The organism is Hydrogenophaga sp. UC242_53 (genome assembly GCF_042696965.1).
Classification (GTDB): Bacteria; Pseudomonadota; Gammaproteobacteria; order Burkholderiales; family Burkholderiaceae_C; genus Hydrogenophaga.
This window is the reverse complement of sequence record NZ_CP170552.1, coordinates 5,200,829-5,310,000: the sequence shown is the minus strand read 5'-3', so window position 1 is coordinate 5,310,000 and position 109,172 is coordinate 5,200,829. Positions and strand designations below refer to the sequence as shown.

The following is a 109,172-nucleotide window of genomic DNA, read 5'->3' as shown; positions in this document are numbered from 1 at the left end:
GCTTCACCTGGACGGCGCGGTGCGCGTGGGCGAACTCTCGGGCGGCAACAAGAAGCGCGTGGCCCTGGCCCAGGCGCTGGTGAGCCGCCCCGACGTCCTGCTGCTGGACGAGCCAACCAACCACCTGGACCTGGACAGCATCACCTGGCTGGAAGACCTGCTGCTGGAGTATAAGGGCAGCGTCGTCACGATCAGCCACGACCGGGCCTTTCTGGACCGCGTTGCGCACACGCATGGTCGAACTCGATCGCGGCCGGCTGCTCAGCTATCCCGGCAACTTCGCGCAGTACCAGCTGCTCAAGGAAGAGCAGATGGCACAGGAAGCGGTGATCAACGCCCGTGCGGACAAGCTGCTGGCACAGGAAGAGGTGTGGATCCGCAAGGGTGTGGAAGCGCGGCGCACGCGGGCTCAAGGGCGCATCACCCGGCTGGAGCGCCTGCGCGAGCAGCGCGCGCAGCGGCGCGACGCGGTGGGCAGCGTGAAGCTGGAGGTGGCAAGTGGCAACGCCAGCGGCAAGATCGTGGCGGAGCTGGAGAAGGTCACGCAGACGTTCGCGACCGCAGACGGCGGCCAGCGCACCGTGATCCGGGACTTTTCGGCCACCATCCTGCGCGGCGACAAGATCGGCCTGATCGGCCCGAATGGCGCGGGCAAGACCACTTTGCTCAAGATCATTCTGGGTGAACTGATCCCCACCAGCGGCACCGTGCGCCAGGGCAGCAAGATCAGCGTGGCCTATTTCGACCAGATGCGCGACCAGCTCGATCTGGACGCGACACTCGAAGACTTCATCAGCCCGGGCAGCGAGTGGATCGAGATCGGCAACAAGCGCACCCATGTGAAGAGCTACCTCAGCGACTTCCTGTTCTCGCCCGCGCGGGCCAACGCCCCGGTTCGCACGCTCTCGGGCGGCGAGCGCAACCGCCTGCTGCTGGCGCGGTTGTTCGCGCGGCCGGCCAACGTGCTGGTGCTCGACGAGCCCACCAACGACCTGGACATCGACACGCTGGAGCTGCTGGAAGACCTGCTGCAGCAGTACGAAGGCACGGTGTTCCTGGTCAGCCACGACCGGCGCTTCCTGGACAACGTGGTCACCAGCACCCTGGTGTTCGAGGGCGAAGGGCGCTGGCGCGAGTACGTGGGGGACGTGCAGGACTGGCTGACCCAGTCGGCGCGGTCGGCCGCCCTGCAGCGCGAGCGCGAGGCGCCCACCCCGCCGCCGGCCGCCCCGGCCGCCAAACCGGCCAGTTCGGCGCCCGCACCAGCACCCGCCAAGAAAAAGCTAAGCTACAAGGAACAGCGGGAGTTCGACGCGCTGCCTCAGCTGATCGCGGCCCTGGAGGCCGAACAAGCCACCATTGGCAAGGACCTGGAGAATGGCCAACTATTTCACAGCGATCCCACCCGCGCGGCTCAACTTGGCGCCCGACATGCCGAAGTCGAGGGGGAATGGCTTCAGGCGCTGGAGCGCTGGGAAGCGCTTGGCGGCAGCTGAGGGCCCGGCACGGGAACCCTAGGCCTTCGCACCACCTCACACACGCCCATGACGCCCGATCGTCTCGCCTTTGACTTGCAACGCACGCTGGACGAGCTTCAGCAGGAGCGCGAGCGCACGCAAAGGTTGCAGGGCGAACTGGAACACCAAAGCCGCGAGCTCGACCGCCTGCGCAGCACCGCGCACCGCGAATCCAACAGCCGCCTGCTGGCCGAGGAGGCGCTGGACGAAGCGCGCGACCGCCTGCAACTCGCGGTAGATGCCGCCGGCCTGGCACTGTGGGACTGGCAACTGCCCGCCACCCAGGTGTTCCTGACGGCGCGCTGGGGCGAACTGCTCGGCGACATCGCCGCCGACGGCTACTGGGAGGCGATCGACCTGCGCGCGCGCCTGCACCCCGACGACATCGAGCCGCTGCGCGTGCAGGTGATGGCCTTGCTCGAAGGCCGCAGCCAGCGCGCCGTGGTGCAGCACCGGGTGCGCGCCTCCGAAGGCTGGCGCTGGGTCGAAACGCACGCCATGGTCGCCGAGCACGACAGCAAGGGCCAGCCCCTGCGGCTCATGGGCACCCTGGCCGACATCGGCGAGCGCAAGCGCATCGAGCAGGATGGCGAGCGCGCCCGCGAATTGACCGAACAGGCCAGCCGGGCCAAGAGCGAATTCCTGGCGAACATCAGCCACGAGGTGCGCACGCCCCTCAACGCGTTCATGGGCCTCACGCGCATGCTGATGGATTCGCCGCTCAATGGGGACCAGTCCAGCTGGCTGGCGCTGATGGACAACTCGGCGCACGAGTTGCTGGACCTGCTCAACAACCTGCTGGATCTCTCCCGCATCGAAGCCGGCCAGTTCGACATCGAGAACGTGCGCTTCGACCTGCACCAGGCCCTGGAACAGGCCATCGTGCCGTACGCCGAGCAGGCGGGCGAACAGGCTTTGGACTTCCGCTTCGAACTGCCACCGACCCTGCCCCAATGGGTGATGGGCGATGCGGTGCGCCTGCGCCAGGTGCTGAACCACCTGCTCTCCAACGCGCTCAAGTTCACGCCCCGCGGCGGCCGGATCGAGGTGCGCATCCAGCCGATCGAGCCCGCGGGCCAGGCCCCGAAGCGGCTGCAGCTGCAGGTCCGCGACAGCGGCGTGGGCATCGCGCGCGAACACCACGCCACCGTCTTCGACGCCTTCACGCAGGCCGACGCCTCCACCGCGCGCCCCTATGGCGGCAGTGGCCTGGGTCTGGCGATCTGCGCGCAGCTGGCCCGGCTCATGGGCGGCGAGATCGACCTGCAGAGCGACCCCGGCGAAGGCAGCACCTTCACCCTGACCCTGCCCTTGCGCGAGCTGGACCAGAGCCCGCTCAGCGCCTCGGCCGAGCTGCAGGAAGTCGCGCAGGCCGGTGCCCGCTATGTCGGCCTGGTGGTGCTGCTGGCCGAAGACCACCCGGTCAACGAACTGATGATGCGGCAGTTGCTGCTGCGCCTGGGCTGCATCGTGCGCGTGGCGCGCGGTGGCGTGCACGCCATCGCCCAATGGGAACAGGGCGGCATCGACCTGGTGCTGATGGACGTGCAGATGCCTGGCATGAGCGGCCTGCAGGCCACGCACGAGATCCGCGACATCGAGACCCGCCGCAAGCTGCCCCGCACGCCCATCGTGGCCGTGACGGCCAATGCCATGCCGGGCGACCGCGAAGCCTGCCTGGCCGCCGGCATGGATGGCTATACCGCCAAGCCGGTCAGCCCGCAGGCGCTCATCAAGGAAATGGACCGGGTGCTGAAGCTCGACGACGGCCTGGCCGAGCCCGAGCAAGCCCCGGCCACACCCGCACCGGCCCCGGTGACCATCCCCGCCCCCGTCGTCCCCAGCGCCGTGTCGGGCTCGCGCGCCGCCGCCACGCACCTGGAGGCGCTGGACGTCGAGAAACTGCTGCGCCGCCTGGATGGCGACGAAGAGACGCTGGGGCAACTGGCCCAGGCCATGCGCGCCGACCTGGCTTCGCGCCAGAGCGAATTGCAGAAGGCGCTTCAGACACGCGATTCGGCCGCGGCCGTGGCCCACGCGCACGGCCTCAAGGGCTCGCTGGGCAGCATGACCGCCGAGCGTGGCGCGCGCCTGGCCAAGGGCCTGGAGCTGGCCGCCCGGTCGGGCGACTGGCACTTGTTCGCGCGCGCCCTGCCCTTGATGCAGGCCGAAGCGCGCCAGATCGACCGCGCGCTGGCGGACATCCTGCAGGCGCGCGGCCGCGACCTGTTCGACACCAAGCTCTAGCCAGCCCCAGGGCTCAGCCCGAGGCCTTCAGGCGCGAGAACACGCGCCAGAACGCCGCGTCCTGCGTGGTCGTGAAGTTGATGCGCATGAGGGTGCTGGGCGCCCGCGCGGCATGGAACAGCGCACCGGGCGCGATCAGGTAGCCCTCGTCCAGCATGCGCTGCGCCAGCGCGTCGGTGTCCACCCCGGTGTCGACCCAGCCGAACAGCCCCACCGGCTCGGCCGCGAAGCTGCAGCCCGCGCCCAGCGCCAGCTTCACGCTGCGCGCCCGCGCGGCATCGAGCCGGGTGCGGATGCGCTCGGCGTGGCGGCGCAACTGGCCTTGCTCGATGCACAGCGCCAGCGCCCTTTCCAGCAAGGAGGGTGTGGTCAGCGTGGACAGCAGCTTGGTGTCGAGCAGCGGCTCCACCAGCGCCGGCGGCGCGGCCAGGTAACCAATGCGCCAGTTGGGCGCGAGGATCTTGGCGAAGCCGCTCACGTAGATGGTGCGCTGCAGGCCGTCGAGCGCGGTCAGGCGCGTGGCGTGTTCGGGCGCGATGTGGCTGTAGGTGTCGTCCTCGACGATGTGGAAGTTGTGCCGGTTCGCCAGCTGCAGCAGGCGGTGCGCGCTGCCGGGCGACAGGCAGTAACCGGTCGGGTTGTGGAACACGCTCACGCTCACGTACAGCTTGGGCTGGTGCACCTCGCAGTACTTCGCCATCACCTCCAGGTCGGGCCCGTCGGCGCGGCGCGGCACCGGCAGGATGCGCATGCCCAGCGCGGCCAGCCGCGCGAACTCCACGGCCCAGCCGGGCTCCTCCACCATCACCGGATCGCCCGCGCGCAGCAGCGTGCGGCTCACGATGTCCAGCGCGTGTGTGGCGCCCACGGTGGTGATGATGTGCTCGGCATCGGCGTGCACGTTGAGCGAGGCCAGCTTCTGCGACAACACCCGGCGCAGGCTGCTGTCGCCCATCGGCTCGCCGTATTGAAGCGAGAAGTCCTGCAAGGCGCGCGTGCCGGTGACCTTGCGCACGGCGGCCGGCATGAAGGTCGACTCCAGCCAGTCGGGCGGAAACACGCCCATGCCCGGGTGCGGCTTGTTGCTGACCTTGTGGAACATGCCGCGGATCAGCGCCGTCGCGTTGATGGGCGACGCCCCGCCGCCGGCCCGCGCGGCAGCGGCCTTGGTTTCGCTCGACAGACCGTCGGCGCGCGGCGTGGGCATTTCGCGCACGAAGAAGCCCCGGTTCTTGCGCGCCTGCACCAGGCCTTGCGCGAGCAGCTGGTCGTAGGCGGCCACCACGGTGGAGGGGCTCACGCCGTGCTGCAGCGCGCACTGGCGCACCGAGGGCAGGCGCGCACCGGGCGCCAGCAGGCGGCTGCGGATGCGGTCGGCGAAGCGCACGGCGAGCTGCTCGGTCAGGGATTGTGCGGGGGTCTTCATCAGCATGTCGGGGGCATCCTTCCAGCGCCTGTACTGTCGCATCGACCAATACAGACTCGCAACTGCGCCGGTCAACTGTATTGGTTGTGTACTGGCGCAAAAGCGTACATTGAACCTCCCGTGTTGACAAGCCCATCCCTCCGATCTTCATGAGCGCCACCGAGCTGACCGCCCTGCTGCTGTTCTGCACCGCGATGAGTTTTTCGCCGGGGCCAAACACCACGCTGTCCACCGCCCTCGCGGCCAACCTGGGCCTGCGGCGCGCCCTGCGCTTCTGCTTCGCGGTGCCCACCGGCTGGACGCTGCTCATGCTGGCCTGCGGCCTCGGCCTGGGCGCGCTGGTGCTGGGTGTGCCGGCGCTGCGCTGGGGCGTGAAGCTGCTGGGCGTGGCCTACATGCTGTGGCTGGCCTGGAAACTGGCGGGCGCCTCCAAGCTCTCCGAGGTCGACGCCTCGCGCCTGAACGTCAGCTTCCTGCAGGGCGTGGGCCTGCAGTTCCTCAACATCAAGGCCTGGATGCTGGCGCTCACGCTCACCGCCGGCTGGGTGGTCAACGCCGCCGGGCAGCCCGCGCCCAACCCGGGCCAGCGGCTGGCCATCATCTGCGTGGTGATGGTGTTCTTCGCCTTCACCAGCAACCTCACCTACGCGGTCGCCGGCTCGCTGCTGCGCCAGTGGCTCACGCAGGGCACGCGCCTGGTCTGGTTCAACCGCGTGCTGGCCGCCGTGCTGGTGCGCCACCGCCCTCTGGATGCTCACTGTATGACCACCCACAGCCTGCCCGCACCGCGCTGGATCGACCGGCCTGCCAACAAGGGGCTGATGCTCGGCCTGCTGGGCGTGGTGATCTTCGCGCTCACCCTGCCCATGACGCGGCTGGCCGTGGGCACGGTCGATGCGCCCCAGATGTCCGGCGTGTTCGTCGCGCTGGGCCGCGCCGTGGTGGCGGCCCTGCTGTCGATCGCCTTCCTGGTCGCCACGCGCGCGCCGCTGCCGCACCGCGAAGACCTGCTGCCGCTGGCCATCACCTCGGCCGGGGTGGTGTTCGGTTTTCCGCTGTTCACCTCGGTGGCGATGCGCTATGTGGAAGCGGTGCACGCCAGCGTGATCGTGGGTGTGCTGCCGCTGGCCACGGCGGCGGTGGGCGCGCTGCTGCACCGCCAGCGGCCCTCCGTCGGCTTCTGGGCCTGCGCCGCCCTGGGCAGCGCGCTGGTGGTGGGCTTTGCGGTGCTGCGCTCGGGCAGTGCCGGCCTCACACTGCATCCGGCCGATGCGCTGCTGCTCGCCGCCATGCTGTGCGCCGCCGTGGGATATGCGTACGGCGCGCGCCTGTCGCAGCGCATGCGCGCCGAACACGTCATCTGCTGGGCCCTGGTGATCGCCCTGCCACTCACCCTGCCCCTGGCAACCCTGACCCGGCCGCAGGCGGTGCTGCAGGCCTCGGCCTGGTGGGGCTTCGCCTACACCGCCGTGTTCTCGATGTGGATCGGTTTCTTCGCCTGGTACCGCGGCCTGGCCCTGGGCGGCACGGTGCGCGTGAGCCAGGTGCAGCTGGTGCAGCCTTTTCTGGGCATGCTGTTCGCCGTGCCCTTGCTCGGCGAACGGCTCGACGCCGTCTCGCTGGGTTTTGCGATCGCGGTGATCGCCACCGTCTTCATTGGAAAGAAAATGCCGGTACACGCCAGCGCGCCCACCGAACACGTTTGAACGGAGACCTTCATGAAACCCAACGACCTGCCCACCACGCCCACCACCGCCATGCCCTGGACGCTGGCCCGCCGCGCCGCGCGCATGAACCCCTCGGTGATCCGCGAGATCCTCAAGGTCACGGAGAAGCCCGGCATCATCAGTTTCGCCGGCGGCCTGCCCTCGCCCAAGACCTTCCCGGTGAGCGCGTTCGCCGACGCCTGCGCCAAGGTGCTGCGCGAAGACGGCCTGGCGGCCTTGCAATACTCGGCCAGCGAAGGCTACGGCCCGCTGTGCGAGGCCGTGGCGGCGCAACTGCCCTGGGAAGTGGATCCGGCCCAGGTGCTCATCACCACCGGCAGCCAGCAGGGCCTGGACCTGGCGGCCAAGGTGCTGATCGACACCGACAGCCGCGTGCTGGTGGAAACGCCCACCTACCTTGGCGCGCTGCAGGCCTTCACCCCCATGGAGCCCATCATCGAAGCCGTGGCCAGTGACGCCGAGGGCGTCGACGTGGGTGACCTCGAACGCCGGGTGGGCAGCGGCGCGAACCGCGCGCGTTTCCTCTACGTGCTGCCCAACTTCCAGAACCCCACCGGCCGCAGCATGAGCGAGGCCCGCCGCGCCGCGCTGGTGGCCAGCGCGGCCGCGCACGGCCTGCCGATCGTGGAAGACAACCCGTATGGCGACCTCTGGTTCGACGCGCCGCCGCCGCTGCCGCTGAGCGCGCGCAACCCCGACGGCTGCATCTACCTGGGTTCTTTCTCCAAGGTGCTCGCGCCCGGCCTGCGGCTGGGTTTCATCGTCGCGCCCAAGGCGGTCTTCCCCAAGCTGCTGCAAGCCAAGCAGGCAGCCGACCTGCACAGCCCCGGCTTCAACCAGCGCATGGTGGCCGAGGTGCTCAAGGACGGTTTCCTGGACCGCCATGTGCCCACCATCCGCGCGCTCTACAAGAGCCAGTGCGCGGCCATGCTGGCCAGTCTGGCGCAGGAGATGCAGGGCCTGGACGTGCAGTGGAACTCGCCCGACGGCGGCATGTTCCTCTGGGTGCGCCTGCCCGAAGGCATGAACGCCATCGACCTGCTGCCGCGCGCGGTGGACAAGGGCGTGGCCTTCGTGCCCGGCGCCGCGTTCTACGCCGACGAACCCGATCCACGCAGCCTGCGCCTGAGTTTCGTCACCGCCAGCGTGGAGCAGATCCGCATCGGCATCACCGCGCTGGCCCAGGCCATTCGCGAACAACCGAAGGCCTGAGCCCATGCTGCAGCTGTGGGGCCGGCTGAGCTCGATCAACGTGCGCAAGGTCGTGCTGTGCGCGCAGGTGCTCGGCCTCGACCTGCCGCGCACCGACGCCGGCCTGGCCCACGGCGTCGTGGACACGCCCGGCTACCGCGCGCGCAACCCCAACGGCCTGGTGCCGCTGCTGCAGGACGGCGACTTCACGCTCTGGGAATCGAACGCCATCGTGCGTTACCTGTGCGCGCGCGAGAACCGGCTCTACCCGAGCGATCTGCGACAACGCTTCGATGCCGAGCGCTGGATGGACTGGCAGCAGACCACGCTCAACCCCGCGGGCAGCCCGGGCTTCAAGCAGTGGATCCGCACACCGGCCGCGCAGCGCAACGCCCAGGTGATCGCGCAATCGGTCGCCGCCACCGAGCCGCTGTTCGCCCTGCTCGACGAGCACCTGTCGCGCCAGGCCTTCATGGCCGGCGATGCGCTCACCATGGCCGACATCCCCATCGCCTGCGAAGTGCACCGCTGGTGGGGCCTGCCGCAGCCGCGCCCCGCGTGGCCGCACCTCGAACGCTGGTACGCCGGCTGGCTGGCCCGGCCCGCGAGCCGCGGCGTGCTCGACCTGCCCCTGTCCTGACGAACCCGGAGAACCTTCCCATGGCCCAACGCCCCTTCAAGCAAGTCGACGTGTTCACCGAAACACCCTACCGCGGCAACCCGCTGGCCGTGGTGCTCGACGGCACCGGCCTGAGCACCGAGGCCATGCAGCAGTTCACCGACTGGACCAACCTCTCGGAGTGCACCTTCGTGCTGCCGCCCACCGACGAAGGCCACGCGGCCGGTGCCGACTACCGCGTGCGCATCTTCTGCCCCGGCCGGGAACTGCCTTTCGCGGGCCACCCCACGCTGGGCACCTGCCACGCCTGGCTGCAGGCCGGCGGCCAGCCCCGGGCCCAAGCCCACGTGGTGCAGGAATGCGGCGTGGGCCTGGTGCGCATCCGGCGCGATCGCCAGCGCCTCGCGTTTGCCGCGCCGCCGCTGCGGCGCAGCGGCCCGCTCGACGAGGCCGACGTGGCCCTGATCGCGCGCGGCCTGGGCCTGGCGCGCGATGAGATCGTGGCGCACGCCTGGTGCGAGAACGGCCCACCCTGGCGCGGCGTGATGCTGCGCTCGGCCGAGCAGGTGCTCGCGGTGCGGCCCGATGCGCAGGTGCTCGCCGGGCTGGAGATCGGCGTCGTCGGCCCGCAACCCGCCGGCTCGGACACCGCCTTCGAGGTGCGCGCCTTCTTCCACGGCCACCAGACGCTGAGCGAAGACCCGGTGACCGGCAGCCTCAACGCCGCCGTGGCGCAATGGCTGATCGGCGCGGGCATGGCGCCACCGGACTACGTCGCCGCGCAAGGCACGGCCATGGCGCGCGCCGGGCGCGTGCACATCCACCGCGACGCCGAAGGCACCATCTGGGTCGGCGGCGCCTCCGTCACCTGCATCGACGGCGAGGTGACGCTGTGACCTCCGGGAGAGGCCATGGCTGAGCCCCGGGCGCAGATCGACCACCTGGTGGTGGCCGCGCGCACGCTCGACGAGGGCGTGGCCTGGTGCGAAGCCACGCTGGGCGTCACGCCCGGCCCGGGCGGGGAACACCCGCTGTTCGGCACCCACAACCGCCTGCTTCGGCTCGACGGGGATGAGGCACCCGAGGCCTACCTGGAGGTCATCGCCATCGACCCGCGCGCCACGCCCGGCCGCGCACCGGGCCAGCGCCGCTGGTTCGACCTCGACGACCCCGCGCTCCAACAGCGCCTGCAGCGCCAGGGGCCGCAACTGGTGCACTGGGTGGCGCGCGTCGCCGACATCGATGCCGCCCTCGCGGCGCTGCGCGCCATCGGCATCCAGCGCGGCCCGGTCGTCAGCGCCTCGCGCCAGACACCGCAGGGCCTGCTGCAATGGCGCATCAGCGTGCGCGACGACGGCCAACGCCTCTTCAACGGCGCGCTGCCCACGCTGATCCAGTGGAGCGGCACCCACCCCACGCGGCACATGCCCGCCAGCGGCGTGGCGCTGCGCCGCCTGCACCTGCGCCACGCGGGCGCCGCCGGGCTGCGCGCAGCCTTGCAGGCCGTGGGCCTGCCGGGCATCACCGTGAGCGACGGTCCGGCCGGCCTCGCGGCCGAGCTCGACACCCCGGCCCACGGCCGGCTCAGCCTGCTGTCCCCGCCATGAACCACCTGCTGCCCACCCTGCACGACATCGAGGCCGCCGCGCAGGTGGTCTACCGCGAGTTCGGCCCCACACCACAGTACCGCTGGGCCACGCTCAGCGCGCGCCTGGGCACCGATTGCTGGGTCAAGCACGAGAACCACACACCGGCGGGCGCGTTCAAGATCCGCGGCGGGCTGACCTACTTCGACCAGCTCAAGGCGCGCGGCGAGCTGCCGCGCGAGGTCATCAGCGCCACGCGCGGCAACCACGGCCAGAGCATCGGCTGGGCCGCGCGCGCGCATGGCGTGGCCTGCACCATCGTCGTGCCGCGCGGCAACTCGGTGGAGAAAAACGCCGCCATGCGCGCGCTCGGCGTCACGCTGATCGAACACGGCGACGACTTCCAGGCCAGCCGCGAGCACGCCATGGAGCTCGCCGCTGCACGCGGCGCGCACATGGTGCCAAGCTTCCACCCCGATCTGCTGCGGGGCGTGAGCACCTATTGGTGGGAATTCTTTCGCGCCGTGCCGGCGCTCGACATCGTCTACGTACCGATCGGCCAGGGATCGGGCGCGTGCTCGGCGATCGCCGCCAAGCTGGCGCTGCGGCACCCCGTGCGCATCGTCGGCGTGGTCAGCGCCCACGCCACCACCTACGCGGTTTCACTGGCCGAAGGCCGGGTGGTCGAAGCGCCCGTGACCACCACACTGGCCGATGGCATGGCCTGCCGCGTGGCCGACGCCGCCGCGCTCGAGGTGCTGCGGCCGCACCTGGAGCGAATCGTGCAGGTCAGCGACGCGGAAGTCGCGCAGGCCATGCGCATGCTGTTCGCCGACACCCACAACGTGGCCGAAGGCGCGGGCGCCGCCAGCTTCGCCGCCGCCTGGCAGGAGCGCGCCGCGCTCCCGGGCCAGGTGGTGGGCACCACCCTGAGCGGTGGCAACGTGGACAGCGCGGTGCTGGCCGGCGTCCTGGCCGAGGGCTGAATCTCGCGCGGCGGCGGATCAAGCAGAATGGGCACCCGGCAAAAAACGCGGAGTGCAACGCATGTTCGATCTGAGTGAAAGGGCGCAGGCCTGATGGAAGCCACCGTGATGTGGCGCTGCCTGGTGGTGGAAGACGACGCGGACAACGCGCGCTACATCGCCAATGGTTTCCGCGCGCTCGGCCACGTGGTCGTGATCTGCCGCGACGGCATGGAAGCGCTCGGCCGGGCCACCAGCGAGCAGTGGGACCTGATCATCCTGGACCGCATGCTGCCCAACGAGGTGGACGGCCTCTCGATCCTCGCGACCCTGCGCGGCCTGGGCAAGAAGACACCCGTGCTGGTGCTCAGCGCGCTCAGCGCCCTGGACGAACGCGTGCGCGGGCTCAAGGCGGGGGGCGACGACTATCTGACCAAACCCTTCGCCTTCTCCGAACTCGCCGCGCGGGCCGAGGCCCTGGTGCGGCGCTCGCGGCCGGGCCCGGCGATCCGCACGCTGCAGGTGGCCGATCTCAAGCTCGATCTCGCGAGCCGCCATGTCGAGCGCGGCGGCCGGCCGGTGGCGCTGCAGCCGCGCGAGTTCCGCCTGCTCGCCTACCTGATGAGCCATCCCGGCCAAGTGCTGACCCGCACCATGCTGCTCGAAGCCGTGTGGGACTACCAGTTCGATCCGCAGACCAACGTGATCGATGTGCAGGTCAGCCGGCTGCGCGGCAAGCTCGATGCGGGCGGTGCGCCGCCGCTGATCCACACCGTGCGCGGCATCGGCTACCGCATCGCCGCCGCCGACGACCCAGACCGCGCCGGATGATCGCCAAGCTGGGGGGGCTCTGGCGCTCGGTCGGTTTTCGCCTGGCGTTCTCCTACGGTTTCCTGGTCGCCGTCACCATGCTGGCCGCCCTGGCCATCGTCTACCTGCAGACCGTCGGCGTGCTGCACCAGCGCATGGCGCGGCAGGTCGGCCTGTCGGCGCAGCAGCTGATGGCGGACATGAACGAGGGCGGCACCGCGGCCGCGGCCGCGGCCATCACCCGGGCGCTGACCGACGGCCGCGACTCCGACAGCGAGATCTACCTGCTGACCGACCGCGAGGGCCACCGGCTCGCGGGCAACCTCGACCGCGCGCCCGACGCCGCCGCGAACACCGGGCCGACCCAGCGGCGCGTGGAGCGCGACGGGCGCAGCGTGAACGCCTACCTGGTCACGCGCACCCTGCCCGACGGCGGCGTGCTGGTGGTCGGGCAGGACCTGCGGGACCAGGAGCTGATCGAGTCCCTGGTGGCGAGCGCGAGCGCGGCCGCCGGCATCGTGGCCGTGCTGCTGCTGATCGGCGGCACCTTCGTGTTCCGCCAGGAACTCGAGCGCAGCGTGAGCGCGGTGCGTCTCACCGCGAAGCGCATCGCCACGGCCGGCGAGTTGCGCGAGCGCGTCGCGGAGTCGGGCGCGGACGATGAGTTCGCGCTGCTCAACCGCGAGATCAACACCATGCTCGACCGCATCGAGTCGCTGATGGACGGCGTGCGCCACGTCTCCAACACCATCGCGCACAACCTGCGCACGCCGCTCACGCGCATCCTGGTGCGCCTGCGCCACGCGGAGCAGGCCGACACCGATCCGGCGCAACGCCGCGAGGCCATCGGCGCGGCCATCCGCGAGATCGAAGAGCTGACGCTGGTGTTCGAGAAACTGCTGCAGATCGCCGAGGCCGAGGCCGGCGCGCGGCGCCGCAGCTTCACGCCGGTGGCGCTCGACGTGGTCGCCGCCGACGTGGTGGAACTCTACGAGGCCGTTGCCGACGCCCAGGACGCCGTGCTGCGGCACGAACCGGCCGACGAGGTGCAACTGCCCGGCGACCGCGACCTGCTGGCCGGCGCGCTGGCCAACCTGCTCGACAACGCGCTCAAGTACGCCGGCCCGGGTGCGGTGATCCAGGTGGGCACGCAGGAGCTGCCCGATGGCGTGCGGCTCAGCGTGCAGGACAACGGCCCCGGTGTGCCCGATGCCGAACTCGCGCGCCTGGGCACGCGCTTTCACCGCCTGCACCCGGACGACGCGCCGGGGCATGGCCTGGGCCTGGCCAGCGTGCAGGCGGTGGTGGCCCTGCACGGCGGGCGCCTGCATTTCGAGAACGCGGCACCGGGCCTGCGCGCCGTCATCGAACTGCCGCGACCCAACCGCTGACGCGGCACCGCGACGGCAGCGGCCCACATTGCCAAATGGCAATGTTTTGGTCACCCACACACCCCCACGGTCTTCTTACCATCGCGCGGCGCACGTCTTGTGCCCTCGCCGAGCCCTGTGCAGGAGCCGGCGATCAACGCCATTTCAGGAGACATCGTGAGAATCAAGAGTCAGAGAGACTTTGCCTCGGGCGTGCTGTTCAGCGCGTTCGGTGTGGCCTTCGCCTGGGGTGCCACCACCTACAACGTGGGCACCGGTGCCCGCATGGGCCCAGGCTATTTCCCGCTGGTGGTGGGCGTGCTCATCGCCATCATGGGCGTGCTGATCACGCTCAAGGCCCTGACGGTGAAGACCGAGGATGGCGAGCCGATCGGCCGCATCGCCTGGCGCCCCCTGATCTTCATCATCGGCGCCAACCTGATCTTCGGCGTGCTGCTGGTGGGTGTGCACAGCTGGGGCCTGCCGGCCATGGGCCTGATCGTCGCGATCTACGCCCTCACTTTCGTCGCCAGCCTGGCGGGCGACCAGTTCAAGGCCAAGGAGGTGTTCGTGCTCGCCACCGTCCTGGCGATCGGCAGCTACATCGCCTTCGAGCTCGCGCTCAAGCTGAACTTCCCGATCTGGCCGGCCTTCATCGGCTGATGCGCGTGACCACGACCCCCACCAGACAAGAACCATGGATCTGATCACCAACCTCTCGATCGGTTTCGGCGTCGCCTTCACGGCGCAGAACCTCATCTACGCCTTCGTCGGCTGCCTGCTGGGCACGCTGATCGGTGTGCTGCCCGGCATCGGCCCGGTCGCCACCATCGCCATGCTGCTGCCCGCCACCTACGGCCTGCCGCCGGAAGCGGCGCTGATCATGCTGGCCGGCATCTACTACGGCGCGCAGTACGGCGGCTCCACCACAGCCATTCTGGTCAACCTGCCCGGCGAAGCGTCCTCGGTGGTGACCGTGATCGACGGCTACCAGATGGCGCGCAAGGGACGGGCCGGGCCCGCGCTGGCGGCTGCCGGTCTGGGTTCGTTCTTCGCGGGCTGCGCCGGCACCCTGATCCTCGCGGCCTTCGCGCCGCCGCTGACCGAAGTGGCGCTGAAGTTCGGCCCGGCCGAGTACTTCTCGCTGATGGTGCTGGGCCTGATCGGTGCCGTGGTGCTGGCCTCGGGCTCGCTGCTCAAGGCGGTGGCCATGATCCTGCTCGGCCTGGCCTTCGGCCTGGTGGGCACTGACGTGAACTCCGGCGTGGCGCGCTACAGCTTCGACATCCCCGAACTCACCGACGGCATCAGCTTCATCGCCATCGCGATGGGCGTGTTCGGCTACGGCGAGATCATCGCCAACCTGGCCACGCCGTCGGACCAGCGCGAGGTCTTCACGGCCAAGGTCAAGGGCCTGATGCCGACCAAGGAAGACTTCCAGCGCATGACGCCCGCGGTGCTGCGCGGCACGGCCCTGGGCTCGGTGCTGGGCATCCTGCCCGGCGGCGGCGCGCTGATGTCGGCCTTCGCCTCGTACACGATCGAGAAGAAGATCAAGCTCAAGAAGGGCGAAGTGCCGTTCGGCCAGGGCAACATCCGCGGCGTGGCCGGCCCCGAGTCGGCCAACAACGCCGGCGCGCAGACCTCCTTCATCCCGCTGCTCACGCTGGGCATTCCGCCCAACGCCGTGATGGCGCTGATGGTGGGTGCGATGACCATCCACAACATCCAGCCGGGCCCGCAGGTCATGACCAGCAACCCGGAACTGTTCTGGGGCCTGATCGCCTCGATGTGGATCGGCAACCTGATGCTGATCGTGCTCAACCTGCCCCTGATCGGCATGTGGATCAAGCTGCTGACCATCCCCTACAAGTGGCTGTTCCCGGCGATCGTGCTGTTCTGTGCCGTGGGTGTGTACTCGGAGAACAACAACACCTTCGAGATCTGGATGGTCGCCATCTTCGGCGTGATCGGCTACCTGTTCCACAAGCTCAAGTGCGAGCCGGCGCCGCTGCTGCTGGGCCTGATCCTGGGGCCGATGATGGAAGAGTACCTGCGGCGCGCGCTGCTGATCTCGCGCGGCGACTGGAGCGTGCTGGTCACGCGCCCGATGTCGGCCAGCCTGCTGGCCATCGCCGTGGTGCTGCTGGTGGTGGTGCTGCTGCCCTCGGTCAAGGCCAAGCGCGAGGAAGCGTTCGTGGAAGATTGAGGGGCTCCCCCTGCGCCGCCCTTGGCGGCTTCCCCCTCTCTGGCGCGCCTTCGGCGCTGGGAGGGGGACGGCATTTCGGGCCGGCGAAGCCGGACCCTTGATGCCTTTGGATGCGGTGGCGTCAGTCCGGCTTGACCAGGCGGGCCACCACCTCGCAGAAGGCCTCGACCGCGTCGGTCTTGAACACCACCTCGCGCACGCCGGCCGTCTTGGCCTCGGCCTGCAGTTCGTCGGTGATGTAGCCGGAGGCGACGGCCACCGGCAGCTTGGGGTTGATCGCCAGCACGGCGCGCGCCACGTCCAGCCCCGACATGCCCGGCATGTTGTAGTCGGTCAGCAGCAGCTGGAAGGCCTCGGGTTGCTCGCGCACCGCGTTCACCGCCAGTTGCTGGTCGGTGAAGGACGTCACGCGGTAGCCCCGGCGCTCCAGCAGGCGGCGCACCAGGAAGACCAGCGTGTCGTCGTCGTCGAGGTACAGGATGTGGGGCTGGTCCGCTGGCGGGGCGTCGGCCATGAGGGGGGTCTCCAAAAGGGCGGTCTCGGCGCCCTCGGGTGGGCGAGGGGCCATTGTGACGGGATCGGCCCCCGCATGTCCAACCACGGGATCAAGGGCCAGCCCGGGCGGACCATCGGGCGCCGCCGGGAAGTAGAGCGTGAAGGTGGTGCCCTTGCCGGGCCGGCTCTCGACATCGATGGCGCCCCCGTGCACCTGCACGATGCCCAGCACCACCGGCAGGCCCAGGCCGGTGCCGCGCCCCACCACCTTGGTGGTGAAGAAGGGCTCGAAGATGCGGCTGCGCACCGCCTCGGTCATGCCGCAGCCGTTGTCGCTCACCCGCAGGCGCACCGCATCCACCCCGGCTTCGGCGCAGGCCTGGGCCACCTCGGCGGGCAGCCGGGGGTCGTGGCCCTTGAGGCCGTCGAGCTGGCACTCGACCCGCCCCGGGCGGCCTTCGAGCGCGTGCACGGCGTTGGTGCCCAGGTTGATCAGCACCTGCCCGAGCTGGGTGGCGTCGGCCAGCAGGGGCGGCGTGTCGGGGTGGCACTCGTGCAGCAGTTGCACGTGCGGCGGCATGGCCGCCCGCATGAGGTTGCAGGTCTCGGCCAGGATGGCGCCCACGTCCACGCGGGTGCGTTCGGCCGGCTGCTGCCGGCTGAAGGCCAGGATCTGCCGCACCAGCTCGCGGCCGCGGCGCGCGGCCGTGCTGATCTCGTGCAGGCTTTCGCGCGCCGGCGCATCGTGCGTGAGATCCTGCCGCGCCAGGTCGGCGTTGCCCAGGATCGCGGCCAGGATGTTGTTGAAGTCGTGCGCCACGCCGCCCGCCAGCGTGCCCAGGGCCTCCATCTTCTGCGACTGCGAGAGCTGCGCCTGCAGGGTCTTCTGCTCGGCCTGCGCGGTCTTGAGCGAGGTGATGTCGATGAAGGTCAGCACCACGTGGCGCAGACCGCCCTGGGCGTTGTTCTCGGGATAGGCATTGAACAGGGCCCAGTGCACCTCGTCGCCGTTGCCCACCGGCACGCCCACCACCACGCTCTTGACCGGCTGGCCGGTGCGCCAGCACGCGCTCGAACGGCATGTCGTGGCGGCGCATGGGCTGGCCGTCCTCGCGCAGCATCTGCCAGCCCGGCCCGGTCGGTTCGGGCAAGGCCGTGTTGGCGCCACCCGGGCTCCAGCCGAAGAAGCGGCGCGCCGCGCTGTTGATGCTCGAGAGCGTGTGGTTGGGCCGGAACACCATCACCCCGGCACTGAGGTTCTCGATCAGCGCGCGCGAGTCCGCCTCGCGGATCAGCAGGCCCTGGCGCGCGCGATCGCCTTCGAGCCGCAGCCGGTAGGTCACCAGGGCCCCATAGAGCACCACGCGCAGCAGGCCCGCGAGCAGGAAGAAGAACACCGTGACCGGCCCCACCTGCGACAGCGGCAGGCCCGCCACCGGCCCGGCCAGGGCGAACAGCAGCATGGCGACGAACTCCACCGCGGTCAGCAGCTTGAGGGCCTGCATCTCGGGCACGCGCCGCTGCGGGTCGGCGCTCACCATGTCCCGGTACGCCATGCCCATGACGATGAGCACCGCCAGCGCGAACACGGCCTGGCGCGCCTGCGGCAGGTCCCACACGAAGATGAACACGGTCTGCAGCGCGGCCGCCACCAGGCCGGCCGCGGCCACCCGCGCCACCGGCTGCAGGAACTGCAGGTGGCTGCGAAGGCCCATCCAGGCCAGCAGGGGCGCGATGCAGAGGGCCGCGTTGCCGACGCCGTAGGCGAGGAAGTCGGGCACGCTGCCACGCAACCACAGGCCCAGCGACCCCAGGATGGACACCGTGGCCGACAGCGACCACCAGCCCGGCCCCCCGATGGTCGGGTAGCGGCGCAGCAAGCCAAAAAATGCCAGGGCCGTGAGCCCATCGATGCCGACCCGCATCGCGAGCAGGGTGGGCATGTCAAACAGCATGGCAACGGGAAAAGACGCACATGCCGACGATTGAAGCACAGGGCCTTTGCCGCCTAGCAATGGAAAAAGACCGCAAAGCCGCGCGAGTTCGGGCGACCGACATCCGTCACGGTTGCGGGGGCAGACACCTGCGCGACTGCCGGGCGGCGGCCCAGTCGCTGCCGGGACAAAGTCGGGCCGCCACGCGGCCACAGAATGCCGCCATGGGAACCCTCTACCTTGTGCGCCACGGCCAGGCCTCGTTTGGCTCGGACGACTACGACCAGCTCAGCGACATGGGCCAGCGCCAGAGCGTGCAGCTGGGCCGCTACTGGGCCGAGCGCGGGCTTGTGTTCGACGCCGTGATCACCGGCACCCTGCGCCGGCACCAGCAGACCTGGGCCGGCATCGCCGAAGGCGCGGGGCTCTCACATGAACCCCTGGCCTGGGCCGGCCTGAATGAGTACGACAGCGAGGCGGTGATCCGCGCCATCCACCCGCACCCCTTGCAGAAGCCGCGCAGCGCCGCCGAGGCCCCCGAGCTCTACCGCCACCACTTCCGCCTGTTGCGCGACGGCCTCGCGCAGTGGATGGCTGGCACCGTGAGCCCGCAAGGCATGCCCAGCTACACCGAGTTCGTGCGCGGCGTGACGGGCGCGCTCGACCATGTGCGCGCGAACCACCACGGCCAGAACGTGCTGCTGGTGTCCAGCGGCGGGCCGATCTCCACCGCCGTAGGGCATGTGCTCGGGCTGAGCCCCGAGGCCACCATCGAACTGAACCTGCGCATCCGCAACAGCGCGGTGACCGAGTTCCAGTTCAACCCCAAGCGCCACACGCTGCTGAGCTACAACACACTGCCACACTTGGACCGGGCAGAGTTCAGGGACTGGATGACCTACGCCTGAGGCGAAGCCCCCACGCTCCGCCGCTGCGCCGGTCGCTGCCCCCCAAGGGGGCTGATCCGGCTTGGGGCGGCCCGGCGCCGGATCGGTCGCTACCGGGCCGGCGGGAAGGCGACGCGATCGGTGAGCGTGTCCGGCGGCAGCCGGTCGATCTCGCTCAAGAGCTGGGCCAGCGCGCGGCCGGCGGCCTCGAGCACGGCCTGCCCCTTGTCGGCGCTGGCGGCGGCGGCGTTGCCCACGGCACCCTGTGGGTTGTAGTCCTGCATCTGCCAGGCCAGCTTCGCGCTCTTGCCGTTGCCCAGGATGGGGAAACGCTGGGCACGGCCCTGCGAGGCCGACCGGAAGTGCTCGGCCTCGCGCAGGTGCACCCGCTCGGGTGACAGCGCAAGCATGAGCGAGGTCTCGATCTCGCCCGCGTGAATGCCGAAGCGGTGCTCCTCGGCGCTGAAAAGCGCGTTCAGGTCGTGCCCCTTGGCGTCGGTCAGCGGCAGGTGGAACCAGTTCACGCTGTAGACCAGCATGCCCAGCCGCGCGCGCAGGTCGCGCGCCACGAGGTCGAGCGCGCCCACCTGGCCGCCGTGCGCGTTGAACAGCACGAGCTTCTTCACGCCGCTGGCCGCCACGCACTCGGCCAGCTCGGTCCACACCCGCATCAGGGTCTCGATCCTGAGCGTGAGCGTGCCCGCGAAACCGGTGTGCTCGGGGCTGTAGCCCACGGCCTGTGTGGGCAGCACCAGCACCGGCAACTCGCTGGCGATGTGCGGCAAGGCCGCGCGCAGCACGCCGTTGACGATGTCGGTGTCGACCGACAGCGGCAGGTGCGGCCCGTGCTGTTCGGTGGCGGCCACCGGCAGCACGGCGATGGCGCGCGCGCTGTCCAGCGCGGCGAAATCGGCGGTGGTGAGGTCGGACCAGAAGCGGGATGGGGCGGACATGCCCGCATCTTAAGTGCGTTAAGCGCGCCCCCGTAAGATGGCGCGATGACCCACGACCTTTTCCGCCAGGACGCCTACCTGCAGCAGTGCGACGCCACCGTGGCGCGCACCGACGACCACGGCATCGTGCTCGACCGCACGGTGTTCTACCCGCTCGGCGGCGGCCAGGCTGGCGACGCCGGCACGCTCACGCTGGCCGACGGCACGGCCATCGCGATCGCCGACACCCGCAAGGGCAAGGACGCCGAAGGCCGGGCCACCGCCGACATCGTGCACGTGCCGGCGCCGGGCCAGGAGGCGCTGCTGACCCGGCTCGCCGCCGGCCTGCCGGTCACCGCGCGCATCGACTGGGACCGCCGCCACCGCCTGATGCGCTTTCACACCGCGACCCACCTGCTCTGCCACCTCGTGCCGGTGCCGGTGAACGGCTGCTCGATCACGCCCGACTACGCGCGCATGGACCTGCACCTGACCGACCCGCTCGACAAGGAGGTGCTCACGCAAGGCCTGGCACGGCTGGTGGCCGAGTCGCACCCGCTGACCGTGGGCGCGATCACCGACGCCGAACTCGACGCCAACCCCGCGCTGGTCAAGAGCATGAGCGTGGCGCCGCCGCGCGGCAGCGGCACGGTGCGCACCATCCGCATCGGCGAGGGCGATCTGCTGATCGACCTGCAGCCCTGCGGCGGCACGCACGTGGCCAACACGGCCGAGATCGGCCGCGTGGTGGTCACCAAGATCGAGAAGAAATCGGCCACCACCAGGAGGGTGGTGCTGGGGTTTCAGGAAACACCCCCCGCGTCGCCTTCGGCGCCTCCCCCCTGAAGGGGGACGACACCTATGGCCCGGCAAAGCCGGTTCCTCGGTGCCTCTGGACGGGCTCGTTGCTAGCGGTAGATGAAGCGCCGCGACCAGGGCAGGCCTTGGGCGGGCTGGCCCGCCGCGCGGCAGATCACCTGGTAGATCGACACCTCGTCGTGTTCGAAGGCCCAGGCGCAGCCCGCGAGGTACACGCGCCAGATGCGCCATTTGCGCTCGTCCACCAGCGGCTTGATCTGCGCCGTGCGCGCCTCGAAGGCCTCGCTCCAGAGCTGCGTGGTGCGCATGTAGTGGCGGCGCAGGCTCTCGATGTCGAAGGCTTCGAGCCCGCCTTCCTGCATGGTGCGCAGCACGGTGCCGATGTGCGGCAGCTCGCCCTGCGGGAACACGTAGCGGTCGATGAAGGTGCCACCACCGTGCCGCGTCTCGCCATCCTGCGGATCGGTGCTGGTGATGCCGTGGTTCATGGCCCAGCCGCCGGGCTTGAGCAGCGAGCGGATGTGCCCGAAATACCCCGCCAGGTGGTTCAGCCCCACGTGCTCGAACATGCCCACGCTGGTGATGCGGTCGAACGGGCCGTCCTTCACGTCGCGGTAGTCCTGCAGGCGAATGTCGATGCGGTCTTCCAGGCCGGCGGCCTTCACGCGCTCGCGCGCCAGCTCGTGCTGGTTCTTCGAGAGCGTCACACCCACGCAGTGCGCGCCGAACTTCTGCGCCGCGCGCAACACCAGCGCGCCCCAGCCACAGCCGATGTCGAGCAGGCGCTGGCCGGGCTGCAGCTGGATCTTGGTGAGGATGTGGTCGATCTTCTTGACCTGCGCCTCGTCCAGCGTTTCGTCGCCGTTCTCGAAGTAGCCGCAGGAATAGACCATGCGCTCGTCCAGCCACTGGGCGTAGAACGCGTTGGACACGTCGTAGTGGTACTGGATGGCCTCGCTGTCGCTCTCGCGCGTGTGGGCGAAGCGCCGGCGCAGGCGCCCGAGCAGGCCGCCATCGGGTTCGGCGGTCTCGGCCAGGCGGTGCGCCACGGCCAGGATGTCCGCCATCGAACCCTCCACGTCGATCAGGCCCTCCACATAGGCCTGGCCCAGGGTGTCCAGGCCGGGGTCGATGAGCAGCGGCAGCGCCGAGGCGTCGCGCACCCGGATCTCCACCTGCGGCGCATCGAACTCGCCCAGGGACAGCGAAGACGAGCCCCGCTCACCCCAACTCAGGCGAACCGGCAGGTTCACCCGCGACTTGACTCTTTGCGCCCATGGCAGCAAGGCGCGTTCAACGATCGATCCCATGCACAAAACCCTCCATGCTGGTCAACCACCCGTCCGCCCCCGGTTGTACCCAAACATGAAAGCCCTGTGAAGCCTGGGTGAAAAGCCCCCAGCGTGTCGCGGCGCACAGACAAACAGTGCTCGCTTATATTTGAGCGGCCTGCCCCAGGAACTTGGGCGCGCCCGGCCTCTCATACCCACGGGCGGCGCCACCGCCCCGCCCCGATCCCCCTGCCTGTTGCCCGATGCCCCTCAACGCCTTTTCCTCGGTCCGCCACGCCACGCGCCACCTGCTCGGCGCCCTGCTGCTGGCGCTCGCCCCCCTCTCGGTGCCCGCCCAGGGCCTGCTGTCGGGCGCGGCGCCCGCGCAGACCGTGGTGCAGAGCGACCAGGCGCGCGCCGAGCTGCTGGCCCACGCCCCCGAAGGCGCCGGGCCGGGCCAGCCGGTCTGGGTCGGGCTGCAGATCACCCACGCGCCCGACTGGCACACCTACTGGAAGAACTCGGGCGACTCCGGCCTGCCCACCGACCTGCAGTGGACGCTGCCGCCGGGCGTGACGGCCGGGGCCATCGCCTGGCCCACGCCGCGCAAGTTCCCGATCGGCAACCTCGCCAACTACGGCTACGACGGCACCGTGGTGCTGCCGGTGCCGCTGACCGTGGACCCCGGTTTCACCGGCAGCCACATCGACGTCAAGCTCCAGGCGACCTGGCTGGTCTGCCGCAAGGAATGCATCCCGGAAGAAGGGAGCTTCGCGCTGCGCCTGCCGGTGCGCGGCTCCACCGGCCTGCACGGCGCCGCCTTCGACGCCAGCTTCCAGGCCGCGCCCAAGGACCAGCCGGCGCAGGACAGCCGCGCCGCCCCCGAGCCGGGCTTCCTGAACGTGGCACTCAACGGCCTGCCCGCCGCCTGGCGCGGCCAGGCGCTCGAATTTTTCCCCGAGGCCGCCGGCCTGATCGAGCCCGGCCAGCCCTGGACACAGGCCTGGGACGGCGAGCGCTGGACCGCGCGCGTGCCGCTCTCGCCGCACCGCAGCGACAGCCCGGACCGGCTCGCGCTGGTGGTGGCCCAGGCCTCGCCCGCGGGCCAGGGGCCGGGCAGCCCCGGCGTGCGCCTGGACGTGCCGGTGCAAGGCACCTGGCCGGCCGCCGCGCCCCTGCCCGCCGCGGTGCCCGAGGCGCTGCAGGCCGCACTGGACGCCAATGCGGCCCGCGCGACCGCCGCCACCCCCGCGGTCGGCGCCACCTCGCTCACCCTGGGCGCGGCCCTGCTGGGCGCGCTGCTCGGCGGGCTGATCCTCAACCTCATGCCCTGCGTGTTCCCGGTGCTGGCCGTCAAGGTCCTGGCCTTCGCCCAGCACGCCGACAACCGCCGCGCCCACCGCGCCAACGGCATCGCCTACACCGCCGGCGTGGTGCTCTCCTTCGTCGCGCTCGGGGCGCTGCTGCTCGGGCTGCGCGCGGCCGGTGAACAACTCGGCTGGGGCTTCCAGCTGCAAAGCCCGGGCGTGGTGGCCGCGCTGGCCGTGCTGTTCACCCTGATCGGCCTGAACCTGGCCGGCCTGTTCGAGTTCGGCAGCGTGCTGCCCAGCCGCATCGCCAGCCTGCAGGCGCGCAACCCGACCACCGACGCCTTCCTCACCGGCGTGCTGGCCACCGCCATCGCCTCGCCCTGCACCGCGCCCTTCATGGGCGCCTCACTCGGCCTGGCCATCGCCCTGCCCGCCGCGCAGGCGCTGGCCGTGTTCGCCGCGCTCGGCCTGGGCATGGCCCTGCCCTACCTGCTCGCCAGCTGGGTGCCGGCGGTGGCGCGCGCGCTGCCGCGCCCGGGTGCCTGGATGCGCCACCTTCCGCCACCTCATGGCCTTCCCCATGTTCGCCACCGTGGTCTGGCTGCTGTGGGTGCTGGGCCAGCAAAGCGGCATCGACGGCGCGGCCGCGCTGCTCATGCTGCTGGTGGTGCTCGCGCTGCTGGTCTGGGCCCTGGGCCTGCGCGGGCGCGGCCGCACCGTGATCGCCGGGCTCTCGCTCGTCGGCCTGGCCTGGCTGGGCTGGACCATCGGCCCGAACGTGACGCGCCTGCAGGACCCCACCCCCGGCCAGGCCGTGGCGCACGGCGGTCGAGGGCGTGAGCTGGCAACCGTGGAGCCCGCAGGCGCAGGCCGAGCTGGTCGCGCAGGGCCGCCCGGTGTTCGTGGACTTCACCGCCGCCTGGTGCGTGACCTGCCAGTACAACAAGCGCACCACCCTGGCCGACGCCAGCGTGCTCGGCGACATGGCCGGCAAGAACGTGGCCCTGCTGCGCGCCGACTGGACGCGCCGCGACCCGGCCGTGACGGCCGCGCTCGCCAGCCTGGGCCGCAATGGCGTGCCGGTGTACGCGATCTACAAGAACGGCCAGACCCCGCAGGTGCTGACCGAAGTGCTCAGTGTCGAGGAGGTCCGCGCGGCGCTGGCCCGGCTGTAGACAGGCCAGCCCCGTTGTTCTTCAACCGTGTTTTCAGGAGTGCCACCATGCAACGCCGTCCCCTGCTCGCCCTGGCCGTCTTTTCGCCCCTGGGCACGATGCTGGTCACGCCCGCGTTCGCGGCCCCCGGTGTGGGCCAGCCCGCGCCCGACTTCAGCCTTCAGGACACCACCGGCAAGCCCGTCAAGCTCTCGGACTTCAAGGGCAGGACCGTGGTGCTGGAATGGAACAACCCGGGCTGCCCCTTCGTGCGCAAGCACTACCAGGGCAACATGCAGGCGCTGCAGAAGGAAGCCACCGCCCAGGGCGTGGTGTGGCTCGCGATCAACTCCACGCGCGACGACAGCGCCGACTACCAGTCGCCCCAGCAGCTCGGCCGCTGGATGACCGAGAAACAGGCCAGCCCCACCGCCACGCTGATGGACGAGGACGGCAAGGTGGGTGAGGCCTATGCCGCGCGCGTCACGCCGCACATGTACATCGTCAATGCGCAGGGCCTGCTGGTGTACGCCGGCGGCATCGACAGCATCCCCTCGGCGCGGGTGGACGACATCCCGAAGGCCACCAACTACGTGCGCCAGGGCCTGGGCGAACTGCGCTCGGGCAAACCGGTGAGCGTCGCCACCAGCCGTGCCTACGGCTGCGGCATCAAGTACAAGAACGGCGCAGCGTAGCCGACCTGCGCCTGCGCCCTGGGTGGGGGCCGATAATCCCCCGATACCCCCCCCACCCCAGTCCCCGATACCGACATGCCCTTTGCTCCCCTGCAGAACGACACCTTTCTGCGTGCCTGCCTTCGCCAATCCACCGACCACACGCCCGTCTGGCTCATGCGCCAGGCCGGCCGCTACCTGCCCGAGTACCGCGCCACGCGCGCCCAGGCCGGCAGCTTCATGGGGCTGGCGACCAACACCGACTACGCGACCGAAGTGACGCTGCAACCGCTGGAGCGTTACGCGCTGGACGCGGCCATCCTGTTCAGCGACATCCTCACCGTGCCCGACGCCATGGGCCTGGGCCTGTCGTTCGCCCTCGGCGAAGGCCCGAAGTTCGAGAAGACCGTGCGCACCGAGGCCGACGTGGCCGCGCTGGCCGTGCCCGACATGGACAAGCTGCGCTACGTGTTCGACGCCGTCACCTCGATCCGCAAGGCGCTCAACGGCCGCGTGCCCCTGATCGGTTTTTCGGGCAGCCCCTGGACGCTGGCCTGCTACATGGTCGAAGGCGGCGGCAGCGACGACTACCGCGCCGTGAAGTCGCTGATGTACGCGCGCCCCGACCTGATGCACCGCATCCTCGCCGTCAACGCCGACGCCGTGCGCAGCCTACCTCAACGCGCAGATCGACGCCGGCGCCCAGGCCGTGATGGTGTTCGACAGCTGGGGCGGTGTGCTGGCCGACGGCAAGTTCCAGGACTTCAGCCTGGCCTACACGCGCCGCGTGCTGGCGCAGCTCAAGCGCGAACACGGCGGCGTGGTGATTCCGCGCATCGTCTTCACCAAGGGCGGCGGCCTGTGGCTGGACGACATGAAGGACCTCGACTGCCACGCCCTGGGCCTGGACTGGACCGTGAACCTGGCCCGCGCGCGCGCCCAGGTGGGCGAAGGCGCCCACGGCAAGGCGCTGCAGGGCAACATCGACCCCAACGTGCTGTTCGCGCCGCCCGAGCGCATCGAGGCCGAGGTGGCCGCGGTGCTCGAGAGCTTCGGCCGGCCGCACCAGGGCGCCGGCACCGGCCCCACGCACATCTTCAACCTGGGCCACGGCATCAGCCAGCACACCCCGCCGGAGCACGTGTCGGTGCTCGTGGATGCGGTGCATTCGCATTCCCGGCGGCTGCGTCAGGCGGCCTGAAGCGCTCCCGTTTTTGCAGCTGGACCGGGGCTTTTGGCCTGCCCCGGCGCCCTTGGGGCGGCGGATGCAACGCCCCCGTTCTGGCGTCATGAAGGCGTCAAAAAGCCGCCGTCTGAACCGGCCATAACACAAATAATGCCGAAAAAGTCACTTGACACGCCTTACTTATGCACAAAACTCGTGCTGCGGTGCGCCATGAGGCCCGCCGCGGCCAGGCGCCAGACAAATCCTACAAGTGCCTCGTAAGTTATTGATTCATATAGATTTTATTTTCTGCTTTTTTTGCGGGCAGTTTAAGCAAACCCTTGATTTGCAAGGCTTCCGACGGCGCGCAGGCAAACTATCAACAAAGTTATCCACAAAAAGTCTGGATATGTTCCGATGCTCTGTCAAATCAACAACTTAGCGCGCGTTCCGACAGTCCAGCTGAGGAATGGGCGCTAAGCATGGCTTTCTGGCCCAGCGTCGTCGTGCGCACCCCGGCCCACAGCGGGGTGGGCGCCAGCCTGACTTACCGGAGTGAGTTGTCGCTCGCACCGGGCACCTTGGTGCGGGTGCCGCTGGGTGCCCGGGAGGTGCTGGGCGTGGTCTGGGAATGCCCCGACCAGCCCCCCGAAGGCCTGAGCGAAGCCCAGACCAAAACCGTGGCCGGCGTGCTCGAAGGCCTGCCGCCGCTCAACGCGCGCTGGCGCCAGCTGCTGCGTTTCGCGGCGCAGTACTACCAGCGCAGCCTGGGCGAGGTGTCGCTGGCGGCCCTGCCGCCGCAGCTGCGCGACCTGAACACCGTGCAGCTCGCCCGACGCCTCAAGAAAAGCCAGAAACAGCAGGCCGCCCGCGCCCCGCAAGCCCCGCCCGACGGCACGGCCACCGACATCGGCCTGGACCTGAGCGACGAACAGCGCGAGGCCCTGCAGGCGCTGGAAGCCGCGCAGGCCCCGGTGCTGCTGTACGGCGCCACCGGCAGCGGCAAGACCGAGGTCTACCTGCAGGCCACGCAGCACGTGCTGCAGGCGCAGGCCGACGCGCAGGTGCTGGTGATGGTGCCGGAGATCAACCTCACGCCGCAGCTGGAAGCGCGCTTTCGCGAGCGCTTCGAGCCCCTGTTCGGCGCGGGTGCCCTGGTCTGCCTGCACAGCGGCATGACGCCCGCGCAGCGCCTGGCCGGCTGGCTCGCGGCGCACACCGGCCAGGCGCGCATCGTGCTGGGCACGCGCATGGCGGTGCTGGCCAGCCTGCCGGGGCTGCGCCTGATCGTGGTCGACGAAGAGCACGACCCCAGCTACAAGAGCCAGGAAGGCGCACGCTATTCGGCGCGCGACCTCGCGGTCTACCGCGCCAAGGTGGAAACGGAGGCGCTGGTGGCCGAGACGGGCGATGCGGCGGCGCGCTGCCGCGTCGTGCTCGGCTCGGCCACGCCCTCGCTGGAGAGCTGGCACGCGGCCGACCAGGGCCGCTACCTGCGCCTGGCCATGCCGGCGCGCATCGGCGGCGGCGCGCTGCCGCGCCTGCGCCTGGTCGACATGAACCACCAGCCCAAAGGCGCGGTGCTCGCCCCGCCCCTGGTGGCCGCGATGGCCGAGCGCATCGCGCGTGGCGAACAATGCATGGTGCTGCTCAACCGGCGCGGCTACTCCCCGGTGCTGGCCTGCCACGACTGCGGCTGGAAGAGCGCCTGCCCGCACTGCAGCGCCTTTCGCGTGTTCCACAAGCTGGACCGCACGCTGCGCTGCCACCACTGCGGCTTCACCGAGCGCGTGCCGCGCGCCTGCCCCGAGTGCGGCAACCTCGACATCGCGCCCATCGGCAAAGGCACGGAACAGGTGGAAGAGCAACTCGCCAGCCTGCTGGCCGACGTGAAGCGCCCCGACGGCGGCCCCGCGCGCGTGGCGCGCATGGACGCCGACTCGACCCGCCTCAAGGGCAGCCTGGAACAGCAGCTCGCCACCATGCACAGCGGCGAGGTGGACGTGCTGGTGGGCACGCAGATGATCGCCAAGGGCCACGACTTTCGCCGCATCACGCTGGTGGCCGGCATCAACGCCGACTCGGGCCTGTTCGCCAGCGACTACCGCGCGCCCGAGCGCCTGTTCGCGCTGCTGATGCAGGCCGGTGGGCGCGCCGGGCGCGACGCGGTTTTCGTGAGCAGCCAGGGCAGCGAGAGCGAGCTGTGGGTGCAGACCTGGACGCCGCAGCACCCGCTGTTCGCCGCGCTGCGCCGGCACGACTTCCCGGCCTTCGCCGCGCAGCAGCTGGGCGAGCGCGAAAGCGCGGGCATGCCGCCCTTTCGCCACCAGGCGCTGCTGCGCGCCGACGCGAAAACCCAGCAGGCGGCCCAGGCCTACCTGAACGCGGCCGCGCAGGCCGCCGACGGCCTGCCGCACCGCGACGAGATCACGCTCTACCCGGCGGTGCCGCTGACCATCCAGCGCGTGGCGAACGTGGAGCGCGCGCAATTGCTGGTGGAGGCCGTCTCGCGCGCCGCCCTGCAGCGCTTCCTGAGCGCCTGGCAGCCGGTCTTGCTGGAGTGCCGGGGCCTGCCGCAGGCGCGTGGATTGGTGCGTTACGCGGTGGACGTGGACCCGCTCGCGATCTAGAGGGATCCCCCCGCGCCGCCTGCGGCGTCACCCCCCAGGGGGCAACACCTGCGGGCCGGCGAAGCCGGACCCGCGGTGTTCTGGAGGGCGCCTCTTCAGGCGACGAGGATTTCCGGCATCGGCCAGAGCTGCTCCAGCGTGTGCACCACGTCGCGCAGGCGGAAGGGTTGCAGCAGCAGGCGGCGCACGTCAAGCTCCTTGAGTCGCACCACCAGCTCCGCGTCGGCGCTGGCCACCATCACCGCCACCGGAATGTCGGCCTCGCAGCGCAGTTCACCCGCGCGCAGCCGCGTGAGCAGCGCCAGCGCCGCGTCGCGCTCGGCCAGCGAGAGCAGCAGGCCGTGGTCCACGTTGCTCTGCATCCATTTTTCGCCCTGGGCGATGCTGGTCGCCTGCTGCAGCCGCACCAGCTGCAGCTCGCGGCACACCGAGGCCACGGTGCCGCGCACCAGGCCATCGGGTTCGATCAGCAGCACCTGCGGCCGGCCGGCGCTCACGACACCGCCTCCTCGCGCCGGAACAGCTCCTCCACCACCAGGTCGCGCAGGCCGTTGAGGATGGCCTCGTCCAGTTTGTCGAAATCGCGCGGGCGCCGGTCCATGATGCACAGCGTGCCCACCACCTGCCCGTACGGCAGGCGCAGCAGCGCCCCGGCGTAGAAGCGCACATAGGGCTGGCCCACCACCATGGGGTTGTCGGCGAAGCGGGGATCGGCCAGCGCATCGGGCACGATCAGCGTCTTCGCCATCGCCACCGCGTGGCCGCAGAAGGAAATGTCGCGCGGCGTTTCCTGCACGTCCTCCAGGCCGAAGGACGACTTGAACCACTGGCGATCGTGATCGACCAGCGACACCAGCGCGATCGGCACGTTGAACTCTTTCGCCGCGAACGCCGAAATGCGGTCGAAACGCTCCTCGGGCGGCGTGTCCAGGATCACCAGGTCGCGCAGCGCCTTCAGGCGCTTCGCTTCGTTGTGCGGCAAAGGGGGCTTGATCATGCGGGCTCCTGGCCGGTCATGTCGCCGGCTCGCCTTGAAGATCGGCAGTCGGCCCGAAAACGTGAGACCCGCAAAGCCGACCGCGCTCAAATATAAGTAAATTGCGATATAAGAGCAGGCAAGACTACTGGAGACGACCCGTGCCCCGACTTTCCCTTCGCTGGTGGCTTGCGCCCCTGATCGCCCTGCGCACCTTCGCCGCCCAGGCCCAGCCCGCCGCCGACACCGGCCCGGCCATGACCGTGGAGGCGGTCGGCCCCCACAGCTACTACGTGCAGGGCCTGACCCAGCTGGGCTCGACCAGGAACCAGAACTTCATCAGCAACGCCGGTTTCGTGGTAACCCCCGAGGGCGTGGTGGTGGTGGACGCGCTGGGCTCGCCCCGGCTGGCCGAGCGGCTCACGCAGGCGATCCGCCAACGGACCGACAAGCCGATCACGCACGTGATCCTGACCCACTACCACGCCGACCACATCTACGGCCTGCAGCACTTCAAGCAGCTGGGGGCGAAGATCATCGCGCACAGCGCGTCGCGCGAGTACATCCAGTCCGACACCGCGCGCCTGCGCCTGGAGGCCTCGCGCACCGACCTCGCGCCCTGGATCAACGAGCAGACCCGCATCGTGCCGGCCGACGTCTGGATCGACGGACCCACCGCCCTGAAGGTCGGTGGCGTGGTGTTCGAGCTCACGCCGGTCGGGCCCTCCCACACGCCCGAAGACCTCACGGTGTTCGTGCCTTCGGAAAAGGTGCTGTTCGCGGGCGACCTGTTCTTCAACGGCCGCCTGCCCTTCGTGGGCCAGGCCAACAGCCGCCAGTGGATCCTGTCGCTGGAGCGCCTGCTGGCCTTCGACGCCAAAGCGGTCGTGCCGGGGCACGGCGCCGCGTCCACCGACCCGAAGAAGGACATCGGCACCACGCGCGACTACCTCAAGCACCTGCGCCAGAGCATGGGCGAGGCGGTGGAGAACTTCGTGCCGTTCGAAGAGGCCTACGACAAGACCGACTGGTCCGCCTTCGAGACCATGCCCATGTTCGGCCCGGCCAACCGCATGAACGCGTACAACACCTACCTGCTGCTGGAGCAGGAGGCCTTGAAGCGGTAGGCAACCGTCAAGGCGCGCTCAAGCGTCGACCCGCCTGGGCCGGCGGGCCTACCGGCATGGCGGTTTCCATCCGCGAGACCGTGTCGCGCAGGGTGTCCCAGACACCTTGGCCTTGTGCCGCCAGGGCATGCAGCAGATCGCAGAACTCCTGCGCGCTCGGTTCGACCGGCAAGGTCTGCTGCAGCGTCATCACCACCGCCTCGCGCTGCGGGAGCACGCTGAACAGCACATCGCCGCCCGCGCCCATCAGAAAGTTGCTCCACAGCAGGCCCTGCCACAGCTTTTCACGCGGGCCGATTGGCGCCATGCCCAGGTCGAGGCTCACCTGGAAACGCCCGGGCACCAACGGGTCGTGCCGCAGCAGCATGTCCACGCCGTCCACCCGCAGGCTGCCCTCGCCACGCCGCAAGGCATGGCGCTCGGCGATGCCCACGTGGTCGCAGAGCGCGTCGATCAGCGGCTCCCAGCCATCGGGCTGCGTGGACACGGGCCGCCGGGTGCGCCGCAGCGGAGCCAGGGCCTGGAAGTCGGCCATGGCCTGCCGCGACGGCAGGGCCTGCCAATGCGCCCGCGCGCAGACCAGCAGCTCACGCAGCCAGGCGGCCAGCTCGGCACCCGTGGTCTGCGTGTCCAAGGGGTGGTGCGCGGTGAGCATCGCCAGATCGCCCTCGGGTGACAGGCTCCAGCCCAGGCTGCCGTTGCAGGCCCATTCGAAGTTGCTGACCAGCAGCCGGTGCCAGATCCATTCGCGCTGGTGCGGGTCGGCCGGTCCCAGGTTCAGGCGCGCCTGGACCAGGTGTGGCGCATTTTCTGCGTCGTGATGCAACAGCAGTTCGTGCCCGCCCACCTCCAGCAGCCCGCCGTCCTGCAGGCGGTGCGCGTCCCGCAGGCCGAGGTGTTCGCCCATCTGCGCCAGCACCCGTTCGAGCTCGGAGCGCGCCATCGACCCGGCCTACCGCGCACGCACCCAGGTGCCGGACCGGAAGCGGTAGCTGGGCGCGAGCACGCCCTGGTCCTTCGTCCAGGTGTCGTAGATCGACCCCGCCTGGCACGCCCATGCGCGTTCGGAAAATCCGTTCGACAGGTTGTCGAACAGGCCCGACGCGCCGTGCACGGAAAACACGGCGGACTTCACCAGCAACACCGGCAGGCAGACGCACAGCATCGCAAGCACGCCCTGCACCTTGCCGTCGCCGGTGGCGCAGCCAGTCGGCGAAACCGTCGCCCCACAGCGCCCGCACCAGCCGGCTTTTGCCCAAGGACTGGGCCAGGCCCCCATCGCCCCACTCCTTCGAGGCGCATGCCACGGCATGCGCCAATGGAATCGCGACCGTGTTCAACGCCAGCAGCAGCGGAAACGCCAGCACGGCCGTGAAAACACGGAACACCCTGGCCAGAAGCGGGTGCCTTTGCGCAAACGTGGGCAGGCTCTTCACGGCCTGGACATCCTGGTGCACCAACACCCGCGCCCTCACCGAGGGAGGGTCCTCTCGCAGCGACGGCGCGGAGATCGAAATGCCCGAAACCTCATCAGAACCCGGCAAGGGGCCAGAGCCGGCCTTCGTCGATGCCCAGGTGTTGCCAGGGCTGAGCGCAATGCCCCTGGGGCTTTCCACCTTTTTGAAGGGGTCGACCCCGACCTGGGCGACCCTCCTCGCGCTGAACCCAACCACGTCCATGAACCACATCCTCACAACACGAACACAACACCCGTCCCCATCGCACCGCGACGGGTCCAGCATGAGTGCGCCCCCATGATCGAAAGTTTGGTTGATGCAGCAACGGCATGGGCCTCGCCGCCGGGGACATCGGCCCATGCCCAAAACAAAAGCCCCGGGATTCGGCATCCCGGGGCTTGGACGGATGCCCGAAACGATCAGGCGATGTCGAACCGGTCCAGGTTCATGACCTTGGTCCAGGCGGCCACGAAGTCCTTGAGGAACTTCGACTGGCGATCCGCGCTGGCGTACACCTCGGCATAGGCGCGCAGCACCGAGTTGGAGCCGAACACCAGATCGTTGCGGGTGGCGGTGTACCGCAGCTGGCCGCTCTGGCGGTCCTTGCCTTCGAACACCTCGGCCTCGGCATCCACCGGCGTCCACACGGTGTTCATGTTCAGCAGGTTGACGAAGAAGGCATTGGTGAGTGCGCCGACCCGGTCGGTGAACACCCCGTGCTGGCTGCCGTCGGCGTTGGCGCCGAGCACGCGCAGGCCCCCCACCAGCGCGGTCATCTCGGGCGCCGTCAGCGTGAGCAGCTGCGCCTTGTCGACCAGCAGCGCTTCCGTCGACGCGGCGCTCTTGCCCGCCTTGTAATTTCGGAAGCCATCGGCCTCGGGCTCCAGCACGGCGAAGGATTCGACGTCGGTCTGGTCCTGCCGCGCATCGACCCGCCCGGGCGTGAACGGCACGTCCACGGCGACCCCCGCGGCCTTGGCCGCCTGCTCGACACCGACCCCACCGGCCAGCACGATCACGTCGGCCAGCGAGGCCTTGCCCGAGGCTTTCTGGATCTCCACCAGCTTGGGCAGCGCCCTCACCGCCACCTGGTTGACCACCCAGTCCTTCTGCGGCGCGAGCGCCAGGCGCGCGCCGTTGGCGCCACCGCGCTTGTCGCCACCACGGAAGGTGGAGGCCGAAGCCCAGGCCACCGAGACCAGCTCGCTCACCGACAGGTCCGAGGCCGCGATCCGGGCCTTGAGGTCGGCGATGTCCGCCGCCGTGGGGTTGTGCGTGGCCGCGGGCAGCGGGTCCTGCCAGATCAGGTCTTCCTTCGGCACTTCAGGGCCAAGGTAACGCGCCTTGGGTCCCATGTCGCGGTGCGTCAGCTTGAACCAGGCGCGGGCGAAGGCCTCGGCGAAGGCTTGCGGGTCGTTGAGGAAGCGCTGGGAGATCTTGCCGAACTCGGGATCGAAGCGCATGGTCAGGTCGGTGGTGAGCATCTTGGGCTTGTGCTTCAGACCGGGCACGTGCGCATCGGGGATGATCTCCGGCGCGTCCTTGGCGACCCACTGCCTGGCGCCCGCGGGGCTGCGCTCCTCTTCCCATTCGAACTTGAACAGGTTCTCGAAGAAGTTGTTGCTCCATTGCGCGGGGGTGGTGGTCCAGGTCACTTCCAGGCCGCTGGAGACGGTGTCCTTGCCATGTCCACTGCCGAAGTCGCTGGTCCAGCCCAGGCCTTGCGCTTCGATCGAACCGCCCTCGGGTTCCTTGCCCTTGTGCGATTCCGGCGCCGCGCCGTGCGCCTTGCCGAAGGTGTGACCACCGGCGATCAGCGCGACGATTTCCTCGTCGTCCATGGCCATGCGGTAGAAGGTGGCGCGGATGTCCTTGGCCGCGGCCATGTAGTCGCCGCTGGCGTTCGGGCCTTCGGGGTTCACATAGATCAGGCCCATGTGCGTCGCGCCCAGGCTCTTGACCAGGACACGGTCGCCCTCGAAGCGCTGGTCATCGCCCAGCCACTTGGTCTCGGCGCCCCAGCTCACGTCGGTATCGGGTTCCCACACGTCCTCACGGCCCGCCGCGAAGCCGAAGGTGCGAAAGCCCATGGACTCCAGCGCCACGTTGCCCGCGAGGATCATGAGGTCGGCCCAGGAGATCTGCTGGCCGTATTTCTGTTTGATCGGCCACAGCAGGCGGCGCGACTTGTCGATGTTGACGTTGTCGGGCCACGAGTTGAGCGGCGCGAAGCGCTGCTGGCCACGGCCACCGCCGCCACGGCCGTCGGTGGTGCGGTAGGTGCCGGCCGAGTGCCAGGCCATGCGGATGAACTGCGGGCCGTAGTGGCCGAAGTCGGCGGGCCACCAGTCCTGGCTGTCGGTCATCAGCTTGTTCAGATCGGCCTTGAGTGCCTTGTAGTCCAGCTTCTTGAATTCGGCCGCGTAGTCGAACGATTCGCCCAGCGGGTTGGACTTGGCGGAGTGCTGGTTCAGCACGTCCATGCGCAACTGGTTCGGCCACCAGTCCTTGTTGCTGGTTCCGACACCGGAACCGTGGTGGAAGGGACACTTGGCTTCTGACATGGGGATCTCCTTTGTGGTTGGCGGGGATGAGCCAACGCACTTTAGAGAGCCACCCCGGGGGTGTCAAAACAAAAGCCTGGATGAAGGACATAGGCAGTGCCTATCGAAGCTTCATTCTCCCGTCACGAAAGCTTCAGGTCAGCAGCGCCACGGCCCCGGAGAACGTGAGGAAGGCGGCCGCCGTGGTCACGAGGATGATGCGGGCGATGCGCCCGTTGTCGGCGCCGAAGCGCTCGGCCAGCAGCGAGACGTTGCTCGCGCTGGGCAGCGCGGCCACCAGCACCATCACCACCAGCGTCGGCCACGACAGTGGAGCACCCGCGCGGATCGCCAGCCAGCCCACGGCGAGCACCAGCAGCGGGTGCACGAAGAGCTTCATCAGCGCCACCGGCAGGTAGTCGGCCAGGGGCATGGGGTGGTTGGCCGTCATCCGCGCGCGCGCCAGCACCGCGCCAATGGTGAACAGCGCCACGGGCGAGGCCGAATCGGCCAGCAGCCACACCGTCTGCTCCACCGGCTTGGGCAGGGTGAAGGCCCAGGCCGAGGCCAGGCCGCCGAGCACGATGGCCCAGGGCATGGGGTTGGTGAGCACGCCCTTGAGCGCCTTGCGCGTGGCCTCGGCCACCGCCGAGCGGCCCTGGCCCTGCGCCTCGTCCAGGCGCGAGAGCGCGATGCACAGCGAGCTGGTGATCACCATGTCCACCACCATGGTGAGGATCACGGTGCCCGCCGCCGACGCGCCGAGCAGGGCCACGATCAGCGGCACGCCCATGAAGCCCGAGTTGGGAAAGGCCGCCACCAGCGCGCCCAGGGAGGCGTCGTTCCAGCGGATGCGCGCGTTGCGCGTGAAGGCGATGGTGGCGCCCACCACGATGAGACCGCACAGCAGGTACAGGCCGGCCACCCAGCCGTCGAGCAGCTGCGCGATCGGTGTGGTGGAGCCGAAGCGGTACAGCATGCAGGGCAGCGCGAAGAACAGCACGAAACCGTTGAGCCCGGGAATGGCCTCCAGCGGCAGCATGCGCCGGCGCGCGGCCACGTAGCCGGCGAGCACGAGCGCAAAGAAGGGGAAGGTGACCAGCAGGATGTGCAGCACGGGGCCGATTGTCTCAGGCGCCCGTGGGCGGCCCGCGACACCCCGCCCGGTATGATCCAACGCTCTTTTCCCGCCTTTCCCGACGCCCGCCCGCCTCCCTCCATGTCCCACGGCCTGAACCTCGCGCAACTGGAAGCCGTGAACCACCTGGCGGGGCCCTGCCTGGTGCTCGCGGGCGCGGGCTCGGGCAAGACGCGCGTGATCACGCACAAGATCGGCCGGCTCATCCAGGCCGGCCTGGCGGCCGACCGCATCGCCGCCATCACCTTCACCAACAAGGCCGCCGCCGAAATGCGCGAGCGCGCGGCGCAACTGGTGGGGCGCGACGCGCGCAAGGTGCTGATCTGCACCTTCCACGCGCTGGGCGTGCGCCTGCTGCGCGACGACGGCGAGGTGCTGGGCCTGAAGAAGCAGTTCTCCATCCTCGACACCGACGACATCACCAGCCTGCTCAAGGACTGCGGCGGCACCACCGACGCGGCCACCGCGCGCGGCTGGCAGTGGGGCATCAGCGCGTGGAAGGGCGCGGGCATGAACGCGGCACAGGCCCTCGCTCAGGCCAAGGACGAAAACGAGCGCGTGATGGCGACCATCATGGCGCGCTACGAAGAGCGCCTGGTGGCCTTCCAGAGCGTGGACTTCGACGACCTCATCACGCTGCCGCTCAAGCTGCTGCGCGAGCACGAAGACGTGCGCGCGCGCTGGCAGAAGAAGATGGGCCACGTGCTGGTGGACGAGTACCAGGACACCAACGCCACGCAGTACGAGCTGCTCAAGCTGCTGGTGGGCGAACGGGCGCGCTTCACCGCCGTGGGCGACGACGACCAGTCCATCTACGGCTGGCGCGGCGCCACGCTGGACAACCTGAAGAAGCTGCCGCACGACTTCCCCGAGCTCAAGGTCATCAAGCTGGAGCAGAACTACCGCTCCACCAGCGCGATCCTTCGCGCGGCGAACAACGTCATCGGCCCCAACCCCAAGCTGTTTCCCAAGACGCTGTGGAGCGACCTGGGCGAGGGCGAGCCGGTGCGCGTGGTCGATGCCGACAACGAGGAACACGAGGCCGAGCGCGCGGTGGCGCGCATCCTGAGCCTGCGCGCGAGCTCGCAGCATAAGGAGTGGCGCGACTTCGCCATCCTCTACCGCGCCAACCACATGGCGCGCCCGTTCGAGCAGTCGCTGCGCCGCGCGCAGGTGCCGTACAAGGTCTCGGGCGGCCAGAGCTTCTTCGACAAGGCCGAGATCCGCGACCTCTGCGCCTGGCTGCGCCTGCTGGTGAACAACAACGACGATCCGGCCTTCCTGCGCTCGGCCACCACGCCCAAGCGCGGCATCGGCCACACCACGCTGCAGCAGCTGGGGGCCTTCGCCACGCAGTACAAGCTGAGTCTGTTCGAGGCGCTGTTCGCCAACTCGCTGGGCACCGCCCTGCCCCCGCGCGCGGTGCGCACGCTGCACGAGTTCGGCCGCGCGGTGAACGACCTGGAGTACCGCGCGCGCCACACCGTGGGCCACGAGGCCGGGCGCGCCTTCCTCACCGAGTGGCTCAAGGACATCGACTACGAGAAGCACCTCTACGACAGCGAGGACAACGAGAAGGTGGCGGCCGCGCGCTGGACCAACGTGATGGACTTCTGCGACTGGGTGGCCGGGCGCTGCGGCGGCAAGCTGGAGGAAGAGGACGGCGTGAAGATCGAGAGCGAGCGCAAGAGCCTGCTCGAGGTGGTGCAGACGATCGCCCTGCTCTCCACGCTGAGCGAGCGCGAGCAGGACCAGAACGTGGTGACGCTCTCGACGCTGCACGCCTCCAAGGGCCTGGAGTGGCCGCACGTGATGCTGGTCGGCGTGAACGAGGGCCTGCTGCCGTTCAAGATGGACGAGGAGCCCGGCCAGAGCGACGCGCAGGCGGCCGACATGGCGCAGCGCCTGCAGGAAGAGCGCCGCCTGATGTACGTGGGCATCACGCGCGCGCAGCGCACGCTGGCGGTGAGCTGGCTCAAACGCCGCAAGAAGGGGCGCGAGAGCGTGCCCGGGCAGGCCAGCCGCTTCATCAAGGAGATGGCGCTGGACCAGGCCACCGTGAAGGAAGACCCGCGCGAGAAACTGCGCGCGCTGCGCGCCGAGTTCGCGCAACGCGCCACCGACCAGGCCGCCCAGAAGGCGGCCGACCCCGCCTCATGAAACACCTCTGCCTCGCCGCCGCGTGGGCGCTGCTGGCCGGCGCCGGCCATGCGCAAGCGCCGGCCACACCCCCGACCGTCTGCAGCCAACCCGGCGACATGGCGCCCAGCCAGCTCTACGGCCTGTGGCAGCTGGTGCTCTGGCCGCAGGAGGGGGGCAGCGAGGCCGCGCCCGCCTCCACCGGCGCGCTGCTGTTCGAGCGCCACCCGGAGTACCCGGACAGCGTGCGCGGCAGCCTGAAACGCAGCACCGCCGGCAACGACCGGCAGGCGGTGGTGTCCGGGGACGTCATGGACGGCGAGTTCAACCTCGACGAGTCGGCCGACGGCGTTGCGCATGGACGCGGTGTGGGAAGGCCACGTCACCGCCTCGGGCTGTTGCGCAGGAACTGCGCGGCATCCGCCGCTCGGCCCAGGGGCGCGGCACACCGGCCGAACCGGCGATGAACTTCGTGCTGAAGAAGGTGCCGGGCTGGCGCTGAGCCACCCCTGCGAAGTCAAGGCCGGGGGTCGACCGGCGGCTGCAGCAGGTGCCGGTTCTCCGGCGCCTGGAAAAAATCCACCAGCACCTGCAGGTCGCGCTTGTTGAACTGCGCATAGCCCTCGCCGGACTCGATGCGCGAGGACAGCACGGCCACGCCCTCGTCGAAGAAGTGCAGCGACAGGCCGCGATCGAGCACCACGTCGGTGATCTCGCCCTGGGGCGAGACAGCCGCGTCAGGGCTGGAGCGGCGGGCGGCGCGGCGCATCAGAAGCCCAGCGCGTGCGGCAGCCAGGTGGAGATCGCGGGCACGAAGGTGAGCAGCAACAGCACCACGAGGTGGGCCCACAGGAAGGGCGGCAGCTCGCGCGTGAGGGCCATGAGCGGCACCTTGGTCGCCACCGAGGTGACGAACAGCAGCCCGCCCACGGGCGGCGTGATCATGCCCAGCGTGAGGTTGACGATGACCACCATCGCGAAGTGGATCGGGTCGATGCCCAGCGCGGCCGCGATCGGCGCCAGGATGGGCACGAGGATGGTGACGCCGGGCAGCGGCTCCATGAAGATGCCGAACAGCAGCAGCAGGATGTTCACCGCGATCAGGAAGGTGACGGGCGAGAGATCCCAGCCGATGATGGCCTGCGCCAGGTCCTGCGGCACGCCTTCGATGGTGAGCACCCAGGCGAAGGCCGACGAAGCGGCCACCACGAACAGCACCGAGGCAGTGAGCATGGCCGAGCGCGCCGCGATGCCGGGCAGCGCCGACCACTTGAGCGTGCCGTAGACCCACTTGCCGCAGACCAGCGCGTAGAACACCGCGACCACCGAGGCCTCGGTGGGCGTGAAGACGCCGAAGCGGATGCCGACCAGGATGATCACCACCAGGAACAGCGCGGGCACCGCCTTGATGGTGTTCATGAGCATCTCGCGGCCGGTGGGGCGCGGGGCGTCGGAGCGGAAGTCGCGCCGGCGGCAGACCCACCAGTTGACCCAGCTCATGGCGGCGGCGATCAGCAGGCCGGGGATGAAACCGGCGATGAACAGCGCGCCGACGGAGACGTGCTCGTCCTGCAGCGCGTAGATGATCATGATGATCGAGGGCGGGATGATGGGCCCCACGATGGCGGTGCTGGCGGTCAGCGCGGCCGCGTAGGCGCGGTCGTAGCCGGCCTTGTCCATCATGCGCACCATCATCGAGCCCGGGCCGGCGGCGTCCGCCAGGGCCGAGCCCGAGATGCCCGAGAAGATGGTGAGCGACAGCACGTTGGCATAGCCCAGGCCACCGCGCAGGTGGCCGACGAACTGCGAGGCGAAGCGCAGCAGCACCAGCGTGAGCGCCCCGCCCGACATGATCTCGGCCGCCAGGATGAAGAAGGGCACCGCCATCAGCGGGAAGCTGTCCACGCCGGTGAACATTTCCTTGAACACGATGATCTGCGGGTACTGCCCGCCCAGGGCCACGGCCAGGGCGGCGGCGATGGCGAGCGAGAACGCCACGGGCACGCCGATCAGCATGAGCACGACGGCGGCGACGAACAGGGTGATGACCATGGTTGGGGGTTCCGCGTCAGGGGCTCAGAGCGAGGCAGCCGCCTCGGCGTCCATCTCGGGCGACTCGTGGAAGCGGCCGTCGATCACGTAGCGGCGCACCAGAAAGGCCAGGTGCACCAGCATCAGGATGAAGCCCGCGGGCAAGGCCGCGTAGATCCAGGCGAACGAGATGCCGGTGGCGGGCGTGGTCTGGAACCGCATCACGCTGGTGTAGACGATGGAGAAATACGTCATCGACACGCAGAAGCCGGCGATCAGCAGCGCCACGACCGCACGCAGCACCCGCGCCAGCGGCGTGGGCACGGCCTGGTGCAGGTTGTCGATCGCCACGTGCCCGCCGAAGCGCAGCACCAGCCCGGCGCCCAGGAAGGTGCCCCAGATCATGAGGTGGCGCGCGACCTCTTCGGCCCAGACGATGGAGTCGTTGGTGGTGTAGCGCAGCACGACGTTGGCGAACACGATGACGGACATCGCCGCCAACAGCAGGATCAGCACCCAGCGGTTGACGGCCACCAGGGCGTTCTCGAATCGGTCGATCATGGGGATTTCCTGCAGCGCACGTGCACAAGCGCACCACCCGGCACGGGGCCGGGCGGTGCGGGGTCAGACGGTCACTTCGCGTTGGCGATGCGGTCGATCAGCTCTTTGCCGTACTTGGAGGCGTACTGCTGGTAGGCGGGCGAGAGGGCCTGCTGGAACGGCGCCTTGTTGGGCACCTCGGTGATCTGCATGCCCTGGGCGCGCAGCTCGTCCACGCCCTTCTTCTCGATGTCGTCGACGAACTGGCGCATGGCCTTCGCGCCGTCCTTGGCGCCCGCGGTCACGGCGGCCTTCTGACTGTCGTTGAGCGAGTCCCAGAACTTGGGCGAGACCAGCAGCATGGCCGGCGAATACACGTGGCCCGTGAGCGCCAGGTGCTTCTGCACCGCCGAGAGCTTGGCCGAGGCGATCACCGAGATCGGGTTCTCCTGGCCGTCGATGGTGCCCTGCTGCAGCGCGCCGGTGACTTCGGGCCAGGCCATGGGCGTGGGCGCGGCGCCCAGCGTGCGGAAGGCGGTGATGTGCACCGGGTTTTCCATCGTGCGGATCTTCAGGCCCTTGAGGTCTTCGGGCTTGGTGATCGGGTGCTTGCCGTTGGTGATGTGGCGGAAACCTTGCTCGCCCCAGGCCAGCGCGACCAGGTTGCGCGACTTGAACTTGCCCAGCAGGTCCTGGCCGATCGGGCCGTCGAGCACGCTGCGTGCGTGGTTGATGTCGCGGAACAGGAAGGGGATGTCGGTCACACCGACTTCGGGCACGAAGTTGCTCAGCGTGCCGGAGGAGACGATGGCCGCTTCCACGGTGCCCAGCTGCAGGCCTTCGAGCAATTCGCGCTCGCCACCCAGGGCGCTGGAGGGGAATTGACGGAACTTGAACTGGCCGTTCGTGGCCTTCTCGAACGACGCGGCCCAGGCGTTGGCGCCGGCACCGTAGTGCGAGTTCGGGGCCAGGGCGTAGCCGATCTTGACTTCGCGGGTCTGGGCATGCGCAGCGGTGCTGATGGCAAGGACTGCGGCGCCCACGGCCAGCAGGCCGGCGCGGCGGGAAATGGACATCATGTTTGTCTCCGATCGTTGTATGCCGGGTATGGCGGTCGCCACTGTATTGAGATGCCGGCATTCGAGCCAATACCGTTTGCAGGCCTCTGTTATATGATTTTCGTATGCCTGACATCCGGCAACTCCGCTATTTCATCGCCGTCGCCGAAGAGCTGAACTTCATGCGCGCGGCCGAGCGCCTGCACATCAGCCAGCCGCCCCTCTCGGTGCAGATCAAGGCGCTGGAGGAAGAACTCGGCGTGCAGCTGTTCGAGCGCACCAACCGGGGCGTGGTCATGACGCCGGCCTCGCAGACCTACTACGTGGAGGTGCGCGCCGTGCTCGCTCGGCTGGAGCACGCGCGCATCCTGGCCCAGCGCAGCGCGCGCGGCGACACCGGCTCGCTGGCGGTGGGCTTCGTGTCCATCGCCAACGTCACCATGCTGCCCCAGGCCCTCAAGCTCTGCCGCGAGCGCTACCCCGGCATCGAGCTGCACCTGTCGGAAGAGACGCTGGACATGCAGGTGCCCAACCTCAAGACCAACAAGATCGACATCGGCATCGCGCCCGGGCCGATCAACGAGCCAGGCCTGTCGTTCCAGCCGCTGTTCGACGAGCGCCTGGTGCTGGCCCTGCCCGACAGCATGAAGGAGGCGCACATGAAAAGCCCCAGCATGAAGCTCTTCAAGCACCAGCCCTTCGTGCTGTTCGGCCGCCCGATGGCGCCCGGCCTGTACGACGCGGTGCAGGACTACTGCGCGCGCGCCGGCTTCACGCCCGAGATCGTGCAGTACGCGCGCCAGATGCAGACCATCATCTCCATCGTGTCCACCGGCCTGTGCATCTCGCTCATTCCGTCCTCGCTCTCGCAGCTGCAGCGCCCGGGCGTGGCCTACGTGGTGCCGAAGGAGCCCAGCCCGATCGTGCGCATGGGCCTGCTCTACCGCACGCAGGACCGCAACCCGGCGGTGAAGAACTTCATCGACATCGCGGCCGAGGCGTCGCGCTCGTGGAAGAAGCGGCGCCCGCCCGCGCTGCGCTGAGACCCGCTCAGACCCCTCGCATGCCGGTGGCGGCGGCGAAGCGCGCCAGCGTCCAGCCGCTGCCAAGCAACAACATGCGCGTGTGCAGCTCGTCCATCACCTCGGGCGCCACCTCCGGCCCGAGGTAGGTCAGGGTCTTGTCCTGCAGGCGCACGCAGCCCAGCTCATGGTCGCGCGCCAGCGAACGCCACAGCGCGTGCGCACCCGGCGATTGGCGCGCGCCGGTCACCAGGCACAGGCCCGCGCCCAGACCCCAGCGGTAGATGGCGCTCGCCAGGCCGCGCCGCTGGTAGGCCTCACCGTAGCTGGAATGGGGCGCGCGCACCACGCGGTCGGCCGCGCGGTTGACTTCGATGAGGCGGTTGAACACCGTGTAGCCCGCCAGCCGTCGGTGCCGGACGTCTTCCACATACACATAGAACTCGCCATCGGCCTCGCGGTAGCGCACCACGAGGTCCGGGTCGTTCAGCGGGATGGCGGGAATGCCATGCAGGCGATCACCGGGCTGGTGGATGCGGTCGTAGATCGAACCGAAGGCGTCCTCCATGGGCTGGCTGGGACGCTCCACGTCGATGCGCAGCTCCGTGCACCGGCGCCACCACGCGGGTGGCGCGAACGACCAGGAAGGCGGAGGCGAAAGGGTGAGAACCATGGACGGAAAACTCCAGACGTGCAGGCACGGCCGCGCGCGAGCGCGGGCATGGAACGGCCTTGGCGAAGAAGGCCGGGCGGCAGGTGCGTGGAGGGGGGTGGACTCGGACCGCGGGCTAGCCGCGGGCCTCGATGCGCCGGAGGCGTTGACCTGTCACGCTCAGGTCAACGCGAAACGAATGTGCGGCCAGGGGCCCACGGGCATGGCGGCGCGGCCGACGAGGGCATCGGCGATGAAGAACGGGCGCGCGCAGACCCACGCCATCATCGAGATGGCGCGGGCTTGTGTGAAGAGGCACACCCGACATGAAGAAACAAACGCTCCGCTGGACGACTGGTGGTTGTCAACGCGGGGATGTTAGTGGCGCACCCATACCGCACGCGGGAGGTGCGGTATTGCGTTCAGGCAGTTTCCGCGGCGGCCGCCGCGACAGGCACATCGGGCACACCGACCAGCAACTGGCTCAGGTGCGCCGGCACATCGTTGTCGAAGCTCATGAGCGCATCGCTGGGCTGCGCGGCGGCGGCGGCCTGCAGCAGGTCGCGCACGGCCGCCTGCTGCCCTGCGTCGGCCGGGTGACCGAGCCGCGCTTCCACTGCGCAGAGCACCGCCTCCCGCAGCCGCTCGGAGCCGAGCACGTGCCAGGCGTAATCGATCTCGTACCGGTCCACCGCGTTCTTCAGGCTTTCGCCATCCAGCCGGGCCTCATCGGCCACATGCGCCAGCGTGCGGGTCACGAGGCCTTGGGTGAAGCGGCTCAACAGGTCGTCATCGCGCGCAAGCGCCGGGGTCACAACAGGCATCGGATCTCCAGAAGGGGAATGGGCGCTGGCTTCGAGCCGATCGCGTGGAAAGGCCGAGCCCGGAAATGAAAAAGCCCATCGCGCGAGGGATGGGCTTTTGCGATATCTGATTGATTCTGTTGAATTTTTTCAGATCAGAGAGGGCTTGAGTGTAGCACCTTAGGCTCAGTCGTCCCGGTCCCAGGCCTGCATCAGGTCGGGCGGGATCATGTGTGCCACCTCCGCGAAACGCCGGCCCCACATGCGATCTGCCTGCTTCAGCAGGATGGTGACAGGGCTGCTCGGTTCATGGCGTTCGACCAAATGCCGGATGTGACGCAGCAAAGCCCGAATCTGCTCGCGCTCCTGCACGATGTGCGCATGGGTCGCCCCCGCGGCGGGCAAGGCAAGCGGCGCCGACCACCGGGCCTCAACAGGGTCACCCGGCGGCGTCGGCGCGCCGACGAGCTGGGCCTGGAAGCCCGGCCGCAAGCCATCCGATTCGACATCCTCGACCTGCAGCTTTTCGGCGCGCACGGGCGCCACGGCGAAGGCGGCCAGACAGCCCAGCAGGTGCATGAGTGGACCCAGGTTGGGCGCATCGTCGCCCAGAGCGCCCTGGCTCCAATGGTCGATGCCCAGCACCGCATTGCCGCAAGCCAGCAAGGCACGCAAGGCGCCGTCGCCCTTGACGTGCAGGTCCGCCAGCTGCCGCTTGACCCCTTCGGGCTCCGGAGCGTAAGGCGGGCGAGGCACGGCGAAGGCACGTTCCACATCGCGCACCGTCAAACGGAACGCAGTACCCCCGCTCACCACGACGTCGCGCACATCCCCCAGCAGACCATCCGGGTCGCAGAGTGCCGCCAGGGCGTTGGCCCGCACGGCGGGATCGGGCACACCATCCAGCACCACCTGCGGATGGACCTGTTCAGGGTAGGCCTGCAACACCGACTGCAGGGTGAGCAGGCCCTCCAGCAAACCGGCAGCGCCCGCCAGGCGGCAGCGCGCGCGCGTGAACCACCCCAGAACAGCGATGTCCTTGCTGCGCACCAGCAGGCGGCGCGCATCGCGCTCGACCTCGGCCCAGTCGGGCGCCTCGGGCCGGGATGAAAAGCTCCCGTACTGCACCTCGCTCTGAGGCGCCAGGCGCGCCTGCAGCACGGCGTGATCCGCGTCGTACTCCAGGCTTTCGCCGCAGGGCGCGATCTCGCTCACGGGTGCAAGCAGTTCCGTGGACACGCCGGGTGCCCCTGCCAGCGGGTCCGGGGAGATGCCCACCAGGGCGGCCAACAATTGTCTGAGAGGGTTCATGTGCAGTAGCTTTCGGGTTCGAACACCATGCCGGTCACGGGCCCGCGCCAGGTTCCCTCTCCCGCCATCCAGGTCGACCAGCCCAGTTGCGTGCCGTCACCCAGTCGCGACCGGGGCGCGGCGGTCCTGTCGATCAACAGCTCCACCTCCCACACATACTCGAAACCGATGAAGGAGCGCACGATCTCGACCAGGGCCGGCAGGTCCCGCCCCGTGGCAGCGCCCTGCGGCGTGAGCCGCAGGTACCCGTCAAGATCCAGCGGGCCCATCACGAGGCGAAACCGGCTTTGCCGATCGGGAACCACCTCTCCGAGCATCGCCCCTTCACCCAGCACGCTCGAGAGCCTCGGCTGGCCCAGCACGCACCGGTCCTGCGGCTCGATCGGCATCCACTGCAGCATGTATTCGCGCAGTTGCACCACCACGCCGAAGAAGCGGGACAACGTGCTGACCAGGCCGTCGGGGTTGCGCGCAGACCGCACCCGGTGCGCGCTGCTGGTCGTTCGCCCACTGATCAAGGAGCACGCGGCCGCTCACTACAACGTGCTCACCTTCGAGATCTCGGGCCACATCCACATGCAACCCTATCCCCTGGAGTTCATGGTGCAAAGCAACGTGGATCTGGAAACGAACCGCATCGAACTGCACCCCACACGGAGCCCGACGCCATGAGCCAGGATGCAAGCCACCCCCCCGAGCAGGAAAAGAAGCTTCGCCAGTTGTTTGAACTCGCCGAGGACAACCAGCTGGCCGTCCAGGACGCGATCGCCTGCCTGACCGCAGAGCGCGAGGCCTTTGCCAAGGAGCGCGCCGCGCTCGTGAAAACCACGGCGAACTCGGCCGAGGTGTCCGACACGCTGCGCCGTGCCACGGCCCAAGCCATACCCGCCATCGAGGCGGCGGCGGACAAGGCCATCCAGTCGGCCGTGGGCAAGTTGATGGGGTTGACGGCCGATGCCGCTGCGCCTCAGTGGAGCCATGCAGCCAACGCCGTGCTCGAGCGCTTCGGCAGCGTGGTCCAGATGGCCGGGGTGGTCGAGGAACGCGTGAAAGCGGCCAGCCATCGCCTGACTTGGCAGTGGGCGGCCCTGTGTGCAATGGGCTTGGTTGCCACGGTCGTGGTGGCGGGGGTCGGTGTGCAGCAGATCCGGAGCCAGCAGGCCGAACTGCAGCGTCAACAGGCCGATTTGCAAATGCAGAAGACCGCGTTCTCCGACGACATGGCGCGCATGCAGGCCAGCGTCACCTTCCTGGAGAAGAAGGGCGGGCGCATCCGGCTGAGCAAGTGCGGTCCGGAACAGCGTCTGTGCATTGAGGTCGCGCCCGACCAGGGCCATGGCCGAAGCAATTTCCGGGGCGTTTGGTCCGACGACACCAACGAACGCAGCTACGTGATTCCCAAAGGGTATTGAGCGCGGGTGGCGCCGCGAACCCTTGAACGCCCCTCATCGGAGACACCTGAAACATGGACCCTCAACTGCTCGACTACTACAACCGCGAACTCACCTACATGCGAGAAGCGGCGTCGGAGTTCGCCCAGCTTCATCCCAAGATCGCGCGCCGCCTGGGCATGCAGGGCATGGAGGTGGCCGACCCGTATGTGGAGCGTCTGATCGAGTCGTTCTGCTTCATGTCCGCGCGCATGAGCATCAAGCTCGATGCGGAGTTTCCGCGCTTCAGCCAGCGGTTGCTGGAGGTGGTGTACCCCAACTACGTCGCGCCCACACCCAGCATGGCGGTCGCGCAATTGCATCCGAAGGTGCAGGAGGGGGACTTGAGCAAGGGGTTCTCGGTACCGCGTGGCACGGCCTTTTTCGCCAAGGTGCCCGATGGCGAGACCACCTCGTGCGAATTCCGCAGCGGCCAGGATGTGGTGCTCTGGCCGATCGAGATCGTCAGCGCCCAGCTGGCGGGCGCGCCACCGGACATTCCGGCGCTGGAGCGCTACCTGCCTCCCACGGTGCAGGTGGCCGGCAGCCTGCGCATCCGCCTGCGCGTCACCGGTGAGCTGAATTTCTGCGACCTCAAGGGACTGGACCGCCTGCCCCTGTATCTCCGGGGCGACGAGCAGGTGGCATCCCACCTGTTCGAGTTGCTGCACGTTGGCGCTGTCGCGTCTCTCACCGGTGTGCCCGGCCGCCTGGCCGACCACCCGCATGTGGTGACGCAGGACGCACTGGTGCACGAAGGCCTGGGTCCCGACCAGGGCCTGCTGCCGCTGGCCTGGAACACCTGGCATCGCCACAACCTGCTGCACGAGTACTTTGCCTGTCCCAGCCGTTTCTACTTTCTGGCGCTGCAGGGGCTGCAGCCAGACCTCGGCCAGCTGAGTCAACACGTTGTGCTCGATGAATTGGCCGATGCGGCGCGCGCCGGTTTCGTGGGTACCGCACTGCGCCACGATGTGGGTCAATGCGCCGGAGGTGAACTCCAGAAGCACGCCGTGTTGCTCCTGCATGCGTGCCACCACTTTCTGCAGCTGCAGACGAACAATCGACTCCAGCAACCCGGCTGAGAGCGGCAGGTAGGGCACCACCAGAAGGCGCCCGAGAAAGGCCGCGGGAAAAACCTTGCGCAACTCGGGCTGCAAGGCGTCCATAAGCGCTTGGGTGTCCGGCAGAAGAACCGGGTCTTCACAGAGTTGATGGAGGAGATCGGAACCGGTGTTGCTCGTGAGGAGAATCAAGGTGTTCCTGAAATCGATGGCACGCCCCTCCCCGTCTTCCATCGAGCCCTTGTCGAACACCTGATAGAAGAGTTCGTGCACATCGGGGTGGGCCTTCTCAACTTCATCGAGCAGAACGACGCTGTAGGGCCGACGTCGCACCGCTTCCGTCAGCACCCCGCCTTCGCCGTAACCGACATAACCGGGCGGAGAACCCTTGAGACCAGAAACGGTGTGAGCCTCCTGGTACTCACTCATGTTGATGGTGATCAGGTTGTGCTCACCGCCATAGACAGCCTGAGCCAAAGCCAAGGCCGTTTCGGTCTTGCCCACCCCGGAAGGCCCCACCAGCAGAAAGACGCCCAGCGGCTTGTGAGGGTCCCCGAGGCGCGCCCTGGCTGTTTTGACACGAGCAGCCACCGTCGACAGCGCAGCATCCTGGCCGATCACGCGCTTGCGCAACTGGTCTTCGAGGGACAGGACAGTTGTCAGGTCGTCGCGCACCATGCGGCCCACGGGGATGCCTGTCCAATCCGCCACGATGGATGCCACGACTCCTTCATCCACCTGAGTGTGGACACCAGGCCTATCACCCTGCAGTTGGTGCAAGTCCCGCTCCAGGGCCTGGAGTTCGCATGCCAGAACACGCCTTGAGTTTTCGTCTTCGACCCTGCGGCAGGCTTCGCGTTTTTCAAGAATGGCACTGGTGAGCAGACGCTCGGCCGCGCCTGCATCGGCCAGCACCTTGTGCTCGTGCTCCACGTCCGCCATGCGCTGCTGAACCTCCCCCAGTGCCTCGCAGCGGTCTTTCCCTATGCTGGCCTCCTGCAAGAGAAGGGTGTGCTCGCCTTGCAAGGCATCCCGACGCGCCTGGATCGTCTCCAGTTCACGCGAGGGGGCATGGAGTGACATGGCGACCCGTGCGCACGCGGTGTCCAGCAAGCTGATGGCCTTGTCCGGCAATTGGCGCGCCGGGATGTACCGATGGGACAAGCAGACCGCGGCACGCACCGCTTCATCGAGCACCGTTACGCCATGGTGCCTGGCGAATGCGGGCACCAGGCCCCGCACCATCGCCACGGCGGCCGACTCTTGCGGCTCCAGCACTTGCAGCATCTGGAATCGCCTCGTCAGCGCGGGATCCTTTTCGATGTGTTTTTTGTATTCGGACCACGTGGTGGCACCAATCACACGAAAGGCGCCCCGCGCCAGCGCGGGCTTGAGAAGATTGGCCGCGTCGCCCGTTCCGGCCTGACCACCGGCCCCGATGAGGGTATGGACCTCGTCCACGAACAGGATCACCGGCACTTGGGAATCAGCCGCCTCCCTGAGCACAGCTTTCAGGCGCGATTCGAACTCCCCCCGCATGCTCGCGCCGGCCAGCAAGGCCCCGACATCCAGGCTCAGGATGCGCACACGATGCAGACTGGGAGGTACCAGACGGCCTACGACGGCCAGGGCCAAGCCTTCGACCACCGCCGTCTTGCCGACTCCCGCCTCGCCCGTCAGCAAAGGGTTGTTCTGACGGCGGCGCAACAGGATGTCCACCATGTTGCGGATCTCTTGCTCGCGCCCGACCACTGGGTCGATTCCCCCTTCTCGCGCCAGCGCGGTGAGGTCGGCACAGTACTTGACCAGTGCGGACTGGCCGTGGGGCTCTGGATCGAGCGCACCACTGGCCTCCCCTGGCAATGCCGGTTGCCAATCGGTGGACTCATGTGCCATCGCAGCGTCTTCACCCGAGCCGCGAACCGCCAGCGGAAAGTCCTCCGCCATTTGCGCCACAGGAATTCTCTGGAAGCTCGCCGAGACACCCAACAACACGCGTCGCAAGTCAGGTGTTTGAAGCATGCCCCCCAACAGCCAGGCGCCACGGATGCGCTGGTCACGCATTGTCAGACTGGCAAACACCCATGCGCGCTCAATGGCCAGTTCGACCATATCGCCAAAATCATTGACACCTGCGGCGCCGGTGGGCAAATGGGCCAAGGCCACCGTCAGATCTCTCTCGACCTGCGCGATATCCAGACTGTAGTGCGTTGGCCAGGCGATGAAAATCGCCATTGGGCGCCTGCCAGAGTTGGTGCAACCAATGCACCACTTCTACATAAGGATTGCCTCTCAGTTTGGCCAAGACGGTGGCGGACTCGATGGCTCGAAACAGGTCGACATTGAGTTTGCCAAACAGTGTGCGGCGAGGAATGCTCAAGACACTCTCCCGCAATCGCCACTACCCTCGTCCATGAATTGCACATGGCCCGTACTAGTCAGCAAATTCATGCCGATCGCCCTCCTGACTGTTGTTTTCGTAGAGCTGCGAATGCTCGATTGCGAGCCACAACTCAACAACTGTCATATCTGACAGGATTGACGATGCAGTCATTTTTTGCATCAATCAATGCCTGCAACTCGATCCCGCAAAATGTCAATTCATGACCAAAAACCGCATTTCGTTTCAAATCAAAATTGAGAGCTGTCGAACGGAGGTTGAGAGTTTTTTTCAGGATGTCTGGATGGCGCAACAATGCTGCACTCAATGCGCGTGTGTTGCGCACAGAACCAGCAGGCGATCGCTCGGCAACGTTGGTGCGAGCGAGGCGTGCGCTGAAATTGGATTGGATTTGAAGAAAGTTGAACAGCGCGCTTTCCATCGGCCGTTCGATCAAATCGTGCGCGCCATCGGGGCAATTGCGCTCCGCCCTGGCACGGCCTTGCCACAGCAATGCCAAGGCACGCTCTGCGAGGTTGACACGGCAACAATGCAGAAGCCGCAGCTCTGAACCCAAAAGCAAAACGCCCCAGAACCCTTATCGGGCGCTGGGGCGCATAAATACTGGTGGCCTGGGGCGGAATCGAACCACCGACACGCGGATTTTCAATCCGCTGCTCTACCAACTGAGCTACCGGGCCTTTGGAAGAAGCGAGATTGTAGCAGCTTCCGGCGCCTGGTTTTTCCGCCGTCGGGCGCTCAGAGCGCGTTGCGTTTGCTGCGCGCCAAGTCCACGCCGAGTTGCTTGAGCTTGCGGTACAGGTGGGTGCGCTCCAGGCCCGTCTTTTCGGCCACGCGGGTCATGGAGCCGGACTCTTTGGCGAGGTGGTATTCGAAGTAGGCTTTTTCGAAATCGTCCCGCGCCTCGCGCAGCGGGCCATCGAGGTTGAACGACTGCAGCGACTGCGGGCCCAGGTCCATCATTGCCGGCTCGGGCAAAGCGCTGCCACTGACGGCGGCCTCCACCGCGATGTCGGTCGATGACAGCATGCCACCGCCCATGCGCAGGGCGGACACGACGGGGCCGCTGGGCTTGGCGGGGGCCTTGTTGAGCCCCTGGTCCACCGCCTTGAGCAGCTTGGCCATGGTGATGGGCTTTTCGAGGAAAGCGGTGGCACCGATGCGCGTGGCCTCGACGGCAGTGTCGATGGTGGCGTGGCCGCTCATCATGATCACGGGCATGGAGAGCAGGCCACCGCTGGCCCACTCCTTGAGCAGGGTCACACCGTCCGTGTCGGGCATCCAGATGTCGAGCAACACCAGGTCGGGGCGCAACTGGGCGCGCACAGCGCGGGCCTGTGCGGCGTTTTCAGCGAGTTCGACCGTATGGCCTTCGTCGTTGAGGATCTCCGAGAGCAGGTCTCGAATCCCCAGTTCATCGTCTACGACCAGAATAGTTGCCATGGCGCGGTGTGTGTCCCTCGGAACGTGTTGTCAATTTGCAACTGCGAATGATAACGACACTTGCGCGCCGATCACCTTGCCTTCGGTCATGCGGTTGCTCAGATCCACGCGGCCGCCGTGTTCGTCCATGATTTTCTTGACCACCGCAAGGCCCAGGCCGGTGCCCTTGACTTTGGTGGTGACGTAAGGCTCGAACGCCCGTTTGAGAATGTGTTCGGCAAAACCCGGGCCTTCGTCGAGCACCGACAGGCGCACCCACTGGCCGGAGTCGGAGCGCCGGGTGCGCAGCAGCACCTGGGCGTCGGGCACGCCGGCCATGGCGTCCTGCGCGTTCTGCACCAGGTTGTGCAAGGTCTGCCGCACCTGCTGCGGGTCGGCCATGGCCTTGGGCAGGTCGTCGGCGAGTTCCAGGCGCACCGGCACGGCGGCGTTGTCGTACAGCACGACGATGTCGCGCACCAGGGCGTTGAGGTCGACCGGCATGAGTTGCGCGGCGGGCAGGCGCGCGTAGTCGCGGAATTCGTTGACCAGGCGCTTCATCGCATCGACCTGGTCGACGATGGTTTTCACCGACTTGTTGAGAATGGCTTGTTCGGGCGGCTGTACCTTGCCGTCGAGTTTCATGGCCAGGCGCTCGGCCGAGAGCTGGATGGGCGTGAGCGGGTTCTTGATTTCGTGCGCGAGGCGGCGCGCGACCTCGCCCCAGGCCTTGGCGCGCTGGGCGGACACCATTTCCGAGACGTCGTCGAACACCAGCAGGCGTTCGTTGTTGGGCAGCAGGGCGCCGCGCGCGATGAGGGTGATGCCTTCGTCGAAGGGCGTGGTGCCGTCCGCGCTGAGCTCGAAGGACTGCTGCCAGTAGCCGCCTTCGTGTTGCGCCTGGTCGGACAGGAAGCGCTCGAACTGCTGCAGCACGCCGCCGCCAAAGGTCTCCAGTCCCGGCACCTCGGCCAATGGCTGGCCCATGTGCACGGCCAGCGGCGTGTGCAGGATGCGCGCCGCGCCGGGGTTGACGCTGCGCACACGGCCCTGCTCGTCGAGCACGACGACACCGGCGGTGAGGTTGTCCAGGATGGTCTGCAGGTTGTCGCGCGCGGCGTCCACCTGCTCCATGCTTTGCTGCACCGCGGCGCGCGCGTCCGAGAGGTCTTGTGTCATGTGCGCGAAGGTGCGCGTGAGGCTCGCGAGCTCGTCGCGCGAGGTCAGTGCGGTCTTGGGCGCGAGGTTGCCGGCCGCCACTTCGCGCATGCCCTCGGCGAGCACGAGCAGCGGGCGCACCAGCTGGTTGCCCAGCAGCACGGCCAGCAGCACGGCGCCGAACACGGCGAGGAACAGCGCCAGCGTGAGCGTGCCGATGTACATGCGGCGCAGACCTTCGCGGGTGAGCGCGCGCTCCTGGTACTCGCGGTTGGCGACCTGCACGGCCAGCGCGTCCGTCACCAGCGCACCGGGCAGCGGTGCCACCACCTGCAGGTAACGCGGCTCGGCGTTGAAACCGAAGTTGGGCGGGCTCACCAGGGCCAGCACCTTGATGCGCGGTTGGCTGGCCGCGATCAGGGCCTCGATCTCGCCACTGCCGTCCTCCTCCAGGCCCTCGATCTGGGCCACGACGCGGGCGTTGCGGGCGCTGCGCAGCTGGGCTGGCGTGGGGCGCTCGGGGTTGATGTCGAAGCGCGAGCTGCCCGAGCTGCCCAGGGCCTGGCCGTTGGCGCTCCAGAGCACCAGGTCGGTCACGCCGAGCTGTTCGCGCACGCGCTCCAGCGCGAGCACGGCCGACGGGTTGGGCACGCGCGAGAGGCCCTCGGCGGCCACGCGGGTCTTGCTGCTGAGGTCGGCGGTCAAGGTGTCGAGCGTGGTGCGCCCGAGGTTGAGTCCGGCGACCAGCGCGGATTCCACGCGCACGTCGAACCAGCTCTCGATGGAGCGCGAAACGAACTGGTAGGACACGGTGTAGATCAGCAAACCCGGCAGGATGCCGACCAGGCCGATGATGGCGGCGAGCTTGATCAGCAGCCGACTGCCGAACTTGCCGCGTTTCAGGCGCAGGGCCAGGCGCAGGGCCAGCCACAGGATGACGAGCAACAGGAAGGCCGCCACCGCCACGTTGATGCCGACCAGCCAGTTGAAGTTCTGCTCGTAGAACGCGCGGTTGTTGGTGGCCAGGGTGAGCAGGAACAGCAGCACCATGCCCACGCCGGTCATGAACACCAGTCCGGCGCCGATGGCCCAGCGCACAGCGGCGGGCTTGGTCTTGGGGGCGGTGGTGTGGACCGGGGTCACGATGGGGTCCTGGCCGCGCGGGCCGCGCACGCTGGACATGGCCGCTAGCGCGTGGGCTCGCGCACGCTGGGTTCGCCGGTGAGCTCGACGGCGTGAACGCCGCCGGCCGTGTGGTCCGGGGCCTTGTCGGCCTCCGCCCGCCCGGGCACCGGCAGGGTCTGGCGGACTTCCACGGTCCATTCGGGCTGGTTGGCCATGCCGATCTGGAACGGCCGGGGCAGCAGGGTCAGATCCAGCCGGAACGAGAACTCGACTTCATGCTCGGCATCGGGTTCGAGCCGCGCCGCGTCGGCCAGCTTCCAGCGGGCCACGCGGCCCACGCCGGCCAGCGCCTCGTTGAGGGAGTCGAAGTTCTGGTGCAGGGCGTACTGCAGGCCGGCCCCGCCGGAGGCGGCGGCGGTCTCGTTGGACAGGCTCACGCGCCAGCGCCGGGTGAGCGGCTGGTAGGCCAGGCGCAGCGTGCGCGTGGCACTCGCCACGCGCTTGTCGGTCCAGTACCAGCGGGCACGGTAAACGTCGGCATGCCACACGAAATAGAGGGGAACGGCCTTGTACAGGGCGTCTTCGACCACCGGCGCGGGCTGGAGCTCCATGCGGGCCGAGAGGAACAGCGCTTCGGGGGTGCGCTGCAGACCGAGCTGCTCCACCAGCGGGGCCTGGGCGTGCGCGGGCCAGAACGCCAGCAGCGACAGCGCCAGCCCCAGGACAAACCCACGCCATCGGTTCACGGCGCGGGTCCGGCGGGTGGCGATGGGCGGTCGGTCAAGGCAGGGCCTTGTCGATGCGGGCATAGAAGAAACCGTCGTATCCACCTGGAGGATTGTCGTTGAACTCCCCCGACGGGGCGGCCGAACCGGGCAGCAAATGCCCCGGCGAAGGCCGATGAAGCGCGTCGGTGTGGCGCACAAGGAACGACTGGACCTGCCCGTCGCCTTCGGCGCGGAACACCGAGCAGGTGGCGTAGACCAGCCGGCCACCGGGTTTGAGCAGCGGCCAGAGGGCTTCGAGCAGGCCGCGCTGCGTGGCGCACCAGCGCATCCACGTCGCTGGCGCGGCGCAGCCAGCGCACGTCCGGATGGCGGCGCACGATGCCCGAGGCGGTGCAAGGCGCGTCGAGCAGGATGGCGTCGAACGGCTGGCCGTCCCACCAGGCGGCGGGTTTTGCGGCATCGGCGCTGCGCACCGTGGCTTGCAGTCCCAGGCGCTGCAAGGTGTCTTCGATGCGCTCGCAGCGGCGCGGGTCCACGTCGAGCGCCAGCAGGTTCAGGTCGGCGCGTTCGAGCAAATGGGCGGTCTTGCCGCCAGGGGCGGCGCAGGCGTCGAGCACGCGGTCGGCCGCGGTCCAGGTCCGGCCTTCGAGCAACTGGTCGGCCGCCATCTGGGCGGCGGCGTCCTGCACCGAACAATGGCCCTGGGCAAAACCGGGCAGGCGCTCGACCGGCTGCGGGGCGTCCAGCACCAGGCCATCGCTGCCCGTGGGGGTGGCGGTGAGGCCGATGGCTTCCAGGGCCTGCTGGTAGGCGGCGCGCTCCACGCGGCGGCAGTTCACGCGCAAGGCCATGGGGCCGGGCTGGTTGTTGGCCTCCAGGATGGCGCGCCAGTGCTCGGGGTGGTCGCGCTGCAGGCGCTCGATCCACCACAACGGGTGGTTCCAGCGCGCAACCGGGTCGGCCGCCACATGCGCCAGCAGCGCCTCGCGCTCGCGCAGGAAGCGGCGCAGGCAGGCGTTGACGAACGCCGCCTGGCGCTCGGTGCGGCGGTCCTGGCGGGCGGCTTCCACCGCCTGGTTCACCACCGTGTGCGCCGGGTAACGCGGGGCATGTTCGTCGGTCGCGTCCAGCAGCAAGGCCACCGCGCTGGACATCAGGGCCTGCACCGGTGGCGCCGGCTTGCGCTCCACCAACTGGTTCACCAGGGCGCGCGCCGTCCCGAGGTGGCGCAAGGCGTGGAAAGTGAGCGCCTGCACGCCCGGCCGCAGCGCGGGCACCAGCTCGGGCAGCACCTCGCTCAGCGAACGCCCCTGCTCGACCGCGAGCACGCAGCCCGCGGTGTGGCGCAACTGGGTCGCCAGGGTGGGACCCTGGAGGCCGGGAGCGGTGGAGGTCGGGGGGGCCGGAGCGGTCAAGGCAGGTTCCGTGGCAAGCGCAGACAAAGCGAAGACCGCGAGTGTCACACAGCGCGGGACGGGGTGGCGGGTTCGTCCTCTCTCAGCAGGGGCAGCGGCCCCATGTCACGGCCATAGATGCGGCGGATGCGTTGGGCCAGCGGCGGGTGCGAGTCGAGCCAGTGCTCGGTCTTGCCGCCCGCGTTCGCCACCAGCAGCATGTGCTGCACCATCGAGCCCACCTGGCGCGGCACCACCCCTTCGCGCTGCTGGCTCAGCACCTTGCGCAGCACGCCACCCAGGCCGTCGCGGCTGCGCGTCCATTGCACGGCGCGCGCGTCGGCCAGGTACTCGCGCTGGCGCGAGACGGCGGCCTGCAACGCGTGGCCGGCGAGCCAGCCCAGCCAGCCTGCGGCCATGATGGCGAGGCCGATCAGGGCCGTGATCCAGCGCCGGTCCCGGCTGTCGAGCTCGGCCAGGTCCTGGCCCATGCGAAACAGCATCTCCAGCCCGAACACCATGCCGACCAGCCGCATGTTCAGGCGCGTATCGCCTTCACCGATGTGGCTGAACTCGTGCGCCACCAGGCCCTGCAGTTCGTCTCGGGTCAGGTGGTCGAGCGCGCCCTGGGTCACGGCCACCACCGCGTCGTTCTCGTCCCAGCCGGCCGCGAAGGCGTTGATGCCTTGGTCGCGCGCCAGCACCATGGCCTGCGGCCGTTTCAGGCCCGATGAAATCGCCATTTCGTCGACGATGTTGCAGAAGCGCTGTTCGTCGAGGTCGCCCGAAGGCTGCGCGGGCCGCGCCCCCATCTGCTCGGCCAGGCGCGCCCCGCCGCCGTCGGCCAGGCGGGAGGTCTCCACCCACCAGCCCCCCAGCACGAAGAGCAGCGTGACCCCGGTGTTGACGGAGAAGAAATAGCGGGGGAAGCGCAGTTCGCCGGGCATCCAGAATCCCCAGCTCAGGCCCCAGGCCAGGGCCAGCGCGGCGTTCACCGCCACCAGCAGCAACAGCACGGTGAGGCCGAACGCGAACAGCAGGCGCCGGGTCTCACCCCGGGCGTCGCGCTGGAATTCGAAGAAGCGCATTACAGCTGGATGCGCAGGGCCTCGCGTTCGGCTTCGCTCGTGGTGGACGCCAGCATGGTCAAAGGCTGGAAGCCGAACAGCCGCGCAATGAGCAGCGTGGGGAACTGGGCGGCGGCGTCGTTGAACTCGAGCACGTGGTCGTTGTAGGCCTGGCGCGCGAAACCGACGCGGTTCTCGGTGCTGGTGAGCTCCTCGCTGAGCTCGCGCATGTTCTGGTCGGCCTTGAGATCGGGGTAGTCCTCGACCACCGCGAACAGCTTGCCCAGCGCGCCGCCCAGAGCCTGTTCGGCCCCGGCCAGGGCGCCGAGCGCCCCGGCGTTGAGCGGGCTGCCGGCCGCCGTCTGCTCGGCCGTGCGCGCCTGGTTGCGCGCCGCGATCACCGCCTCCAGCGTCTGGGCTTCGTGGGCCAGGTAGCGGCGCGCCACCTCCACCAGGTTGGGAATCAGGTCGTAACGCCGCTTGAGCTGCACGTCGATCTGGCCAAACGCGTTGGCGATCGCGTTTTTCAGGCGCACCAGCCGGTTGTAGGCACCCACGGCCCAGAAGAACAGCACCAGGCCCACGGCCAGGAAGACCCACAGCGAGACGGACATGTTTGGAACTCCTTGTTGTTGGTGTTGAACCGCCTGCCGTGCGGCAAGCGCGGCCAATATACCCCGCAGGGCATCACCCGTGCCTGCGCGCGCGCCATGAAAAAAGCCCCCGGTCGGATGACCGGGGGCTTCTGTTGGCTCGAAGGCGAAAGTGCCCCTGTCCAGAAACACCGCGGAACCGGCTTTGCCGGGCCGCAGGTGTTGCCCCCTTGAGGGGGCGGCGCATAGCGCCGCAGGGGTGGGCTTGCTTACTCGGCGTCGTGGGTGCTCGATGCGTCGGCCTGATCGGCCTGGTCGGCAGCCAGCGAGATCGCGTCGGCTTCGGCGATGGCACGGCGTTCTTCGTCGTCCATCTTCTCCTTGACCTTGCGCGCCTCGTGGTAGGCCATGCCGGTACCGGCCGGGATCAGACGACCCACGATCACGTTTTCCTTCAGACCACGCAGTTCGTCGCGCTTGCCCATGATGGCCGCTTCGGTCAGCACCCGGGTGGTTTCCTGGAAGGAAGCGGCCGAGATGAACGAGTCGGTGGACAGCGAGGCCTTGGTGATGCCCAGCAGGATGTTGCTGTACACCGCCGGCAGCTTGCCATCGGCACGCAGCGCGTCGTTGGTGTTGAGGATTTCCGAGCGCTCGACCTGTTCACCGGCGATGTAGCTGGAATCACCCACGCTGTCGACGACCACACGGCGCAGCATCTGGCGAACGATCACCTCGATGTGCTTGTCGTTGATCTTCACGCCCTGCAGGCGGTAGACGTCCTGCACTTCGTCGACGATGTAGCGGGCCAGCTCTTCCATGCCCAGCAGGCGCAGGATGTCTTGCGGATCGGCCGGGCCGTCCACCACGCTCTCGCCCTTGTTGACCACCTGGCCTTCGTGCACCAGGATGTTCTTTTCCTTGGGGATGAGGTCGTCCCACACCTTGCCTTCGGGATCGGTGATCTGCAGGCGAACCTTGCCTTTGGTCTCCTTGCCGAACGACACGGTGCCGGTCATCTCGGCCAGCATGCCCTTGTCCTTCGGGCTGCGGGCTTCGAACAGCTCGGCCACCCGCGGCAGACCGCCGGTGATGTCTCGCGTCTTCTGGCCTTCGACCGGGATGCGCGCCAGCACTTCGCCGGGGCCCACGTCCTGGCCGTCGCGCACCTGGATCAGCGAACCGATCTGGAAGCCGATGGTCACCGAGTGGTCGGTGCCGGGGATCTTCACCTCGTTGCCCGAGCCGTCGATCAGCTTGACCTGCGGACGGACCACCTTGGCCACGCCGCGGCGCTTCGGATCGATCACCACCAGGGTGGACAGGCCGGTGACATCGTCCACCTGCTTGCGCACGGTGAGGCCTTCCTCGACGTTCTCGAACTTCACCTGACCGGCGAATTCCGTGATGATCGGGCGCGTCAGCGGATCCCAGTCCGCCAGGATCGCACCGGCCTTGATGGTCTGGTCGGCCTTGACCGACAGGATCGCACCGTAAGGCACCTTGTGGCGCTCGCGCTCACGGCCGTGTTCGTCGTGAATGACGATCTCGCCCGAACGCGCGATCACGACCAGCTCACCCTTGGTGTTGGTCACGTAGCGCATGGTGGCGTTGAAGCCGATCACGCCGCTGGACTTGGCTTCCACGCTGGAGGCCACCGCCGCGCGCGACGCTGCACCACCGATGTGGAAGGTGCGCATGGTCAGCTGCGTGCCGGGTTCGCCGATCGACTGCGCGGCGATCACGCCGACCGCTTCGCCGATGTTGACCAGGCCACCGCGGCCCAGGTCGCGGCCGTAGCACTTGGCGCAGATGCCGAAGCGGGTTTCGCAGGTCAGCGCGGTGCGCACCTTCACTTCGTCCACCGCGGCGGCTTCGAGCACGTCGAGCAGGTCTTCGTCGAGCATCTCGCCGGCGGGCACCAGCATCTGGCGCGTTTCCGGGTGGATCACCTCCTCGGCCGTGGTGCGGCCCAGGATGCGGTCGCGCAGCGACTCGATCACTTCACCGCCCTCGACGATGGCGCGCATCAGCGTGCCATTGGACGTGCCGCAATCCTGCTGGTTGACCACCAGATCCTGCGTCACATCCACCAGACGGCGAGTGAGGTAGCCGGAGTTGGCCGTCTTCAGCGCCGTGTCGGCCAGACCCTTTCGGGCGCCGTGGGTGGAGATGAAGTACTGCAACACGTTGAGGCCTTCACGGAAGTTCGCCGTGATGGGGGTCTCAATGATCGAGCCGTCAGGCTTGGCCATCAGGCCGCGCATGCCGGCCAGCTGGCGGATCTGCGCCGCGGAACCGCGGGCGCCCGAGTCGGCCATCATGTAGATGGAGTTGAACGACTCCTGGTCCACTTCCTTGCCGCTGCGGTCGGTGGTCTTCTGCTTGGCCAGCTGGGCCATCATGACCTTGGAGATCTCGTCACCGGCCTTGCCCCAGATGTCCACCACCTTGTTGTAGCGCTCGCCCGCGGTCACCAGACCGGAGGCGTACTGCTGGGCGATTTCCTTCACCTCGTTTTCGGCGCGGTCGATGATGGCCGGCTTTTCCTTGGGCACCAGCATGTCGTCCACGGCGATCGAGATGCCGGCGCGCGTGGCCAGACGGAAACCGTTCTGGAGCAGCTTGTCGGCGAACACGACGGTTTCCTTCAGACCGCACTTGCGGAACGAGGTGTTGATCAGGCGCGAGATTTCCTTCTTCTTCAGCGCCTTGTTCAGCACCTCGAAGGGCAGGCCACGCGGCAGGATCTCGGACAGCAGCGCACGACCGACCGTGGTGTCCACCAGCGAGGTGGAGGCCACGAATTCGCCGCTGGCCTTGTCCAGCGTGTGCTGGGTCAGGCGCACGGCAATCTTCGAGGTGATCTCGACCACACCGTTGTCCAGCGCGCGCTGCAGCTCGGCCAGGTCGGCGAAGTACATGCCTTCGCCCTTGGCGTTGATGCGCTCGCGGGTGGCGTAGTACAGACCCAGCACCACGTCTTGCGACGGCACGATGGAGGGTTCGCCGTTGGCCGGGAACAGGATGTTGTTCGAGGCCAGCATCAGCGTGCGGGCTTCGAGCTGGGCTTCCACGGACAGCGGCACGTGAACGGCCATCTGGTCACCGTCGAAGTCGGCGTTGAAGGCCGCGCAGACCAGCGGGTGCAGCTGGATCGCCTTGCCTTCGATCAGGATCGGCTCGAACGCCTGGATGCCCAGGCGGTGCAGCGTCGGTGCGCGGTTGAGCATCACCGGGTGTTCCTTGATCACCTCTTCCAGGATGTCCCACACCACCGGCGTGCCGGCTTCCACTTCCTTCTTCGCGGCCTTGATGGTGGTCGCGATGCCCATGGCTTCCAGGCGCGAGAAGATGAAAGGCTTGAACAGTTCGAGCGCCATCAGCTTGGGCAGGCCGCACTGGTGCAGCTTGAGCGTGGGGCCGACCACGATGACCGAACGGCCCGAGTAGTCGACGCGCTTGCCCAGCAAGTTCTGGCGGAAGCGGCCGCTCTTGCCCTTGATCATGTCTGCCAGCGACTTCAGCGCGCGCTTGTTGGCGCCCGTCATGGCCTTGCCACGGCGGCCGTTGTCCAGCAGCGAGTCCACGGCTTCCTGCAGCATGCGCTTCTCGTTGCGCGCGATGATCTCGGGCGCCTTGAGTTCGAGCAGGCGGCGCAGGCGGCTGTTGCGGTTGATGACGCGGCGGTACAGGTCGTTCAGGTCGGAGGTCGCGAAGCGGCCGCCGTCCAGCGGCACCAGCGGACGCAGGTCCGGCGGCAGCACGGGCAGCACGTCGAGCACCATCCACTCGGGCTTGATGCCGGACTTCTTGAAGGCTTCCAGCACCTTCAGGCGCTTGGCGTTCTTCTTGATCTTGAGTTCGGAGCCGGTCAGGTCGTTGCGCAGCTTCTCGATCTCGATGTCGAGGTCGATCGCCTGCAGCAGTTCCTTGATGCCCTCGGCGCCCATCTTGGCGATGAATTCGTCGCCGAATTCCTTGCGCTTGGCGTCGTAGTCGTCCTCGCTCATGATCGCGAACTTCTTCAGCGGGGTCATGCCCGGATCGACGATCACATACGCTTCGAAGTACAGCACGCGTTCGATGTCGCGCAGCGTCATGTCCAGGATCAGGCCCAGGCGCGACGGCAGCGACTTCAGGAACCAGATGTGGGCGCAGGGCGCGGCCAGGTCGATGTGACCCATGCGCTCGCGACGCACCTTGGTCTGCGTGACTTCAACGCCGCACTTCTCGCAGATGACACCGCGGTGCTTGAGGCGCTTGTACTTGCCGCACAGGCATTCGTAGTCCTTGATGGGACCGAAGATCTTGGCGCAGAACAGGCCGTCGCGCTCGGGCTTGAACGTGCGGTAGTTGATGGTCTCGGGCTTCTTGACTTCACCGAAGGACCACGAGCGGATTTTTTCCGGCGAGGCCAGGCCGATGCGGATCGCATCGAAGTGCTCGTCGGGCGTGAACTGCTTGAACAGGTCGAGCAAAGATTTCATGGGTTGCTTTCCTTAAGTTCGGTGAATCAGGAACGTTCCAGCTCGATGTCGATACCGAGCGAGCGGATTTCCTTGACCAGCACGTTGAACGACTCGGGCATGCCCGCGTCGATCGTGTGCTCGCCCTTGACGATGGATTCGTACACCTTGGTGCGGCCTTGCACGTCGTCGGACTTGACGGTGAGCATTTCCTGCAGGATGTACGAAGCGCCGTAGGCTTCCAGCGCCCACACTTCCATTTCGCCGAAGCGCTGGCCCCCGAACTCCGCCTTGCCGCCCAGCGGCTGCTGGGTCACGAGCGAGTACGGGCCGGTGGAACGGGCGTGCATCTTGTCGTCGACCAAGTGGTGCAGCTTCAGGAAGTGCATGTAGCCCACGGTGGTCTTGCGCTCGAAGGCGTCACCCGTGCGGCCGTCGTACAGCTGCGCCTGGGTGCGGGTCTCGGTCAGGCCCTTGAGTTGAGCGATGTCGTCCGGGTAGGCCAGCTTGAGCATCGCGCGGATCTCGTCTTCCGAGGCACCGTCGAACACCGGGGTGGCGAACGGCACGCCGGTCTGCAGGTTCTCGGCCATCTCGATCACCTCGGCATCGCTCAGCGCGGCCAGGGTTTCCTTCTTGCCAGCCGAGTTGTAGACGGTCTCGAGGAACTTGCGCAGCTCGGCCACCTTGGCCTCGGCTTGCAGCATGTCGCCGATGCGCTGGCCCAGGCCCTTGGCGGCCCAGCCCAGGTGGACTTCGAGCACCTGGCCCACGTTCATGCGCGAAGGCACGCCCAGCGGGTTGAGCACGATGTCGGCGGGGGTGCCGTCGGCCATGTGAGGCATGTCCTCCACGGGCACGATCTTGGAGACCACGCCCTTGTTGCCGTGGCGGCCGGCCATCTTGTCACCCGGCTGCAGGCGGCGCTTGACGGCCAGGTAGACCTTGACCATCTTGAGCACGCCAGCGGGCAGCTCGTCGCCCTGCGTGAGCTTCTTGCGCTTCTCTTCGAACGCGAGGTCGAAGCTGTGGCGCGTCTGCTCCATCGAGTTCTTGATGGACTCGAGCTGGGCGGCCACGGTCTCGTCGGCCGGGCGGATGTCGAACCAGTGGTACTTCTCGACGTCGTCCAGGTAGGCCTTGTCGATGGTCGTGCCCTTGGACAGCTTCTTCGGGCCACCGTTGGCGATCTTGCCGGTCAGCAGCTTCTCGATCCGGTCGAAGGCGTCGGCTTCCACGATGCGCAGCTGGTCGTTGAGGTCCAGGCGGAAGCGCTTGAGTTCGTCGTCGATGATCTGCTGGGCGCGCTTGTCGCGCGTGATGCCCTCGCGGGTGAACACCTGCACGTCGATCACGGTGCCTTGCGAGCCCTGATCCACGCGCAGCGAGGTGTCCTTCACGTCGGAGGCCTTCTCGCCGAAGATCGCGCGCAGCAGCTTCTCTTCGGGCGTCAGCGTGGTCTCGCCCTTGGGCGTGACCTTGCCCACCAGCACGTCGCCGGGCAGCACTTCGGCGCCCACGTAGATGATGCCGGAGTCGTCCAGGCGGTTGAGCTGCTGCTCGGCCAGGTTGGGGATGTCGCGGGTGATTTCTTCCGCGCCCAGCTTGGTGTCGCGCGCCATGACCACCAGTTCCTCGATGTGGATCGAGGTGTAGCGGTCGTCGGCGACCACGCGTTCGGAGATCAGGATCGAATCTTCGAAGTTGTAGCCGTTCCAGGGCATGAAGGCGATCAGCATGTTCTGCCCGATCGAGATCTCACCCAGGTCGGTCGACGCGCCGTCGGCGATCACGTCACCCGAGGCCAGCTTGTCGCCCTTCTTGACGATGGGACGCTGGTGGATGTTGGTGTTCTGGTTGGAGCGCTGGTACTTGATGAGGTTGTAGATGTCCACACCCACTTCACCGGCCACGGCTTCAGCGTCGTTCACGCGGATCACGATGCGGGTCGCGTCCACGTAGTCGACCACGCCGCCGCGCTTGGCGGTGACGACGGTGCCGGAGTCGATCGCGGCCACGCGCTCGATGCCGGTGCCCACCAGGGGCTTCTCGGGACGCAGCACGGGCACGGCCTGGCGCGACATGTTGGCGCCCATCAGCGCGCGGTTCGCATCGTCGTGCTCGAGGAACGGCACCAGCGAGGCGGCCACGGAGACGATCTGCGCGGGCGACACGTCCATGTACTGGATGGTGTCGGCCGGCGTCAGGATCGATTCACCCTTTTCACGCGCGGAGATCAGGTCACCGGTCAGGCGGCCTTCGGCGTCGAGCGCGGCGTTGGCCTGGGCGATGACGTACTTGCCTTCTTCGATGGCCGACAGGTAGTCGATCTGGTTCGTCACCTTGCCATCGATCACGCGGCGGTACGGCGTTTCGATGAAGCCGTATTCGTTCAGGCGCGCGTACAGGGCCAGCGAGTTGATCAGACCGATGTTCGGGCCTTCCGGCGTTTCGATCGGGCAGACGCGGCCGTAGTGGGTCACGTGCACGTCGCGCACTTCGAAGCCGGCGCGTTCGCGGGTCAGACCGCCCGGGCCCAGGGCCGAGACGCGGCGCTTGTGCGTGATCTCGGCGAGCGGGTTGGTCTGGTCCATGAACTGCGACAGCTGCGACGCACCGAAGAACTCCTTAAGCGCCGCGGAAATCGGCTTGGAGTTGATCAGGTCGTGCGGCATCAGCGGCTCTTGCTCGGCCTGGCCGAGGCGTTCCTTCACGGCCTTCTCGATGCGGGCCAGGCCGGTGCGGTACTGGTTTTCGGCCAGTTCGCCGACGCAGCGCACGCGGCGGTTGCCCAGATGGTCGATGTCATCGACTTCGCCACGGCCGTTGCGCAGGTCCACCAGGATCTTGACCACGGCCAGGATGTCGTCGTTGGACAGCACCATGGGGCCGGTGGATTCGTCGCGGCCCACGCGGGCGTTGAACTTCATGCGGCCCACGCGCGACAGGTCGTACGTGTCCGGGTTGTAGAACAGGCGGTGGAACAGGGCCTGCACGGCGTCTTCGGTCGGCGGCTCGCCGGGGCGCATCATGCGGTAGATCGCCACGCGCGCGGCGAACTCGTCGGCGGTTTCGTCGATGCGCAGGGTCTGCGAGATGTAGGCGCCCTGATCGAGTTCGTTGGTGTACAGGCACTGCAGGTCCTGCACGCCGGCGGTGCGCAGCTTCTTCAGCAGCGCTTCGGTCAGCTCTTCGTTGGCCTTGGCGATGATCTCGCCGGTGTCGGTGTCCACGATGTTGCGCGCCACGACGCGGCCGATCATGAAATCTTCCGGCACGCTGATGTGCGTGGTGCCCGACTGCTCGAGTTCGCGGGTGTGGCGCACGGTGATGCGCTTGTCCTTGGCGACCACGACCTTGCCGCTCTTGTCGGTGATGTCGAAACGCGCCACTTCACCGCGCAGGCGCTCGGGCACGAAGGCCATCTGCGCGCCGCTGTCCATCAGGCGGAAGTGGTCGTTGACGAAGAAGTTGGCCAGGATGGCTTCCGGCGTCAGGCCGATGGCCTTGAGCAGGATGGTGACCGGCATCTTGCGGCGACGGTCGACGCGGAAGAACAGCACGTCCTTCGGATCGAATTCGAAGTCGAGCCAGGAGCCGCGGTACGGAATGATGCGAGCGGAGAACAGCAGCTTGCCCGAGCTGTGCGTCTTGCCCTTGTCGTGTTCGAAGAACACACCCGGCGAACGGTGCAACTGAGACACGATCACGCGCTCGGTGCCGTTGATGATGAAGGAGCCCTTCTCGGTCATCAGGGGCACTTCGCCCATGTAGACCTCTTGCTCCTTCACTTCCTTGATCACCTTGGATTGCGCGGTCGAGGACTCGCGGTCATAGATGATCAGCTGGACGCGAGCACGCACGGCGGACGCGAAGGTCAGGCCGCGGGTCTGGCATTCGCGCACGTCGAACGCGGGCTTGGCCAGGTTGTACTCGACGAACTTCATCTCCACGAAACCGTTGTGGGAGACGATGGGGAAAGCGGCCTCGAACGCGGCCTGCAGGCCTTCGTTGGTGCGTTTCTTCGGTGCGCTGTCGGCTTGCAGGAACGCGGTGTACGCGTCCTTCTGCATTTGCAGGAGGTAAGGAATCGCGAGGACGTTTTCGCGGGTACCAAAGCTCTTGCGGATGCGCTTGCGTTCGGTGTATGAGTATTTCGATGCTGAGGCCATGAGATCTCCGGGCTTGAGGTCTGCGGCGACTGTCTTGCCTACCAGGGACGGATTCCTGGTGGCTTTCTTGGTGGCTGGCCTCTACCAACCATTGGCGGACGGCCTGTGCATTGCACACAGGCCCGAACCAAGTCGTTTTCTGCAGTCGGGGTCAGAAAACACTGCTAAGAAGACTCGAAAAATCTGCTTAGCGGTGTTTCAACAAAACACTCAAAAGCCGTTTCGTGAGACGGGCTTTTGGGTGTGCTCTGAAAGCACCAAAGGCTGGAGGCCCTTGTCGAGCACTCCAGCCCCTGAAACCGGGCGAATTACTTCAGCTCGGCCTTGGCGCCGGCTTCCACCAGCTTCTTGACAGCGGCTTCGGCGTCGGCCTTGGCGATCGCTTCCTTGACGTTCTTCGGTGCGCCGTCGACCAGGTCCTTGGCTTCCTTGAGGCCCAGGCCGGTGATTTCGCGCACGGCCTTGATGACGGAGACCTTGTTCGCGCCGGCTTCGACCAGCACGACGTTGAATTCGGTCTTCTCTTCAGCGGCTGCGGCAGCACCACCGCCAGCGCCGCCGGCAGCAGGAGCGGCCATGGCGGCAGCGCTCACACCAAACTTCTCTTCGATGGCTTTCACCAGTTCGTTGAGTTCCATGACCGTCATGCTGTCCAGCGCGGTCAAAAATGCGTCTTTATCGAATGCCATTTTGATTTCCTAACAATTGGTTTGAATGAAAGTGCCGCGCCACTCAGGCAGCAGCCGCTTCTTCGGCTGCCGGTGCGGCAGCGCCTTCGCCTTTTTTGGCCGCCAGCGCGCCCAGCACCACGGCCGTGCGCGAAATGGGCGACATCAGCAAGCCACACAGCTGCGCCAACAGGACTTCCTTCGAAGGAATGCTGGCAAGCGTCTTCACGCCGTTGACGTCCAGGGCCTTGCCTCCGTACACACCGCCGCGGATCACCAGCTTGTCGTTGGTTTTCGCGAAATCGGCCACCACCTTCGCGGCGGCCACAGCGTCTTCAGAGAAGCCATAGATCAGCGGGCCGGTCATCTGGTCAGCGGCCACTTCAAACGGGCTGCCAGCCACCGCACGGCGGGCCAGGGTGTTCTTCAACACACTCAGGCTCACACCATTGCTGCGGGCTGTCACGCGCAGTTTGTCCATGTTCGCGACCGTGATGCCACGGTATTCCGCCATCACGAGCGTTTGAGCTTTTGCGGCGAGGCTGGTCACTTCGGAAATGACCGCTTCTTTCTCACTGCGATTCAGACTCAAGGTCTACTCCTTAAATGTGCCCTCGGTCCTTCAAGACCTGGGGCACGCCTCATTGCAGCGATTCAACTGTTTCGGAACGGATTCCATCTGCAGCGGGATCGCCATCTGCGTTGGCTTGTCACAATTAAGCCGGCTTGCACCAGCACCAACGGTCTTGGATGGCCCCCGGATCGGCTTTCGCCAGCCCGGGGCCCACCACACCCAGGCCCCGAAGGGCCCGAATTTCTTGCGATTACGCCGAGATGGACTGGGTGTCCACGCGGACGCCCACACCCATCGTCGACGACACCGCCACCTTGCGCAGGTACACACCCTTGCTGGTGGCGGGCTTGGCCTTGGTCAGCGCGTCGAGCAGCGCCACCAGGTTGCCCTGGAGCTTGTCGGCGTCGAACGAGCGGCGGCCGATCGTGCCGTGCACGATGCCGGCCTTGTCGACGCGGAACTGCACCTGGCCCGCCTTGGCGTTGCGCACGGCTTGTGCCACATCGGGCGTCACGGTGCCGACCTTGGGGTTGGGCATCAGGCCGCGCGGGCCCAGCACCTGACCCAGGGTACCGACGATGCGCATGGCGTCCGGCGAGGCGATGACCACGTCGAAGTTCATGTTGCCGGCCTTGATGTCGGCGGCGAGGTCGTCCATGCCGACGATGTCGGCACCGGCGGCCTTGGCTTCTTCGGCCTTGGCGCCTTGGGCGAACACGGCCACGCGCTTGGTCTTGCCGGTGCCGTTGGGCATCACGACGGCGCCACGCACCACCTGGTCCGACTTCTTGGCATCCACGCCCAGCTGGATCGCCACGTCGATGGACTCATCGAACTTGGCGTTCGCGCATTCCTTGATGATCGCCAGGGCGTCGGTCAGGCTGTACAGCTTGTTGCTGTCGACCTTGCCTTCGAAGGCTTTCTGTTTTTTGGTCAGCTTCGCCATTTACACGCCCTCCACAATCACGCCCATCGAGCGAGCCGAACCGGCGATGGTGCGCACAGCAGCGTCCACATCGGCAGCGGTCATGTCCTTCATCTTGGTCTTGGCGATCTCTTCGAGCTGGGCCCGGGTGATCTTGCCGACCTTGTTCTTGTTGGGCACCGAGGAGCCCTTGTCCAGCTTGATGGCCTTCTTGATCAGGGTCGTCGCGGGCGGCGTCTTGATGATGAAGGTGAAGCTCTTGTCCGCGAAGGCCGTGATCACCACGGGCAGCGGCAGACCGGGCTCGACGCCCTGGGTCTGGGCGTTGAACGCCTTGCAGAACTCCATGATGTTCAGGCCGCGCTGACCCAGCGCCGGACCGATCGGGGGAGAGGGGTTGGCCTTACCAGCTGGCACTTGCAGCTTGATGAAGCCGACGATTTTTTTCGCCATTTTTTAGCTCCTGCGAGTGCAGACGGTTGCCATCAAGACAACCTCCTCGCGGTTGGGGACCCGGGAAAGAAACAATGGCACAGGCGTCGGGCCGACCCGCCTGTGCCACGAAAGATTCAGGTCTTTTCGACCTGGCTGAATTCCAGCTCCACCGGCGTGGCACGACCGAAGATGGTCACCGACACGCGCATCTTGTTCTTCTCGTAGTTGACTTCTTCGACGGTGCCGTTGAAGTCGGTGAACGGACCTTCCTTGACGCGCACGTACTCGCCGACCACGAACTCGACCTTGTGGCGCGGCTTGTCGGTGCCTTCCTGCATCTGGTTGACGATCTTCTGAACGTCTTCCTCGGAGATCGGCGCCGGGCGGTTCTTCGCGCCACCCACGAAACCGGTCACCTTGTTGGTGTGCTTCACCAGGTGCCAGGTGTCGTCGTCCATCACCATTTCCACCAGCACGTAGCCGGGGAAGAACTTGCGCTCGGTGGTGCGCTTCTGGCCGTTCTTCATCTCCACCACTTCTTCGGTGGGGACCAGGATGCGGCCAAACTTGTCTTGCATGCCGGCGCGGTTGATGCGCTCGACGATGTTGCGCTCGGCCGCCTTTTCCATGCCGGAGTAGGCATGGACCACGTACCAGCGCATGCCTTCAGCGGCCACGGGACTGTGTTGCTCGGTCATCATTTCCTCCAGCCCAGGATCAGGTCGTAAAACAGCCATTCGACGGTCTTGTCGGTCAGCCACAGGAACAGGGCCATCACGAACACGAACGCGAACACATAGGCCGTCATCTGGATGGCCTCCTTGCGCGCCGGCCAGACCACCTTCTTGACCTCACGCCAGGCGTCACGGCCGAAGGCGATCAGCTGCTTGCCCGACTCGGACACCGCGAACACCACCACGGCCGCGCCCAGCAGCACGATCAGCGCACCCCATTGCGCCAGCGCACCGCGCGAGGACAGCAGGTAGAACGCCACGAACGAGCCCAGCAACAGCGCGATCGCCGCCGCCAGCTTGGCCTTGTCGGCGCCGGTGTGGACGGTTTGAACTTCGGAAGTGCGCATGAGGATCCAGACAATTCGTATCAAAAGGCGCGTCCAAAACCCGAAAGCTTGAGACACGCAAGCCCACCAGAGGTCTTCACGACTTCGGTGGGCTTGTTAACCACTCAACAGGGTGGATTCAGGTTCCTGGCTTCAGGTTCCGGCGACATCCTGTCGGGTGGCAGGGGCAGTAGGAATCGAACCTACAACCTTCGGTTTTGGAGACCGACGCTCTGCCAATTGAGCTATACCCCTACTGGCTTCTGCCCCACAAAGGGCTTTTCTTACGCGATGATTTTTGCGACGACGCCGGCGCCGACGGTGCGGCCGCCTTCGCGGATGGCAAAGCGCAGGCCTTCTTCCATGGCGATCGGGGCGATCAGCTTGACCGTGATCGACACGTTGTCACCCGGCATCACCATTTCCTTGCCTTCGGGCAGCTCGATCGAGCCGGTCACGTCGGTCGTGCGGAAATAGAACTGCGGACGGTAGTTGTTGAAGAACGGCGTGTGACGGCCACCTTCGTCCTTGGACAGCACGTACACCTCACCCGTGAAGTGCGTGTGCGGCTTGATCGAGCCGGGCTTGCACAGCACCTGGCCGCGCTGCACGTCTTCGCGCTTGGTGCCGCGCAGCAGGATACCCACGTTGTCGCCCGCCTGGCCCTGGTCCAGCAGCTTGCGGAACATCTCCACGCCCGTGCAGGTCGTCTTCTGCGTGGCGGAGATGCCCACGATCTCGATTTCTTCGCCGACCTTGATGATGCCGCGCTCGATACGGCCCGTCACCACGGTGCCGCGGCCCGAGATGGAGAACACGTCTTCCACCGGCATCAGGAAGGCACCGTCCACCGCGCGCTCGGGCGTGGGGATGTAGGTGTCCAGCGCGTCAGCCAGCTTCATGATGGCTTCTTCGCCCAGCTTGCCCTTGTCGCCTTCCAGGGCGAGTTTGGCCGAGCCGTGGATGATGGGGGTGGCGTCGCCCGGGAAGTCGTACTTGTCCAGCAGCTCGCGCACTTCCATCTCGACCAGCTCGAGCAGCTCGGCGTCGTCGACCATGTCGCACTTGTTCAGGAACACGATGATGTAAGGCACGCCCACCTGGCGCGCCAGCAGGATGTGCTCGCGGGTCTGGGGCATCGGGCCGTCAGCGGCCGAGCACACCAGAATGGCGCCGTCCATCTGGGCGGCACCGGTGATCATGTTCTTGACGTAGTCGGCGTGGCCGGGGCAGTCCACGTGGGCGTAGTGGCGGTTGGCCGTCTCGTATTCCACGTGCGCGGTGTTGATCGTGATGCCGCGCGCCTTCTCTTCCGGTGCCGCATCGATCTGGTCGTAGGCCTTGGCCGCGCCGCCGAACTTGGCCGCCAGCACCGTCGTGATCGCCGCCGTCAGCGTCGTCTTGCCATGGTCCACGTGACCAATCGTGCCCACGTTCACGTGCGGCTTGGTCCGCTCAAATTTCTCTTTTGCCATTTTTCAGCTCCAAAATCAAAATTGCCGAAACACCAGAACAATGCAGGAATATCACTGGTGCCCATGGCGGGAATCGGACCCGCGACCTCTCCCTTACCAAGGGAGTGCTCTACCACTGAGCCACATGGGCAAAGGCACCCGGCGGACCGGACACCCCTGAAAACTCAAACGCCTGTCAAAAACACATCCAACCACCGACGGGACATGGAGCGGGAGACGGGAATCGAACCCGCGTCATCAGCTTGGAAGGCTGGGGTTCTACCATTGAACTACTCCCGCCTGACCTAACCGGCACCACACGGCACCGACCCTCTGGGCGAAACATCCCATTTGCTAACACGTCACATCGATCGCTGGTGGAGGAGGCTGGATTCGAACCAGCGTACGCGTAAGCGGGCAGATTTACAGTCTGCTGCCTTTAACCACTCGGCCACCCCTCCATAGCGCAGCCCGCGATTATGCCATGGATTTGTGGCACTTGGCGCCCGCTCCCCGCTGCCCATTCCGTCACCAGGCGATCGGCGCCCGGCCCTGCCCGGCCAGCCAGGCGTTGGCCTGCCCGAAATGGCCGCAGCCGACGAACGGTACGGGGCCGCGCCGGGCCGACAGCGGCGACGGGTGGTTGGCGCTGAGCACGAGATGGCGCCGGGCGTCGATCAAAGGCGTCTTTTTCTGGGCATGGGCGCCCCAGAGCAGAAACACCTTGGGGTCGCCGGTGTGGCCGCAGTGCTGGATGACGGCGTCGGTCAAGGCTTCCCAGCCCCGGCCGGCATGGCTGGCGGGCTGGCCGTCCTCCACCGTCAGGCCGGTGTTGAGCAGCAGGACACCCTGCCGGGCCCAGCGCACCAGCGAGCCGTCGGCTGGCACAGGCGTACCCAGATCGCGCTGCAGCTCCTGGAACATGTTGCGCAGGCTGGGCGGAGTCTTGACGCCGGGCGCCACGGAAAAGGCCAACCCTTCAGCCTGTCCGGGGCCGTGGTACGGGTCCTGGCCCAGGATGACCACGCGAACCGCCTCGGGGGCACTGAGTTCAAGGGCCCGCAGCGGCCTGGGCGGGTAGACCACCGCCCCCTGCGCCAGCCGCTCGGCCAGAAAGTCCTGCAACCCGCGCCCCGGGGACGAGGCCCAGAAATGGTCCACCAGACCGGCCCAACCCGGCTGCACCGGCCAGTCGGCCGGCTGGGCCGACAACAGATGGGGGGTCACCGCGGGCCCGTCCCAGTCGAAACCGGCTTGCATCGCCACCTCAGTTGAACAGCTCGGCCAGCGCCAGCCCGGGCTCGGGCGCGCGCATGAAAGCCTCGCCCACCAGGAAGGCGTTGACCCCCGCCGCGCGCATGGTCTGCACGTCGGCGCGGCCCAGGATGCCCGATTCGGTGATCAACAGGCGGTCGGCCGGCACATCGGGCAGCATGTCCAGCGTGGTCCGCAGCGTCACCTCGAAGGTGCGCAGGTTGCGGTTGTTGATGCCGACCAGGCGGGTCTTGAGCCGCAGCGCGCGCTCCAGTTCGGCGCGGTCGTGCACCTCGACCAGCACGGCCATGTTCAGGCCCAGGGCCACGGCCTCGAGCTCGGCCATGCGGGCGTCGTCCAGGCAGGCGGCGATCAGCAGGATGGCGTCGGCGCCCATGGCGCGGGCCTCATAGACCTGGTAGGGGTCGACCATGAAGTCCTTGCGCAGCACGGGCAGGTCGCAGCTGGCGCGGGCCTGCTTGAGGAAATCGGGGCTGCCCTGGAAGAACTGGCGGTCGGTCAGCACCGACAGGCAGGCCGCGCTCACCTGGCCATCGCCTTCGGCGTAGCTTTGCGCGATGTCGGCGGGAATGAAGTCTTCGCGCAACACGCCCTTGCTCGGGCTGGCCTTCTTGACCTCGGCGATCACGGCCGCCTGGCCGGCGGCGATCTTGGCGCGCAGCGCGCCCTCGAAATCGCGCGTGAGCACGCGGCTCTCGGCATCGAAACGCACCGCATCCAGCGGCTTCTTGCGCTGGGCGGCGGCGATTTCCTCGTGCTTGACGGCCACGATCTTCTGCAGGATGTCGCTCATGACGGTGTTCCAGATCAGGCCACGAAGGCCTTGAGTTGTTCGAGTTCCGCCAGCGCCGCGCCGGCGGCGAGCGTGCGCCGCGCCAGCGCGATGCCTTCGCCCATGTCGGCGACCACGTTGGCCGCGTACAGCGCCACACCGGCGTTGAGCGCCACGATCTCGCTGGCGGCCTTGAAGGCCGGGTCGTCGCGGCCTTCGAGCACCCCCATCAGCATCTGGCGCGAGGCCTCGGGCGTTTCCACCCGCAGCGCGCGGCTGCTGGCCATGGTCATGCCGAAGTCCTCGGGGTGGATTTCGTATTCGGTGATCTCACCGTTCTTGAGTTCGCCGACCAGCGTGGCGGCGCCGAGCGAGACCTCGTCCATGCCGTCGCGCCCGTACACCACCACGGCGTGTTCGGCGCCCAGGCGCTGCAGCGCGCGCACCTGGATGCCCACCAGATCGGGGTGGAACACGCCCATGAGGATGTTGGGGGCCGAGGCCGGGTTGGTCAGCGGCCCCAGGATGTTGAAGATGGTCTTGATGCCGAGCTCGCGCCGCACCGGGGCCACGTTCTTCATGGCGGGGTGGTGGTTGGGCGCGAACATGAAGCCCACGCCGACCTGTTCGATGCAGCGCGCGATGGCCTCGGGCGGCAGGTTGATGTTGACGCCCAGGCTCTCCAGCACGTCGGCGCTGCCACTCTTGCTCGAGACGCTGCGCCCACCGTGTTTGCTCACGCGCGCGCCGGCCGCGGCGGCCACGAACATGGAACAGGTGGAGATGTTGAAGGTGTGCGAGCCGTCGCCGCCGGTGCCCACGATGTCGACCAGGTGGGTCTTGTCGGCCACGTGCACCTTGGTGGAGAACTCGCGCATCACCTGCGCGGCGGCGGTGATCTCACCGATGGTTTCCTTCTTCACGCGCAGGCCGGTGATGAAGGCGGCCATCATGACCGGCGACATCTCGCCGCTCATGATCAGGCGCATGAGGTGCAGCATCTCGTCGTGGAAGATCTCGCGGTGCTCGATGGTGCGCTGCAGCGCTTCCTGCGGGGTGATCTTGTGTGCGGAGGTGGGTGACATGAAGGTCTCCAAGGGTCTCTTTACGGGGCGGGATGGTCGGTCAAGGCCAGTTTCAGGCCGAAGCCGATGAAGAGCACGCCGGCGGCGCGGTCGAGCCAGTGCATGGCGCGGCGCACCAGGCTCACGCGGTTCGCGGCCCAGGCCGCGAGCCAGGCGTAGCCCAAGGTCACGGGCAGGGCATTGAAGCTGAACAGCACGCCCAGGGCCAGGAAGGCCAGGGTCTTGTGGCTGGCGTCGGGCGCGATGAACTGCGGCAGGAAGGCCAGGAAGAACAGCGCCACCTTGGGGTTGAGCACGTTGGTGAGGAAGCCGCGGCGGAACACGCGGCCTAGGTCCGGCTCGGCGGGGGCGGCGTCGGGCGCCCAGCCCGGGGTGGACGCGCGCAGCAGGCGCACGCCCATCCACAGCAGGTAGGCCGCGCCGACGAACTTGACGACCGTGAACGCCGTGGCCGAGGCCGCCAGCAGGGCGCCCAGGCCGACGGTGGCGATCGCCACATGCACGAAGCAGCCCGCGAAGATGCCGAGCGCGGCCACCATGCCGGCGCGCACGCCGCCGCGCAGCGAGTTGCTCACGATGTAGAGCACGTCCGGGCCGGGCGTGAGGTTGAGCAGCCAGCCGGCCACGATGAAGAGCAGGAGTTGCGGCCAATCGGGCATGGGACGCTCCGGCTCAGTAGACGGCGGTGCCGGCGGCGCGCGCGGCGGGCGCGGTGCCGCCCTGCGCGAAGAAGGCCCGGGTGCTCGCGATCGCGCGGTCGATGCCGGCCGTGTCCACGTCGAGGTGTGTCACGAAACGCAGCCCGATCAGGCCGGTGGCGAGCACGCCATCCTTCGCGAGGTGGGCCAGCAGGTCGGGCCCACGCCCGCCGGCCACATCGACGAACACGATGTTGGTCTGCGCGGAGCGCACGCTCAAGCCCTCGATGCCGGCCAGGCCCTGGGCCAGGCGCAGCGCGAGCGCATGGTCGTCGGCCAGGCGGCGCACGTGGTGGTCCAGCGCGTGGTGCGCGGCGGCCGCCAGCAGGCCCGACTGGCGCAGCCCGCCGCCCAGCATCTTGCGCCAGCGCAGCGCGCGGCGGATCAGGTCTTCCGAGCCGCACAGGGCCGAACCCACGGGCGCGCCCAGGCCCTTGCTGAAGCAGACCGACACGCTGTCGAAGCGGTCGACGATGCCGCGCACCGTCTGGTAAGGGTCGCCCCCACGCTCCCCCACTGCGTGTGGGTCGCTGCCCCCCGAGGGGGCTGCCTCGGCTTGGAGCGGTCCTGCGCCGAGGCGAGGGTCACCACCGGCCGCCACCGCCGCGTTGAACACGCGCGCGCCATCCAGGTGCACCGCCAGCCCGTGCTCGCGCGCCAACGCCGTGGCGCCGTCGAGGTAGTCGGCCGGCATGGGGTGGCCGTTCCAGGTGTTCTCCAGGCACAGCAGGCGCGTGCGGGCGAAGTGCGGGTCGTCGGGCTTGATGGCGGCGGCGATGTCGGCCAGCTGCATCTGCCCGCTGGCGTTCTGCGCCAGCGGCTGCGGCTGGATGCTGCCCAGCACCGCCGCGCCACCACCTTCGTAGCGGTAGGTGTGGGCGTTCTGGCCCACCAGGTACTCATCGCCGCGCTCGCAGTGCGCCAGCATCGCGCACAGGTTGCTCTGCGTGCCGCTGGGCATGAAGAGCGCGGCCTGCTTGCCGGTGATGGCGGCGATGCGCTCCTGCAACGCCTGCACCGAGGGGTCGTCGCCGAACACGTCGTCGCCCAGGGGCGCGGCCATCATGGCCTCGCGCATGGCGGCGGTGGGTTGGGTGACGGTGTCGCTGCGCAAGTCGACGGTGGTGTTCATGCCTGCTCCAGGAAGTTCTTGAGCATGGCGTGGCCGTGCTCGGTGAGGATGCTCTCGGGGTGGAACTGCACGCCTTCGATCGCCAGTGTCTTGTGTTTCACGCCCATGATCTCGCCATCCGGCGTCCAGGCCGTGACCTCGAGGCAATCGGGGCAGCTCGCGCGCTCGATGGCCAGCGAGTGGTAGCGGTTCACGGTGAACTGCTCGGGCAGGTTCGCGAACACGCCCTGGCGCGTGGTGGTGATCGGCGAGGTCTTGCCGTGCATCAGCTCCTGCGCGCGAACGATCTTGCCGCCGAAGGCCGCGCCGATGCTCTGGTGCCCCAGGCACACACCGAGGATGGGCAGCTTGCCCGCGAAGTGCTGGATCGCCGCGACCGAAATGCCGGCCTCGGCGGGCGAACACGGCCCTGGCGAAATCACCAGGCGATCCAGTTGACCGGCGGCCAGGCGCGCATCGATCTCCTCCAGCGTGATCTCGTCGTTGCGGAACACGCTGACCTCGGCACCGAGTTCGCCGAAGTACTGCACGATGTTGTAGGTGAACGAGTCGTAGTTGTCGACCATGAGCAAGCGGATCGGCTTCATTCCAGGCCCTCCTCGACCAGTTCGGCGGCGCGCAGCAGCGCGCGCGCCTTGTGTTCGGTTTCCCTCCACTCCATCTCGGGCACCGAGTCGGCCACCACGCCGGCCGCGGCCTGCACGTAGAGCGTCTGGTCCTTGATGATGCCGGTGCGGATCGCGATCGCCACGTCCATGTCGCCGGCGTAACTCAGGTAGCCGCAGGCGCCGCCGTAGATGCCGCGCTTGGTCGGCTCGAGCTGGTCGATCAGCTCCATGGCATGCACCTTGGGCGCGCCGGTGAGCGTGCCGGCCGGGAAGGTGGCCTTGAGCACGTCCATGCTGCCCACGGGCTGGCCGTCCGGACCCTCCACCAGGATGCCCTCGACGTTGCTCACGATGTGCATCACGTGGCTGTAGCGCTCCACCGCGAAGGCCTCGGTCACCTTCACGCTGCCGGTCTTGGCGATGCGACCGATGTCGTTGCGCGCCAGGTCGATCAGCATCACATGCTCGGCGCGTTCCTTGGGGTCGTTGACCAACTCGGTCTCGGTGGCTTTGTCCTGCTCGGGCGTGGCGCCGCGCGGGCGCGTGCCCGCCAGCGGGCGGATGGTGATCTTCTGGCCCTCGGGCGTGTGCTCCTGGCGCACCAGAATTTCCGGCGAAGCCCCCACCACGTGGAAATCCCCGAAGTGGTAGTAATACATATAGGGAGACGGGTTGAGCGAGCGCAGCGCGCGGTACAGGCTCAGCGGCGACTCGGTGTAGCGCTTCTTGATGCGCTGGCCCACCTGCACCTGCATGAAGTCACCGGCGGCGATGAGCTCCTTGGCGCGCTCGACCGCCGCGAGGTAGTCGGCCTTGGCGAAGTCGCGCTCGGCCGGGTAGCTCTGGCTGGGCTTGACCACCGGCGCGCTCACCGAGTACTTCAGCGCCTCGCGCAGTTCGCGCAGCCGCTTCTTGGCGTTGGCGTAGGCCTCGGGCTGGGCCGGATCGGCGTACACGATGAGGTAGAGCTTGCCCGAGAGGTTGTCGATCACCGCCAGTTCTTCGCACTGCAGCAGCAGGATGTCGGGGCAGCCCAGGGTGTCGGGCGGGCAGCTGTTCTCCAGCTTCTTCTCGATGTGGCGCACCGCGTCGTAGCCGAAGTAGCCGGCCAGGCCGCCGCAGAAGCGCGGCAGACCGGGGCGCAGAGCGACCTTGAAGCGCTTCTGGTAAGCGGCGATGAAGTCCAGCGGGTTGCCGTGCGCGGTCTCGACGACAGCGCCGTCGCGCACCACCTCGGTCTTGGCCTCGGCGCCGAAGCCGCTGGCGCGCAGCAGGGTGCGCGCGGGCAGGCCGATGAAGCTGTAGCGCCCGAAGCGCTCACCGCCCACCACCGATTCGAGCAGGAAGCTGTGTCTGCCGTCACCGCGCCCGTGCGCGAGTTTGAGGTAGAGCGAGAGCGGGGTTTCGAGGTCGGCGAAGGCCTCGGCCATCAGCGGGATGCGGTTGTAGCCCTGCTGGGCCAGGCTCTTGAATTCGAGTTCCGTGATCATGTTCGTTCTTTCCATCGGCCACACGCCGGGTCATCGTCGACGCATCGGGTGGGGCTGGGGTCCATGCCATCCGGGGAAACATCCGCCGGGTTCGGGGTGGGGTGACAGTGGCGGCGTGGAACGCGCGCGGACTGTGCAAACCCCGGGGGAAGGTGCACGTTTACGCTGGCTTGCGCCAGGGCCAGGCTCCCCGGCCATTGCGGCTCGGCAGACCACCTGAAAAGGATGTGCGTGGGTTGAACATGGAAGGCGCAGTGTAGCAAAGCGCCATGACCGTGTCCCACATCACGCGCCCAAGCTTTGGTTCTACGGCCAAACCCTGATGTCCGGCACAGGCTCGGCAAGGACAATCCTGGCGAAACGAACGGGTGTTCGTTTTTTTACGCGCCATCGCCCTCGCCCACCCGGACACACCCCATGAAAACACCGTTGATGCCCACCCTCGCCCTGGTCTTTGCCCTGCTCGGCATGGGTGCGGCGCAGGCCGCCACCGTCGACCTCGCCGGCGTGAAGCTCGAAGACCGCGCCACCGTCGCCGGCAGCCCGCTGGTGCTCAATGGCGCCGGCATCCGCTACAAGGCGGTGTTCAAGGTCTACACCGCCGGCCTGTACCTCGGGGAGAAGGCGAGCACCCCCGAGGCGGTGCTCGCGACCAAGGGCCCCAAGCGCATCAGCATCACCATGCTGCGCGACATCGACTCGGCCGAGCTGGGCAAGCTGTTCTCGCGCGGCATGGAAGACAACATGGACCGCAGCGCCTTCTCCAAGCTCATCCCGGGTGTGCTGCGCATGAGCCAGGTGTTCAGCGACCACAAGAAGCTGCAGGCCGGCGACAACTTCCTGGTGGACTGGGTGCCCGGCACCGGCGCCGTGCTCACCATCAAGGGCAAGGTGGAAGGCGAGCCGTTCAAGGAGCCCGAGTTCTACGACGCCCTGCTGCGCATCTGGCTGGGCCCCAAACCGGCCGACCACCTGCTCAAGGACGCCCTGCTGGGCAAGCCGGCACGCTGACCCGTCCGCGCGACGCGCGGCCCCCATGCGCCGCCGAACGGGCGGTCCGGCCCGCCAGAATGCGGGTCATCCCCTCTACGCCGCATTCACTATGATCCGTCGCAACCTGATGGCCGCCCTGGCCGCCGCCCTCCTGCCCGTCACCGGCCTGCCCCAGGACAGCGGCGACATCGTGGTGGCGCAGATCGGGCCGTTCACCGTGCTGCCCGCGCCGGACCCGAAGGAGCTTAACGAAGGCATCACCGCCGCGCTGGACGAGATCAACGGCCGCGGTGGCATCCAGGGCCGGCGCATCTCGCTCGTCAAGCTGGACGACACCTACACCTTCGACGGCTTCCGCCAGCAGCTGGGCACGGTGATGGCGCAAAAGCCGGTGGCGCTGCTGACGCCGCTGGGCTCCGCCACCCTCAAGGGCCTGCTCGACAGCAAACTGCTGGACACCACCGACATCGTGATCCTCAACGCGGTGCCGGGCGCCAGCGTGCTGCGCTCGCCGGGGCACCCCAAGCTGTTCCACATCCGCGCGGGCGACGAGCAGCAGATCCACAAGATCGTGACGCACGCGCGCACGCTGAGCATCCGCTCCATGGGGGTGCTGCACCAGAACATCCCGATCGGCTCCTCCGGCCTGGCCTCGGCGCGCAGCGCGGCGGCCGAGCTGGGTGGCATCGAGATCGTGGAGGCGCAGTCCGCCACCGACGCCGCGGCGCTCGCGCAGGCGGCCAAGACCCTGGCCGCCGCCAACCCGCAATCGGCCCTGGTGGTGGGCGCACCCAAGTTCTCGGGCGAGGCCATTGCCGCGCTGCGGGCGGCGGGGGTCTCGCAGCAGATCTTCAGCCTGTCCTACCTGCCCGCACCGGCGCTGATGAAATTCGCGGGCACCGGCGCGCGCGGCGTGGGCCTGTCCCAGACCTTCCCCAACCCCATGGGCGCGACGCTCCCGCTGCAGCGCGATTTCCGCGCAGCGATGCGCAAGGTGCACCCCACGCTGATGGACTACACCACCTTCCACATGGAGGGCTACATCACCGCCCGGGTGTTCGCCGAAGCCGCCAAACGCAGCCGCAGCCTCAATCCCTCGGGCATCGCGCAGTCGCTGCGCGCCATGGGCGAGGTCGACCTCGGCGGTTTCCGCGTCAACTTCGCCAAGAGCAACCTGGGCAGCAACTGGGTGGACATCGGTGTGGTGTCCGGCGACGGCAAGCTGCTTTACTGATCGTCTTCAGGCCCCTGCCTGCAGCAAGCCGGGCAGGCCGTCGAGGCGGTCCACGAAGGCATCGGCGTCGACCCCGCGCACCGGCTCGCCGTGGTTGTAGCCGTAGGTCACCAGCACCACCGGGCAGCCGGCAGCTCGCGCGGCCAGCGCATCGTTCTGCGAATCGCCCACCATCAGCGTTTGCGCCGGCACCGTGCCCAGGGCTTCACAGGTCTTGAGCAGCGGCAGCGGGTCGGGCTTGGTGCGCTCGAAGCTGTCGCCGCCGAACACGTGGGCAAAAAAGTCCGCCAGGCCCTTGGCTTGCAGCAGCGGGCGCGCGAAGTTCAGCGGCTTGTTGGTCAGGCAGGCCAGCGGCAGGCCCCGCTCGCGCAGCGCCGCGAGGCCCTCGACGACACCGGGGTAGACCGCGCTGTGCTGGCCGTTGATGGCCAGGTAGTGCGCCTGGTAGCGCGTCCAGGCTTCGGGCTGCAGGCGGGCGGCCTCGTCGGCACCAAGCCCGCCGTGCAGCAGCGCCGAGCGGATCAGGTGCGCCGAACCCTTGCCCACCATGCGCTCGATGTCGGCGCGGGCGACGACCGGGCGGCCCAGGTCCTTGAGGGCTTCATTCAGGGCGACGTCGAAGTCGCCCAAGGTGTCGACCATGGTGCCGTCAAGGTCGACGATCAAGGCCCCCACGCTCCACCGCTGCGCGGGTCGCTGCCCCCCGAGGGGGCTGGCCGGGCTTGGGAGCGGCCCGGCGCCCAGCCGGGCGTCGTCGATGCTTCTCATTGGAGCGCCGCGCGCATCTGGTCGATCACGGCCTTGTAGTCCGGCTTGCCGAAGATCGCGCTTCCGGCCACGAAGGTGTCGGCCCCTGCGTCGGCCACGCGGCGGATGTTGTCGGCCTTGATGCCGCCGTCCACCTCCAGGCGGATGTCCTTGCCGCTGGCCTCGATGCGCCGGCGCGCGTCCTCGATCTTGCGCAGCGCGGAATCGATGAAGCTCTGGCCGCCGAAGCCCGGGTTCACGCTCATGATCAGGATCAGGTCGATGTCGTCGATCAGCCAGTCCAGCACGTCCAGCGGCGCGCCGGGGTTGAAGGTCAGGCCGGCCTTGGCGCCCTTGGCCTTAATGGCCTGCACGCTGCGGTGCACGTGGGTGCTCGCATCGGGATGGAAGCTCACGAGATCGGCGCCGGCGTCGATGAAGGCACCGGCCAGCGCGTCCACCGGCTGGATCATCAGATGCACGTCGATCGGCACCGGCGTGCCGTCGGGCTTCTTGGCATGCGGCTTGAGCGCCTGGCAGATCATGGGCCCGAAGGTCAGGTTGGGCACGTAGTGGTTGTCCATCACGTCGAAGTGGATCCAGTCGGCGCCGGCGGCGATGACGTTCTTCACCTCGTCGCCCAGGCGGGCGAAATCGGCGGACAGGATGGAGGGGGCGATGCGGTGCTGGACGGGAAGCTGGGACATGGGCAACCTGGCTGGTGGGGAATGAGTGGGCGCGGGATCGGGCCAAAGACCCCATTCTCGCAGGGCCACCGCGTTGACGCAGGCGCGCGGTAACATGCCGCCCATGCCGAAATACCTGTTCACCTGCGAGGTCGAACCCCAGTTCCTGAGCGAACAGTCGTCGCCCGACGAAGACGTGTACGCCTTCGCGTACACCATCACCATCACCAACGCGGGCGAGGTGCCGGCACAGCTGATCGCGCGCCACTGGATCATCGACGACGCGCGCGGGCAGACCGAGCAGGTCAAGGGCCTGGGCGTGGTCGGGCACCAGCCCCTGCTGCGGCCCGGAGAATCCTTCCAGTACACCAGCGGCACGCGCCTGGCCACGCCCACGGGCACCATGCGCGGCAGCTTCTTCTGCGTGGCCGAAGACGGTGAGCGTTTCGAGGCCGAGGTGGCCGAGTTCGCGCTGCGCGCCCCGGGCTCGGGCGACGCACCGGCGCGGGTGCTGCACTGAAACCCGGCGCCCCGACACGCGGCCCCCACTCCGACGACCGCATGCCCACCTCCACCCCGCTCGACACCCTGGACCCGGACGCCCCGCTGGCGCTGCGCCACCTGTGGCTGATCGGCGCGCTGCGCTGGGTGCGCGGCGAAGAGGCCGACGTGCAGGCCAGCGTCGGCCGCGTGCGCCTGTTCCTCGACACCGTGCAGGGCGATCCCGCCGTGCAGGCGCGCTGGCGCCGCTGGTGGGGCCGCTTCATCGCCACCGTGGACCTCACGCCGCTGCTGGCCGACCACGGCTTCGCGCCGCGCACCGCCTTTCTGAGCGAATTCGGCAACCGGCTGCGCAAGAAAGTGCTGCCGGGCACGCCCGAGACCACCGACATGGCCGAGCTGTTCGACCTGCTGCTGTCCGCGCGCTTCGACGTGCGCTGGCTCAAGGCGCTCGACAGCGACACCCTCAAGCGCCTGCGCAGCCTGCTGATCGCGGCGCCGGCCGACGAGGCCCCGGCCGCCGACTCGCCCGCCGGCTTCTGGCAGACCGCGCTGATGGACGCGCTGATCTTCTGCGTGAGCCAGATCAGCGCCACCGGCTTCGCCTCGGAAATCCGCATCCGCATGTCGCCCGAGGCGCAGGCCCAGCGGCCCTTCCACGAGCTGCCGGCCGATTTCGAGGCGCTGCGCCGTGCCGTGAACAGCCACGGCGCACGCAGCCCCGAAGCCCTGGCCGCCGCCGATGTGCTGCGCCAGCAGCTCGACGCCTGCCGCCACGCCGCCTACACCGTGTACTCGCACCTGGAAGAGCACGGCGTGTCGGTCGGCATCGTGTTCCGCCTGCGCCAGCTGCGCGAACGCATCGTGCGCGTCAAGGAGCTGCTGGACTGCCTGCAGTCCGAGCAGCCCGAGCGCGCCACCGCCGCGCTGCTGGCCGACCTGGCCCAGGTCGGGCTGGACAACCGCAGCGTGCGCTCGCTCATCGCCAGCAGCTCGCACCTCACCGCGGCCAAGGTGGCCGAGCGCAGCGCCGAGAGCGGCGAGCACTACATCACCCGCAACGCCGCCGAGTACCGCGAAATGGTGCGCAAGGCGGCCGGCGGCGGCGCCATCATCGGCCTGACGACCTGGATCAAGTTCCTGCTGTACGGGCTGGGCCTCACCGCGTTCTGGGGCGGCTTTGCCGCCGGCCTGAACTACGCCGCCTCGTTCGTGCTGATCATGCTGCTGCACCTCACGGTGCGCACCAGAGCAGCCCGCCGTGACCGCGCCAGCCATGGTCGCCAAGCTGCGCGACATCAAGGCGCCCGGCGCGGTGCGCCGCTTCGTCGACGAGGTCGCGCAACCTGTTCCGCTCGCAGATCGCCGCCATCGTGGGCAACGTGGGCCTGGTGATCCCCGTGGTGGTGCTCATCAGCCTGGGCCTGCAGCTGCTCACCGGCCAGGCCATGGTGAACGAGGACAAGGCGCACCACGTGCTCAACGACATCCACCTGCTCGGCCCCACCGTGTTCTTCGCGGCCTTCACCGGGGTGCTGCTGTTCGCCTCCAGCATCATCGCCGGCTGGGTCGAGAACTGGTACGTGTTCCACAACCTGGACTCGGCCATGCAGCACAACCCGCGCTTCACCGCCGTGCTCGGGCGCGAGCGCGCCGCGCGCTGGGCCGATTTCATGCGCCGCAACATCTCGGGCCTGGCGGCCAACATCTCGCTGGGCTTCATGCTCGGCCTGGTGCCCGCGTTCGCGGCCTTCTTCAGCCTGCCGCTGGACGTGCGCCACGTCACCCTCTCGGCCGGCCAGGTCACGGCCGCGGCCATGGCGCTGGGCTGGGACGTGTTCACCGAGCCCGCCTTCTGGTGGGCGGTGGCCGGTGTGCTCGCCGTCGGGCCGCTCAACCTGGGCGTGAGCTTCTACCTCGCGTTCCGCCTCGCGCTGCAGGCGCAGAACATCAGCGAGGTCAATCGCCAGCTGATCCGCGCCGCGATCAAGCGCCGCATCCGCGCCGCGCCGCTGAGCTTCCTGATTCCGCCCCGGGCCGCGCGCCGCGGCGAAGACGACGAACCCCCTGCCCCGGCACCCTCGGCCGGTTCGCCCCAAGCGCATGGGTGAGTTCGAACTGATCCGCCGCCATTTCCAGCGCGCGCCAGCGACCGGTGGGGACGGCGCGGTGGTGCTGGGCATCGGCGACGACTGCGCCCTGCTGCAACCCAGCCCCGGCCACCAGCTCGCGATCTCCAGCGACATGCTGGTCGAGGGCCGGCATTTTTTCGCCGACGTGGACCCCGAAGCGCTGGGCCACAAGGCGCTGGCCGTGAACCTGAGCGACCTCGCCGCCATGGGCGCGCGCCCGCTGGGCTTCACGCTCGCGCTCGCCCTGCCCCACGCCGACAGCGACTGGCTCGCGCGCTTCGCGCAAGGGCTGTTCGCGCTGGCCGATGCGCACGCCTGCCCGCTGGTGGGGGGGACACCACGCGCGGCCCTCTCAACCTCTGCATCACCGTCTTCGGCGAGGTGAAACCCGGCCAGGCGCTGCGGCGCGACGCCGCGCGCGCGGGCGACGACCTGTATGTGAGTGGCCGCACCGGCGAAGCCCGGCTGGCGCTGGAGCAGCTGCGCGGCACCGAATGGGCCGGCACGGCCGTGGAGGCCGAAGCGCGCGCGCGGCTGGAGCGGCCCACACCGCGCAACGCCCTGGGTGTGGCGCTGTCGGCCGTGGCGGGCGCGCACGCCGCGATCGACCTGAGCGACGGCCTGGCCGGCGACCTCGGCCACCTCCTGCAGGCCAGCGGCGTGGGCGCCGAGATCCACCTGCCGGCCCTGCCCGTGGCCCCTGCGCTGCAAGGCCTGCCCGAGGCGCGGTGGCTCGAATGCCTGCTGGCCGGCGGCGACGACTACGAGCTGCTGTTCACCGCCGCGCCCGAAGCGCGCGAGGCCATTGCCCAGGCCTCGGCCGACAGCGCCACGCCGGTCACGCGCATCGGGCGCATCACGGCCGCCCCGGGCCTGCGCCTGCTCGGCGCGGCGGGCCAGGAGGTGCCACTCGGCGCACAAGGCTTCGACCATTTCGCCTGAGTGCCCGCCCGATAATCCCCGCATGCCCGACACCGCCAACGACGCGCCGCTCACCCGCCCGACCTGGCGTTTCCTGCTTGCCCACCCCGCCCACTTCCTCGCGCTCGGCGCGGGCGCTGGCCTGAGCCGCCTGGCGCCGGGCACGGCCGGCACGCTCTGGGCCTGGGTCGCCTTCCTGCTGCTGGACCCGCTGCTCACGCCGCTGACCTGGGCGGTCGTGATCGCCGCGGCCACGCTCGCGGGCTGGTGGGCCTGCACCGTCACCGCGCGGCACCTGCGCGTGGCCGACTCCGGCCACATCGTGTGGGACGAGGTGGTCGCCTTCTGGCTGGTGCTCTGGATGATCTCGCCCAGCGGCTTCTGGGCCCAGCTTGCGGCGTTTCTGATCTTCCGGCTGTTCGACATGGTCAAGATCGGCCCCATGGCCTGGGCCGACCGGACCTTCAAGGGCTTCGGCCCGCGCGGCGGCTTCGGCATCCTGCTCGACGACTTCGCCGCCGCTTTCTGCACGCTCATCGTCATCGCCTTGTGGAGGCTCTGAACATGCCCGACACCACCACCGCCCTGGTCGAACAACTCGCCGCCGCCCTCAAGGCGCGCGGCCTGATGATCGCCACGGCCGAAAGCTGCACCGGTGGCCTGATCGCGGGTGCCTGCACCGAGCTCTCGGGCTCCAGCGACTGGTTCGAGCGCGGGTTCGTCACCTACTCCAACGCCGCCAAACACGGCCTGCTCGGCGTGCCGGCCCTGCTGATCGAGCGGCACGGCGCCGTGAGCGAGCCGGTGGCGCGCGCCATGGCCTCGGGCGCGCTGGCGCACTCGCCGGCCCAGCTCGCCGTGGCCGTGACCGGCGTGGCCGGCCCCACCGGTGGCAGCGCCGAGAAACCGGTGGGCACGGTGTGGTTCGGCTGGGCCACGCCCGAGGGCGTGTTCACCGAGCACCAGCGCTTCGACGGCGACCGCGCCGCCGTGCGCCAGGCCACGGTGCGCCATGCGCTGGCCGGCCTCCTGCAACGACTGCCCCGCACCTGAAGCCCATGGAACCGTTCAAGAACCTCATCGGCCCGGCCACCGTCGTCAACGCCGGCCACCACCTGCGCCGCGCCTGGCCGACATTCGACCGCAAGCGCTTCGAGGCCCAGGCCGCCACCGGCCTGGAACAGCTGGAGTTCAAGGCCCGGGCCATGCAGCTGGCCGACGCGCTGGAAGCCACACTGCCCGACGACTTCAACGCCGCCTGCGAACTGCTGGAGGCCAGCCTCGCGCCCCCCCTGGCCATGGACGCCCAGGGCGAACCGCTCAAGCTCGGCGAGGCGCGCGACGAGCACGGCATCGGCGGCTGGGCCCTGTGGGCGGTCGGCGAATTCGTGGCGCGCCGGGGCGTGGCCGACGAAGCGGCGGCCCGGCGCGGCCTGGCCTGCCTGCACGCGGTCACGCAGCGCTTTACCGCCGAGTTCGCCATCCGGCCGCTGATCCAGCGCCACCCCGCCCTGGCCTTCGACACCCTGGGCCAGTGGGTGAACGACCCGAGCGCGCACGTGCGTCGGCTGGTGAGCGAAGGCAGCCGCCCGCGCCTGCCCTGGGGCCTGCGGCTGCAGGCGCTGGTGCTGGACCCGGCCCCCACCCTGCCCCTGCTGCGCGCGCTGCAGGACGACCCCAGCAGCTACGTGCGCCGCAGTGTTGCGCAACCACCTCAACGACATCGCCAAGGACCACCCCGACCTGGTCGCGGGCTGGGTGCGCGACCACCTGATCGACGCGCCCGATGCGCGCAACGCGCTGCTGCGCCACGCCAGCCGCGGCCTGATCAAGGCCGGCCACGCGCCCACGCTGGCGGCCTGGGGCCTGGGCAGCGGCCTGCAGGGCGAGGCCACGCTCGCGCTGACGGCGAAGCGCGCGGCGGTCGGCGGCGAGATCGGCCTGCGCGTGCAACTGCGCTCCAGCGCGCGCCAGCCCCAGTCGCTGGTCGTGGATTACGCCGTGCACCACGTGCGCGCCAACGGCAGCGCCTCGCCCAAGGTGTTCAAGGGCTGGAAGCTCACGCTCGCGCCCGGCGAAGAACGCGCGCTGGAAAAGCGCCACAGCCTCAAGCCCGTGACCACGCGCACGCTCTACCCCGGCACGCACCTCATCGACCTGCGGGTCAACGGCGTGGCGCTCGCGGAGGCGGCGTTCGAACTCAAGCCTTGAGGATGTGCGCCGCGAGACCGCGCCGGGGCGAGGGCCCGATCACCGGCGCATAGCCCAGCCGGGCCCACATCTGCACCGTGAAGCGCGGTGCCGGCGCACCCAGCAGCCGATGGATCTCGTTGTATGGCCCTATCTGCTCGGGGTACTCCTGCAGCGCCTGCGACAGCGGCTGCATCGACAGGCCCGCGGCGGTGGCGGCGAGTTGGGCCCGCACATAGGCGCGGCCCGCGTTGATCTGCGTGCAGCGGTCGTTGCCCTCGGTCACCAGCCAGAAGAAGGCGGGCGTGTGCTCGATCCGGGTGTTGAAGTCCTGGATCTGGGTCGTCGTCGACGTGCCGTCGGGCGCGGGCACCTCGCGGCGGTCGAACAGGCCCAGGGCCACGAGCGCGCGCACCATCGGCGCGTTGAGCGAAATGCCGTCGCGGTGCCGCGCGATCTCCTGCGGGCCCACGCGCAGCACCTGGAGCGACTCCATCACCGTGCGCGGCGTGACCAGCTCGATGCGCCAGGCTTCGCGGGCGATGCGGCGGTGCCGCGCCAGCGCCTCCGACTGCGCGGCACCCACGAAACCGACCCGCATCGGATAAGCCTGCACACTGGCGCTGATCGCCTCCAGGGCAGCGGCATCGGGTTCGCGCGCCTCATAGGCCTCGCGGTTCGTGCGGCGGTGGAAGATCTGCGCGAACAGTGGATCGGGCGCCACCGACGCCTCGGGCACCAGGCGGATGCGCGCGGTCGGCCGTGCATCGACCGTCTCGGGGCCGAAGGCGCCCTGCGGGAACAGCTCGATCTGCGCGCGCAGGCCCTTCTCTCGCGCCGCCAGGTCGAGCAGTTCGATGAAGCAGCCCTGGCTCATCATCATCTGGCGCGAATGCGGGTCGGTCTGGGGCAACAGGCGGCTGCGGTCGATGAACAGGGTGATCTCGTCGGGCACGCCCAGGTCCACCAGCCAGGACTGCAGGTTGTGCGAGTGCGGCGCGAGCAGCGCGTGCCCCACCAGCCAGCGGCGCACGTCGGTCTGCTCGCCCGGCCCCTGCCAGGCGGCAATGGCCTCGGGCGGCAGCGCGCTGTCGCAGGCGCCCAGGGTGACGGCGACCGCGCCGCCGCCCGCAAGGCGGATGAAGCGCCGGCGGTCCATGGACATCAGGCCCGCGCGGGCAACGCGGTCACGCCCTCGGCGCCCAGCAGCGCCAGGCCCTGCAGCGTGTGTTCCAAGGCCTGCGGCCAGGGCGTGTGCGGCTCGCTGCCGATCCGCTCACGCAGGCGGCGGTTGTCCAGCCGGTGGGTCTGGTTCCAGAGATAGCGCAAGGCGGCCAGCGCGCCCAGGGTCGGCATGGCCAGGCCGAGCGCGCGGATCAGCGGCCAGGGCATGCCACCCACGCGCAGCGCCTCGTTCTCGCGCAGCCAGCCTTGCTCGCGGGCCAGTGGCTGCAGGGCATTCACCCAATCGCGGCCCGTGAGCGTGTGGCCGCTGAAGTGCAGCGACTCGAACGCGGGCAGGGTCTCGCGCACACGCGCCAGGGCGACGAAGGTCTGCGCCAGGTCGGGCAGGTAGGCCCAGGGCGTTGCGCACGTCCAGCGGACCGGGAAACACCAGCTTGCCGCGGCGGATGCCGGTGAGCATCGCGCGGTCCAGCCAGGTGCCCTGGCCCTGCCCATAGAAATTGCCGGCGCGCACGATCACCGCGCGCAGTTCCCCGCGTTGCGTGGCCGCCTCCAGCCGCTCTTCCATCTCGGTGCGCACGCGGCCCATGGCCATGGTCGGCCGGTACGGTGCGCCTTCGAGCAGCACCGCCGGCATGCCCTGGCCGAAGTTGTAGACGTTGCCCGGCAGCATCAGCGTGGCGGCCAGCGCGCGCGCCACGGCCATGCCACTTTGCAGCAGGGGCCCGTTCTCCCGCTCCCAGGCCGGGCGGGTGTACTGGTTGGGGTTGAGCGCGTGCACCACCACCGTGGCGCCGCCCGCCTGCCGCACCCGCGCCACCAGGTCGGCGACGGCCTGCGGCGTGTCCACCGCCTGCGCCAGCCATTGCACACCGGCCACCGTGGGTGCCTGTGCACCGGGGCGCATCTGCGCCAGCACGCGCCAGCCGTCGCGCGCGAAGGCCTGCACCGCGGCCAGGCCCAAGCGGCCGCGACCGCCGAGCACCAGCACCGTGCCGGCAGGGGAGGAAGAAGAGGGCATGGTTTTCATGAGGAACTCCGCGAAACACCGACCACCGGCGCCATGGCATCGATTGTGGAAACAGATCGCCCCATTCACAATGGGATGAAACTGAACATCAGCCATGCACAAATGAATACCGGTGATTTCAACTGGACCCTCATCCGCTCCTTCCTCGCGGCGCTCGACCGGGGCAGCCTGATGGCCGCCGCGCGGGCCCTGGCCACGACCCAGCCCACGATGGGTCGCCACATCGGCGAGCTCGAAACGCAGCTCGGCGTGGTGTTGTTCGAGCGCACCGGCCGTGGCCTCGTGCCCACGGCGCACGCCCACCGGCTGGCCGAGGCGGCGCGCGCGATGGCCAGCGCGGCCGACCAGCTCGCGCGCCAGGCTTCGGGCGCGCAGCAGGATGCGCGCGGCTCGGTGCGCATCAGCGCGAGCCAGCCCGTGACCTGCGTGCTGCTGCCGCCGGTGCTGTTGCAGTTGCGCCAGGCCCACCCGGACATCCAGGTGGAGCTGGTGTCGAGCAATGCCGTGAGCAACCTGCTGCAGCGCGAGGCCGACATCGCGCTGCGCATGGTGCGCCCCGACCAGGCCACCCTGCTGTGCAAAAAGGTCGGCCAGGTGGCCCTGGGCACCTACGCCCACCGCGACTACCTGCGCCGCCGGGGCACGCCGCGCACGCCGCAGGATCTGCTGGCGCACGACCTGGTGGGCAACGATCGCCAGACCGACATCCTGCGCGGCTTCGCGGCCATGGGCTACCCGATGCAGCGCGAGAACTTCGCCGTGCGCACCGACGACCTCAACGCCTACCAGGCCGCGGTGGACGCGGGACTGGGTGTGGGCTTTCTGGCTCGCTATGTGGCGCGCCGCAACCCCGACCTCGTGCCGCTGCTGCCGATGCTGCCGATCCCGCCGCTGCCGGTGTGGCTCGCGGTGCACCGCGAGATCCGCAGCAACCCGCGCATCCGCCAGGTGTGGGACTTCCTGGCGCAGGCCCTGCCGCCGGCCCTGGCCTGAACGCAGCCCCTACACTGGCACGGCACCACCCCCATTTGAAAGGCAGCCCTTCATGCTCACGGTCCACCACCTGAACAACTCGCGCTCGCAGCGCGTGCTCTGGCTGCTCGAAGAGCTGGGCGTGCCGTACCAGATCGAGCGTTACGAGCGCGACCCCAAGACCATGCTGGCGCCGGCCTCGCTGCAGAAGGTGCACCCGCTGGGCAAATCGCCCGTGGTGACCGACGGCAAGGCCACGCTGGCCGAATCGGGCGCGATCCTGGAGTACCTGGTCGAGACCTACGGCGAAGGCCAATTCGCGCCCGCGCACGGCACACCGTCCTTCCTGCGCTACCGCTACTGGCTGCACTACGCGGAAGGCTCGCTGGCCACGCCGCTGCTGCTGCAACTGGTGTTTGACCAGATCGAGCGCAAGAGCCCCTTCATCGTGCGCCCGGTGGCGCTGGGCATCTCGTCCCAGGTCAAGAAGCTGCTCGTCACGCCCAACCTCAAGCGGCACTTCGACTACCTCGAAGCCGAGCTGGCGGAACACGGACCCTGGTTCGCCGGACGCTCGTTCAGCGCGGCCGACGTGCAGATGAGCTTCGGCATCGAAGCCGCCGCCGCGCGCGGCCTGCTGAAGAACCGGCCCAAGCTCGCGGACTGGCTGCGCCGCATCCACGAGCGGCCCGCCTACCAGCGCGCGCTGGCACAGGGCGGGCCGTTCGACCTCGGCACGTTCTAGACCGGCCGCGTCACGCCAGCTTGAACGGCAGTTCGCGCAGCGGCCTGCCGGTCAGGCTCGCGATGGCGTTGGCGAACGCCGGCGCCAGCGGCGGCAGACCGGGTTCGCCCACGCCGGTGGGCGCGTCGGCGCTGGGCACGAGGTGCACCGCGATGGCCGGCATGTCGGTGATGCGCGGCACCGCGAAGTCGCCGAAGTTGCTCTGCTCCACCACGCCGTCCTTCAGGGTGATGGCCGCGCCCGGCAGGCACATGGACAGGCCCATCAGCGCCCCGCCCTGAATCTGCGCTTCCACGCTCTTGGGGTTCACCGCGAGGTTGCAGTGCACACCGGCCGTGACCTGGTGCAGCTTGGGCGTGCCGTCGACCACCGAGGCCTCGACCACGTAGGCCACCACCGAGTCGAAGGACTCGTGCACCGCCACGCCCCAGGCGCGGCCGGCGGGCAGGGCCTTCTTGCCGTAGCCGCTTTTGTCCACCGCGAGCTGCAGCGCGGCGCGGTGGCGCACGGCCTTGTCGTCCATCAGCTTCAGGCGGTAGGCCACTGGGTCCTGTTTCGTGGCGCGCGCGATGTCGTCGATCAGCGTCTCCATCACGTAGCCGGTGTGCGTGGAGCCCACGCTGCGCCACCACAGCACCGGCACGTTGAGCTTGGGGTGGTGGGCCGAGAGGCGCATGGGCACGCTGTAGGGCTTGCCCATGCCTTCGACCATGGTCTCGTCCACGCCGCCCTTGACCATCATGGGTTCGAAGAAGGTGCCGGCCATGATGGACTGGCCCACGATCACGTGGTCCCAGGCCAGCACCTTGCCCTGCGCGTCGAAGCCGATCTCGGCGCGGTGCAGGTGCATGGGGCGGTAGTAGCCGCCGCGCACGTCGTCTTCGCGGCTCCACACCGTGCGCACCGGCGCGCTCAGGCCGGCGGCCTGCGCGGCTTTCGCGATGGTGCAGGCCTCGACCACGAAATCGCTGGTGAGCAGGCCGCGCCGGCCGAAGCCGCCGCCGGCCATCTGCACGTTCATCGTCACCTGCTCGGGCTTCACGCCCAGCGTGCGCGCGGCCGCGGCCGTGTCCAGCCCCGGCATCTGGGTACCGGTCCACACGGTGGCCTTGGCGGCGGCGCCGCTGCCGGTGAGCTGCACCGTGCAGTTCAGCGGCTCCATGGGCGCGTGCGCCAGGTAGGGGAACACGAACTCGGCGCTGATCTTGTGCGGCGCGTTGGCCAGCGGCGCCATGTCGGCGTCGTGCTTGATGTGGCCGGTCTTGGCGGCCAGGGCGCGGTAGCTCACGAGCTGCTGCGCGCTGTCCACCTTCTCGCGGCCGGCGTCGTTCCACTGCACCTTCAACGCATCGCGGCCCTGCTTCGCGGCCCAGTAGCCCTCGGCCACCACGGCCACGCCTTCGCCGCCATCGTGCAGCGGCACACGCAGCACGGCCTTCACGCCCTTCACCGCGCGCGCGGCCGCGTCATCGACCGAGGCCACCTTGCTGCCGAACACCGGTGGGTGCTGGAGCACGGCGGTGAGCATGCCGGGCAGGCGCACGTCCATGCCGAAGCCCTGCCGTCCGCTGGATTTCGCCTTCGCGTCCAGCCGCGTCGTGGGCTGGCCGATCAGCTTGAAGCGCGACGGGTCCTTGAGCGTGACCTGCACCGGCACCGGCTGCTGCATGGCGGCGTCGGCCAGGGCGCCGTAGCCGAGCTTCTTGCCGCCGGGGCCGATCACCACGCCGCGCTCGGTGGCCAGCGAGGCCACCGGCACGTTCCACTGCTTCGCGGCGGCCGCCAGCAGCATGGCGCGCGTGCGCGCGCCGAGCTCGCGGTACTGGGTGTACGAGTGCTTGACCGCCGTCGAGCCGCCGGTGATCTGCATGCCGAAGGCCGGGTCGTTGTAGGCCGGGTCGGCGTTGCCGTGCACGGCCTGCACGCGGCTCCAGTCGGCGTCCAGCTCTTCGGCCAGCACCATCGCCAGGCCGGTGTGCGTGCCCTGGCCGAACTCCAGGCGGTTGACGGTGACGGTGACCGTGCCATCGCGCGCGATCTTCACGAAGGCGGCGGGCTGCTGGTCGGGCTTCAGACCGGTGGCGGCGGGGGCCGCACCCTGCTGGGCGCTGGCGATGAGGGGGTAGGCGCCCAGCGCGAAACCGGAGGCGGTGGCGATCTTCAGGAAGCTGCGGCGCGCGATGCCTTCAGGCGCCTCGGCGTCCTCCAGGCGGTGGGCCAGCGCGGGCGGCAGGTGGGCGCGAATCTGGTCGGCGGTGTGGGTGTGCAGGTGCATGGGGTGTCCTTTCAGGCCAGCGTGCGGGCCGCGTCCTGGATGGCGATGCGCACGCGCGCATAGGTGCCGCAGCGGCAGATGTTGCCGGCCATGGCACCGTCGATCTCGGCATCGCTGGGTTTCGGGTTGGCCTTGAGCAGCGCGGTGGCGCTCATGATCTGGCCGCTCTGGCAGTAGCCGCACTGCGCCACGTCGGCCTTCACCCAGGCCTGCTGCACGGCCTGGCCGACGCGGTCGGTCGCCACTGCTTCGATGGTGGTGATCTTCTGCCCCACGGCCGAGGCGATGGGGGTGACGCAGGAGCGGATGGCCGCGCCGTTCAGGTGCACGGTGCAGGCACCGCAAAGCGCCGCGCCGCAACCGAACTTGGTGCCGGTCATGCCCAGGGTGTCTCGCAGGGCCCAGAGGATGGGGGTGGATTCGTCGGCGTCGACGCGAACGTCCTTGCCGTTGATGTTGAGCGTGGTGGGCATGCGTGGGTTCTCCTGTCGTGGGTTGAAGTGCCGGTACACCAGTGAATGAATGTTCATTCGCTTTATAGTGAAAAACGGTGTCGAAGAAAAGTCTTTTCTCAGGCTTTGATGCCATCCCAGCAAAGACCGAAGGCCTGCGCCAGCGCGGCCTCGGTGTCTTGCAGGTCGCCGCTGCGCAGCAGGTTGGCGGTGTCGCGCACCGAACCGAAGAAGCTCGCGGCCAGCAGCATGGTGGGCACGTCCTTCACGATCTGCTGCGCCCGCGCCTCGTCGAAAAAGCCCAGGCAGCCGCTGGCGAAACGCGCCGAGAACTGGCGCGAGGCCTCGCTGAACCAGGGCGAGTTGTAGTACTGGTCCATGAACACCGCCTCCGGGTAGTGCGCCAGTCGGTGGCGCAGCAGCCGGGTCCAGTTCTGCTGGATGCGGCGGCGGAACGGCACGGACGGATCGATGCCAGTGTCGATCAGCGCGCTCAGCGCACCCTTGACCTGCTCGTACAGCGCGTTGAGCAGCTCTTCCTTGGAGCGGTGGTAGACGTACAGCGTGCCGGTGGCGAGGCCCGCCTCGCGCGCGATGCCGGCCATGGTCAGCCCGCTCAGGCCAACGCGCTCGACCAGCGCCAGGGTGGCGCTGGCGATGGCCTGCTGCTTGTCGTCGTCCTTGGGTTTCATGAGGGCGCGATCTTAAGCGAATGAATGTTCATCCGTCAACCGCGCCCGGACGGCCGTCAGGCCCCGTGGCATTTTTTGTATTTCTTGCCGCTGCCACAAGGGCAAGGATCGTTGCGGCCCGGCGTGGCCTCCTTGCGCACCGGCTCCACGCGCGGGCCCAGGCTCTTGCCGATCTGGTGCAGGTCGTAGACCGCCCAGATGGCGGCGCCGAAGGCGTTGAGCCGGTCGTCGCTCACGCTGGGCGGGCCGTCCTCGGCGTGCATGTTCACCGTGGGGGTGTCGGTGTCGTCCTCGGTCAGCTTGACCACCTTCTCGAGCGCCTCGTCGATCCAGGCGGCGGTCTCCTTGTCGCGCGGCGGCTCCCAGTCCTCGCCGAAGTTCTCCACCACGAACATGAAGCCCAGCGCCCACACCTGGGCGTAGGCCGGCAGCTCCTGGTCCTGGAACTCGGCGCGCTCTTCGTCCGGCAGCGCGGCCACGGCGCCGCGCACATCCATCAGCTCGGGGTGGTAGCTGCGCTCGTCTTCCAGCGTGTCCACCGGTGCGGCCAGCGATGCCGCCACCTCGGCCTCGCGGCGCGACCACAGGTCCATGAAGCGCTCGTACTGCGCGGTGTCGCTGAAATGCGTGCCGTCGTCCTGCGGCGCGGTGGGCAGCGGGCCGGTGCCCAGCAGCACGGGCAGCCACTCGGCGGGCTCGATGGGGCGGCGCGTGCACAGCAGCGCGGCCATCGCGCCTTCGCAGAACTCCCACTGCGGCACCTCGTCGCCGCGCGTGCGCAGGTCGTCCAGGATGGCGTCGAGCGCGTCGTAATCGTCGTGGTCCAGCGCGCCGGCCGGGTCGGAGGGGGTGTTCGTCGTTGTCATGGTGCAAAGAAGCCGGGGTTTTATGATGCCCCGCAGTGTATTCCCCGGTGCACCCACGAAAGCCCGCATGCTCGACCGCCTCAACGCCCTCTACCCCGTGCGCTACACGGCCTTCGCGCTCTGCGTGCTGTTCGGGCTGCTGAGCCTGTTTACCCTGGTGGCCTTCGGGGTGGGCGGGTTCACGTTCCTGGTGTTCGGGGCCCTGTCGGCCGTAGGCCTGTGGGACCTGCGGCAGACCAAGAGCTCGGTGCTGCGCAACTACCCGGTCATCGGGCACCTGCGCTTCATGCTGGAGAAGATCCGGCCCGAGATCCGCCAGTATTTCCTGGAGAACGACACCGACGCCACGCCGTTCTCGCGCAGCCAGCGCAGCCTGGCCTACGCGCGCGCCAAGGGCGAGACCGACAAGCGCCCCTTCGGCTCGCAGCTGGACATGAACGCCGACGGCCACGAGTGGCTCAACCATTCGCTGCAGCCCAGCACCCTGGCCACGCACGACTTCCGCGTGCTCATCGGCGGCGACACCTGCACCCAGCCGTACGACGCCAGCATCTTCAACATCTCTGCGATGAGCTTCGGCGCGCTCTCGGCCAACGCGATCCAGGCGCTCAACGCCGGTGCGAAAAAGGGCGGCTTCGCGCACGACACCGGCGAAGGCTCGATCTCGGCCTGGCACCGCCTCAACGGTGGTGACCTGATCTGGGAGATCGGCTCGGGCTACTTCGGCTGCCGCGATGAAACCGGCCGCTTCAGCCCCGAACGTTTCCAGGCCAACGCGATCGACCCGCAGGTGAAGATGATCGAGATCAAGCTCAGCCAGGGCGCCAAGCCGGGCCACGGCGGCGTGCTGCCCGGCCCCAAGGTCACGCCCGAGATCGCTGCGGCGCGCGGCGTGCCGGTGGGCATCGACTGCGTCTCGCCCTCGTCGCACAGCGCGTTCACCACGCCGATCGAGATGATGCATTTCATCACCCAGTTGCGTGAACTCTCGGGCGGCAAGCCGGTGGGCTTCAAGCTGTGCATCGGCCACCCCTGGGAATGGTTCGCCATCGTCAAGGCCATGCTGCAGACCGGCGTGCGGCCCGACTTCATCGTGGTCGATGGCGCCGAGGGCGGCACCGGCGCGGCGCCGCTGGAGTTCACCGACCACGTGGGCGCACCGCTGCAGGAAGGCCTGCGCCTGGTGCACAACACCCTGGTGGGCGTGAACCTGCGGGAACACATCAAGGTGGGCTGTGCCGGCAAGGTGGTGAGCGCCTTCGACATCGTGCGCGCCATGGCCATCGGCGCGGACTGGTGCAACAGCGCGCGAGGCTTCATGTTCGCGCTGGGTTGCATCCAGGCGCAGAGCTGCCACACCGGCCACTGCCCCACCGGCGTGACCACGCAGGACCCGGTGCGCCAGCAGGCGCTGGTGGTGCCCGACAAGGCCCAGCGCGTGTTCCATTTCCACCAGAGCACGCTGATGGCGCTGCAGGAACTGGTGCAGGCCGCCGGGCTGCAGCACCCGCGCCAGATCACCTCGCACCACCTGGTGCGCCGCGTGAGCGAGAACGAGGTGCGCCTGCTGGCCAACCTGCTGCCCTCCACGCCCCCCGGCGCGCTGCTGACCGACCTGGCGGCGCAGCACGCGGTGTTCACGACCTATTGGGAGCGGGCCAGCGCGGAGCGGTTCAGCCTGGCCTGAGGCCCGTCACGCGTCCCGGCCGTTGTACTCGTGGACCGGCACCGTGCTCAGGTCCAGCCCCTCGATGCAGCGCAGGTTCACGGCCGCCATGGCGTTGCCCTTGGGGTCCACCCCCTCGGCGTAGGGGTGCATGCCGCAGGTGGGGCAGAAGCGGTGCTTGATGAGGTGTTTGTTGAACAGGTAGGTGCTGGCCGCGTCCTCGGGGGTTTTCAGCGTGAACTGGTCGCGGGGCACGAACCAGAGCAAGGACCCTTTGCGGGAACAGATCGAGCAGTTGCAAGACAGGGCGCTGCCGATCTCGCCCTCGACGTCGAACGCGACCTTGCCGCAATGGCAACTGCCGGAATAGCGTGTGCTGGCCATGGGAACCTCGCTCGGTGATGGTTGGGGGATGTCAGTTGTAGCAAACCAGGACCGCACACGCCGCGGCCACCAGCGCCGCCGCGGTGCGCACGTGGTTCCAGCGCGTCCATTCGCGCACGTAGGTCGGCCAGTAAGCCGCCGCGTCGGACGACGCCGCCTCCAGGCGCGCTAGGCGGTTGTTGCGCGGCACGTTGAAAGCCATGGTCACGCCGAAGGTGCCGAGCGCGTAGAGCAGGCCCCCGGCGAGCAGCGCGGCCGACCCGGCCATCACGGCCACCACCACGCAGGCGATGGACAGCAGCAGCGTGCCCATGAACGCCCCCATGAACCAGGGGTTGATCACCACGATGTTGATGCGCTGCATGGCGGCCACGCCCTGCGCGGCGGGCAACTGCGCCAGGGCCTTCATCACGAATGTGGAGAAGCCGTAGAACACGCCCCCCACCGTGGCCGCGCCGAGCGCGGTGAGCAGGGCCAGCAGGTCCGTGCCGCTCATGGCTCGACCTTCGCGCCCTTTTCCCGCAGCAGCTCGCGCAGCACCGAACGGTGGCAGTGCGATTCGTCCTCGCAGTAACAGCCGACGGAAAAATCCGAGCGGTGCGACAGCGCGGCGAGCAGCTCCAGGTTGCGCGCGTTCTCGGGCGCGGCCATCTCGGCGCGGTATGTCCGCGTGAAGGCGCTCCACTGCGCGGCTGTCTCGGCGGACTGGCCGAGCTTCATGGTCTCCACGCTGGGCGCGAGGTTGGGGTACCACACGTCGTACCAGTTGCCCGAGGCGAACTCGGTCTTGGGCACGCCGCGCGGCGGCCGCCGCACCGTGCCGATGCGGGTGCCCTCGCCCGCCGCCCTGTCGCTGCCCAGTCGAACCACCCGAATCGCCATGGCCGTCTCCTTGTGAAACTTCAGATGCGCGAGCCGTCTTCCAGGAAGCGCTCTTCGCGCTCCAGCCCACCCTGCTCGTTGTACCGCTTGCGGCGCTGCAGCAGCCCGCGTTCGCCGTGTTCGTCCTCGCGCACGAGCACGCCTTCTTCGTTGAAGTACTTCTGCCAGCCCCAGAGGCGGCCGTTGCGCTCGGCGTTGACGGCCGCGGGCTTGCCGTTGTCCCAGAAACTCTCGATGTTGCGCTCGAGCTCGCGGCCTTCGCGCCGGATCTGTTGGCGCATTTTCGGTTTCCCGTTCAGGTACCACTGCTGGATGCGCTGCTCGTAACCCTGGGCCCAGGTGGTCTCCTGCGTGAGCTGGCCGCTCTCGGCCCATTCGCGCGCCGTGCCTTCGCGGCCGCCCGGGCCGTTGGGGTCGCGTTCGATGAAGTCGGTTTCGGAACGCGGCTGGCCCGAGGTGTAGAACACGCGCTTGATGCGCCGGCCATCCTTGAGCTCCTCGTTGCGCACCAGCCGGCCTTCGCGGTCGAGCACGCTCAGGCGCTGCATCTGGCCCTTGAGGTGGCTCACGGTGCCCGAGGGTTTGCCGGGTTCGCGGTACAGCGTGACCTCGCTCGCGCGCCCGCCGTGGCCGCAGACCTCGCGGTCCTGCGGCAGCACGCTGGTCGGCGCGCAACGCAGTTCCTTCAGCGTGCCGTCGGCCAGGTAGGCGATGGTGAGCACCGTGCGGCGCTCGTCGGAGAAGTGCAGCTCCTGCAGGTAACCGGCTTCGGCAAAGTGCTTCTGCACGCCCACGTTGCTGCCGTTGTCGAGGTTCTCCTCCTTGCGCAACGTGCCCTTGGCATCGAAGGTGCGCGCCAGACCGTGGCGGTTGCCACGTTCGTTGACGCTGTACTCGCGCCGCTCGCCATCCGCCAGCACCATCACCACCGGGCCGACGAAACGACCCTCGCGCAGGGTCTGCTCGCGCCGGCGCACCTGGCCGTCCTCGTCGGTGCAGCGCATCACGCCGCTCTTGCCGGCCGTGGTGTGGCCGTTGTTCGGGTTCACGCTCTCGCCGTTGAGTTCGCAGCGCTGCACGGCCCAGGACGGGGCACAGACCATCAGCGCGATGCTCAGTCCCAGGAGCTGGCGTTCAAACCGCATGGGCAGGACTCCTCCATTCGCGGCAGATGGTCACGCCGATGCGCTCCATGCGCCGGGCCATGCAGAGCACGGCGTCGTCCTTGCTGACCAGCGTGGCACGGTGCGCGGCGGCGAGGTCGATGAACTTCTGATCATCGGCGTCCTTGCAGGTGAAGGCCGCCTTGGGGGCTTCGGGCACGAGCCGGGTGCAACGGTCGAACGCATCGAGCACGTCCTGCGCGGGCCGGGCCTGCGCCGCCAGGCGGCGCGCGATCTGCGGGTAGGCCAGCACGCGCACCAGCTCTTCGCGCATGGCGGCGGTGGCCAGCCAGACGCCGGCCGACCGCTCCAGCGCCTCGCGCAAGGGCGCGGTGACCGGGTCCTGGAAGACGAACAGGTCGAGCGTGATATTGGTGTCGAGCACCACCGTGTTCATTTCAACGTTCTCGCTCACTGCAGTCCTCTCACGTTGAAAGAAGTGTCTCAGTCCAGAGATGTCGAGGATCCGGCTCCGCCGGTCCTAGGCATCGCCCCCTTGAGGGGGACGCGCGGAGCGCGGCGGGGGGTGCCTCACTTTTGCGAGGGGTCAGGTCGAAGCGGAACAGCCGGCATTCGATCGGGCCGTTCCACAACGGCACGCGGCGCGATTCCTTGAAGCGCATCTTGCCGGGCAGCTTGAGGTCGGGCGTGAGCAGCCAGGCGCTCCAGCCCGCGTAGTGGGTCTTCCAGTGCGCGGCGAGCTGGTTGAAGAAGTCGCTGCCGTCGCCGCCATCTGCCATCTGGGCGCTCTCGCGGCCCTGGCCGGCGGTGGGTGGCGGCGGGGCGCCCACGGTGAAAGTGCGCGGCGCGCGCGGGGCCATGCGCTGGGCGCGCGCACTGGCGTTTTCACCGGCCACGCCGGCGGCGGCGATGCGCTCGCCGTAGGGCGGGTTGAGCAGCAGCACACCGGGGCGCGCGGTGGGCGGCGTGCGCTGCAGCGCGTCGCCGCCGCGCAGCTCCACCGCATGGGCCACACCGGCGCGCTCGGCGTTGCGCTGCGCGAAATCGACCATGCGGAACGACACGTCGCTGCCGAAGACGATGGGCGCATGGCCCGCCGGCCATTCGCGCTGCTGCTTCACGGCATCGGCCTTGATGGCCTGCCACACGTGCGGCTGGAACGGCAGCAGCTTCTCGAACGCGAAACGGCGCAGCTGGCCGGGCGCGATGTTCAGCGCGATCTGCGCGGCCTCGATCACCACCGTGCCGCTGCCGCAGCAGGGGTCGTACAGCGGCGCGATGGCGTCCAGCGGCGTGTCGATGCCGGCTTCCCAGCCGGTGGCCGCGATCATCGCGGCGGCCAGGGTTTCCTTCAGCGGTGCGTCGCCCTTGTCTTCGCGCCAGCCGCGCTTGAACAGCGGCTCGCCCGAGGTGTCGATGTACAGGCTCACCGTCTCGGTGGTCAGGTGCACGTAGATGCGCACGTCGGGCCAGGTGGTGTTCACGCTGGGCCGCTCGCCGCGCTTGGCGCGGAAGCGGTCGCAGATCGCGTCCTTCACCTTGAGCGCGGCGAAGTTCAGCGAGGTCAACGGGCTGTGCTGCGCGGTGATCTCGACCTTGATGGTCTCGGCCGGCGTGAACCAGATTTCCCATGCCACCTCGCCGGCGGCGTTGTAGAGGTCCTGCTCGTTGCGGTAGCCGCCGTGCCAGAGCTGCACCAGCACGCGCTGCGTGAGGCGGCTGTGCAGGTTCAGGCGCAGGGCATCGCGCCACGAGGCGTTGAGCGCGACACCGCCGCGCGCCTTGTAGGGCGAAGCCTCGCCGGTGATGCGCTGCACCTCGGCGGCGAGCATGTCCTCCACGCCGGCGGCGCAGGGCAGAAAAACTTGAAGTTGGTTCACAGTGCTTTGCGCAGGTTCGCGGGCGCGATGCGCAGCGCCTCGCGGTATTTGGCGACGGTGCGGCGCGCGCACTCGATACCCTGCTCGCGCAGCAGGTCGGAGAGCTGGTTGTCCGACAGCGGCTTGGCGGGCTCCTCGGCGGCGATGAACTGCTTGAGCAGCGCACGCACGGCCGTGCTGGAGGCGTTGCCGCCGGTCTCGGTGCCCAGCGAAGAGCCGAAGAAGTACTTGAGCTCGTAGGTGCCGAAGGGCGTTGGCGATGTACTTGGCGGTGGTCACGCGGCTGATGGTGGATTCGTGCAGGCCGAGTTCGTCGGCGATCTCACGCAGCACCAGCGGGCGCATCGCGAGTTCGCCGTGCATGAAGAAGTTGCGCTGGCGCTCGACGATGGCGCTGGAGACGCGCAGGATGGTGTCGAAGCGCTGCTGGATGTTCTTGATGAACCAGCGCGCCTCCTGCAGGCGCTGCTGCATGGCGGCGTGGCCGGCCTCGCCACCGCCGCGGTTCTGTCGCATGGCGTTGGCGTAGACATCGTGCACGCGCAGGCGCGGCATCACGTCGGGATTGAGGATGACCTTGAAGCCCCGGCCGGCGCGCGTGACGATCACGTCGGGCACGACCACGTTGCGCTCCACGTCGACGAAGCGGCGGCCCGGCTTGGGTTCGAGGCGCGCGATCAGGCCGAGCGCGGCGCGCGCGGTCTCGTCGTCGATGCCGCAGAGGTTGCACAGGCGCTTCACGTCGCGCTTGGCCATGAGCTCCAACGGCTGGTTGCAGATGGCGAGCGCGGCGCGCGCCTCGGCTGTGTTGCGCAGCTCCAGGATCTGCAGGCGCAGGCATTCGCCCAGGTCGCGCGCGCCCACGCCCGAGGGCTCCATGTGCTGCAGCAGCTGGAGCGCCACCGCGAGGCGCTGTTCCAGCGCCTCGCGCGCCTCCAGCGCGTCGTTCGGGTCGCCCGCGAGCTGGGGCGTGCCCGAGAGGTGCAGCCAGGCGTCGGCCAGTTCGGCCAGGTCTTCCTCCAGGTAACCGTCGTCGTTGAGCGACTCGATCAGGAAGTAGAGCGCGGCGCGGTCCTCGTCCGACAGGCGCAGGCAGCGCGCCTGGTCGTGCAGGTGGTCCTGCAGGCTGACCGGGGCGCGCGCCAGGTCGGCGGCGCTGGCGGTCTCGTCGTTGTCGCCCGAACCGCTGTTGCGCGCGGGCGCGTCGCCGCCCCACTCGCTGTCGTCGGGCGCCATCTCCACCGTGCCGTCGCCCTCCCAGCTTTCCTCCACCGGGGTGGCGCCGTCGAGCTTGCTTTCCAGGCCATCGCCGTCACCGCTGTCGGTGCTCGCGCTGGAGGATTCGAGGGATGAGGACAAGGGCACCGGCGCCTCGGGCAGGGCCGCCTCGGCGATCTGCTCGCCGGCGCTCACCGGCACATCGGTCTGCTCCAGCCCGAAGGTCTCGCGCTCGGCGATTTCCTCCGCGCGTTCGAGGAAGGGGTTGTCGTCGAGCATCTGCTCGACTTCCTGCGCCATCTCCAGCGTGGACAGCTGCAGCAGCCGGATCGACTGCTGCAGCTGGGGCGTGAGCGCCAGGTGCTGCGAGACGCGCAGGGAAAGGCCTTGTTTCACGGCCTCACATCCTGAAGTGTTCGCCGAGATACACCCGGCGGACGTCGGCGTTTTCCACGATCTCGGCGGGGGTGCCGCTGGTGAGCACGTGGCCGTCGTTGATGATGTAGGCGCGGTCGCAGATGCCCAGCGTTTCGCGCACGTTGTGGTCGGTGATCAGCACACCGATGCCACGCGATTTGAGAAAACCGATGATGCGCTGGATCTCGATCACGGCGATGGGGTCGATGCCGGCGAAGGGCTCGTCGAGCAGGATGAAGCGCGGCTCGGTCGCGCAGGGCGCGAGCGATTTCCACGCGCCGGCGTTCACCGCCGGAGAGCGCCGGCGCGGGCGAATCGCGCAGGTGCTCCACGTGCAGGTCCTGCAGCAGGGCGTCGAGCCGGCTTTCGATGGTGGCGCGGTCCAGCGACTTGCCCTGCTCGTCCTCCTGCAGCTCCAGCACGGCGCGCACGTTGTCGGCCACGCTGAGCTTGCGGAAGATCGAGGCCTCCTGCGGCAGGTAGCCCAGCCCCAGGCGCGCGCGGCGGTGGATTGGCAGGCTCTCGATCGGCTGGTTGTCCAGCAGGATCTGGCCCGCGTCGGAGCGCAGCAGGCCGACCAGCATGTAGAAGGACGTGGTCTTGCCCGCGCCGTTGGGGCCGAGCAGGCCGACCACCTCGCCCTTGAAGACCGCGAGCGACACGTCCTTGACCACCTTGCGGCTGCCGTAGGACTTCTGCAGGCCGCGCGCCTCGAGGCGGCTGACCACCGGGGCGGGGCGGCCCCTGGGGGTGGCCGCCGGGCTGGGAGAGGCATCCGTCACTGGCGGCCCTCTTCGAGCTGGGGACTGGGTTTGAGCGTGGCCGGCGGGGCGGGCGGCGGTGGGGTGGCGGGGGCGCCGCCCTCCTTGGGCACGGGCGTGAGCATGGCGCGCACGCGGCCGGTGGGGTTCTGCGGCGTGCGGTTCGCCACGCCACCGTCCACGGTGAACACGTCGGTGGTGTTGTTGTAGACGATCACGTTGCCCGTGGTCTCGTCGTTCAGCTGCGTGCCCTTGAAGCGCTTGAGCACCGCGTTGCCGGTGAAGCGCACGGTGTCGGCCTTGCCGTCGTAATCGATGCGCTGGCCCGTGCCTTCGATGAACTCGTCGACCAGGTCGCGCTTCTGGCGAAAGAAGCCGGGTTTGCCGTGCACGATGCCGAACTGGTTGCCCTGGGCGTCCTGCCGCACCTCGACCTGGTCGCCGCGGATGATGATGGTCCCCTTGGTGATGACCACGTTGCCGGTGAACACGCTGGTCTGGCGCGCGTCGTCGTGGCGCAGCGCATCGGCCTCGGCGTTCAAGGGCAGGTTGCGGTCGGCTTTCTCGGCCTGGGCAGGGCCCGCGCACCACAGCGCGGCGGACAGGCAGAGGGCCCAGGGAACGGCGCGGCGGGAAGTGGAAAGGAGGGGCATGGGATTTGAGGGCACGAAACTTGCATTCATTGTAGCGGCGACAACCTGCTTCCCGGGGGAAGCGCCGCACAAACCACAAGGCCCGCACGGGGCGGGCCTTGGGAGCAGGGCAAGCGGTGGTTTCAGGCCTTGGCGCGCAGCTCGGCGATCAGGGCATTTGCCACCACCAGGGTGCGCGGGCCCTGCCCAGGCAAGTAGTAGCGGCCACCGATGCCCAGCGCGGGCGTGCCCTCCACCCCGTAGGCATCCTGCAGGTTCACGGCTTGCTGGGCCTTCTGGCCGGTCGCGGCGATGTCGAAGATCTCGGTGAACTTCGCGCGGTCCACGCCCTGCTTGCGCACCCAGTCGATGATGGCCGGCGGCGTGGTCAGCGGCAGGCGCTCCACATGGATGGCCTGGAAGACCTTGGCGTGCAGCTTGTCGACCAGGTTCATGGCCTCCAGCGTGAAGTACAGGCGCTGCATGGGCACGAACTGCGGGCTGAAGGCGACCGGCATGCGCCTGACCGTCACATGCGCCGGCTTCTTCTGGATCCAGTCCTCGAAGATCGGCTCGAAGTTGAAACAGTGGATGCAGCTGTAGGCAAAGAACTCCAGCACCTCGACCTGGCTCGCCGGGCTCTGCACCGGGGCCGGCTGGGCCAGGCGCATGAAGTCCACGCCCTCCTTGGGGCCCACGCGCTGCGCCAGGGCGGGCGTGAGGGTCAGGCCACTGGCGGCGCCCAGGGCGGCGGTGCCGGCGGCCAGCAGGGAACGGGAGAAATCGCGACGTTGCATGAAATGAAACTCCAGGGGAACAGGCCCGGTTGGGGCTGGCCGGAGCCGCAAAAGTTCCCGCCGGAGGTTCGCCTCAGCGCTGCACGCGCACCAGGGCCGACTCGATGTGGTTGACCTGCAACTGCTCCAGCGTCAGGTCGGCCAGGGCCTTCTGGTTGAAGGGGCCCACGCGCACGCGGAACACCGTGCGGCCGTTCTGCTCGCGCTCGCTGATCGCGGCATCGATGCCCAGCATGGCGAGCTTGGCGCGCTGGGCCTCGGCGTCTTCCGGCGTGCGGAAGGCACCGGCCTGCACGAAGTAGGTGAACGGGTCGGCCCCAGGGGCGGCGGCGGCCGTGGTGGCCGGCGCGGTGGGCGCTGGCGCGGCGGCCCCGGGCTGGCCCAGGCGCGACTGCACCAGGTCGCCCAGCGGGTCGGCGGCCGGGCGGGTGGCCGCGCCGGTGGCGGGCGCGGCCGGCGCCGGCAGGGGCTGGCGATCGGCAGGGGGCACCACGATGGCGCCCGGCGCCTGCGCGGCCGGCACGGCGGGCGCGGGGGTGGCCGGCACGGGGGCGCCACCCAGGCTGCGGTTCGGGTTCCAGCCCTTGTTGCGCTCGGCCTCGAGCGCGTCCTGATCGGGGTTGCGCGAGACGTTGCGGTCCACGAACGGGATCGGCACGCGCGTCACGTACACCGCCACGGCCAGCGCGGCGCCCAGGCCCACGAGCAGGCCGATGACGAAACCCATGAGGGTGCCGCCGAAGCTGCTTCGGTTGGTGGAGGATTTCTTTTTCATCGCTTGTTTCACCATCACATCTTCTGCGGGGCACTGACGCCCAGCACGGCCAGGCCATTGTGCAACACCTGCGCGGTGGCCTTCACCAGCGCCAGGCGGGCTTTTTTCACCGCCTCATCATCGACCAGGATGCGCTCGGCGTCGTAGTAACTGTGGTAACTGGCCGCAAGCTCGCGCAGGTAGAAGGTGACGTCGTGCGGCGCGAAGTCGCGCGCGGCGTCGCTCAGCATCGCCGGGTACTTGGCCAGCAGCAGCATCAGGGCCTGGGCCGGCGCGCTGTCGAGCGCGGACAGGTCGGCGTCGGCCAGCGAGGCGGCATCGCCGCCCCACGAGGCCAGCACCGAGCAGATGCGCGCGTGCGCGTACTGCACGTAGTACACCGGGTTGTCGTTGTTCTTCTGCACCGCGAGGTCGACGTCGAAGGTGTACTCGGTGTCGGGCTTGCGGCTGAGCAGGAAGAAGCGCACCGCGTCCTTGCTGGTCCATTCGATCAGGTCGCGCAGCGTGACGTAGCTGCCCGCGCGCTTGCTGATCTTGACCTCTTCGCCGCCGCGCACCACCCGCACCATGGTGTGCAGCACGTAGTCGGGGTAGCCCTGGGGAATGCCCACGCCCGCGGCCTGCAGGCCGGCGCGCACGCGCGCGATGGTGCCGTGGTGGTCCGTGCCCTGGATGTTGATGACCTTGCTGAAGCCGCGCTCCCATTTGGCGATGTGGTACGCCACGTCGGGCACGAAGTAGGTGAACGAGCCGTCGGACTTGCGCATCACGCGGTCCTTGTCGTCGCCGTACTCGGTCGACTTGAGCCAGAGCGCGCCGTCCTGCTCGTAGGTCTTGCCGGCGTCGATCAGCTTCTGCACCGTGGCCGCCACGCGCCCGCTGGTGTACAGGCTGGACTCCAGGTAGTAGTGGTCGAACTTCACCGCGAAGGCCTGCAGGTCCAGGTCCTGCTCGTGGCGCAGGTAGGCCACGGCGAACTGGCGGATGCCGTCGAGGTCGTTCACGTCGCCGCTGGCGGTGAACTCGCGGTCGTCGGCCTTCACGGTCTGCTTCGCGAGGAAGTCGTTGGCGATGTCCTGGATGTAGTCGCCGTTGTAGGCCGCCTCGGGCCAGCCCGCATCGCCTGGCTTGACGCCCTGGGCGCGCAGCTGCGTGGAGGTGGCCAGGGTGCCGATCTGCACGCCCGCGTCGTTGTAATAGAACTCGCGGTGCACGCTCCAGCCCTGGGTGCCGTAGAGGTTGCAGATCGCGTCGCCCAGCGCGGCCTGGCGGCCGTGGCCCACGTGCAGCGGGCCGGTGGGGTTGGCCGAGACGAACTCCACCATCAGGCGCTGGCCGTTGGAAGGCTGCACGCCGAACGCGTCACCGCCCTGCAGCACCTCGCGCACGATCTGCTGCTTGGCCTCGGGCTTGAGGCGGATGTTGAGGAAACCCGGGCCGGCCAGGTCGATCTCCGACACCCAGCGCTGGTACACCGGCTGCGCCAGCAGCAGGGCGCGCAGGTTCTCGCCGAGCTGGCGCGGGTTGAGCTTGAGCGGTTTCGGCCAGCTGCATGGCCGCGGTGCTGGCGAAGTCGCCATGGGCCGCCACCTTGGGCGATTCGAACGCCGCCTTGGCGCCGGCACCGGGCGAGAGGCTTTCCAGCGCGGCGGCGAGGCCGTCCAACAGTTCCTGTTTGATCTTGAGCATAGGGGCGGAATTTTACGGGGGCCGCCTTTCTCGGCGGGATCGGCGCCCTGGCGGCGCCCTGTCGGGGTCACACCGCCTCAGCGCGCGCTGATGCCGAAGCGCTCGCCGGTGAGGCCTTCGAGGTCGATCTCGGGTGTGCGCCCGGCCACCAGGCTGGCCACGATGCGGCTGGTGCCGCAGGCCTGGGTCCAGCCGTTGGAGCCATGTCCGCTGTTGAGGAACAGGCCGCGCCAGCGCGTGGGCCCCAGGATAGGCGGGCCATCGGGCGTCATGGGGCGCAGGCCGGCCCAGAAATCCACCCGCTGTTCGTCCATGCCGCGCGGGATGAACTCGCGCACCACGCGCAGCAGCATCTCGCGCTGGGCCGGGTCGGCGCTCAGGCCATAGCCGCC

90 protein-coding genes, 5 tRNA genes and 12 pseudogenes (2 of these 107 running past the window's edge) are annotated in these 109,172 nt (G+C 68.6%); 38 read left to right on the top strand and 69 right to left on the bottom strand.

From position 1 onward, the window contains the following. Nucleotides 1–1,496, top strand: a pseudogene (gene abc-f, locus ACFJI0_RS26735) (ribosomal protection-like ABC-F family protein); it begins 404 nt to the left of the window's first position. A gap of 48 nt (nt 1,497–1,544) precedes the next feature. Then, a complete protein-coding gene (locus ACFJI0_RS26730; protein WP_382322987.1) occupies nt 1,545–3,764 on the top strand; it encodes an ATP-binding protein in 2,220 nt (739 codons plus the stop codon). Between the two features lie 13 nt (nt 3,765–3,777). On the opposite strand, the gene ACFJI0_RS26725 is transcribed toward ACFJI0_RS26730, so the two are convergent. Next, nucleotides 3,778–5,196, bottom strand: coding sequence for a PLP-dependent aminotransferase family protein (locus ACFJI0_RS26725; protein ID WP_382322986.1), 1,419 nt, complete (start codon nt 5,194–5,196; stop codon nt 3,778–3,780). A 143-nt stretch (nt 5,197–5,339) separates the two neighbouring features. Here ACFJI0_RS26725 and ACFJI0_RS26720 point away from each other — a divergent pair. The 11 genes and pseudogenes from ACFJI0_RS26720 to ACFJI0_RS26670 all read left to right on the top strand — a co-directional run. Beyond that, a pseudogene (locus tag ACFJI0_RS26720) lies at nt 5,340–5,864 on the top strand (LysE family translocator); the annotation flags it as partial. An 87-nt stretch (nt 5,865–5,951) separates the two neighbouring features. Further along, nucleotides 5,952–6,896: a DMT family transporter gene (locus ACFJI0_RS26715; RefSeq protein WP_382325847.1), complete on the top strand. Its 945-nt coding sequence runs from the start codon at nt 5,952–5,954 to the stop codon at nt 6,894–6,896. Nucleotides 6,897–6,908: 12 nt separating this feature from the next. Further along, the gene (locus tag ACFJI0_RS26710; RefSeq protein WP_382322985.1) at nt 6,909–8,129 is read left to right on the top strand and encodes a PLP-dependent aminotransferase family protein; all 1,221 of its coding nucleotides are present in this window, start codon (nt 6,909–6,911) and stop codon (nt 8,127–8,129) included. Between the two features lie 4 nt (nt 8,130–8,133). After that, the gene (locus tag ACFJI0_RS26705) at nt 8,134–8,748 is read left to right on the top strand and encodes a glutathione S-transferase family protein (RefSeq protein WP_382322984.1); all 615 of its coding nucleotides are present in this window, start codon (nt 8,134–8,136) and stop codon (nt 8,746–8,748) included. A gap of 20 nt (nt 8,749–8,768) precedes the next feature. Beyond that, entirely contained in the window at nt 8,769–9,623 is an 855-nt protein-coding gene (locus ACFJI0_RS26700) for a PhzF family phenazine biosynthesis protein (RefSeq protein WP_382322983.1), read from the top strand. 15 nt (nt 9,624–9,638) lie between these two features. Next, nucleotides 9,639–10,334 (top strand): VOC family protein, encoded by a 696-nt coding sequence (locus ACFJI0_RS26695; RefSeq protein ID WP_382322982.1) that lies wholly within the window; start codon nt 9,639–9,641, stop codon nt 10,332–10,334. Beyond that, a complete protein-coding gene (locus ACFJI0_RS26690) occupies nt 10,331–11,299 on the top strand; it encodes a threonine dehydratase (protein WP_382322981.1) in 969 nt (322 codons plus the stop codon). The genes ACFJI0_RS26695 and ACFJI0_RS26690 overlap by 4 nt, the downstream gene beginning before the upstream one ends. A 108-nt stretch (nt 11,300–11,407) precedes the next feature. Beyond that, nucleotides 11,408–12,109 (top strand): response regulator transcription factor, encoded by a 702-nt coding sequence (locus ACFJI0_RS26685; RefSeq protein ID WP_382163768.1) that lies wholly within the window; start codon nt 11,408–11,410, stop codon nt 12,107–12,109. Continuing rightward, a complete protein-coding gene (locus ACFJI0_RS26680) occupies nt 12,106–13,479 on the top strand; it encodes an ATP-binding protein (protein ID WP_382322980.1) in 1,374 nt (457 codons plus the stop codon). Before ACFJI0_RS26685 ends, ACFJI0_RS26680 begins: the two co-directional genes overlap by 4 nt. Before the next feature lie 156 nt (nt 13,480–13,635). Further along, entirely contained in the window at nt 13,636–14,121 is a 486-nt protein-coding gene (locus ACFJI0_RS26675) for a tripartite tricarboxylate transporter TctB family protein (RefSeq protein WP_382322979.1), read from the top strand. 34 nt (nt 14,122–14,155) lie between these two features. Next, the gene (locus ACFJI0_RS26670; protein WP_291119850.1) at nt 14,156–15,667 is read left to right on the top strand and encodes a tripartite tricarboxylate transporter permease; all 1,512 of its coding nucleotides are present in this window, start codon (nt 14,156–14,158) and stop codon (nt 15,665–15,667) included. 121 nt (nt 15,668–15,788) lie between these two features. Here ACFJI0_RS26670 and ACFJI0_RS26665 read toward each other — a convergent pair whose 3' ends face one another. Further along, nucleotides 15,789–17,198, bottom strand: coding sequence for an ATP-binding protein (locus ACFJI0_RS26665; protein ID WP_382322978.1), 1,410 nt, complete (start codon nt 17,196–17,198; stop codon nt 15,789–15,791). A 4-nt stretch (nt 17,199–17,202) separates the two neighbouring features. Between ACFJI0_RS26665 and ACFJI0_RS26660 the strand changes: the two genes are divergently transcribed. Then, nucleotides 17,203–18,174, top strand: a complete 972-nt coding sequence (locus ACFJI0_RS26660; protein WP_382322977.1) for a hypothetical protein — start codon at nt 17,203–17,205, stop codon at nt 18,172–18,174. A gap of 146 nt (nt 18,175–18,320) precedes the next feature. Then, nucleotides 18,321–19,004, top strand: a complete 684-nt coding sequence (locus ACFJI0_RS26655) for a histidine phosphatase family protein (RefSeq protein ID WP_382322976.1) — start codon at nt 18,321–18,323, stop codon at nt 19,002–19,004. Nucleotides 19,005–19,093: 89 nt separating this feature from the next. Here the strand turns inward: ACFJI0_RS26655 and ACFJI0_RS26650 are convergent, their stop codons facing one another. Then, the gene (locus ACFJI0_RS26650) at nt 19,094–19,936 is read right to left on the bottom strand and encodes a creatininase family protein (RefSeq protein ID WP_382322975.1); all 843 of its coding nucleotides are present in this window, start codon (nt 19,934–19,936) and stop codon (nt 19,094–19,096) included. 45 nt (nt 19,937–19,981) lie between these two features. Here ACFJI0_RS26650 and ACFJI0_RS26645 point away from each other — a divergent pair, with 45 nt between their 5' ends. Beyond that, entirely contained in the window at nt 19,982–20,761 is a 780-nt protein-coding gene (locus ACFJI0_RS26645) for an alanyl-tRNA editing protein (protein ID WP_382322974.1), read from the top strand. 62 nt (nt 20,762–20,823) lie between these two features. Here the strand turns inward: ACFJI0_RS26645 and ACFJI0_RS26640 are convergent, their stop codons facing one another. Then, nucleotides 20,824–22,044, bottom strand: a complete 1,221-nt coding sequence (locus ACFJI0_RS26640) for a class I SAM-dependent methyltransferase (RefSeq protein ID WP_382322973.1) — start codon at nt 22,042–22,044, stop codon at nt 20,824–20,826. Nucleotides 22,045–22,268: 224 nt separating this feature from the next. Here ACFJI0_RS26640 and ACFJI0_RS26635 point away from each other — a divergent pair. The 4 genes and pseudogenes from ACFJI0_RS26635 (at nt 22,269) to priA (ending at nt 28,938) form a co-directional block, all read left to right on the top strand. Next, a pseudogene (locus tag ACFJI0_RS26635) lies at nt 22,269–24,490 on the top strand (protein-disulfide reductase DsbD family protein). A 47-nt stretch (nt 24,491–24,537) separates the two neighbouring features. Further along, nucleotides 24,538–25,164, top strand: a complete 627-nt coding sequence (locus ACFJI0_RS26630; protein ID WP_382322972.1) for a thioredoxin family protein — start codon at nt 24,538–24,540, stop codon at nt 25,162–25,164. 75 nt (nt 25,165–25,239) lie between these two features. Next, nucleotides 25,240–26,344 (top strand): annotated as a pseudogene (hemE, locus tag ACFJI0_RS26625) (uroporphyrinogen decarboxylase). Between the two features lie 446 nt (nt 26,345–26,790). Next, complete coding sequence (gene priA, locus ACFJI0_RS26620; RefSeq protein ID WP_382322971.1) at nt 26,791–28,938, top strand: primosomal protein N'; 2,148 nt, start codon at nt 26,791–26,793, stop codon at nt 28,936–28,938. Nucleotides 28,939–29,033: 95 nt separating this feature from the next. On the opposite strand, the gene ACFJI0_RS26615 is transcribed toward priA, so the two are convergent. Continuing rightward, the gene (locus ACFJI0_RS26615) at nt 29,034–29,435 is read right to left on the bottom strand and encodes a hypothetical protein (protein ID WP_382322970.1); all 402 of its coding nucleotides are present in this window, start codon (nt 29,433–29,435) and stop codon (nt 29,034–29,036) included. Beyond that, on the bottom strand, nt 29,432–29,935 hold the full coding sequence (locus ACFJI0_RS26610) for a GAF domain-containing protein (RefSeq protein ID WP_382162605.1): 504 nt from the start codon (nt 29,933–29,935) through the stop codon (nt 29,432–29,434). The genes ACFJI0_RS26615 and ACFJI0_RS26610 overlap by 4 nt, the downstream gene beginning before the upstream one ends. 140 nt (nt 29,936–30,075) lie before the next feature. On the opposite strand from ACFJI0_RS26610, the gene ACFJI0_RS26605 reads away from it, so the two are divergent. Then, entirely contained in the window at nt 30,076–31,041 is a 966-nt protein-coding gene (locus ACFJI0_RS26605; RefSeq protein WP_382322969.1) for an MBL fold metallo-hydrolase, read from the top strand. Nucleotides 31,042–31,048: 7 nt separating this feature from the next. Here ACFJI0_RS26605 and ACFJI0_RS26600 read toward each other — a convergent pair whose 3' ends face one another. From ACFJI0_RS26600 to ACFJI0_RS26585, 4 genes are all read right to left on the bottom strand, one after another. Beyond that, the gene (locus tag ACFJI0_RS26600; RefSeq protein WP_382322968.1) at nt 31,049–31,984 is read right to left on the bottom strand and encodes a hypothetical protein; all 936 of its coding nucleotides are present in this window, start codon (nt 31,982–31,984) and stop codon (nt 31,049–31,051) included. 9 nt (nt 31,985–31,993) lie between these two features. Further along, nucleotides 31,994–32,320, bottom strand: a complete 327-nt coding sequence (locus tag ACFJI0_RS26595; protein WP_382322967.1) for a hypothetical protein — start codon at nt 32,318–32,320, stop codon at nt 31,994–31,996. A gap of 597 nt (nt 32,321–32,917) precedes the next feature. Beyond that, nucleotides 32,918–35,062, bottom strand: coding sequence for a catalase/peroxidase HPI (gene katG, locus ACFJI0_RS26590; RefSeq protein ID WP_382322966.1), 2,145 nt, complete (start codon nt 35,060–35,062; stop codon nt 32,918–32,920). A 133-nt stretch (nt 35,063–35,195) separates the two neighbouring features. Beyond that, nucleotides 35,196–36,158, bottom strand: coding sequence for an AEC family transporter (locus ACFJI0_RS26585; protein ID WP_382322965.1), 963 nt, complete (start codon nt 36,156–36,158; stop codon nt 35,196–35,198). A gap of 102 nt (nt 36,159–36,260) precedes the next feature. On the opposite strand from ACFJI0_RS26585, the gene ACFJI0_RS26580 reads away from it, so the two are divergent. Together ACFJI0_RS26580 and ACFJI0_RS26575 are read left to right on the top strand one after the other, a co-directional pair. Beyond that, nucleotides 36,261–38,339, top strand: a complete 2,079-nt coding sequence (locus ACFJI0_RS26580; RefSeq protein WP_382322964.1) for an ATP-dependent helicase — start codon at nt 36,261–36,263, stop codon at nt 38,337–38,339. Then, the gene (locus tag ACFJI0_RS26575) at nt 38,336–38,785 is read left to right on the top strand and encodes a hypothetical protein (protein ID WP_382322963.1); all 450 of its coding nucleotides are present in this window, start codon (nt 38,336–38,338) and stop codon (nt 38,783–38,785) included. The genes ACFJI0_RS26580 and ACFJI0_RS26575 overlap by 4 nt, the downstream gene beginning before the upstream one ends. A 50-nt stretch (nt 38,786–38,835) precedes the next feature. Here ACFJI0_RS26575 and ACFJI0_RS26570 read toward each other — a convergent pair whose 3' ends face one another. The 4 genes from ACFJI0_RS26570 to ACFJI0_RS26555 all read right to left on the bottom strand — a co-directional run bounded on the left by ACFJI0_RS26570 (nt 38,836) and on the right by ACFJI0_RS26555 (nt 41,965). After that, nucleotides 38,836–39,087: a hypothetical protein gene (locus ACFJI0_RS26570; RefSeq protein WP_382162628.1), complete on the bottom strand. Its 252-nt coding sequence runs from the start codon at nt 39,085–39,087 to the stop codon at nt 38,836–38,838. Then, complete coding sequence (locus tag ACFJI0_RS26565; protein WP_382322962.1) at nt 39,087–40,370, bottom strand: TRAP transporter large permease; 1,284 nt, start codon at nt 40,368–40,370, stop codon at nt 39,087–39,089. Before ACFJI0_RS26565 ends, ACFJI0_RS26570 begins: the two co-directional genes overlap by 1 nt. A gap of 24 nt (nt 40,371–40,394) precedes the next feature. Beyond that, on the bottom strand, nt 40,395–40,910 hold the full coding sequence (locus tag ACFJI0_RS26560; RefSeq protein ID WP_382322961.1) for a TRAP transporter small permease: 516 nt from the start codon (nt 40,908–40,910) through the stop codon (nt 40,395–40,397). A 71-nt stretch (nt 40,911–40,981) separates the two neighbouring features. Further along, complete coding sequence (locus ACFJI0_RS26555) at nt 40,982–41,965, bottom strand: TRAP transporter substrate-binding protein (protein ID WP_382163770.1); 984 nt, start codon at nt 41,963–41,965, stop codon at nt 40,982–40,984. Nucleotides 41,966–42,072: 107 nt separating this feature from the next. Between ACFJI0_RS26555 and ACFJI0_RS26550 the strand changes: the two genes are divergently transcribed. After that, nucleotides 42,073–42,990, top strand: a complete 918-nt coding sequence (locus tag ACFJI0_RS26550) for a LysR family transcriptional regulator (protein WP_382162638.1) — start codon at nt 42,073–42,075, stop codon at nt 42,988–42,990. Between the two features lie 7 nt (nt 42,991–42,997). Here the strand turns inward: ACFJI0_RS26550 and ACFJI0_RS26545 are convergent, their stop codons facing one another. The 4 genes from ACFJI0_RS26545 to ACFJI0_RS26530 form a co-directional block, all read right to left on the bottom strand. Next, nucleotides 42,998–43,642 carry an N-acetyltransferase gene (locus ACFJI0_RS26545; protein WP_382322960.1) on the bottom strand — a complete coding sequence of 215 codons (645 nt, stop codon included), beginning with the start codon at nt 43,640–43,642 and terminating at the stop codon, nt 42,998–43,000. A gap of 401 nt (nt 43,643–44,043) precedes the next feature. After that, nucleotides 44,044–44,445 (bottom strand): hypothetical protein, encoded by a 402-nt coding sequence (locus ACFJI0_RS26540; protein WP_382322959.1) that lies wholly within the window; start codon nt 44,443–44,445, stop codon nt 44,044–44,046. A gap of 165 nt (nt 44,446–44,610) precedes the next feature. Further along, complete coding sequence (locus ACFJI0_RS26535) at nt 44,611–45,639, bottom strand: ImpA family type VI secretion system protein (protein ID WP_382322958.1); 1,029 nt, start codon at nt 45,637–45,639, stop codon at nt 44,611–44,613. A 92-nt stretch (nt 45,640–45,731) separates the two neighbouring features. Further along, on the bottom strand, nt 45,732–46,178 hold the full coding sequence (locus tag ACFJI0_RS26530) for a type VI secretion system baseplate subunit TssG (RefSeq protein WP_382322957.1): 447 nt from the start codon (nt 46,176–46,178) through the stop codon (nt 45,732–45,734). A 1-nt stretch (nt 46,179) separates the two neighbouring features. Here ACFJI0_RS26530 and ACFJI0_RS26525 point away from each other — a divergent pair, with 1 nt between their 5' ends. The 3 genes and pseudogenes from ACFJI0_RS26525 to tssF form a co-directional block, all read left to right on the top strand. Then, a complete protein-coding gene (locus ACFJI0_RS26525) occupies nt 46,180–46,407 on the top strand; it encodes a hypothetical protein (RefSeq protein ID WP_382322956.1) in 228 nt (75 codons plus the stop codon). Continuing rightward, entirely contained in the window at nt 46,404–47,147 is a 744-nt protein-coding gene (locus ACFJI0_RS26520) for a hypothetical protein (RefSeq protein WP_382322955.1), read from the top strand. Before ACFJI0_RS26525 ends, ACFJI0_RS26520 begins: the two co-directional genes overlap by 4 nt. A gap of 53 nt (nt 47,148–47,200) precedes the next feature. Then, nucleotides 47,201–48,067: pseudogene (gene tssF, locus ACFJI0_RS26515) on the top strand (type VI secretion system baseplate subunit TssF); the annotation flags it as partial. Here the strand turns inward: tssF and tssH are convergent. From tssH to trpE, 29 genes and pseudogenes are all read right to left on the bottom strand, one after another. After that, nucleotides 48,035–50,609: pseudogene (gene tssH / locus ACFJI0_RS26510) on the bottom strand (type VI secretion system ATPase TssH); the annotation flags it as partial. The pseudogenes tssF and tssH sit on opposite strands and share 33 nt — an antisense overlap. A 133-nt stretch (nt 50,610–50,742) precedes the next feature. Next, nucleotides 50,743–51,129, bottom strand: a complete 387-nt coding sequence (locus tag ACFJI0_RS26505; RefSeq protein ID WP_382322954.1) for a hypothetical protein — start codon at nt 51,127–51,129, stop codon at nt 50,743–50,745. A gap of 105 nt (nt 51,130–51,234) precedes the next feature. After that, nucleotides 51,235–51,310, bottom strand: a tRNA-Phe gene (locus ACFJI0_RS26500). A 58-nt stretch (nt 51,311–51,368) separates the two neighbouring features. Then, a complete protein-coding gene (locus ACFJI0_RS26495) occupies nt 51,369–52,073 on the bottom strand; it encodes a response regulator (protein ID WP_382322953.1) in 705 nt (234 codons plus the stop codon). Nucleotides 52,074–52,103: 30 nt separating this feature from the next. Then, the gene (locus tag ACFJI0_RS26490) at nt 52,104–54,392 is read right to left on the bottom strand and encodes an ATP-binding protein (protein WP_382322952.1); all 2,289 of its coding nucleotides are present in this window, start codon (nt 54,390–54,392) and stop codon (nt 52,104–52,106) included. 5 nt (nt 54,393–54,397) lie between these two features. Continuing rightward, nucleotides 54,398–55,081 (bottom strand): DUF4390 domain-containing protein, encoded by a 684-nt coding sequence (locus ACFJI0_RS26485; RefSeq protein ID WP_382162653.1) that lies wholly within the window; start codon nt 55,079–55,081, stop codon nt 54,398–54,400. A 34-nt stretch (nt 55,082–55,115) separates the two neighbouring features. Beyond that, nucleotides 55,116–56,478: pseudogene (rsmB, locus tag ACFJI0_RS26480) on the bottom strand (16S rRNA (cytosine(967)-C(5))-methyltransferase RsmB). Nucleotides 56,479–56,522: 44 nt separating this feature from the next. After that, on the bottom strand, nt 56,523–57,545 hold the full coding sequence (locus ACFJI0_RS26475; protein WP_382322951.1) for a M48 family metalloprotease: 1,023 nt from the start codon (nt 57,543–57,545) through the stop codon (nt 56,523–56,525). Then, the gene (locus tag ACFJI0_RS26470) at nt 57,545–58,138 is read right to left on the bottom strand and encodes a LemA family protein (RefSeq protein ID WP_382322950.1); all 594 of its coding nucleotides are present in this window, start codon (nt 58,136–58,138) and stop codon (nt 57,545–57,547) included. The genes ACFJI0_RS26475 and ACFJI0_RS26470 overlap by 1 nt, the downstream gene beginning before the upstream one ends. A gap of 248 nt (nt 58,139–58,386) precedes the next feature. Then, nucleotides 58,387–62,607 carry a DNA-directed RNA polymerase subunit beta' gene (gene rpoC, locus ACFJI0_RS26465; RefSeq protein ID WP_382322949.1) on the bottom strand — a complete coding sequence of 1,407 codons (4,221 nt, stop codon included), beginning with the start codon at nt 62,605–62,607 and terminating at the stop codon, nt 58,387–58,389. Nucleotides 62,608–62,633: 26 nt separating this feature from the next. Then, nucleotides 62,634–66,758 carry a DNA-directed RNA polymerase subunit beta gene (rpoB, locus tag ACFJI0_RS26460; RefSeq protein ID WP_382322948.1) on the bottom strand — a complete coding sequence of 1,375 codons (4,125 nt, stop codon included), beginning with the start codon at nt 66,756–66,758 and terminating at the stop codon, nt 62,634–62,636. Between the two features lie 308 nt (nt 66,759–67,066). Then, entirely contained in the window at nt 67,067–67,447 is a 381-nt protein-coding gene (rplL, locus tag ACFJI0_RS26455; RefSeq protein ID WP_291121845.1) for a 50S ribosomal protein L7/L12, read from the bottom strand. A 43-nt stretch (nt 67,448–67,490) separates the two neighbouring features. Next, the gene (gene rplJ, locus ACFJI0_RS26450) at nt 67,491–68,018 is read right to left on the bottom strand and encodes a 50S ribosomal protein L10 (RefSeq protein ID WP_291121846.1); all 528 of its coding nucleotides are present in this window, start codon (nt 68,016–68,018) and stop codon (nt 67,491–67,493) included. 232 nt (nt 68,019–68,250) lie between these two features. Beyond that, on the bottom strand, nt 68,251–68,946 hold the full coding sequence (rplA, locus tag ACFJI0_RS26445; protein WP_291121847.1) for a 50S ribosomal protein L1: 696 nt from the start codon (nt 68,944–68,946) through the stop codon (nt 68,251–68,253). Next, nucleotides 68,947–69,378, bottom strand: a complete 432-nt coding sequence (gene rplK, locus ACFJI0_RS26440; protein ID WP_137922451.1) for a 50S ribosomal protein L11 — start codon at nt 69,376–69,378, stop codon at nt 68,947–68,949. A 116-nt stretch (nt 69,379–69,494) separates the two neighbouring features. Continuing rightward, a complete protein-coding gene (gene nusG, locus ACFJI0_RS26435) occupies nt 69,495–70,061 on the bottom strand; it encodes a transcription termination/antitermination protein NusG (protein ID WP_291121848.1) in 567 nt (188 codons plus the stop codon). Further along, nucleotides 70,058–70,441, bottom strand: coding sequence for a preprotein translocase subunit SecE (gene secE / locus ACFJI0_RS26430; protein ID WP_382322947.1), 384 nt, complete (start codon nt 70,439–70,441; stop codon nt 70,058–70,060). Before secE ends, nusG begins: the two co-directional genes overlap by 4 nt. Nucleotides 70,442–70,599: 158 nt before the next feature. Beyond that, a tRNA-Trp gene (locus ACFJI0_RS26425) sits at nt 70,600–70,675 on the bottom strand. Nucleotides 70,676–70,704: 29 nt separating this feature from the next. Continuing rightward, nucleotides 70,705–71,895: an elongation factor Tu gene (gene tuf / locus ACFJI0_RS26420; RefSeq protein WP_382162668.1), complete on the bottom strand. Its 1,191-nt coding sequence runs from the start codon at nt 71,893–71,895 to the stop codon at nt 70,705–70,707. 55 nt (nt 71,896–71,950) lie between these two features. Next, nucleotides 71,951–72,025 (bottom strand) — tRNA-Thr (locus tag ACFJI0_RS26415). 75 nt (nt 72,026–72,100) lie between these two features. Beyond that, a tRNA-Gly gene (locus ACFJI0_RS26410) sits at nt 72,101–72,174 on the bottom strand. A gap of 75 nt (nt 72,175–72,249) precedes the next feature. After that, nucleotides 72,250–72,335, bottom strand: a tRNA-Tyr gene (locus tag ACFJI0_RS26405). A gap of 67 nt (nt 72,336–72,402) precedes the next feature. Then, nucleotides 72,403–73,134, bottom strand: a complete 732-nt coding sequence (locus ACFJI0_RS26400; RefSeq protein WP_382322946.1) for a uracil-DNA glycosylase — start codon at nt 73,132–73,134, stop codon at nt 72,403–72,405. A gap of 7 nt (nt 73,135–73,141) precedes the next feature. Next, nucleotides 73,142–73,942 (bottom strand): indole-3-glycerol phosphate synthase TrpC, encoded by an 801-nt coding sequence (gene trpC / locus ACFJI0_RS26395; RefSeq protein WP_382322945.1) that lies wholly within the window; start codon nt 73,940–73,942, stop codon nt 73,142–73,144. A gap of 14 nt (nt 73,943–73,956) precedes the next feature. Continuing rightward, entirely contained in the window at nt 73,957–75,006 is a 1,050-nt protein-coding gene (gene trpD, locus ACFJI0_RS26390; RefSeq protein ID WP_382322944.1) for an anthranilate phosphoribosyltransferase, read from the bottom strand. Between the two features lie 20 nt (nt 75,007–75,026). Beyond that, on the bottom strand, nt 75,027–75,665 hold the full coding sequence (locus tag ACFJI0_RS26385; protein WP_382322943.1) for a LysE family translocator: 639 nt from the start codon (nt 75,663–75,665) through the stop codon (nt 75,027–75,029). A 13-nt stretch (nt 75,666–75,678) separates the two neighbouring features. After that, nucleotides 75,679–76,836 (bottom strand): GntG family PLP-dependent aldolase, encoded by a 1,158-nt coding sequence (locus ACFJI0_RS26380; RefSeq protein ID WP_382322942.1) that lies wholly within the window; start codon nt 76,834–76,836, stop codon nt 75,679–75,681. Then, complete coding sequence (locus ACFJI0_RS26375; RefSeq protein ID WP_382162681.1) at nt 76,833–77,423, bottom strand: anthranilate synthase component II; 591 nt, start codon at nt 77,421–77,423, stop codon at nt 76,833–76,835. Before ACFJI0_RS26375 ends, ACFJI0_RS26380 begins: the two co-directional genes overlap by 4 nt. Next, nucleotides 77,420–78,934: an anthranilate synthase component I gene (gene trpE / locus ACFJI0_RS26370; RefSeq protein WP_382322941.1), complete on the bottom strand. Its 1,515-nt coding sequence runs from the start codon at nt 78,932–78,934 to the stop codon at nt 77,420–77,422. The genes ACFJI0_RS26375 and trpE overlap by 4 nt, the downstream gene beginning before the upstream one ends. 417 nt (nt 78,935–79,351) lie before the next feature. Here trpE and ACFJI0_RS26365 point away from each other — a divergent pair, with 417 nt between their 5' ends. Then, on the top strand, nt 79,352–79,945 hold the full coding sequence (locus ACFJI0_RS26365; protein WP_382162686.1) for a chalcone isomerase family protein: 594 nt from the start codon (nt 79,352–79,354) through the stop codon (nt 79,943–79,945). A 91-nt stretch (nt 79,946–80,036) separates the two neighbouring features. Further along, nucleotides 80,037–81,161 carry an ABC transporter substrate-binding protein gene (locus tag ACFJI0_RS26360; protein ID WP_382322940.1) on the top strand — a complete coding sequence of 375 codons (1,125 nt, stop codon included), beginning with the start codon at nt 80,037–80,039 and terminating at the stop codon, nt 81,159–81,161. A 6-nt stretch (nt 81,162–81,167) separates the two neighbouring features. Here ACFJI0_RS26360 and gph read toward each other — a convergent pair whose 3' ends face one another. Together gph and rpe are read right to left on the bottom strand one after the other, a co-directional pair. After that, on the bottom strand, nt 81,168–81,803 hold the full coding sequence (gene gph, locus ACFJI0_RS26355) for a phosphoglycolate phosphatase (RefSeq protein ID WP_382325845.1): 636 nt from the start codon (nt 81,801–81,803) through the stop codon (nt 81,168–81,170). A 122-nt stretch (nt 81,804–81,925) separates the two neighbouring features. Then, nucleotides 81,926–82,615 (bottom strand): ribulose-phosphate 3-epimerase, encoded by a 690-nt coding sequence (rpe, locus tag ACFJI0_RS26350; RefSeq protein ID WP_382322939.1) that lies wholly within the window; start codon nt 82,613–82,615, stop codon nt 81,926–81,928. 103 nt (nt 82,616–82,718) lie between these two features. Here rpe and apaG point away from each other — a divergent pair, with 103 nt between their 5' ends. The 6 genes and pseudogenes from apaG to ACFJI0_RS26320 all read left to right on the top strand — a co-directional run bounded on the left by apaG (nt 82,719) and on the right by ACFJI0_RS26320 (nt 88,359). Continuing rightward, nucleotides 82,719–83,114 carry a Co2+/Mg2+ efflux protein ApaG gene (apaG, locus tag ACFJI0_RS26345; protein WP_291117488.1) on the top strand — a complete coding sequence of 132 codons (396 nt, stop codon included), beginning with the start codon at nt 82,719–82,721 and terminating at the stop codon, nt 83,112–83,114. 41 nt (nt 83,115–83,155) lie between these two features. Then, nucleotides 83,156–85,206: pseudogene (locus tag ACFJI0_RS26340) on the top strand (site-specific recombinase). Next, nucleotides 85,199–86,169 (top strand): annotated as a pseudogene (gene thiL / locus ACFJI0_RS26335) (thiamine-phosphate kinase). The pseudogenes ACFJI0_RS26340 and thiL overlap by 8 nt, the downstream one beginning before the upstream one ends. 22 nt (nt 86,170–86,191) lie before the next feature. Continuing rightward, nucleotides 86,192–86,710 (top strand): phosphatidylglycerophosphatase A, encoded by a 519-nt coding sequence (locus ACFJI0_RS26330; RefSeq protein WP_382162700.1) that lies wholly within the window; start codon nt 86,192–86,194, stop codon nt 86,708–86,710. A 2-nt stretch (nt 86,711–86,712) separates the two neighbouring features. After that, a complete protein-coding gene (locus ACFJI0_RS26325; protein WP_382322938.1) occupies nt 86,713–87,201 on the top strand; it encodes a CinA family protein in 489 nt (162 codons plus the stop codon). A gap of 645 nt (nt 87,202–87,846) precedes the next feature. Continuing rightward, complete coding sequence (locus ACFJI0_RS26320; protein ID WP_382322937.1) at nt 87,847–88,359, top strand: hypothetical protein; 513 nt, start codon at nt 87,847–87,849, stop codon at nt 88,357–88,359. Here the strand turns inward: ACFJI0_RS26320 and ACFJI0_RS26315 are convergent. Genes ACFJI0_RS26315 through ACFJI0_RS26305 form a run of 3 tightly spaced genes read right to left on the bottom strand, consistent with a single transcriptional unit; the run spans nt 88,349 to nt 90,553 of the window. Then, complete coding sequence (locus ACFJI0_RS26315) at nt 88,349–89,503, bottom strand: Acg family FMN-binding oxidoreductase (protein WP_382322936.1); 1,155 nt, start codon at nt 89,501–89,503, stop codon at nt 88,349–88,351. The two genes, ACFJI0_RS26320 and ACFJI0_RS26315, sit on opposite strands and share 11 nt — an antisense overlap. Beyond that, nucleotides 89,503–89,667, bottom strand: coding sequence for a hypothetical protein (locus ACFJI0_RS26310; RefSeq protein WP_382322935.1), 165 nt, complete (start codon nt 89,665–89,667; stop codon nt 89,503–89,505). The genes ACFJI0_RS26315 and ACFJI0_RS26310 overlap by 1 nt, the downstream gene beginning before the upstream one ends. Next, the gene (locus ACFJI0_RS26305; protein WP_382322934.1) at nt 89,615–90,553 is read right to left on the bottom strand and encodes an NAD-dependent epimerase/dehydratase family protein; all 939 of its coding nucleotides are present in this window, start codon (nt 90,551–90,553) and stop codon (nt 89,615–89,617) included. The genes ACFJI0_RS26310 and ACFJI0_RS26305 overlap by 53 nt, the downstream gene beginning before the upstream one ends. Before the next feature lie 102 nt (nt 90,554–90,655). Here ACFJI0_RS26305 and ACFJI0_RS26300 point away from each other — a divergent pair, with 102 nt between their 5' ends. Beyond that, entirely contained in the window at nt 90,656–91,546 is an 891-nt protein-coding gene (locus tag ACFJI0_RS26300; RefSeq protein ID WP_382322933.1) for a LysR family transcriptional regulator, read from the top strand. A 52-nt stretch (nt 91,547–91,598) separates the two neighbouring features. Continuing rightward, a complete protein-coding gene (locus ACFJI0_RS26295; protein ID WP_382162718.1) occupies nt 91,599–92,270 on the top strand; it encodes a glutathione S-transferase family protein in 672 nt (223 codons plus the stop codon). A 10-nt stretch (nt 92,271–92,280) separates the two neighbouring features. Here ACFJI0_RS26295 and ACFJI0_RS26290 read toward each other — a convergent pair whose 3' ends face one another. From ACFJI0_RS26290 to ACFJI0_RS26275, 4 genes are all read right to left on the bottom strand, one after another. Next, nucleotides 92,281–94,545: a molybdopterin cofactor-binding domain-containing protein gene (locus ACFJI0_RS26290; RefSeq protein WP_382322932.1), complete on the bottom strand. Its 2,265-nt coding sequence runs from the start codon at nt 94,543–94,545 to the stop codon at nt 92,281–92,283. Nucleotides 94,546–94,556: 11 nt separating this feature from the next. Beyond that, the gene (locus tag ACFJI0_RS26285) at nt 94,557–95,018 is read right to left on the bottom strand and encodes a (2Fe-2S)-binding protein (RefSeq protein WP_382322931.1); all 462 of its coding nucleotides are present in this window, start codon (nt 95,016–95,018) and stop codon (nt 94,557–94,559) included. A gap of 98 nt (nt 95,019–95,116) precedes the next feature. Further along, nucleotides 95,117–95,689, bottom strand: coding sequence for a TetR/AcrR family transcriptional regulator (locus ACFJI0_RS26280; protein ID WP_382322930.1), 573 nt, complete (start codon nt 95,687–95,689; stop codon nt 95,117–95,119). A 56-nt stretch (nt 95,690–95,745) separates the two neighbouring features. After that, complete coding sequence (locus ACFJI0_RS26275; protein WP_382322929.1) at nt 95,746–96,555, bottom strand: UPF0149 family protein; 810 nt, start codon at nt 96,553–96,555, stop codon at nt 95,746–95,748. A 67-nt stretch (nt 96,556–96,622) separates the two neighbouring features. Between ACFJI0_RS26275 and ACFJI0_RS26270 the strand changes: the two genes are divergently transcribed. Further along, nucleotides 96,623–98,242, top strand: coding sequence for an FMN-binding glutamate synthase family protein (locus ACFJI0_RS26270; RefSeq protein WP_382322928.1), 1,620 nt, complete (start codon nt 96,623–96,625; stop codon nt 98,240–98,242). Between the two features lie 6 nt (nt 98,243–98,248). On the opposite strand, the gene ACFJI0_RS26265 is transcribed toward ACFJI0_RS26270, so the two are convergent. The 13 genes and pseudogenes from ACFJI0_RS26265 to ACFJI0_RS26205 all read right to left on the bottom strand — a co-directional run. Further along, nucleotides 98,249–98,605 (bottom strand): GFA family protein, encoded by a 357-nt coding sequence (locus tag ACFJI0_RS26265; protein WP_382322927.1) that lies wholly within the window; start codon nt 98,603–98,605, stop codon nt 98,249–98,251. A 31-nt stretch (nt 98,606–98,636) separates the two neighbouring features. After that, nucleotides 98,637–99,101 carry a DUF1772 domain-containing protein gene (locus ACFJI0_RS26260; protein ID WP_382322926.1) on the bottom strand — a complete coding sequence of 155 codons (465 nt, stop codon included), beginning with the start codon at nt 99,099–99,101 and terminating at the stop codon, nt 98,637–98,639. Then, nucleotides 99,098–99,487, bottom strand: a complete 390-nt coding sequence (locus ACFJI0_RS26255) for a DUF488 domain-containing protein (RefSeq protein WP_382162739.1) — start codon at nt 99,485–99,487, stop codon at nt 99,098–99,100. Before ACFJI0_RS26255 ends, ACFJI0_RS26260 begins: the two co-directional genes overlap by 4 nt. Nucleotides 99,488–99,507: 20 nt before the next feature. Continuing rightward, nucleotides 99,508–100,632, bottom strand: a complete 1,125-nt coding sequence (locus ACFJI0_RS26250) for a hypothetical protein (RefSeq protein WP_382322925.1) — start codon at nt 100,630–100,632, stop codon at nt 99,508–99,510. Then, the gene (locus tag ACFJI0_RS26245) at nt 100,622–101,065 is read right to left on the bottom strand and encodes a putative toxin-antitoxin system toxin component, PIN family (protein WP_382322924.1); all 444 of its coding nucleotides are present in this window, start codon (nt 101,063–101,065) and stop codon (nt 100,622–100,624) included. The genes ACFJI0_RS26250 and ACFJI0_RS26245 overlap by 11 nt, the downstream gene beginning before the upstream one ends. Nucleotides 101,066–101,075: 10 nt before the next feature. Beyond that, nucleotides 101,076–102,491, bottom strand: a complete 1,416-nt coding sequence (locus tag ACFJI0_RS26240; protein ID WP_382322923.1) for a class I SAM-dependent RNA methyltransferase — start codon at nt 102,489–102,491, stop codon at nt 101,076–101,078. After that, nucleotides 102,488–104,105, bottom strand: a pseudogene (gene rpoN, locus ACFJI0_RS26235) (RNA polymerase factor sigma-54). The gene ACFJI0_RS26240 and the pseudogene rpoN overlap by 4 nt, the downstream one beginning before the upstream one ends. Before the next feature lie 4 nt (nt 104,106–104,109). Continuing rightward, nucleotides 104,110–104,908: pseudogene (gene lptB, locus ACFJI0_RS26230) on the bottom strand (LPS export ABC transporter ATP-binding protein). Next, complete coding sequence (gene lptA, locus ACFJI0_RS26225) at nt 104,905–105,540, bottom strand: lipopolysaccharide transport periplasmic protein LptA (RefSeq protein ID WP_382322922.1); 636 nt, start codon at nt 105,538–105,540, stop codon at nt 104,905–104,907. The pseudogene lptB and the gene lptA overlap by 4 nt, the downstream one beginning before the upstream one ends. A 122-nt stretch (nt 105,541–105,662) precedes the next feature. Next, nucleotides 105,663–106,316: a thiol:disulfide interchange protein DsbA/DsbL gene (locus tag ACFJI0_RS26220; protein ID WP_382322921.1), complete on the bottom strand. Its 654-nt coding sequence runs from the start codon at nt 106,314–106,316 to the stop codon at nt 105,663–105,665. Between the two features lie 73 nt (nt 106,317–106,389). Then, entirely contained in the window at nt 106,390–107,091 is a 702-nt protein-coding gene (locus ACFJI0_RS26215) for an SPOR domain-containing protein (RefSeq protein WP_382322920.1), read from the bottom strand. 14 nt (nt 107,092–107,105) lie between these two features. Continuing rightward, nucleotides 107,106–108,780 (bottom strand): annotated as a pseudogene (gene argS, locus ACFJI0_RS26210) (arginine--tRNA ligase). A 77-nt stretch (nt 108,781–108,857) separates the two neighbouring features. After that, nucleotides 108,858–109,172, bottom strand: partial view of a D-amino acid dehydrogenase gene (locus ACFJI0_RS26205; RefSeq protein ID WP_382322919.1) — the final stretch only. The gene runs 954 nt beyond the window's last position; the window shows 315 of its 1,269 coding nt (coding positions 955–1,269); its start codon lies beyond the right edge, outside the window — the gene reads right to left on this strand; it ends in the stop codon at nt 108,858–108,860.

What these genes read in the sequence shown, in the direction of transcription:
- ACFJI0_RS26730 (WP_382322987.1), top strand. Translation starts at nt 1,545, where the DNA reads ATGACGCCCGATCGTCTCGCCTTTGACTTGCAACGCACGCTGGACGAG.
- ACFJI0_RS26725 (WP_382322986.1), bottom strand. Translation starts at nt 5,196, where the DNA reads ATGCTGATGAAGACCCCCGCACAATCCCTGACCGAGCAGCTCGCCGTG.
- ACFJI0_RS26715 (WP_382325847.1), top strand. Translation starts at nt 5,952, where the DNA reads ATGACCACCCACAGCCTGCCCGCACCGCGCTGGATCGACCGGCCTGCC.
- ACFJI0_RS26710 (WP_382322985.1), top strand. Translation starts at nt 6,909, where the DNA reads ATGAAACCCAACGACCTGCCCACCACGCCCACCACCGCCATGCCCTGG.
- ACFJI0_RS26705 (WP_382322984.1), top strand. Translation starts at nt 8,134, where the DNA reads ATGCTGCAGCTGTGGGGCCGGCTGAGCTCGATCAACGTGCGCAAGGTC.
- ACFJI0_RS26700 (WP_382322983.1), top strand. Translation starts at nt 8,769, where the DNA reads ATGGCCCAACGCCCCTTCAAGCAAGTCGACGTGTTCACCGAAACACCC.
- ACFJI0_RS26695 (WP_382322982.1), top strand. Translation starts at nt 9,639, where the DNA reads ATGGCTGAGCCCCGGGCGCAGATCGACCACCTGGTGGTGGCCGCGCGC.
- ACFJI0_RS26690 (WP_382322981.1), top strand. Translation starts at nt 10,331, where the DNA reads ATGAACCACCTGCTGCCCACCCTGCACGACATCGAGGCCGCCGCGCAG.
- ACFJI0_RS26685 (WP_382163768.1), top strand. Translation starts at nt 11,408, where the DNA reads ATGTGGCGCTGCCTGGTGGTGGAAGACGACGCGGACAACGCGCGCTAC.
- ACFJI0_RS26680 (WP_382322980.1), top strand. Translation starts at nt 12,106, where the DNA reads ATGATCGCCAAGCTGGGGGGGCTCTGGCGCTCGGTCGGTTTTCGCCTG.
- ACFJI0_RS26670 (WP_291119850.1), top strand. Translation starts at nt 14,156, where the DNA reads ATGGATCTGATCACCAACCTCTCGATCGGTTTCGGCGTCGCCTTCACG.
- ACFJI0_RS26655 (WP_382322976.1), top strand. Translation starts at nt 18,321, where the DNA reads ATGGGAACCCTCTACCTTGTGCGCCACGGCCAGGCCTCGTTTGGCTCG.
- ACFJI0_RS26650 (WP_382322975.1), bottom strand. Translation starts at nt 19,936, where the DNA reads ATGTCCGCCCCATCCCGCTTCTGGTCCGACCTCACCACCGCCGATTTC.
- ACFJI0_RS26645 (WP_382322974.1), top strand. Translation starts at nt 19,982, where the DNA reads ATGACCCACGACCTTTTCCGCCAGGACGCCTACCTGCAGCAGTGCGAC.
- ACFJI0_RS26640 (WP_382322973.1), bottom strand. Translation starts at nt 22,044, where the DNA reads ATGGGATCGATCGTTGAACGCGCCTTGCTGCCATGGGCGCAAAGAGTC.
- ACFJI0_RS26630 (WP_382322972.1), top strand. Translation starts at nt 24,538, where the DNA reads ATGCAACGCCGTCCCCTGCTCGCCCTGGCCGTCTTTTCGCCCCTGGGC.
- priA (WP_382322971.1), top strand. Translation starts at nt 26,791, where the DNA reads ATGGCTTTCTGGCCCAGCGTCGTCGTGCGCACCCCGGCCCACAGCGGG.
- ACFJI0_RS26610 (WP_382162605.1), bottom strand. Translation starts at nt 29,935, where the DNA reads ATGATCAAGCCCCCTTTGCCGCACAACGAAGCGAAGCGCCTGAAGGCG.
- ACFJI0_RS26600 (WP_382322968.1), bottom strand. Translation starts at nt 31,984, where the DNA reads ATGGCGCGCTCCGAGCTCGAACGGGTGCTGGCGCAGATGGGCGAACAC.
- ACFJI0_RS26595 (WP_382322967.1), bottom strand. Translation starts at nt 32,320, where the DNA reads ATGGGGGCCTGGCCCAGTCCTTGGGCAAAAGCCGGCTGGTGCGGGCGC.
- katG (WP_382322966.1), bottom strand. Translation starts at nt 35,062, where the DNA reads ATGTCAGAAGCCAAGTGTCCCTTCCACCACGGTTCCGGTGTCGGAACC.
- ACFJI0_RS26580 (WP_382322964.1), top strand. Translation starts at nt 36,261, where the DNA reads ATGTCCCACGGCCTGAACCTCGCGCAACTGGAAGCCGTGAACCACCTG.
- ACFJI0_RS26575 (WP_382322963.1), top strand. Translation starts at nt 38,336, where the DNA reads ATGAAACACCTCTGCCTCGCCGCCGCGTGGGCGCTGCTGGCCGGCGCC.
- ACFJI0_RS26570 (WP_382162628.1), bottom strand. Translation starts at nt 39,087, where the DNA reads ATGCGCCGCGCCGCCCGCCGCTCCAGCCCTGACGCGGCTGTCTCGCCC.
- ACFJI0_RS26565 (WP_382322962.1), bottom strand. Translation starts at nt 40,370, where the DNA reads ATGGTCATCACCCTGTTCGTCGCCGCCGTCGTGCTCATGCTGATCGGC.
- ACFJI0_RS26560 (WP_382322961.1), bottom strand. Translation starts at nt 40,910, where the DNA reads ATGATCGACCGATTCGAGAACGCCCTGGTGGCCGTCAACCGCTGGGTG.
- ACFJI0_RS26555 (WP_382163770.1), bottom strand. Translation starts at nt 41,965, where the DNA reads ATGTCCATTTCCCGCCGCGCCGGCCTGCTGGCCGTGGGCGCCGCAGTC.
- ACFJI0_RS26550 (WP_382162638.1), top strand. Translation starts at nt 42,073, where the DNA reads ATGCCTGACATCCGGCAACTCCGCTATTTCATCGCCGTCGCCGAAGAG.
- ACFJI0_RS26545 (WP_382322960.1), bottom strand. Translation starts at nt 43,642, where the DNA reads ATGGTTCTCACCCTTTCGCCTCCGCCTTCCTGGTCGTTCGCGCCACCC.
- ACFJI0_RS26540 (WP_382322959.1), bottom strand. Translation starts at nt 44,445, where the DNA reads ATGCCTGTTGTGACCCCGGCGCTTGCGCGCGATGACGACCTGTTGAGC.
- ACFJI0_RS26520 (WP_382322955.1), top strand. Translation starts at nt 46,404, where the DNA reads ATGAGCCAGGATGCAAGCCACCCCCCCGAGCAGGAAAAGAAGCTTCGC.
- ACFJI0_RS26495 (WP_382322953.1), bottom strand. Translation starts at nt 52,073, where the DNA reads ATGGCAACTATTCTGGTCGTAGACGATGAACTGGGGATTCGAGACCTG.
- ACFJI0_RS26490 (WP_382322952.1), bottom strand. Translation starts at nt 54,392, where the DNA reads ATGTCCAGCGTGCGCGGCCCGCGCGGCCAGGACCCCATCGTGACCCCG.
- ACFJI0_RS26475 (WP_382322951.1), bottom strand. Translation starts at nt 57,545, where the DNA reads ATGCGCTTCTTCGAATTCCAGCGCGACGCCCGGGGTGAGACCCGGCGC.
- ACFJI0_RS26470 (WP_382322950.1), bottom strand. Translation starts at nt 58,138, where the DNA reads ATGTCCGTCTCGCTGTGGGTCTTCCTGGCCGTGGGCCTGGTGCTGTTC.
- rpoC (WP_382322949.1), bottom strand. Translation starts at nt 62,607, where the DNA reads ATGAAATCTTTGCTCGACCTGTTCAAGCAGTTCACGCCCGACGAGCAC.
- rpoB (WP_382322948.1), bottom strand. Translation starts at nt 66,758, where the DNA reads ATGGCCTCAGCATCGAAATACTCATACACCGAACGCAAGCGCATCCGC.
- rplL (WP_291121845.1), bottom strand. Translation starts at nt 67,447, where the DNA reads ATGGCATTCGATAAAGACGCATTTTTGACCGCGCTGGACAGCATGACG.
- rplA (WP_291121847.1), bottom strand. Translation starts at nt 68,946, where the DNA reads ATGGCGAAGCTGACCAAAAAACAGAAAGCCTTCGAAGGCAAGGTCGAC.
- rplK (WP_137922451.1), bottom strand. Translation starts at nt 69,378, where the DNA reads ATGGCGAAAAAAATCGTCGGCTTCATCAAGCTGCAAGTGCCAGCTGGT.
- nusG (WP_291121848.1), bottom strand. Translation starts at nt 70,061, where the DNA reads ATGATGACCGAGCAACACAGTCCCGTGGCCGCTGAAGGCATGCGCTGG.
- secE (WP_382322947.1), bottom strand. Translation starts at nt 70,441, where the DNA reads ATGCGCACTTCCGAAGTTCAAACCGTCCACACCGGCGCCGACAAGGCC.
- tuf (WP_382162668.1), bottom strand. Translation starts at nt 71,895, where the DNA reads ATGGCAAAAGAGAAATTTGAGCGGACCAAGCCGCACGTGAACGTGGGC.
- ACFJI0_RS26400 (WP_382322946.1), bottom strand. Translation starts at nt 73,134, where the DNA reads ATGCAAGCCGGTTTCGACTGGGACGGGCCCGCGGTGACCCCCCATCTG.
- trpC (WP_382322945.1), bottom strand. Translation starts at nt 73,942, where the DNA reads ATGAGCGACATCCTGCAGAAGATCGTGGCCGTCAAGCACGAGGAAATC.
- trpD (WP_382322944.1), bottom strand. Translation starts at nt 75,006, where the DNA reads ATGTCACCCACCTCCGCACACAAGATCACCCCGCAGGAAGCGCTGCAG.
- ACFJI0_RS26385 (WP_382322943.1), bottom strand. Translation starts at nt 75,665, where the DNA reads ATGCCCGATTGGCCGCAACTCCTGCTCTTCATCGTGGCCGGCTGGCTG.
- ACFJI0_RS26380 (WP_382322942.1), bottom strand. Translation starts at nt 76,836, where the DNA reads ATGAACACCACCGTCGACTTGCGCAGCGACACCGTCACCCAACCCACC.
- ACFJI0_RS26375 (WP_382162681.1), bottom strand. Translation starts at nt 77,423, where the DNA reads ATGAAGCCGATCCGCTTGCTCATGGTCGACAACTACGACTCGTTCACC.
- trpE (WP_382322941.1), bottom strand. Translation starts at nt 78,934, where the DNA reads ATGATCACGGAACTCGAATTCAAGAGCCTGGCCCAGCAGGGCTACAAC.
- ACFJI0_RS26365 (WP_382162686.1), top strand. Translation starts at nt 79,352, where the DNA reads ATGAAAACACCGTTGATGCCCACCCTCGCCCTGGTCTTTGCCCTGCTC.
- ACFJI0_RS26360 (WP_382322940.1), top strand. Translation starts at nt 80,037, where the DNA reads ATGATCCGTCGCAACCTGATGGCCGCCCTGGCCGCCGCCCTCCTGCCC.
- gph (WP_382325845.1), bottom strand. Translation starts at nt 81,803, where the DNA reads ATGGTCGACACCTTGGGCGACTTCGACGTCGCCCTGAATGAAGCCCTC.
- rpe (WP_382322939.1), bottom strand. Translation starts at nt 82,615, where the DNA reads ATGTCCCAGCTTCCCGTCCAGCACCGCATCGCCCCCTCCATCCTGTCC.
- apaG (WP_291117488.1), top strand. Translation starts at nt 82,719, where the DNA reads ATGCCGAAATACCTGTTCACCTGCGAGGTCGAACCCCAGTTCCTGAGC.
- ACFJI0_RS26330 (WP_382162700.1), top strand. Translation starts at nt 86,192, where the DNA reads ATGCCCGACACCGCCAACGACGCGCCGCTCACCCGCCCGACCTGGCGT.
- ACFJI0_RS26325 (WP_382322938.1), top strand. Translation starts at nt 86,713, where the DNA reads ATGCCCGACACCACCACCGCCCTGGTCGAACAACTCGCCGCCGCCCTC.
- ACFJI0_RS26315 (WP_382322936.1), bottom strand. Translation starts at nt 89,503, where the DNA reads ATGTCCATGGACCGCCGGCGCTTCATCCGCCTTGCGGGCGGCGGCGCG.
- ACFJI0_RS26305 (WP_382322934.1), bottom strand. Translation starts at nt 90,553, where the DNA reads ATGAAAACCATGCCCTCTTCTTCCTCCCCTGCCGGCACGGTGCTGGTG.
- ACFJI0_RS26300 (WP_382322933.1), top strand. Translation starts at nt 90,656, where the DNA reads ATGAATACCGGTGATTTCAACTGGACCCTCATCCGCTCCTTCCTCGCG.
- ACFJI0_RS26295 (WP_382162718.1), top strand. Translation starts at nt 91,599, where the DNA reads ATGCTCACGGTCCACCACCTGAACAACTCGCGCTCGCAGCGCGTGCTC.
- ACFJI0_RS26290 (WP_382322932.1), bottom strand. Translation starts at nt 94,545, where the DNA reads ATGCACCTGCACACCCACACCGCCGACCAGATTCGCGCCCACCTGCCG.
- ACFJI0_RS26285 (WP_382322931.1), bottom strand. Translation starts at nt 95,018, where the DNA reads ATGCCCACCACGCTCAACATCAACGGCAAGGACGTTCGCGTCGACGCC.
- ACFJI0_RS26280 (WP_382322930.1), bottom strand. Translation starts at nt 95,689, where the DNA reads ATGAAACCCAAGGACGACGACAAGCAGCAGGCCATCGCCAGCGCCACC.
- ACFJI0_RS26275 (WP_382322929.1), bottom strand. Translation starts at nt 96,555, where the DNA reads ATGACAACGACGAACACCCCCTCCGACCCGGCCGGCGCGCTGGACCAC.
- ACFJI0_RS26270 (WP_382322928.1), top strand. Translation starts at nt 96,623, where the DNA reads ATGCTCGACCGCCTCAACGCCCTCTACCCCGTGCGCTACACGGCCTTC.
- ACFJI0_RS26265 (WP_382322927.1), bottom strand. Translation starts at nt 98,605, where the DNA reads ATGGCCAGCACACGCTATTCCGGCAGTTGCCATTGCGGCAAGGTCGCG.
- ACFJI0_RS26260 (WP_382322926.1), bottom strand. Translation starts at nt 99,101, where the DNA reads ATGAGCGGCACGGACCTGCTGGCCCTGCTCACCGCGCTCGGCGCGGCC.
- ACFJI0_RS26255 (WP_382162739.1), bottom strand. Translation starts at nt 99,487, where the DNA reads ATGGCGATTCGGGTGGTTCGACTGGGCAGCGACAGGGCGGCGGGCGAG.
- ACFJI0_RS26250 (WP_382322925.1), bottom strand. Translation starts at nt 100,632, where the DNA reads ATGCGGTTTGAACGCCAGCTCCTGGGACTGAGCATCGCGCTGATGGTC.
- lptA (WP_382322922.1), bottom strand. Translation starts at nt 105,540, where the DNA reads ATGCCCCTCCTTTCCACTTCCCGCCGCGCCGTTCCCTGGGCCCTCTGC.
- ACFJI0_RS26220 (WP_382322921.1), bottom strand. Translation starts at nt 106,316, where the DNA reads ATGCAACGTCGCGATTTCTCCCGTTCCCTGCTGGCCGCCGGCACCGCC.
- ACFJI0_RS26215 (WP_382322920.1), bottom strand. Translation starts at nt 107,091, where the DNA reads ATGAAAAAGAAATCCTCCACCAACCGAAGCAGCTTCGGCGGCACCCTC.